This window comes from Paraburkholderia denitrificans, from assembly GCF_042655705.1.
Classification (GTDB): Bacteria; Pseudomonadota; Gammaproteobacteria; order Burkholderiales; family Burkholderiaceae; genus Paraburkholderia; species Paraburkholderia denitrificans.
In genome coordinates, this window is the sequence record NZ_JBHSMP010000007.1 from 282,126 (window position 1) to 396,160 (window position 114,035).

Sequence of the window (114,035 nt, forward strand, 5' to 3'; positions counted from 1 at the left end):
CCGCGCAGGCGCATCCCGTGACGCAGGCGCTCGCGCACCATCTCGACGATGTCAAGGCGACATACCCCGCGCTGCAGGCGTTGCTCGCCGGTTACGCGATGGACTTCGATCAGGCGCGCTATCTCGACTTCCCCAACCTTCGGCACTACATGGACGCCGTCGGCGGCACGTTCGCCACGCTCGTCGCACGCGTGAGCGCACGCGATGCGAGCGCCGCCGCGCAATGGGCCGCGCCGCTCGGCAACGCGCTGATGCTCGCGCAATTCGTGCCGGAGATCGGCAACGATGCGCGCCATGGCCGCGTCTACATTCCGATCGACGAACTGCAGCGCTACAACGTCACCGCCGCCGATCTGATCAATCGCCGCTACAGCGACGAATTCACCGAACTCATGAAGTTCCAGACGGCGCGTGCGCGCGAAGCGATCGCCGCCGCACTCGACGGCATTCCCGCCGCCGAACGGCGCGGTCAGCGTACGCTGCGCTCGCTCGCGGCGCTGTCGCTTGCCCTGCTGGAGGAAGTGGAGCGCGAGCGCTTCCAGGTGCTGCATCAGCAGATCGTGCTGACGCCGATCCGCAAGCTCTGGATCGCGTGGCGCGCGGCTCGGCGCGCCTGAAACACGTATCGCCCGATCACACGCGCAGCACCGGCAGCGGCTGGAAGCGGTCCTGCAGCACGGCCTGTGCGTCGAGCCCCCACCACGGCCCCAGCACCGTCGCATAGAGCTGCCGGAAATCGACGCCCGCCGGCAGATTCCCGTCGCCGTCGAGCCGCGCCAGTTGCGGCGCCTGGCCGTACAGGCCGCCCGCGATGCGGCCACCGGCCACGAAGTGCGCGCACGCCGTGCCGTGGTCGGTTCCGCGGTCCGGGTTTTCACGCACGCTGCGGCCAAACTCCGCGTACGTGACGATCATCGTGCGATCCCAGCGGCCAAGTTCGACGAGCGCATCGCGCATCGCCACCATGCCCGCAGCGAACTGATGCAGCAGGGCCGCATGCCGGCCCGGCTGGTTCTCGTGCGTATCGAAGCCGTTCAGCGTGAGCCGGATCGCCGCGATGCCCTCGCCCGGCACAGGTACACCCTGTACCGTGTCGCCCGACGCGAGCACCTGCATGGCCGTCTTGATCGACGTGCCGAACGGCCCCGGCGGAAACACGGTCTTCAGCGCGTACTGCTGCGAGCGCCTCGGGCGCAACCGGTCGGCAACCTTGAGGATGTCGCGTTCGACGTCGAGAAGGCGGGCAAGCGTCGGATCGGGCTCATCCAATGATGTCGGCGTGATGAGGCGCGACGCGAGCGCAAGGCGCGCCGGATTCACGAGCGTAATCACGCGCTCGCCGTTCGCGAGCGGGCCTGTCTCCGCACTGCCGAGCACGAGTCCATCCGTCGCGAAGCTCGTCGGCACCGGCGCGTTCGCGAATGCACGTGCGAGCCAGCCGTCGCGCAGGTACTGATCCGGGCGCGACGCGGTGTCCCATATTTCGGTCGAACGGAAGTGCGACAGATTCGGCTGCGCGTACCCCACGCCCTGCACGATCGCCAGCCGCCTCGCGCGCCACATCGGCATGAGCGGCGCAAGCGCCGGATGCAGCGCCGTGCGTTCGTCGAGCTGGATCGCCCGATCGCGGCGCACGCCGATGTTCGCGCGATAGCGGCGGTAAAGCGGATCGGCGAACGGCACGACGGTGTTGAGTCCGTCGTTGCCGCCCTTGAGTTCGACGAGGATCAGCAGATTGTCGTAGCCCGGCTCAAACGGACCTGCCGCGCCGCTTCGCGCGTGAGCCGCGCCCGGCAGCCACAGCGCCATTCCCGCCGCAGCGCTCGCCGCCAGAAACTCGCGTCGCTTCATGGTGCGTCCTGCCTCTCGTGGCGGCCGCGCGAACTGCCCCGCTCCCTCATTCGACTGTTCATTTCAATTGGTGCTTCAGGTCCATCAGCAGTGCTTCAAGATGCGCCCGCACTGGTCGCGGGCGCAAACGCATTGGCGGAGTCGATCGGCAGCACGTTGCGCTTCGCTTGCGCCCGCGGCGCCGGTGCGCGCACATCATCCGTGTTCGCGTCCAACGGTGCAAGCCGTCCGTTTGAAATCGAAGCAATCGTCGCGCACGCATGCGCGTAGATTCGATCGTACAAATAGACTGATCGGCAAACGATTGCACCTGAGCAGCGTCAAACGTGATTCGCTTAATCGCCTCGCAAGCGAAGCGAGGAGAAAACCCATGTGCTTTGAATATCGCGGCCCGGCAAATGATCCGCAACGGATGTTGATTTCGCAATTGCCAGGTAATGGCCATTAAATCGATCATGCGTGCACCGGGAACGACGCTGTCTCGCGCGGCAATGCACTCAGCGCTTGTAAAGCTCGCGCACCGCGTCTTCGATGTGCTGGCGCAGGAGGCGGCGCTCTTCGGGTGTCATGTGGCCATCGCGGCGCCGCTGGTCGAGGTCGGGCGGAACACCGGGCGTGTGCGAGTTCAGATCGGAGGCGGGATAATCGGGCGGATCGCTGCGGAAGCGGTGCGCAGGCGGCTTGTAGCCCACGGGATGCGAGGACATGTGAGGGCCGTCATGCCGGTTGATGGAGGGCCCGGCGCTGGCCGTGGCCGGATCCAATGCGGCCACGATGCCACCGGCTAGCGCCAGTGCAATCATGGTATGGCGCATTGTCGGCCTGACCCCTCCCTTCATTCTGTTCCCTTCGTCACGCGGCAAACAGCTACCTTGAATCCGTGCAAACCCGCGTTGGTGCGAGCGGCAATTTAAAGTCGGATGAAGTATCTACCGAACCGCCGCATTCCGTAAAGGAGTCTATCCGTCAGCTCTTGATGCCGTGGCACACCACGGGTAAATTTTGTAACTGACTGTAACCCGTTAATTGGTGCAAACTCGCACTACAGTCCAATCGCGATAAGATGCCTGCCATGGAAACCAAGAACCCCTCGAAAATCCTGGTTGTCGACGACGACCCGCGCCTGCGTGATTTGCTGCGGCGTTATCTCGGCGAGCAGGGTTTCAATGTCTACGTTGCTGAAAACGCACCCGCCATGAACAAGCTGTGGGTGCGCGAACGTTTCGATCTGCTTGTGCTCGACCTCATGCTGCCGGGTGAAGACGGTCTGTCGATCTGCCGCCGTCTGCGCGGGAGCAACGACCGCACGCCCATCATCATGCTCACGGCAAAGGGCGAGGATGTGGATCGCATCGTCGGCCTGGAAATGGGCGCCGACGATTATCTGCCGAAGCCATTCAATCCGCGCGAACTCGTCGCGCGCATTCACGCGGTGCTGCGCCGCCAGGCACCTTCGGAATTGCCGGGCGCACCGTCGGAAACCACCGAGGTCTTCGAATTCGGCGAATTCGCGCTGAACCTCGCCACGCGTACGCTGACGAAAGCCGGCCAGGAAATTCCGCTCACCACGGGCGAGTTTTCGGTGCTGAAGGTTTTCGCGCGCCACCCGCGTCAACCGCTCTCGCGCGAAAAGCTCATGGAGCTGGCGCGCGGTCGCGAATACGAAGTGTTCGACCGCAGTCTCGATGTGCAGATTTCGCGTCTGCGCAAGCTGATCGAGCCTGATCCGGGCAGTCCGCGCTTCATCCAGACGGTCTGGGGCCTTGGCTACGTATTCATTCCGGACGGCGCAGCCTGAACCGGCTGGGCGTCTGCAATTCCTCTGTTTGACAGGAAGGTCCCATGCGGATTGACCGGCGTCTGCTGACGCTTGCGTTCGGCGACCTGTTCTGGCGCACCTTCCTGCTGATCGCACTGCTAATCGCGGTCAGTCTTGCGGCGTGGTTTCAGAGCTTTCGCGTGATCGAGCGCGAACCGCGCGCGCAGCGCGTGGCGCTGCAGCTCGTCGCGGTCGTGAAGCTCACGCGCACCGCGCTGCTCTATTCCGATCCCGACCTGCGCCGCGCGCTGCTCCAGGACCTGGAGAGCAACGAAGGCGTGCGCGTCTATCCGCGCGAAGCCACCGACAAATACAAGCTCCAGCCCGACGAATCGCTGAACCGGCTGATCGAGCACGACATCCGCGGGCGCCTTGGCGACGACACCGTCATCGCCCAGTCGGTCAACGACATTCCGGGCGTGTGGATCAGCTTCAAGATCGACGACGACGATTACTGGGTCGCGCTCGACCGCGATCAACTCGATAACGTCACCGGGCTGCAGTGGGTCGGATGGGGCGTGTCCGCGCTCGCGCTTTCGCTTTTTGGCGCGGCGTTCATCACGAGTCTCGTGAACCGCCCGTTCGCGCGGCTCGCGATGTCGGCACGCATGGTGGGCTCCGGGCAGTCGCCCGCGCCACTGCCCGAGAGCGGCATGGGCGTGGCCGCCGAAACCAACCGAAGCTTCAACCAGATGGTGCGAGATCTCGAACAGCTGGAAGCGGATCGCGCACTGATGCTGGCGGGCATCTCGCACGATCTGCGCACGCCGCTCGCGCGGCTGCGGCTGGAGACGGAGATGAGTCCGTCCGACCAGACAACCAAGGATGCGATGATCGACGACATCGAGCAGATGGACCTGATCATCGGCCGCTTCCTCGACTATGCCCGTCCGGTACAGCGCATGACTGAACGCGTCGACCTCTCGGTGATCGCGGGCGAAATGGCCGCGCGCATGGCGAGCGAAGACGGAGTGCGGCTCATCACGCGCCTCGCGCCGTCCGCCATGATCGAAGCCGACGACACCGACATGCGCCGCGTCCTCGGCAACCTGATCGAAAACGCCCGCAAATACGGCGCGAGCGACTCGGATGGCATTCCGCACATCATGCTCGAAACGCGCGTCTCGCATTCGCGCGTGGAGCTGTCGGTCGTCGATGAAGGGCCTGGCATTCCCGAAGACCAGATCGCACTCGTGACGCGTCCGTTCTATCGCGTCAACAGCGCCCGCACGCAGGCCAACGGCACCGGCCTCGGCATGGCGATCGTGCAGCGGCTCGTAGGCCGCTATCGCGGCGCGCTGCGCCTGCGCAACCGCCTGCCCGGCCCCGGGCTCGAGGTGACGATCGAGTTTCCGCTCGCCAAGGGCGTATAAACGTCACAGCCAGCGGCACGGCGCACTTCGCCGCACCCGGCCATATCAGCAGCTTTCCCCTCGCCCGCGCAAGGCCTGCGGCACATCGTCGTGCCGTACGAGCGCCGCGGCTGTCACAATCGTCTTGATCAAGCCGATCACTCTCTCACCTGGAGCGGCAGCATGAAGACAGTGGGCGACAAACTCGAAGCCTTCTCCGTCACCGCGGCGAAGCCCGGATTCAACCAGCCGGAAGAAAACGGCGAGTCGGCGTTTCTCGACATTACCGAGCGGACGTTCTCGTCGAAATGGAAAATCATCTACTTCTATCCGAAGGACTTCACGCTCGTCTGCCCGACCGAGATCGTCGGCTTCGCGCGGCTGCAAAAAGCGTTCGAGGACCGCGAAGCCGTGCTGATGGGCGGCAGCTGCGACAACGAGTACGTGAAGCTCGCGTGGCGCCGCGAAAACGCGGAACTCGACCGCCTGAACCACTATTCGTTCGGCGACGTGAAGGGTGAGTTGATCGACCAGCTCGGCGTGCGCGACCAGGAGCAAGGTGTGGCGCTGCGCGCCACCTTCATCGTCGATCCCGACAACGTGATCCAGCACGTCTCCGTCGACCATCTGAACATCGGGCGCAATCCCGACGAGATCCTGCGCGTGCTCGATGCCCTGCAAACCGGCGAGCTGTGCCCGAGCGGACGCCCCATCGGCGGCGCGACGCTTTAGGCCCTAGGCGCGCAAGCGCGCGGACTCCGCCTCGGCGTGCACCGGCAGCCACTGATCGATCGCGGCCTGGAGCGCGCGCTTTTTCTCCAGCACCCGCTTTTCGAGCAGTTGCCACGACAGCAGCGCAAGCACGAACGCCAGTGCGAATTGCAGCACAAGCGGCAGCACGAGCGGCACGACGGCATCGGCGGCAGGCGGCAAGCCGAGCCTCGTGTAGAGCGCGGGATCTTCGCCCAGTTTCGACGGCACAAGATTGTGAAAGAGATAGAAGCCGTAGCTGATGGTGCCGAGGTAAGCAAGCGGACGCGCGTCGAGCGCGGCGACGAGTGCATTGCCCTGGCTGCGCACGATCCACACGAACACGGCGCACAACGAGAGCGCGAGGCCGATATCGAGCAGTCCCGGCAGCACGGCACGCTGCTGTGCGACGCACGCTGCGCAATCCGCGCGGCCCACCGCGAATGCGGCGAGACTCGCAAAACCGGCCGCGAGCCACCATGCGCTCACACTGCCGTTCCCCACAGGCGCGCGCGCGCCGACGATCGCCACCGCACCGCCGAGCGCAATCAGCGCGAAATTCCACGGTGAGAATGCATAGACGAGCGGCGCGCTCGCCCCATGCAGGTAGAGCGCGAGATGGATCAGCGCGGCGCAGCCAATCGCCGCCGCGCATATCGCGAGATGCCGGGATGCACGCGAGAACAGCAGCGCGAACGGCGCGGCGAAATAGAACTGCTGCTCGACCGCGAGACTCCAGAAATGCGAAACGGTGCCCGGCCATCTATCGTGAACCACCCCGATCCAGTAATTTGAAAGGAATGCGAAATGCCATGCGAGGCCCAGCTCGACCTCACGCTGATAAAACAGCGCATGCGCGATGGTCAGCGCGATCAGCAGCAGATAGTAGACCGGCACGATGCGCAGTGCGCGCTTGATGAAGAACACGTAGAGCACGGCGTCTCTGCGCGCCGTGTGCTGCTCGATGCGCAGACGGTTGCGATGCAGTTCGCCGACGATCAGATAACCGCTGATCAAAAAGAACAGCCACACGCCGAGCTTGCCTACGTCGACTGCCTCCACGTGGGCCTTGTGCGCGAGAAACACGAGCACCACCGCAAGCGCCCGCAGGCCATCGAGGCCTTTCACATGCCTTTCGTTCGCCGTCATTGCCCTTCCCGAGTCTCGACAAGAGCCCAGTATCGGCAGAAATAAACAGAAATTTATCGGCAAGAAAAGCACGGGCGATGATTGCAGATGCAATCATCGCCCGTTCGTGGGTACAGGTACGAGGCTTGCGCCGCACCGGCCGCAATTTACTTTACGAACCGCTTTACGTACTTCTTTACGAACCGCTTTATGTACCTTAAGCGCGCGTGAGCAGCACGGCGGCTTGCGCTTCGATGCCCTCGCCCCGGCCCAGATAGCCGAGTTTTTCGTTGGTCTTGGCCTTCACGTTCACGCGATCGAGCGGCAGCTTCAGGTCCTGCGCGATATTCGTGCGCATGGCTTCGATGTGCGGCGCGAGCTTCGGCGCCTGCGCGATGACCGTGCTGTCGACATTGACGAGCGCAAAACCCGCCTCCTCGACGCGGCGCAGGCACTCGCGCAGCAACACGCGGCTATTGGCCCCGTAAAAGGTTTTGTCGGTGTCGGGAAAATGGCGGCCGATGTCGCCGAGCGAGGCCGCGCCGAACAGCGCGTCGGTGATCGCGTGCAGGAGCACGTCGGCATCCGAGTGGCCGAGCAGCCCGCGCTCATACGGCACCGTTACGCCGCCGATAACGAGCGGGCGTCCGGGCACAAGCGCGTGCACGTCGTAGCCTTGTCCGATTCTGATGTCCATGGGAAATTTCCGGGTTGGGTTGTCGGGCGCGCGATGCAACGCTCAGGCCGCGGGCGGCTGGCTGAGAATCGCTTCGGCAAGCGCGAAGTCTTCGGGGTACGTCACCTTGAAGTTGCGCAGGCTGCCCTGCACGAGACGCGGCGAATGGCCGAGCCATTCGATTGCGCTCGCCTCGTCGGTGAGGTCGTGGCCGTCCTGCTGCGCGCGCTCGATGGCCGCGCGCAGCATGCCGATGCGGAACATCTGCGGCGTCTGCGCCTGCCAGAGTCCGTCGCGCGCTTCGGTGCGGGCGATGCGCGGCGCGGGGCCGCCAGGCGCCACGCGCTTGAGCGTGTCGGCGACCGGCAGCGCCATGATGCCGCCCACGTCGTCGTCCTTCAGCGCATCCACGAGCGAGCGGATCAGCGCGGGCGTGATGCCGGGGCGCGCGGCATCGTGCACGAGCACCCAGTCGTCGTCGTGCGCGCCGAACTCGGCCAGCGCGGCCAGACCGTTGAAGACCGACGCCTGGCGGGAAGCACCGCCGCAGCGGCGCACGGCGAAGCGCAGGCCGCCGAAGCGGCGCGCGTCGAAGTAGTTGTCGTCAGGCGCCAGCACGACGAGCGTCTGCGCGAATTCGCCACAGGCGTCGAACGCGGCAAGCGTATAGTGCAGGAGGTCGCGGCCGGCGACCATTCGATACTGCTTCGGCATGGCCGAGCCGGAGCGGCTGCCGGTACCGGCGCATGGGATCAGGGCAAACAGGCGTGGGGTCACGGTGGGTGCAATCGGCGTGGGTCAAATTAAAGGACGGATTTTATAATAGGTCCTTTGCCCGCACGGCCAACGCCCGCAAAAGCCCGTGCCTCACCCGGCGCACGTTCACACCCGCCGGGCGGAGTCACTGGTTGCGCACCCCGAGGCTGTCACCGGCACTCACGTCCGGGCCGCCGTAGACGTTACCCTGTTGCCTATGTCCGATATCGCCGCTTCGTCGCAGTCTCCGTCCCCCGTTGCTCTCGTCAAGCCGGGGCAGCGCTATGCCTTCGACGGCACGCACGGTTCGTCCGATGCGCTCCTGATCGCCCGGTACCGCGAAGCGTCGCGCGCAAGCGCCCCGCTCGTCGCCGTGATCTGCGCAAGCGCCGTCGACGCGCAGCGGCTCGCCCAGGAAATCCCGTTCTTCGCGCCCGAGGCGCGCGTGCGCCTCCTGCCCGACTGGGAAACGCTGCCTTACGACACGTTTTCGCCGCACCAGGATCTCGTCTCCGAGCGGCTCGCCACGCTGCACGATCTGGGCGAAAACCGCTGCGACATCCTGCTCGTCCCGGCCACGACCGCGCTCTACCGCATGCCGCCCGCGTCGTTCCTCGCGGGCTATACGTTCTCGTTCGCGCAGGGCGAGCGGCTCGACGAGGCCAGGCTCAAATCGCAATTGACGCTGGCCGGCTACGAGCACGTGAGCCAGGTCGTGCGCCCCGGCGAATACTGCGTGCGCGGCTCGCTGATCGACCTCTTCCCGATGGGTTCGCCGCTGCCGTACCGTCTCGACCTGTTCGACGACCAGGTCGATTCGATCCGCGCCTTCGATCCGGACAGCCAGCGCAGCCTCTATCCGGTGAAGGACGTGCGGATGTTGCCGGGCCGCGAGTTCCCGTTCGACGAGGCCTCGCGCACCGCATTTCGCAGCCGCTGGCGCGAAGTGTTCGAAGGCGACCCGAGCCGCGCGACGATCTACAAGGACATCGGCAACGGTCTGCCGTCGGCGGGCATCGAGTATTACCTGCCGCTCTTCTTCGAAGAGACCGCGACGCTGTTCCACTATCTGCCCGCCAACGCGCAGCTCGTGTTTTCGGGCGATCTGGACGCTTCGATCCGCCGCTTCTGCGCCGATACGAAGCAGCGCTACAACTTCCTGTCGCACGACCGCGAACGGCCGATTCTGGAGCCGCAGCGCCTCTTCCTCACCGAGGACGATTTCTTCACGCTCGCCAAGCCGTTCGCGCGCCTCGCGCTGCCGTCGGCCAGTGCGGGCGGCTGGGCGAACGCGCTGCCGAACCTCGCGATCGACCGCCACGCCGACGATCCGCTCGCCGCCCTGCGCGGCTATCTCGACGCGACGAAAAACCGCGTGCTGTTCGCGGTGGAATCCGCGGGACGCCGCGAGACGATCGCGCAGCTGCTCGCGGAGAACCATCTGCGGCCCGCCTCGGCGGACAGTTTCGAGGATTGGCTCACCTCCGACGAGCGCTTCGTGCTGGGCGTCGCGCCGCTCTCGGCCGGTTTCGCGCTGGCGAGCGAAGGGCTCGCCATCGTCACCGAATCCGAGTTGTACGGGCCGCTCGCGCGCCGCGCCGGACGTCGGCGCCAGGAACAGGCGAGCAACGTCGATTCGATGGTGCGCGACCTCTCCGAGCTGAAGGTAGGCGATCCGGTCGTGCACACGCAGCACGGCATCGGCCGCTATCACGGTCTCGTGACGATGGATCTCGGCGAAGGGGATACGGAATTCCTGCACCTCGAATACGCGAGCGGCAGCAAGCTTTACGTGCCTGTGTCGCAACTGCACGTGATTTCGCGCTACAGCGGCGCCGATCCGGATAACGCGCCGCTGCACGCACTCGGCTCGGGCCAGTGGGAAAAGGCCCGCCGCAAGGCTGCGCAGCAGATCCGCGACACCGCCGCCGAACTGCTGAACCTCTACGCTCGGCGCGCCGCCCGCGAGGGCCACGCGTTCAAGCTCGAACCGCGCGACTACGTGAAGTTCGCCGAGAGCTTCGGCTTCGAGGAAACGCCCGACCAGGCGGCGGCCATCGCAGCCGTGATCGGCGACATGACGAGCGGCAAGCCCATGGACCGCCTCGTGTGCGGCGACGTGGGCTTCGGCAAGACCGAGGTGGCGCTGCGCGCGGCCTTCATCGCCGTGATGGGCGGCAAGCAGGTGGCGATCCTCTCGCCCACCACGCTGCTCGCCGAGCAGCACACCCAGACCTTCACCGACCGTTTCGCCGACTGGCCCGTACGCATCGCCGAGCTTTCGCGCTTCAAGACCGGCAAGGAAGTGAACACGGCGATCCAGCAGATCAACGACGGCAGCGTCGACATCGTGATCGGCACGCACAAGCTGCTTTCGTCGGACGTGCAGTTCAAGCGGCTCGGGCTCGTGATCATCGACGAGGAACACCGCTTCGGCGTGCGCCAGAAGGAAGCGCTGAAGGCGCTGCGCGCGGAAGTCGACGTGCTCACGCTGACCGCGACGCCGATCCCGCGCACGCTCGGCATGGCGCTCGAAGGGCTGCGCGATTTTTCGGTGATCGCCACGGCGCCGCAAAAGCGGCTCGCGATCAAGACCTTCGTGCGCCGCGAGGAAGACAGCGTGATTCGCGAAGCCATGCTGCGCGAACTGAAGCGCGGCGGCCAGGTGTACTTCCTGCACAACGAAGTCGAGACGATCGAGAACCGCCGCGCGATGCTCGAAGCACTCGTGCCCGAGGCGCGCATCACGGTCGCGCACGGCCAGATGCACGAGCGCGAACTCGAAGCGGTCATGCGCGACTTCGTCGCCCAGCGCGCGAACGTGCTGCTGTGCACGACGATCATCGAGACCGGCATCGACGTGCCGACTTCGAACACCATCCTGATCCACCGCTCCGACAAGTTCGGCCTCGCGCAATTGCACCAGTTGCGCGGGCGCGTGGGCCGCTCGCATCACCAGGCGTATGCCTACCTCCTCGTGCACGATCCGCAGGGCCTCACGAAACAGGCGCAGCGGCGTCTCGAAGCGATCCAGCAGATGGAGGAACTCGGCTCGGGTTTCTATCTCGCGATGCACGACCTCGAAATTCGCGGCACGGGCGAAGTGCTCGGCGACAAACAGTCGGGCGAGATTCAGGAAATCGGCTTCCAGCTTTACACCGACATGCTCAACGACGCGGTGAAGGCGCTCAAGGAAGGCCGCGAACCGGATCTGACCGCGCCGCTCGCCGCGACGACCGAGATCAACCTGCACGCGCCCGCCATCCTGCCCGCCGACTATTGCGGCGACGTGCAGGAACGCCTGTCGCTCTACAAGCGGCTCGCGAACTGCGAACACGACGATTCCATCGACGGCATCCAGGAAGAGCTGATCGACCGCTTCGGCAAAATGCCGCCGCAGGCGCACGCGCTCATCGAAACGCACCGGCTGCGGCTCGCTGCGAAGCCGCTCGGCATCACGAAGATCGACGCGGGCGAGGCGGTGATCGGCCTGCAGTTCGTGCCGAATCCGCCCATCGACGCGATGCGGATCATCGAGATGGTGCAGAAGCACAAGCACATCAAGCTCGCGGGGCAGGACAAGCTGCGCATCGAAACGCGCAGCCCGGATCTCGCGGTGCGCGTGGCAACAGTCAAGGAAACGCTGCGCGCGCTCGGCGCGCCCGCCCGGGCGGCGGCGCGCCAGGAGGCAGGCGCAGCGCGCCGCTGACCGTGCAGCGCGCGCGGGTGGCTCGCGGGTGGCTTTGTGTGCGCCGCACAAACGCGCTCACGCAGATCGTTCGGCTTTTCTTACCGCAGCGCAGAGCCGTGTGCGCCCGCGGCTTTGGCCTGGGCGATCCTTTTTAGGTAAGATTGGCATCACCAGCCCGCTGGAGTCACGTCATGTCCGTCGCCGCCGAATCGGCGCAAGCCCCGCAGCACCCCCCTCCTTTCGCGGCTTTTTTCGCTGTTTCATCCATCTCGCCCGCCCCACTCGCCCCACGCGAACGCTGCCTGCGCAAGCGCTTGCCCGGCCTGTCCCGCGAAGCGCAGCCGCAGTAACGCGGCACCCACCACTCCTCACGCGCCATGTCCACAGGCATACCGTTACCGACCGATCGCACGATCGACGGCGAAGCAATCCCCTCACTCGACGACATCGCCTCGCAGCACTTCACGCTTACGCCGTGGGTGCTGCGCACGCCGGTGTTCGACCGCCACGACTTTTTCTTGCTGGAAGGCACGCTGATCAACTTCAAGTTCGAGCTGCTGCAGGCGAGCGGCAGCTTCAAGGTGCGCGGGGCGTTCACGCATCTGCTCGCGCTCGACGCCACCCAGCGTAGCGCGGGCGTCACCTGTGTCTCGGGCGGCAATCACGCGATTGCCGTGTCGTATGCTGCGATGCGGCTCGGCATCAGCGCGAAGGTCGTGCTCTTTCGTACCGCGAGCGCCGCGCGCATCGCGCAATGCCGGCGCTTCGGCGCCGAAATCCTGGTGGCGAACAGCAGCGCTGAAGCCTTCGACATCGTGCGGCGCGTGGAAGCCGAGGAAGGCCGCTACTTCGTGCATCCGTTCAACGGCTACCGCACGGTGCTCGGCACGGCGACGCTCGGCTACGAATGGGCGACCCAGGCGCCCGATCTCGACGCCGTGATCCTGCCGATCGGCGGCGGCGGCCTCGCCGCGGGCGTCTCGCTCGCGCTGCGGCTCGCCAATCCGCGCGTGCACATCTACGGCGTCGAGCCCGAAACCGCCGACGCGATGAGCCGCAGCTTCGCCGCGAACCACACGGTGCACATCAGCCACATGCATTCGATCGCGGACTCGCTGATGGCGCCGCACACCGAGCAGTACAGCTACGAGCTGTGCCGCCGTCACGTCGACCGCATCGTCACCGTCTCCGACGACGACCTGCGCGCCTCGATGCGCGTGCTCTTCGACGAGCTGAAGCTCGCGGTCGAGCCCGCTTGCGCGACGGCCACGGCGGGCCTGCTCGGCCCGTTGCGCGATGCCGTGCGAGGCAAGCGCGTCGGCATCCTGCTGTGTGGGACCAACACCGACCCGGCGACCCTCAGCGGCCATCTGGCGCGGGCGCCTTGAAACGAATCGAGGCGAATCGAGGAGTCTTGCGACGCACGGGTGCATTCGGGACGCATAGGCGCGCTCAGGACGCAAAAGCGCGAATAACGCATATAAATCTGATGCACAAGCAGTGAAAGGTCAGGCATTGTCAAATATCTATCGCATCAGGGACGCGTTCGCTATCATTGCGCATTGAATCGCCGTGTTCCGTCCCTTCCCCGGAGAGCCTGCCCATGAGCATCGTCAAAGAATTCAAGGAGTTTGCCGTCAAAGGCAATGTCATGGATCTCGCTGTCGGCGTGATCATCGGCGGGGCCTTCTCGAATATCGTCAATTCGGTCGTGAAGGATCTCATCATGCCGGTCATCGGCGTGGTCACCGGCGGCCTCGACTTCTCGAACAAGTTCATCCGGCTCGGCGACATTCCCGCGAGCTACAAGGGCAATCCGGATTCGTACAAGGATCTGCAGACGGCAGGCGTGGCCGTCTTCGGCTTCGGCTCGTTCATCACCGTGCTGATCAACTTCATCATCCTCGCGTTCATCATCTTTCTGATGGTGAAGTTCATCAACAAGCTGCGCAGGCCGGATGAAGCCGCGCCCGCCGCGCCGCCGCCCACGCCCGAGGACGTGCTGCTGCTGCGCGAGATCCGCGATTCGCTGAAGGACAATCCGCGCTGAAGCCGTCCGGCGAGGGCCGCAAAAAAAGAACCCGTGCAGGCGTCAACGCCGCACGGGTTTTTTGTTGCGCTCGCACACAATGTGCGGCGTGAAAGCGGCACGCATGCGACGCACACGCGACGCACCACCGGCGCATTCAGGATTCGGGCGGCGCCATCGCGCGCGTTGCATTCGTCTGCTCGATCAGGCGTTCGAGCTGATCGAAGTTGACCGGCTTCGTGAGATGCGCCGTAAAACCTGCATCGAGGCAGCGCCGCACGTCGTCGTCGGTGCCGAAGCCCGTAAGCGCAATCGCGGGCGCGTCTGAAATCTCGCGGAACGCGTGAATGAAGTCGACGCCCGTGCCGTCCGGCAGGCCGATGTCGCTCACCACAAGATCGAAACGCGTGCGGCCCGCGAACGCCAATGCGTCGGCCACGCTCCCCGCTACGGCCACCGCGTGCCCGAGTCCGCGGATCAGTTGCGACATCACTTCGGCCGTGTCCTCGTGGTCCTCGATCAGCAGCACGTTGAGCACGCCCGCCTGTTGCGGCCCTGCCTGACGCGTCGGCGTTGTCACTTCGGGCCCCGGCATCGCGCTCGGCAACACGATCGTAAACGTCGCCCCGCAATGCGCGCCTGGACTTCTCGCGGCCACGGTGCCGCCGTGCGCCTCGGTCAGCGCCTTCGTCACCGCGAGCCCGAGCCCGAGGCCGCCGAACTGCCGCGTCATGTTGTGGCTGCCCTGCTCGAACGCATGAAAGAGCTTGCCGATCTGCTCGGCCGCAATGCCGATGCCCGTGTCCTCCACTTCGATCTGGACGTGTGTGCGCTCGTCGCGCGTGCGCACGTAGATGTGGCCGCCGTCCGGCGTGAATTTCGCCGCGTTGCGCACGAGATTCCAGAACATCTGCTGCAGCCGGGCGCGGTCGCCGCGCACGTAGTGGTGGCGGGCGCGCAGATCGACATGCACGTCCTGCTGCTTCACCTGGATCTCGCTGTGAAAGAGCTCCAGCACGGCGTCGATCACTTCGTGCACGCTGACCGTGTCGAGCGCGAGGCTCAACTTGCCGTTCGCCACGCGGGTGAGGTCGAGCAGATCGTCGATCAGGCGTGCTTCGAGTTCGATGTTGCGGCGGATCATCAGCACGCCGGCGCGCGCGGCCTCCGGCAACTCGTCGATCTGTTCGAGCAGCCGCGTGCCGGCCAGCACCGGCGTAAGCGGCGTGCGCAGCTCGTGCGAAAGCATCGCGAGGAAGCGATCCTTCGCGCGGTTCGCCTCCTCCGCGTTCTGGCGCGCCGCCTGCTCAGAGGCGAGCAAACGCTCGCGATCTTCCGCCGATTCGCGTTGCGCATGCACATCGGTGCAACTGCCGAACCATTTGTTCACGCCGCCGCGCGGATCGCGCATCGCCACGATACGCACGTCGAACCAGCGGTACGCGCCGTCGTGACGGCGAATGCGCAGCTCGTGCCGGTAGTCGGTCGCGCCGCTGCCCACGGCCTTCTGCCACGTGAGGCGGATCTCTTCGCGGTCCTCGTGATGGACGGCGTCGAGCCATTCGAGCCCCGGCGACTGACGCGTATCGAACCCGGTGTATTCGAGCCACTGTTTCGAGAGGAAGTCACAGGTGCCGTCGGCGCGGCAGGTCAGCACGAGGTGCGGCAGCGCCTCCGAGAGCGTGCGATAGTGCTCCTCACGGTCGCGCAGCAGCAGCGATTCGTCCGAGGCGCGCTGCAGCGCGACCTGCGCCAGCACACGGGCGACCGCCTCGGGCAGATAGTCGAGATAATCGCCGGATTTCGGCACGACGTCCGAGACGCCCGCGCGCAACGCTGCGATGACGCGCGACTCGTCGGTGAATCCAGTCACGAGGATCGCGGGCACTCGCACGTTCTGCGCGCGCAGACGGCGGAAAAAATCGAGTCCGGTCTCCGCGCCATCGAGCTGATAATCGAGCACGAGCACGTCTGGCGTGCGCGAGGTGAGCAGCACGCTCGCCTCGCCCACGCTCGTGCAGGTGTCGACGCGCGCACCCGCGCGTGCAAGCGATTTGCGGGCAAGCCGCAAGATGCCGTCGTCGTCGTCGACAACCAGCACATGCGCGCCTGCCAACAGGGTTCCGTCGTCATTCATGCGCGAAGTGTGCCTCCTGGCCACGGTGTGCATTGCGGGATGATCGGAGTGAGTGCGATGCGCTTCATTCGCGCGCTTTACGGGCGGACATCGCGGCGCACATCACGGTCGCGCAAACCGGTGTGCGGCCGGCAGCTTCACGACCTGCAGGAAAAACCCGAGCCGCCGCACCGCTTCGATGAAGGCGTCGTATTCGACCGGTTTCGTGATGTACACGTTACAGCCCAGTTCGTAGCAACGCTCGATTTCGCGCGGGTCGTCGGTCGTGGTCAGCACGATCACCGGCACGGAAGCCGTGGCCGGATCGGCCTTCAGGCGGCGCAGCACTTCGAAACCGTCGACGCGCGGCATGCGCAGGTCCAGCAACACGACAACATTCGCGAGATCGTCGCGGGACGGCACGCCGGGCGCGCCAGGCGCCTGGCCCGCTTCGGCGCCGGGCGCCCCGAAGAAGTAATCGAGCGCCTGCTGACCGTCCGAAAAGCGCACGAAGCCGTTGGAGACGCCGGAGCGCCGCAAATTGCGCTCGACGAGCGTCGCGTGGCCGTCGTCGTCCTCGATCAACACGATGCTGACCCGTTCCCCGTCTGTCATGTCATGCCTCCAACGGATACCGGCATTCGATCGCGCACACCGGGTGCGCTCCGCTTCTTCGCAATCATGCAGCGCGCAGCGGCTGAACGGGCAAATCGACGAAGAATGTCGAGCCCGCGCCTTCCGTCGATTCCACCCAGATCCGTCCGCCATGGCGCTCGGCAATGCGGCGTGCGAGTGCGAGGCCGATGCCCGGCCCGCCGGAGTCGTCGCCGTGCAGGCGCTGAAATGCGTGAAAGAGTTTCGGCACGTAGGCTGCCGGAATGCCCACGCCATTGTCGCGCACATAGTAGGTTCGTGTGTGCGCTCGCGCGCCCAGCGGCGCATTACCGGCTTGCGCCGCGGCATCGAGTGCGCCGATCTCGATGCGGCCAGGCCGCGCCGGATCGAGGTGGCGCACCGCGTTGCAGATCAGGTTGCTGAAGATCTGTTCGAGCGCGCCCGGATCGCCCCAGGCGGGCGGCAGCTCCCGCGTGTCGATGCGCGCGGTGTCGGGCAGCGCCCCGGCCGCTACGCGGGCGCGCTCGACGAGCCTGCCCATGTTCACGCGCTGCCAGCGGTATTCGAGCCGGCCCGCGCGCGAGATACGCAACAGCGCGTCGATGATCGCCGCCGCGCGCGCCACCGCCTGGCGCAGGAATTGCAGCGATTCGTTGACCTCGCCGTCGAGCAGTTCGGTCATCGGGCGATGCTCCGTTTCCGGCAGCCCGGCCGATTCGATCTGCGTGCGCAGTTCGTCGCACGAAACCTGCAGCTCCTTCGAAAAGCCCTGCAGGTTCACGAGCGGCGAGCGCAGATCGTGCGACACGCTGTAGATGAACATCTCGTTGTCCTGGGTCTCCTGGCGCAGATGTTCGTTCGCGCCCGCGAGATCGGCCGCGCGCGCCTCGAGTTGCAGCTTGAGCGCGGCCTGCTCGCGATCGGCTTGACGCAGGCGCGCGCTCGTATGATGCAGCACGGCATCGAGCGCGGCGATTTCGTCGTTGCCCGAGAGCGCCGGTGCAAGCCGCACGCCGTTGCCGAGCCGCTCCGCGTTGTCGCGAAGCGCAGCGAGCCGCACGCCCACGTTGCGCGCGAACACGATGGCGGTCACGGCCCAGATCAGCATCGAGCCCGCCACCGCGACCATCAGCGCGGCCTGCTGACGCGCGCGCGTCATGCTCAACGAGGCGCTGCGCAACGCATCGAGCCGGGTCTCCTCGTCGATGAATTCCTTCAGTTCGTCGCGCACGGTCTCGATCTCGGGCGGCATCGCCGCGCCCGCCGTGCGCGCCCATGCGATGCTGCGGCCCGCACGCAATGCGTCGGCGACGTCGGCTGCCTGCGCGCGCCACGCGTAGGCGGCTGCACGCATGTGATCGACGCGCGCGAGTTGCGCCGGGTTGTCGGCCACCATGCGCGAGAGCAATGCGATGCGGTCGGCAAATTCGGTCCAGACCGCATGGCGGTCGATGAAAGACGGATCGCCGAGCACGATGCCCGTTCGCACGCGCGCCGATTCGCGCAGGAGCGGATCGACGAGACTCGATACCTGCCAGAGGATCTGCTTGCTGCGCTGCGCGCTGCGCGCCGCGACTGATGCGGCCTCCTGCGTATTGAACACGACCGCGAGCAGCGCCAGTTCGATGACGCTCGGAATCGCGATCAACAGCAGCCCTTTCGTGAAGAGTTTCATGGCGTGGGTGGCGCGCTTCTGGCTGGCTAATGTGCGGATCCGGGCGGCGCAGCGCGCGCCGCAGCACTTACCGTATTGGACCCCGCATCGGGCCTCGCGACGCCGGATGGCCGCACGCGCCAGAACCGGGACATTATCAGCGCGAAATTATTGGATGACAACGGACGCGGCACAGCTTCGGGAGTGTCTGGAACCGCACGTTTTTTAAAGGCGATTTCGACACACTGCGCGCGCATGCAGGTCTATTATTGAGACGGAGATGGCAAAAAAACTGCGGAACAAAGAGAGCGCCGGGATACTTACATGAGCGCGGCAAGCGGTCCGGCATGGCTTTTGCGGAGGCAATGAGGGTTTCGGCCGAGTTCGAATCCTCGTGAATCCTGCAGAACCCTATGCTATAAAGGATCGACCTGCGGCGCGCAAATCCGGGAGTGGTCGCATGGGACAGCTGCGCTATTTGCAATCCTTTTTCAGGCGAGTTTTTATGTCCTTCCCGAAAAGGCGTAAACGCATCAAGGCTGACGGCGACGAATCGTTTCTCGCCGTACTCAGCCACTTCAAACCGTTCGGTCAACTCGACACCAAAATCGCACGCGCACGCGCGCAAGACGAGCCGGTGCTCTATGCGCATGTCCTGCCGGGGCTCGATGTCCTGCTCTGCAGCGTGCGCGGCGCACAGCCGCCTTATCCCGGTACGAGCGAATTGCGGCGCCGCTGCATCGAGTTCATTGCGCATGCACTCGAACAGCCCATCGAAGGGCTGGAGAACGGCGGCTACTGGTACGAGGCGGACGGCTTCGGCTTTCTCGTGTTCGCGAGCCGCGCGCGCAGCCGGATCCTCCCCGAGTTCGGCGCGGGGCGCCCGGACGCTGTCTCGAGGCGCGTGACACGCCGCCAGGACGCGGCGGGCGACGCCACGCCGCGCTCGCTGCGCTAGATCCGCTGACGCGCCACGGGCGCGTCAGCTTCCTTTGTAGAGACTCGACCATCCCGTCTGCGGCGCGGCATGTCCCTGCGCGTTGCCGCCGTTGCCGCTGTTACCGCTTGCTGCTGTTTCCACTCGTCCCGGCTGAGCCCGCGCGGCTCGCCGCCGGAAGTGCATTGCCCGGGCTCGCATGCATCTTCTGCCCTGGCGGCGGCGCGATCGGACGCTTGCGCAGTTGCGCGAAAAGTTCGTCGCACGGCAGCGGCTGATTCTTGCTGGGCGCAATCAGCGGAATGAACGCAGCGAGCGGATTGATGATGCCAAGCCCGATCATCGCACCGCCGCGCAGCGCGAGCGCCGCCGCATCCACCCCGACGCGAGGATTCTTGAACGTCCCCTTCACGTACAGCGGCGAGCGCAGCGAGAACACGCGAAAACCCTTCGTATGCGGATGGATGCGCAGATCCAGCGATTCGTCGCGCAGGTCGATCGGGCCGTCGATATCGATCACGGCGTCGCCGGTGTCGAGTGCGAACACGCGCGGGTTGAGTACGCCGTCGGTCGCGACAAAATCGGCGGCGGCGCAGTTGATATTCACATCGCGGTTGCCGAACATCTTCTCGTAGACGACGTTCGCCACATTCAGGCCAGCCGCCTCCATCAGCAGGCGGCTGATCGTGCCCTGCGTGACGAGCCCCTTCACTTCGCCGTTCGAAGTCGCCGCGAGCGACGCGGGCGAGTTGCCCGTGGCCGACAGCGATGCGTCGCCGTTCACCTCGCCGAGCGCGGACTGCATCGTCTTGAAGTTCGGGAACAGCTGTTTGAGCTTCAGATGCCGCGCCTGCGCCGTGCCGCGCGCCTTGAGCGGCGTACCGCTGCCGTCGAGCGTGAGACGCGTGGCGAGCGTGCCGCCCGCCACGCCGAAGCGCAGCGGATCGAGCGAGAGCACGCCATCGGTCATCACGACGTGCGCGTAGAGCTCCGAGATCGGCAGGCTGCCCTGTTTGACGATGCGCTTGCCCGTGAATGCAACGTCGGCGTCGATGGCGCGCCAGCGGTCAGTGCGGAACGGCTCGACCGGCAACACGCGACCGGCGGGCTGCTTCACCACGTCGCCGCGCTTCGCCTTGCTCGCTTTGCTGTCCGCGCCGATGATCGGCGCGAGATCGGAGAACTGCAGCAGGTTCGACGTCAGCTCGCCCTTCAGCAGCGGACGCGATTCGCGCTGCACGTAGGTGAGCGTGCCGTTCAGGTCGCTGCCGCCCACCCGGCCCGTGAAGTTCTCGTAGCGAAACTCGCTCGCACCCGGATGGAATTGCCCGACGAAGCGGCCTTCGGTGGCGTAAGGCGGCGTTTCGGGCAGCGTCACGCCGGTGAGGTTGTAGAGGTGCGCCATGCTTTCGCCCCGCAGCCACAGGCGCAAATCGACGGCGGCCAGATGCGTGGGATCCGTGAGCGCGCCGACGAGCGCGATATGCATGTCGCCCGCGCGCACGTCCGCCTGCAACGGGAACGGGCGCTTCGCGTCCTGCAGCGCGAGGACGCCGCCGAGCTTGCCGGTGCCCGAAATCGGCGCTTGTTTGTACGTGCCCTTGAGCGTCCAGCCGATGGCGTAGAACGGTTCGGCCGCAACTTTCGCGGGGACAGCGGACGCGGCGGAAGCAGCGGCGCCCGCCGAAGCCGCGGAAGCCGGAGCGGCGCCGGACGCAGTGGCGGCACTCGTAGCCGCGTTGCCTGCTTTACCCGCATTGCCCGCGTTGACCGCATTCGCGACGCCTGGTGCGCTCGCACCGCTGGCGGCACTGGCCGTACTGGCGGCACTAGCCGCGCTCGCTGCAGCCGCACTCGCCGCCGCAGCTTCGGACGCCTGCTGCTTTTGCGCCTGCTGCGCAAGCTGCCGCGCGCCCGCCCGTCCGATCGTCTTCGCCGACTCGCTGCGTGCCGCTTCTTCCTGCTGCCGCATGACTTCGCCGAGCGGAATCCCGCGCCCGAGCAGATCGATGGTGACCTGCACATCGGTCTTCGTCTGCTGATCGTCGAGCGCAACGATGCCCTTCGCGAACGCGATGCTGTGCAGATTGAGCTTCCAGGTCGACGGGCCGCTCGACGGCGGCGGATTGAACGTCCAGTTGTTGCGGCCATCGGCGAGCCGCTCGGCGTCGATCGACGGATTCACGAGATTGATGGCCGGGATCACGATGTCGTGCACGAGCAGCGGCAGGACCATGACCTCAAAATCGATTTCGTCGAGCGTCGCGAACTGCGGCGTGCGAGCCCAGGCGGGGTTGGCCACCGCGATTTGCGTGGCCGAGAAGCGCGGCCACGGCACCCACGCGTGCCAGCCCGTTTCGCCGACCGGCGCGCGCCAGCCGACCTTCAGATCGCCCTGGATCGCGAACGGCCGCCCGATGGCCTCGCTGACCTTCTCGTTGACCCACGGCTTCGCATGATTCCAGTCGAAATTGAGGATGAATACTGCGAGCCCCGCGCCGAGGATCGCGACAATCAACACAAGCCATGCGAAGATCCGGGCGAGCGTGCGGCCGACGCCGCGAGCCCCGGATTGCGGTGACATCATGCACACTCCCTGATTTTTCCGCTGTTTTCTTCAACCGTTCCTGCAGCAGCGAACGTGCCTGCCCGCCTGCGCCGACGTTCGCCATCGTGCTGCGTCACGTTATACGTTTTGTCTGCAATCATTCGATGACAAGCCCGATTTACTCCCGCCTGCCAGACGTAAGCGACGGCGCTCATCGCACGCTGCTCGTCGAGGCCCGCCAGATTACACGACACGACCCGCAGCGCGCTTTGACGCTGCTGCAGCCGACGGATTTCGCACTGTGCGCGGGCGAGCGCGCCGCGCTGACCGGCCCGTCCGGCTCGGGCAAGAGCGTGTTCCTGCGCGCGCTCGCGCTGCTCGATCCGCTCGACGCGGGCATGGTGCTCTGGAACGGCGAGCCGGTCGCACGCACGAGCATTCCGCGTTTTCGCCGGCATATCGCCTATCTGCGGCAACGGCCCGCACTGCTCGACGGCACGGTCGAGGACAACCTGCGTTATCCGTATTCGCTCGCGGTCTATCGCGACGTCCAGTTCGACGCCGCGTGCGCGGAGAAGCTCTTTTCCGCAGCCGGACGCAGCGCGGATTTTCTCGCGCGGCCCGCGTCGGAACTGTCGGGTGGCGAGGCGCAGATCGTCGCGCTCGTGCGCGTGCTGCAACTCGATCCCGATGTCCTCCTGCTCGACGAGCCCACCGCCTCGCTCGATCCCGATTCGGCGCGCGCGGTCGAAGCGCTCGTGGGCGGCTGGTTCGGGCGCAATCCGGATCGACGCGCAACCGTGTGGGTATCGCACGATCTCGCCCAGGCCGCGCGCGTTGCAAACCGCAGGCTCGGCATGCAGGCCGGCGTCCTCACCGCATCGGCCGATGCCGCGCATCCCGGCGTCCAGACCGCTCCCGCCACCGGAGCCTCGCGATGAATTCCGTCCTCCAGAACCTCGGCCTCGGCGACGTCGCCATCGCGGCGCTGCTCGTGCTCGTCAACGGCGCGGTATCGGTCCTGCTCAAGCTCGACCTCGAACGCAAGCTCGCCTGGGCTGCCGCGCGCACAGTTGTCCAGTTGCTCGCAATCGGCTATGTGCTGGGCTGGGTCTTCTCGTACGCCCGCTGGTACGTCGTGCTGCCGCTCATGGCGCTGATGACGCTGATCGCCGGCATCGCCGGTTCACAGCGCGGCGCGCGCACGTATGCAGGCCAGCGCGCCGATAGCGTCGTGTCGATCTGGGTCAGTGCGTGGCTCGTCGCAGCGGTGGGCCTGTTCGCCGTGATCCGTATCCGGCCCTGGTACGAACCGCAGTATGCGATCCCGATCCTCGGCATGATTCTCGGCAATACGCTTACGGGCGTGTCGCTCGGCGTCGAGCGCATGACGCAGGAACTCACGGCGCGGCGCGACCGCGTGGACAGCGCGCTCGCGCTCGGCGCAACGCGCTGGGAAGCCGCACAGGCTCCGGCGCGCGAGGCCGTACGCGCGGGCATGATCCCGACGCTCAACCAGATGGCCGTCGTCGGCGTGGTCAGCCTGCCCGGCATGATGACGGGCCAGGTGCTCGCGGGGCAGTCGCCGCTGCAGGCCGTGCGCTACCAGATCGTGATCATGTTCCTGATCGCCGCGGCATCGGCGCTCGGCACGGTCGGCGCCGTGCTGCTCGCGTACCGGCGCGTTTTCTCGCCCGAGCACCGCTTTCTCGCGTCGCGGCTCGTCGAGCGTCCTGCGAGCGCGAAAAAGCGGGCTGCCTAGCCAAGATAAGGCGACTAAAACTCACCAACCGCGGCGCGTTCAGCGCTGGGCGGAAATCGTGACCTGGGTGCCGTCGCTCAGCGTGATCGTCTTCGGCGTGCCGTTGGTCGGCATCGTGAAGTGAACGATCTGGCTAATCGATTTGACGTCGGGGCACGTGAGCGTCGCCCCGCCGCTCGACACGCTGCGCGTGCCGTGCGGCGCCTGCGCGCGGAAGCTCACCTGGACGTTCGCGGTGCCGTGCGCGTCGACGATCGGCGAGAGGCGCAGCTGCGTCTGCCGCACCACGGCGCCGTTCGCGTCGAGCGGGAGCGTCGCGAGATCGGGACAGCCTTTCGGCGCGGCCACTGCGCCGCCGGGCGGCGTCGTGCGCCAGGTGAAGTCGTCGGTGTCGCCCGAGCGCAGCGTGCGCGTTTCCGATGAGTTGCCGAATTGCTTCGACGTGACCTTCACCGTGTAGCGAATCGGCCCGTCCGTGGCAGCTTTGGACGTGACCGTGATGGGTGTGGTCGCGAACGCCGGCAATGCGAATGTGCACGACACGGCGAAGGCAAAACAGGCGAGTGCCGCGTGGGCGCGGCTTGAGCGACGGCGTAGCATGCGTTATCTCCTGACGGGTGCTGCCGCGCGCCGCCCGTCAAGGAAGCGCGCCAGTATGAAGCGGATAAATAGTTAGCGGATGATCCGTTCCTTTAGTCTAGCGCGCCGCGCAGACGCGTGCTTCGAGTACAAGCACTTTACAGACCAGGTGTTATCCCGCTTGCCACGCTGCAGATTTTAGTTGCGCAATTATCAGACCAATCGAAGCGCGCGCAACGAACGGAGCGAGCTGGGCAAACCGGGCAGGCGGCCCTGCCCCGCCCACGGCCCCCCCGGGCCGCCCGCCTCAGAATCCGCTCAGCACGAGCTTGCCAATCGCGCGGCCCGCCGTACTGGGATGCGGCGGTCGAATAACGCGGCAACCGCACGACGTGCACCGCCACGCACGCTATCTGTCGCTCTCTTCGAGCCCGATCGTCAGCTCCGCGGTGACCTGCTGCTTCACATCCAAATACGCGGCCCACGGATCGGCGCGATCGAGCGTGGCCAGGCGCTCGTCGATGTTGTGCAGCGTCCATTGCGCGCCACCGCTCGTCTGCGCAAGCTCGTCCCACGCAATCGGCACCGACACGCCCATCCCGGGCCGCGCCCGCACGCCATACGCCACCACCGTGCTCGCACCGCGCGCGTTGCGCAGGTAGTCGACGAAAATCTTCTTCCTGCGATGCTCGGGGCCCATCGTCGCGGTGATCCGCGTCGGCACGTCCGCGGCCAGATGCTGCGCGACCGCGCGCGCGAATGCCTTCACGTCTTCCCAGCCTGTCTCGGGCGCGAGCGGCACGACGATATGCAGCCCCTTGCCGCCGCTCGTCTTGCAGAACGATTCGAGGCCCAGCGTCTGCAACAGCGCGCGGGTCATGTCGGCGGCCTCGATCATGCAATCCCAGCCGAGCGCCGGATCCGGATCGAGGTCGAACACCACGCGGTCGGGCCGCTCGATGTCCGTCACGCACGCATTCCACGTGTGCAGTTCGATGGTGTCCATCTGCGCGGCCCCGACCAGCGCCTCCAGCGAATCGATCGTCAAAAGCGGTGGATGGCCGGGGTCGAGCCCTTCGTGCTGCGTAAGTTCGGGGATCGGCGCGCGCGCGCTGTGACGCTGGAAGAACAGCTCGCCTTCGAGACCGCGCGGCGCGCGTACGAGCGAAACCGGCCGTTCGCGCAGATGCGGCAGCAGCCAGCGCGACGCGCGCGCGTAATAGCGAATGACATCGATCTTGCGCAGGCCGCTCGACGCGTCGATGACGCGTCTTGCGCTCGTGATGGAGATTCCCGCGATGTCGGCGTCGGCCGGTGTGTCGGGGATGCGGCGGGCGGCGCGCGGTGGGCGGCGGCCGGACACGGCGCGCGAAACCGGCGCAGCCGTGCCGGAAGCCTCGGAACGCGCGCCGCGCGGCGTTCGGGCGGGCGTGGTGTGTTGGTTCTTGTGAGCGTCCTGCATACCGGTTCCCCTTGCGCGCATTGGCGCGCGGCTCACGCATCCGCCATCGCAAGATACGGGCCGCGCAGCGAACGGTTGACGGCACGCGACGGCCACCCCGGTCGGGCCGCCGCGCGAATATTCATTGTGCAACTAAAGCGAGCTTTCAATCCAGCAAGGTGCGCGTAGGGTCAGACCGTTATGGGGCCACTCGACAAAAGGGACGGCAAGGTAGGCCATGAATCGTTCGGGCGAGACCGCAGTGGCCGCAAGCCCGTGAACCGGGGCGGCAATCCTTTTCTTCGCCCTCGCTAAATGCGTTAGAAACCGTCCCGGCCCATCACGCCGCCCGAGAATCGCCACGCCTTCGCTCCCCGATAGATAAATTTGCAGTGCTATGCATTACGCGTGCAAATCCATCGAAAAACGGTGAAACCGGGCCGTTACTCCGAAGACATGACAAACATTTACAGTGGCCGCAGCCGTACATGTCATATAGCAGTGCAAACATTTATCGCGAGCGCGACCGGCAATGTCGCAGACGATGCGTAACCGCCGGTCACACGCAATCTCATTGCGCGGGAGTTGATATGTGGCAGTTCAAAGCTGGCGTCGGCGCGACCATCGCAGTGTTGATCGTCCTCGGAGCACGATGGATCGTTTCTGACGATACCGACAGCGATATCGCGCACAAACCAGAGCCTTCCGCGACTCCTGTGCCTGTCCGGCCTGCGATCAAACACAGCGGTATCGATCCCGGGCCGACGGATCGCATGATGCAGTCTTTACGACCCGCGCGCCCGCTGCCACAGCGGTTCAACAACTATCTTGCCCAGGAATACGCCAACTCCGCCGTGACGCGTCAGGTGCTGACGCAAATCGCCCAGGGCTGGAGCCAGGCGGTCAATAACGTGCGAGATCCGCAGGATGCCAAACGTGCCGGCGATGAAATCGCGCAAGGCATCGCTTGCGCGCTAGGCGAGGATGTACTCGCCAAGGTCAATCTCGATCAACAGGAGATGCTCGACCGAATCAAGGCCGCGCGTGCGGTCATGCTCGATGACGAAAGCGACACGGTTGCCTATCTGCGTTTCCAGTCGTTGGCCGGTGGTCAGTTTTTCGACGATCCTCAAGCCAGGCCGTGCCGCTTCGATCCATCCGTTCTTCTCAACTGAGTGCAAACCCAAGGAGATTTCCGCATGAAGTCACCCGTCACCGTCCTGCTCGCGAGCGCATTGCTCGCCCCGTTGAGTGCGATATCCGCGACGCCTCCCGGTTCGGCAATCGTGTTCGTCAATGGCATCAACAACACATTCGACGATGCAGTGGCCAATCTGCAGATCGTGAAGAAGCAACTCAATGCGCGTGACAAGAACAATGCCTACGTATACGGCAATGCGTACAACGCAACCCAGGGATTCTTCACCGATGTCAAGTCGGTATTCAAGCAAAAGGCCAAGGAGGGATCGAGTCCGGCCGATTTCTGGCGTGCCATCGACGGGGGTTCCTTACCGGCCAGCGGCATGAATGCGGAACTGCAAAAGAAGTACATCGCCATCCTCGCAAAGAGCGACGTTCCGGAATTGCCTGATCACCTGCGCAAGTATCGCGGGTATCTGAAAGACAAGCGCAAGGTCGTGCTGATTGGCCATTCACAGGGCTCGCTGTACGCGAACTTCGAGATCAACTTGCTTGTGACAGGGCCCGACAAGGCACAGGGAGCAATCAGTGCGGTGAACGTCGGCAGCGCGACGGGCTACCAGTTGCCGGGTTCAAGCTATCTGACGTCAAGCTCCGATGGCGTAATCGGCGCCCTCCGATTGGTACAGACGGTGCTGCCGGAGAACTTCTCGATGGGATGGCATCCGCTGTCCGATGTGATGGGGCATTCGTTCTCGAAGATCTATATGAACAAGAGTTACGGCGCGGCAAACCAGATTCTGAAACAGGTTTCGCAGCAGGCGTACAACGGGAAATGACCCGGTGGGTTCTGTCTCGTTGTTGACGTGAGATGGCCGCTGGCGTGCGCCGCATGCCAGCGGGTGCGCCGGGCCCGATCGGCGAGCAGTTACAATATTCCGATTTGCCGCGCCCTTCCCGGCTCACAGCCCGGTTCACAGCCCGCTCCCCACCCACGTCATGAATCTCGTCATCCAGAGTCCTGCCTCGCTGCCCGCCGTTCACCACAAGCCGCTTCTCGCGCTCGCGCGCGGCAGCCGCCTCGCGCCAATCGACGAATTCGCGATCCGCATCGAAGGCGCCGTCCCCGCGCAACGCGGCGATCTCGACGTCTATTGCGGCACGCACCAGCTGGATTACGCGTTCGTCGAAGCAGGACGCGGGCTCGCCGATTTCGGTCTCGTCGCCATGGACATGGACTCGACGTTGATCACCATCGAGTGCGTCGACGAAATCGCCGACTTCTGCGGGCTGAAGGCCGAGGTCGCGGCGATCACCGAAGCGTCGATGCGCGGCGAGATCAAGGACTTCAACGAGAGCCTGACCCGGCGCGTGGCGCTGCTGAAGGGGCTCGACGCGAGCGCGCTGGAACGCGTCTATGAGGAGCGGCTGCAACTGTCGCCGGGCGCGGCGCAGATGCTCGCCGGTGCGAAGGCAGCGGGCCTGAAGACGCTGCTCGTTTCCGGCGGCTTCACGTTCTTCACGGAGCGCCTCAAGGAGCGGCTCGGACTCGACTACACGCGCGCGAACACGCTGGAGATCGTCGACGGAAAGCTGACGGGTCGCGTGATCGGCGAGATCGTCAACGCCGATGTGAAGGCGCGCACGCTCGTCGAAACCTGCGCGCAAATCGGGATCGAGCCGCGCCGCGCCATCGCGATGGGCGACGGCTCGAACGATCTGAAGATGATGGCTGAAGCGGGCCTTTCGGTGGCATTCCGCGCGAAGCCCGTGGTGCGCGAAGCGGCGAGCGTCGCGTTCAATTTCGTCGGACTCGACGGATTGCTGCGGCTGTTCTGATTGCCGCGCCGCCAATGAAACAGCCGCTGCGCCCGCAAGGCACAGCGGCTGTTTTTCATGGTGCTGCGGCTCGCCCGCGCTCAGGCGAGCGTGGCCAAGGCCTGCTCGATATCGGCGCGCAAATCGGCTTCGTCTTCGAGACCCACGTAGAAACGCACCAGCGTGCCGCGATGCGGCCAGTTCGCAGCCGTGCGCATCGACGTGACGTGATACGGCATCACGAGGCTGTGCGACCCGCCCCAACTCCAGCCGAGCGCAAACAGTTCGAGCGCTTCACAGAACGAGTCGATCTGCGCGGGCGTATAGCGTTCGTCGAACACCACCGAAAAGAGCCCGCCCGCGCCGGTGAAATCGCGCACGAACGATGCGTGGCCCGGACAGTCCTCAAACGCCGGATGCAGCATCGCCGCAATCTCACCGCGCGTCTTGAGCCAGCTTGCAAGCGCGAACGCGCTTTTTTCGTGCGCTTCGAAACGCGCCTTCATGCTGGGCAGCGCGCGCAGCACGAGCGAACAGTCGTCCGATGACACGCCGATGCCAAGCCGCATGCGCGCCTGCTTGAGCTTCAGATGCAGCGCGTGGTCCTTCGTGATCGTCGCGCCCATCAGCACGTCGCTGCCGCCCGACTGATACTTCGTGAGCGCCTGAACGGAAATGTCGATGCCGTGTTCGAACGGCTTGAACGCGAGCCCGGCCGAATACGTGTTGTCGATTGCCGTCACCACATTGCGCGCGCGGGCCGCGGTCGTGATCGCGCGCACGTCCGGCACTTCCATCGTCACCGAGCCCGGCGCTTCCAGCCAGATCAGCTTCGTGGCGGGCAGGATCAGATCGGCGATGCCCGCGCCGATCAGCGGATCGTAGTAGCGCACCGTGATGCCGAAGTCGCGCGCGAGCCAGTCGCCATGCTCGCGGTTCGGCGAGTAGACGTTATCGGGAATCAGCACGTCGTCGCCCGCCTTCACGAGCCCAAAGTAGACGTTCGAGATCGCCGACAACCCCGACGGCTGCAAGAGCGCGTAGTCGCCGCCTTCGATTTGCGCGAGGCGCTGGGTCAGCATGGCCGAGGTCGGCGTTGCATGCAGGCCGTAGCGCCACTGCGAGTCGTCGCGCCAGTCGAGCGCGCGCACCGTCGCGAGATCGGGAAACACCACCGTCGAAGCGCGCGTAACCGGCGCGGCGAACGATTCGAAACCCGGCGTGATCTCGTCTTGCGAATGGACGATGCGCGTCTGCAACGCGCGGCTGGTGTCGTTTTTCTTCATGGGGTTACTCGCCGGTCTTGAGATTGCTGACGCCGTTCACGGCCTGGCCGCCTTGTGCTGCGGGTTCTGCGGACGGCTCCATCACAGCCGCGGCGGATGGCGGCGGCACCGGCTGTCCGGCCGTGAGCAGCTTCAGATCGAAGGCGGTCTGGTTCGAGTCGTCCACTTCCATGCGCGCGCCCGAAATCGAGCCGTCGGCGGCAAATGTGCCGACCCAGTTGCCGGTGATATGCGTGCCGTCGTTCGACTCCTCGGCTTCGAGCGTGGTGCCGTCGTGGTCGCCCGCGATCAGGATCACTTCGCCCGTATCGCTGAACTGATACTCGCCGTGCACGCCGGTTGGATCGTCGGATTGCGGGCCGAGCCGCATCACGATCTGGCGCTTGCCGAGCATGCCGGCGTAACGCGTGAAATGCGCGAACTCGGGGTTCGGCTTGAGCGGCTTGAGCGGATTAAGCGGCTGAGAGGCCGCGGACGGCGCGGCGGTTTCCTTCGCCGCATCGGCGGCTTGCTGCGCGCGTGCGCCGGGCGGCAGCGCGAGGGCGAGCGCTGCCAGCGCGCACGCCGCCCGCATCACGCCGCGCGACGCGGCGACCCGTTGTGTTGAGGTCGATACTTCCATCTGGCTCCTTCCTTCGAGTGCGCCGCGCAGCAGTCAGCCGTGCGAACGCGTCAGATGCGCTCGAACACGGCGGCAATGCCCTGCCCGCCGCCGATGCACATCGTCACGAGCGCATAGCGCCCGCCGGTCCGATGCAGTTCGTAAAGCGCCTTCACGGTGATCAGCGCGCCGGTCGCGCCGATCGGGTGGCCAAGCGAAATGCCCGAGCCGTTCGGATTCACCTTCGCCGGGTCGAGGCCGAGTTCCTGCGATACGGCGCAGGCCTGCGCGGCGAACGCCTCGTTCGCCTCGATCACGTCGAGATCGGCGGCCGTGATGCCCGCGCGTTCGAGCGCCCGCTGCGTGGCCGGCACCGGGCCGATGCCCATGTACGCCGGATCGACGCCCGCGTGCGCGTACGAGACGAGGCGCGCCAGCGGCTTTGCGCCCCGCGCACGGGCCGCTTCGCTGCTCATCAGCAGGACGGCAGCGGCGGCGTCGTTGATGCCCGACGCGTTGCCCGCGGTCACCGTGCCGTTTTCCTTCGCGAATACCGGCTTGAGCTTCGAGAAGTCTTCCAGCACGGCGTCGGTGCGAACGTGTTCGTCGGTGTCGAAGACGACTTCGCCCTTTTTCGACTTGATCGCCACCGGCAGGATCTGATCCTTGAAACGGCCCTCGGCAATCGCCCTCGCTGCGCGGCGATGCGACTCGAGCGCGAGCGCGTCCTGCGCCTCGCGCGTGATGCCGAATTTCGTCGCGACGTTTTCCGCCGTCACGCCCATGTGGATCGACTGGAACGGATCGTGGAGCGCGCCGAGCATCATGTCGATGAGCGGTGCGTCGCCCATGCGCTGGCCAAAACGCGCGGCCGGGACGGTATAGGGCGCACGGCTCATGCTTTCGGCGCCTCCGCCGATGGCGATGTCCGCGTCGCCGAGCAGAATGGATTGCGCGGCCGATACGATCGCCTGCAAACCCGAGCCGCACAGACGGTTCACGGTCAGCGCGGGCGCATGCTGCGCGACGCCGCCGTTGAGCGCCACGACGCGCGCGAGGTACATGTCCTTCGGTTCGGTATGCACGACGTTGCCGAACACCACATGACCGATGTCATCGCCCGCCACGTTCGCGCGCGAGAGCACCTCGCGCACGACGCGCGCGCCGAGATCCGTCGGTGCGAAGTCCTTCAGGCTGCCGCCGAAGTCGCCGATTGCGGTGCGTACACCGCTCACCACCACCACTTCTCGTTGCATCGCTTGCTCCTCGTCTGTCTGCATGGAAAGTTGATGTTCTGTATGCGGTGCGGCACCGGGCGCGTAGTTCACCCTCAGGTCACCCTCAGGTCGCCCTCAGGTCGTCCTCAGTTCGTCATCCGGTGGCCAGCAGCCTTTCGACCGCCTCGCGGTACGGAATCGGCGCGATGGCGCCGTAGCCTTGCGTCGAAAGCGCAGCCGCCGCGTTCGCGTAACGGGCCGCCGCGAACGGATCGTCGCCCGACACGATACGCGCGATGAACGCGCCGCCAAAGCAATCGCCCGCCCCCGTCGCATCCACCGCGGAGGCGACGCAGCAAGGCACCACCCGGCGCTCGCTGGCCGTCGCCACATAGGCGCCGTCCTTGCCGAGCTTCAGCGCGACGACGCGCGGCCCGCGCGCCAGCAGCCAGTCGACGATCGCATCGCGGTCGTCGAGACCTGTCAGCAGCGTGACGTCATCCCAGCTCGGCAGGCAGATATCGGTGACGCGCAGCGCTTCGGTCATCACCGCGCGCGCCCGCGCGAGCGGCCAGAGTTTCAGGCGCAGGTTCGTGTCGAAGCTGATCTCGCCGCCATGTGCGTGGACGTGGTCGATGGCTGCGAACGCGGCGTCGCACGCACTCGTGCTGATCGCGAGGCTGATGCCCGAGAGATGCAGTACGCGCGCGGCAGCAAGCGCGTCGAGCGGCAGATCGCGCGGCGCATAGCGGCTCGCCGCCGACCCCGCGCGCAGATAGTCGAACGCATGGCCGGACGGCCCGTGCGAGACGAAATAGACGCCGGTCGGTGCATCCGCATCGATACGGACGTTGGCCGTATCGACGCCTTCGCTCGACCACAGATCGAGCAGCAGCCGCCCGAACCGGTCGTTGCCGAGCGCCGAGACGAAGCCCGTGCGCACACCCTGGCGCGCAGCGGCAACGCAGAAGTTGGAGGCATCGCCGCCGAAGCCTTGCAGATAGTCGCGCTTGCCCTCCGACGCCTGGTTGAACTCCACCATCGCCTCGCCAAACGCGAGCACCTGCGCGGCGCCTGCATCCATGCGCGTCAGACCTCGCCCCACAGATCGTGGCCGTCCGCGCCGGTGATCTTCACCGACACGAAGTCGCCCACCTTGTAGCGCTTCGATGCCTTGACCGAAGGCGCGACGTAGACGACGCCGTCGATCTCGGGTGCGTCGGCGGACGTACGGCCGATGCCGCCGTCGGGGTTGATCTCGTCGATCAGCACCTTCAGCGTCTTGCCGACCTTGCGCTGCATGCGCTTCGCCGAGACCTGTTCCGCCACTTCCATGAAGCGCGCGCGGCGTTCCTCGCGCACTTCGTCGGGCAATGCGCCGTCGAGTTCGTTGGCCGTCGCGCCTTCGACGGGCGAGTAGGCGAAGCACCCCACGCGATCGAGTTCCGCCTCGCGGATGAAATCGAGCAGCGTCTCGAACTGCTCTTCCGTTTCGCCCGGAAAGCCCGCGATAAACGTGCTGCGGATCGTCAGATCCGGGCAGATCGCGCGCCAGGTCTTCACGCGCTCGAGCACCTTCTCCGCATTCGCGGGACGCTTCATGCGCTTGAGCACCTCGGGATGCGCGTGCTGGAACGGCACGTCGAGATACGGCAGAACGTGGCCCTTGTACGGGCCTTCGGCCATCATCGGGATGATTTCGTCGACGCTCGGATACGGATACACGTAATGCAGACGCACCCATGCGCCGTGGCGCGCGGCCAGCTCGCCGAGCGCGCCGACGAGTTCGGTCATGCGCGTCTTGAGCGGACGGCCGTCCCAGAAGCCGGTGCGGAACTTGACGTCGGCGCCGTAGGCGCTCGTGTCCTGCGAGATGACGAGCAACTCCTTCACACCCGACTTGAAGAGGTTCTCGGCTTCGAGCATCACGTCGGCGACCGGGCGCGACACGAGATCGCCGCGCATCGACGGAATGATGCAGAACGTGCAGCGATGGTTGCAGCCTTCGGAAATCTTCAGGTACGCGTAATGGCGCGGCGTGAGCTTCACGCCCGCGGGCGGCACGAGATCGACGAACGGGTCGTGGGGCTTGGGCAGATGGATGTGCACGGCCTGCATGACTTCGCTGGCGGCCTGCGGCCCGGTGACGGCGAGCACCTTCGGATGCACGTCCTCGATGAGGTTGGTGCCGCTCGCGCTCTGCTTCGCGCCGAGACACCCCGTGACGATCACCTTGCCGTTTTCGTGGAGCGCTTCGCCGATGGCGTCGAGGCTTTCCTGCACGGCTTCGTCGATGAAACCGCAGGTGTTGACCACGACCAGGTCGGCGCCGTCGTAGGTGCCCGAGATTTCATAACCCTCCGCGCGCAACTGGGTGATGATCTGCTCGGAGTCCACGAGCGCCTTCGGGCAGCCGAGGGAAACCATCCCGACTCGCGGCGCAGGATTACTGGAGGTCGTTGATTCAACTGGATTTTTCACGTGTACATCCGGATGTGGAGCGCACGGCGGGAAAGCGCGGTGCGAGATCAGGCCAATCGCGCATTTTACCTGTATGTCATAGCGCGCGCCGCTGCTTTGCCGGGTAGCCGCATGGAAAGTCGGGGCGGATTACGGGTGTGCTTTCCCGACGTCGGCGGGCCGGGGAAAGTGCGGTGACGGGGGAGCAATCGCGGCAACACCCACCGCACCCCTGCCGAACGTTGCGAATATTTCGATTATTTCGTATATTTCACTTACAACGTTTGAGGGCCCTCGGTAGTGCTTCGCCTTCGACGGCTAGAAGTGCAAATGCCATAACTAAACATCAGTGCAGTGAGGAAGTGCCATGCTCAGCAAAAATGACTTGCTCGATACTGTCCTGGACGAAAAGGAAGCGGAACTGGCGAAGACGGCGCAACGCTGCATCGTGGCGGCACTCGACCATTCCAAAGCGGTCAACCTTGCGCTCGTCGAAGATGGGGTTGAACGGCTCACAGACGGCACGCCTTTGCTCCGCTTGCCCCCCAAAGTTCTGCGGCTGTTTGCAAACATGCTGGGAGCCTTATCGCAAGGACAGCCAGTTGCGTTCTTGCCGCAATCGATGGATCTAACCACCCAGCAAGCAGCGACGCTTCTCAACGTGTCGCGCCCGTATCTTGTGGGACTGCTGGAAGGCGGAACGATCCCATTCCACAAGGTCGGGAAGCATCGACGCATTAGTCTGGAAGACGCGCTGAAATTCAAAGAGGAGCGGAGAAAGGCTTCGTCCGATGCCTTGGCGGCACTCTCCGAGCAAGCGCAAGAACTCGGCATGGGATATTGATGGCAGGGTCCCTCGCCTACACAGCAGTGCTCGATGCCTGTGTTCTGTATCCCGCCCCGGTACGGGACTTAATGCTAAGCCTGTCCGTGGCGGGCCTGTTTCGCGCCCGTTGGGCCGAGGACATCCACAACGAGTGGATTCGAAATTTGCTCAAGCAGCGCAACGACCTGCAACCCGAAGCCCTGCAGCGCACCCGGCAGATGATGGACCAGTCAGTGCCGGACTGTCTAATTACAGGGTATGCGTCCTTTATCGAGTCGCTAGAACTCCCCGCCCCCAATGATCGCCACGTCCTGGCCGCAGCGATTGTCGGCCATGCAGACTCCATTGTTACCTTCAACAGGAAGGATTTCCCCAACGAAGTCGCACACAATCACGGAATTGAAATTCTCCACCCGGACGATTTCCTGACCTCACAGTACGACCTGGATCCTGTCCAGACCCTGACAACTGTGAAGGAAGTCCGATCAAGGTTAAAACGACCGCCGCTCTCAGCCAGCGAGCATCTCGACAAGCTCGAAGCCACCGGGCTGCCGCAGACATGCCAGAAGCTGCGCGAAGCGATCGAGTTGATTTGAAGGCAGTGATGCGCAAAGAGCCGCGCCGCGCAGATACTGCTGCGCGGCCCGCAGACGCGCCAACGGCTCCACAGTGCGATCCGCGAAGCAAATAGCGCGCGAGACGAATCCACGCGCGCCGAGCCCCCCAAGGCCTTACTTCTTCTCGTCCTCACTACGCTCCGGCGCGCTCTGCCCAGGCGCCGCGGGCTTGAACGGGAAGCTGCTGAACATGTTCTTCGCCTGGCTCTGCATCTGCTCCTGCATCTGCACGAACATGTTCTTCGATTGCTCGATATAGTTCGTCATCATGCCCTGCATCATGGGCGCCTGCATGTTCATGAACTGCGACCACACTTCGGGGTTCATCGCGTTGCCTTCGTAGAGGCTCTTCGACTGATCCGCGAGTTTGTTCTGAATATCGATGAACGCCTGAATGTTCTTTTCCAGGTACGTGCCCATCATGCCCTGCATGGCATGACCGTAGAAGCGGATGATCTGCGACAGCATCGACGACGAGAACATCGGCAGGCCGCCGCTCTCCTCTTCGAGGATGATCTGCAGCAGGATGCTGCGCGTGAGATCCTCGTTGGTCTTCGCATCGATGACCTTGAACTCCTCCTGATCGAGCACGAGTTGCTTCACGTCGGACAACGTGATGTAGGTGCTCGTTTCCGTGTCGTAGAGCCGACGGTTCGGATATTTCTTGATGAGTCGTTCGGCGGTCTTCTTTGTAGTCGTCATATGTCGCCCTTGTTCGCCCGGCACGCGCCTCGCGTGCGAGCCTTGTTCGGCAGCGGCGTCTGTCCCGGTGTGACAACAGACACGCTGCCGTTGTGGATCCATGCGCTGCCCTGCGCCCCGAAATGCGGATGCGGCACGCCGGATCAGCCCATGTGCAACCCGCCGTTCAGCGAGAAGTCTGCACCGGTTGCGAAGCCCGACTCGTCGGAGGCGAGCCACGCGACGATCGAAGCGATTTCCTCGGGCGCGCCAAGGCGGCGCACGGGAATCGTCGCAACGATCTTCTCCAGCACGTCGGGACGGATCGACTTCACCATGTCCGTGCCGATATAGCCCGGCGAAACCGTGTTGACGGTCACGCCCTTCGTCGCCACTTCCTGCGCGAGGGCCATCGTGAAGCCGTGAATGCCGGCTTTCGCCGTCGAATAGTTGGTTTGACCGAACTGGCCTTTTTGCCCGTTCACCGACGAAATATTGATGATGCGGCCCCAGCCGCGCTCGACCATGCCGTCGATGACCTGCTTGGTGACGTTGAAGAGGCTCGTGAGGTTCGTATCGATGACGGCGGTCCAGTCTTCGCGCGTCATCTTGCGGAACACGACATCGCGCGTGATGCCCGCGTTGTTGACCAGCACGTCGATCTCGCCGACTTCGGCCTTGACTTTGTCGAACGCCTGCCGCGTGGAATCCCAGTCGCCGACATTGCCTTCCGAAGCGATGAATTCATAACCCGCGGCCTTCTGGTCCTCGATCCATTTCACGCGACGTGGCGAGTTCGGTCCACACCCGGCGACCACCGTGAAGCCCTGCTTGGCGAGGCGCTGGCAGATACCCGTGCCAATACCGCCCATACCGCCGGTTACATACGCAATTCGCTGTGACATAAGCCAAACTCCATTATCGTTTTCCAGAGCGTTACACGACCGCTCAGGTCTCGCTCCTTACTTCGTCCCGCCCGTGCTGCAGCTTCGGTTGCGGCGTTTCTATCAGTTTGTACCTGGTTGTACCCGTGTGTACCCATTAGTACCTCACGCCGCCCTCAGCACACTACATCCGCACCAATCCGCACTACATTGCATTGTTTTCACTACCGCCGCGATTGCGCGCTTCATTGCTCACACTTCATCGCGCAATCGCGGCGCGCAAGCGAGCCGCCACCGGCCCGCTGCGCAACTACCTCACAGACGTTACGGACGCTCGACTGCGAGCGCCACGCCCATGCCGCCGCCGATACACAGCGAAGCCAGGCCGCGCTTCGCGTCGCGGCGCTGCATTTCATGCAGCAGCGTAACGAGGATACGGCAGCCAGAAGCGCCGATCGGGTGACCGATTGCGATGGCGCCGCCGTTCACGTTGATCTTCGACGTGTCCCAGCCCATCTGCTTGTTCACGGCCAGTGCCTGCGCGGCGAACGCTTCGTTGATCTCCATGAGATCGAGGTCCTGCGGCGTCCAGCCTGCACGCTCGAGGCAGCGCTTCGAGGCGGGCACCGGGCCCATGCCCATGACCTTCGGATCGACGCCCGCGTTCGAGTACGCCTTGATGCGCGCGAGCGGCTTCAGACCCAGCGCTTCGGCCTTCTTCGCCGACATCACGATCACCGCCGCCGCGCCGTCGTTGAGGCCCGACGCATTCGCAGCCGTCACCGTGCCTTCCTTCTGGAACGCCGGCTTCAGGCCCGCGAGCGCTTCGGCCGTGACGCCATGGCGCACGAATTCGTCGGTCTTGAAGAGAAGCGGCTCGCCCTTGCGTTGGGGGATCTCGACCGGCACGATTTCGGCGTCGAAGCGACCCGCCTTTTGCGCGGCCTCGGCCTTGTTCTGCGACAGCGCCGCGAACGCGTCCTGCTCTTCGCGCGTGATGCCGTATTCGTGCGCGACGTTTTCCGCCGTCACGCCCATGTGGTACTGGTTGTACACGTCCCACAGGCCGTCGACGATCATGCTGTCGATCAGCTTCGCATCGCCCATGCGGAAGCCGTCGCGCGAACCCGGCAGCACGTGCGGCGCGGCGCTCATGTTTTCCTGGCCGCCCGCGACGATAATTTCCGCCTCGCCCGCGATGATCGCGTTGGCGGCCAGCATCACCGCCCTCAGGCCCGAGCCGCAGACCTTGTTGATCGTCATGGCGGGAATGGCGGAGGGCAAGCCCGCCTTGAGCGACGCCTGGCGTGCGACGTTCTGGCCCGAAGCGGCCGTCAGCACCTGGCCCATGATCACTTCGCTCACCTGCTCGGGCTTGATGCCCGCGCGCTCCAGCGCCGCCTTGATTACCACGGCGCCCAGATCGGGGGCCGCGATTTTCGCAAGCGTGCCGCCGAATTTGCCCACCGCGGTACGCGCGGCCGATACGATCACGATGTCGGTCATTTTGAGTTCCTTCGGGCAGCGCGACGTCACAGGAGGCGCCACCCCGTCGAGTTAAAAACCCATTCCGCAGCAAGACGCGTCAGTCGCGCTGCTGCACGTAACGGCCCGGAGCCGGTTCGATTTCCGGAAATTCCGCCGATCCGGCCTGGGCGCGCGGCTTCACCTTCTTGCCGCCGTACTGATCGAGCCATTGCGCCCACGTTGGCCACCAGCTACCGGGTTTCTCCTCGGCTTCGCCCAACCATGCGTCAGCGTCGGTCGGCAGATGCTTCGCATCGGTCTCGACACTCCAGAAGCTGCGCTTGTTTTTCGAAGCCGGATTGATCACGCCTGCAATATGCCCCGACGCACCGAGCACGAAATGCAGCGGTCCCGAAAGCAGCGGCACCGATGCATAAGCCGTGCGCCACGGCACGATGTGATCTTCGCGCGAACCGTAGATGAACGTCGGCACATCGATGCGCGAGAGGTCCACCTGTTCGCCGCACACCGTGAGCGCGCCGGGCTCGCGCAACTTGTTCTCGAGGTACGTATTGCGCAGATACCACGCGTACATCGGGCCGGGCAGGCTCGTCGAGTCGCTGTTCCAGTACAGCAGATCGAACGGTGCGGGCGTGCGGCCCTTGAGATAGTTGTCGACGACGTAGTTCCAGACCAGATCGTTCGGGCGCAGGAACGAGAACGTGTTGGCGAATTCGACGCCGCGCATCACGCCGGGCGTTCCACCGTTCTTGCCGCCGATGGTCTGCTCGCGCATCTGCACGTGCGATTCGTCGACGAACACGTCGAGCACGCCCGTATCCGCGAAATCGAGCATCGCGGTGAGCAGCGTCATCGACGCGGCCGGGTGCTCTCCGCGCGCGGCCTCGACGGCGAGCCCGGTGGCCAGCATCGTGCCGCCGACGCAAAAGCCGAGCGTGTTGATCTGCTCGCGGCCGCTGATGCTGCGCACCGTATCGATCGCCTTGAGCACGCCGTCTTCGATGTAGTCATCCCACGTCTTGTGGGCAATCGACGCGTCGCCGTTGTGCCAGGAGATCAGGAACACCTGCTGGCCCTGTTCGAGTGCGTACGCAACCAGTGAATTCTCGGGCTGCAGGTCGAGGATGTAGAACTTGTTGATACACGGCGGCACGATCAGGAGCGGCCGTTCGCGCACGCTCGCCGTGCGCGGCTTGTACTGGATCAACTGGAACAGTTCGTTCTCGAACACGACCGCGCCTTCGGTCGACGCGAGATTGCGGCCCACGACGAATCGCGACTCGTCGGTCTGCGATATTTTGCCGCGCGTGAGGTCGCCAAGCAGATTCATTACGCCCTGGCGCAGGCTTTCTCCGTGCGATTCGAGCAAGGCGCTCTGCGCGTCCGGATTGAGCGCGAAGAAATTGCTCGGCGAGGTCGCCGCGGTCCACTGCTGGACCGCGAAGCGAATGCGCTCGCGCGTTTTCGGATCGGTGTCGATGGCGTCGACGAGTTCGTGCAGATAGCGCGCATTCAACAGATACCAGGCTGCCGTGAATGCATAGGCAGGCGTCGCTTTCCAGGCATCGGAGCTAAAGCGGCGGTCCTTGAGTTCCGGCGCTTTCGGCTCGGTATCCGCGGCCTGACGCAACAGTTCGAGCGCGTCACGCGAGTAGTCGGCCTGCAGCTGCTGCAGGCGCACGGGCTCGATGGATGCACTGGGGAATCTGGGCGGCTCGAAAGGTGCAGCGTGCGCAGCGGCGCCATTGCCCGCCTGCGGCCACCAGCCGTTTTGCAGCGGCGCGCCCGCGACCTTGCCTTGCGCTTGCTGCGCAGCATTCATGGCGTTGCGCCAGGCTGAAGTCCACGCGTCGAGTATCTGCTGCATTCCGGCGGCATCGGGAGTGAATTGCTGCGCACCGCTCGTAGAGGCGCTAGCGCCCGGAGAATTCGTGGAACGTTGAGATGCCGTCATACCTGCTTTTGACCGATGTGTCCCGGAAGACTGGTTGAGAGGCAGGCGGTCCGCACACGGGCACGACCGCGTCGCACCACGTTACGTCCTGTCCCGTAGGTGTGGGACATTTTTGCTCCCCACGGCAAAGCATGTCAATGCTTGGGCCCGATTTTGCCGCACCGCGATATTTTTTTAATTATCGTTTTCCCGATGTAACCAGACGCTTAATTGATTCAATCGAGCGCACGCCGATGCGCGTGCGAAAAAAAGCCCATTGCGCCCAAGCGCTTGCAGCATGATCGGCTCCGCCGCTGCATTATCCGTTTCAACTGCTGCGCGGCATCTCCTCATATTCGATGCAGCGCAGCAAAAACGTTACTCGATGTAACCGCGAAAGACGCCTCAGGGCGTCAGCCACACGAGCGCGGCCATGCGGCCCGTGACACGCTCGCGGCGATACGAGTAGAAACGCTCGCGCTGTGTGTATGTGCACAGATCGCCGCCGCTGATCCGCTCGATGCCAAGCGTGGCGAGCCGCAGGCGCGCGAGCGCGTTGAGACTGGCGAAGTATTTGCCCGGCGCCTCGGGCCGTGCGACGAACGCGGCGGCGGTCGCGTCGCGTTGCTGCGCGCCAACGGCGGCCGGGTGATTCATGAACGCGTCACGCACGTCTGCACCCACCTCGAAGGCGCCCGGCCCGATCGCCGGCCCGAGATACGCGTGCAGATCGTGCGTATCGCAGCCCGCGAGCGCTGCGACACGCTCGGCGGTCTTTTCGATGACGCCCGCGGCGAGCCCGCGCCAGCCCGCGTGCGCCGCACCGACCGCGCGACCCGCGCCGTCACACAGCAGCACCGGCATGCAGTCGGCGACCATCACCGTGCAGGCGATGCCCGGGCGATCCGTCACGCAGGCATCGGCGTTCAACGGTTCGCCCGCGCGTGCGGCTGCCAGCGCGTCGACGGCGTCGACCACCCCCGCGCCATGCACCTGCTTGAGCCACGCCACGGGGACGCCCGCGTAGGCCAGCAGACGTGAACGGTTCGCCTCGACGCGATCGGGCTCGTCGCCCGAGAGCCGGCCCAGATTCAGGCCGCCCGGCAGCTCGCGCCCTTCCCCGCCCACGCCACCGGCCATCCAGCGGCCGAAAGGCGGCTCGCTCACGCCGCCATCGCGCGTCGTCACGATCGCGCGCACGTTCGACGGCGCAGCCCAACCGGGATGCACCAGATCCGCTTGGCTCAGTTCAGGCGTGATCGTCATGCGTGCGCGTCCTCGCCGTCGTCGTGATCTTCATCTTCACCCTCGTCGCCATCGTCCTCGTAATCGTCTTCGTCGCTGCCGATGACGTAGCCTTCGTCGGTGTACGCGCTGTCGAAGACTTCGTCGTCGAAGCCGTGTTCCTCGCTCTCCTCACCGAAGCCCAGTGCGGCGATCAGCGCGTCCATGTCGTCAGGCACGTCCGCGCGCCACTGCATCGCGCGGCCCGTGACCGGATGAATGAGCCCCAAACGCCACGCATGCAGCGCCTGGCGCGCGAAACCGTCGGGCAGCGCGGCCACGGAGCGGCGGCCGCGCGCACGCCCATAGACCGGATCGCCGAGCAGCGGGTGGCCGATATGCGCGCAATGCACGCGGATCTGGTGCGTGCGGCCCGTCTCCAGATCGCAGTGGATCGCGCTGACCGGCTGGCCGTGCCAGAGCGTTGTGTCGACACGGCGGAAATGCGTGCGGGCCGGCTTGCCCGTGGAGCCCGCAACCACCGCCATGCGCGTGCGCTCGCGCGGATCGCGGCCGATCGGGGCGTCGATCGTGCCCTCGTCCGGCATGTTGCCCCACACGAGCGCCAGATAGCGGCGCTTGACGGTACGCGCCTGGAGCTGGCGCACGAGATCGGTTTGCGCTTCGAGCGTGCGCGCGACCACCATGAGCCCCGAGGTCTCCTTGTCGAGCCGGTGCACGATGCCCGCGCGCGGCAGGCCCGCAGCCCGGTCGCCGTAGCGATGCAAGAGGCCGTTGAGGATCGTCCCGCTCCAGTTGCCCGCCGCCGGATGCACGACGATCCCGGCCGGCTTGTTGATGACGACGATGGCGTCGTCCTCGTAGACGACGTCGAGCGGGACGGGCTCAGGAGTGAATGCAAGCTGCTCGGGCAGCAGGTCGGGCACGAGCTCGATCGTCGCGCCGAGCGGGACCGGCTGACGCACCTTCGCCGGTGCGCCATCCACACGCACGCGCTGCGCCTCGATCCAGCCTTGCAGGCGGCTGCGCGAGAATTCGGGGAAGACCTTGGCGAGCACCTTGTCGAGCCGCTCGCCCGCGAGCTCGTCGGGCACCTGCGCGCGGCGCGGCGCCTCCTCGGCGCGTGCTTTGGCGCTCGTGCGGGCGGACGAATCTGCAACGCCGGACACGGATTCGTCCGCGCCGAAATCGTCGTCGAAAGCGTCGCCCGGCGCTGCGTCATTGGGCACTTCGCCCAGGCTATAATGGTCGATGCTGTTTGGGGCGCCGGGGGCGCCGCCTCCCGGAAGAACTGAACGGGTCATTGAGTCTGGGTCACCTGGGACCTGAAGCTGAACTGGAAAATGCGAGCCTTGAACACGATTACGAAACTGGCCCAACATGCGATGGCCCGTAACGCCCGTACCATCCGTAACGCGGCGGCACAGGAATCGGACGAAACGACGATGACGACGATCCGCAAGATCGGCAACATCCTTCGCATCGCCGCTTGTGGCGCCGCGCTCGCCGTGGTGGCAGCCTGCCACGGCCTGCCGGAAAAGACCGACGAAACGGCAAGGTGGAACAACAACAAATTATATACGGAGGCCCAGGACTCGCTTAATAGCGGCGACTGGGGCAAGTGCGCAAAGTACTTCGAGTCGCTGCAGGGTCGCGACCCGTTCGGACATTTCGCCCAGCAGGCGCAGATCAACGTGGCCTACTGCAACTGGAAGGATAACGAGAACGACGCCGCCGACCAGGCGATCGATCGCTTCATCAAGCTGCACCCGCAGCACCCGGACGTCGCGTACGCGTACTACCTCAAGGGCATGATCCACTTCAACGACGATCTGGGCCTGTTCGGCCGGTTCTCGGGTCAGGACATGAGCGAGCGCGATCCGAAGTCGCTGCGCGAGTCCTATGACGCGTTCAAGGTCGTCGTCGACAAATACCCGCAGAGCAAGTACGCCCCAGACGCCGCGCAGCGCATGCGCTACATCGTGAATTCGCTTGCGTCGCACGAAGTCCACGCCGCCGACTACTACTATCGCCGCGGCGCCTATGTGGCTGCGATCAACCGCGCGCAACTCGCGATCAAGGATTACAAGAGTGCGCCGGCCATCGAGGACGCGCTGCACATCATGATCCTCTCGTACCAGAAGCTCGGTCAGCAGCAGCTCGCCGACGACACGCGCCGCGTGCTCGCCGCGACCTTCCCGGACAGCCCGTACATCACCGGTCACGCCCGGCCCGGTACGGAGACCAAGTCCTGGTGGCAGATCTGGTAAGCGATCCGGTCAAAAAAATCCCGCACATGTGCGGGATTTTTTTTCGCCTTACGCCGCTGGGCAGGGCCGCAGCAGCGCAAGCTCCGGCGCTCAGTCCCGTTCGAACAACGCAATCGACTCGACGTGCGACGTGTGCGGGAACATGTTCACCACGCCCGCGCCCTTGAGCCGGTAACCGGCTTCGTGCACGAGCAGGCCCGCGTCGCGCGCGAGCGTCGCCGGGTTGCACGACACGTAGACGATGCGCTTCGGCAGCACGCCTTCGCCGCTCTGCGCCATGTCCGCAAGCGCCCGCGACACGGCCAGCGCGCCCTCGCGCGGCGGATCGACGAGGAACTTGTCGAACGCGCCGAGTGCGCGCATGTCGTCGGCGGTGACTTCGAACAGATTGCGGCATGCAAACGACGTGTGACCGTCCACGCCGTTCGCGCGTGCGTTCTCGAGTGCGCGTGCCGTCAGCGTTTCGCTGCCTTCGATCCCCACGACTTCGCGCGCGAGCCGCGCGAGCGGCAGCGTGAAGTTGCCGATGCCGCAGAACAGATCGAGCACGCGATCGCCCGGCTCCGGCGCGAGCAGACGCAGCGCGCGGCCGACCAGCACACGGTTGATCTGGTGATTGACCTGCGTGAAGTCGGTCGGCTTGAACGGCATCCGGATATCGAATTCGGGCAGCGTGTAGTCGAGCTGGGCGTCGAGGGGATAGAACGGGAAGACCGTGTCGGGGCCCTTCGGCTGCAGCCAGAACTGCACGTTGTGCGCGTCGGCGAAGGTGCGCAGCAGTGCTTCGTCGGCGGCCGTGAGCGGCTCCAGGATGCGCAGCACGAGCGCCGTCACGCTCTGCCCGACCGCCAGTTCGATCTGCGGCAAACGATCGCGAATCGACAGCCCTTCGACCAGCACGCGCAGCGGCACCAGCATGGCCGAAACGTTCGGCGGCAGCACCTCGCAGCTCGTCATGTCGGCGACATAGCTGCTCTTCTTCTCGTGGAAACCGACCAGCACGCCGCCCTTCTTCGGCACGTTGCGCACGGTGAGACGCGCGCGGTAGCGGTAGCCCCACGACGGACCGTGAATCGGCCGGAACATCGATTCGGCGCGCACCTTCGAGAGGTGCGCGAGGTTGTCTTCGAGCACGCGCTGCTTGACCGCGATCTGCGCGCGGACGTCGAGATGCTGCATCGAGCAGCCGCCGCAGGTGCCGAAGAACTGGCATTGCGGCTTCGTGCGGATCGCGCTCTCACGAAGCACGTTCACCACCGTCGCCTGCTCGAAGCTCGGCTTCTTGCGATAGCTCGAATAGGTCACACGCTCGCCGGGCAGCGCGCCCTCGACGAAAATCACCTTGCCCGGCTCGCCGGTCTCGGTGACGGTGCGGCCCACGCCGCGCGCCTCCATGTCGAGCGACACGATCTCCAGAATCGGGGCGTGAAGCACCGAGGCTTCCGTGGCGGCACGCCGTTCGGCCCGGCGCTCGCGCTTCGAGCGCTTTGCGGGGGTCGTGGGGGCCGCAACGGTATCCGGTGCGGCTGCGGCGTGGAGGGATTCGGTTTGAGGATCGGGGGCAGCTTGAGACACCAGCGGATTCCTGACTGACAGTGGGTAAGATTGGGGCGAAGGCGAAATTGTAGACGAAGTCCGCACCGGCGCCCTCGACAGGCCGTTCCGAAACCCGCGCGCTGTGCTGTCACGCCGCGTGCGTGGTTGAAAGACGTTTCATCGATGGTGGCGAAGGTGCACATTTCGCACGATCTTGCGATGCGACAACATCGAATCGCACCAAAGATCAATTACCATATCGACCGCTATTTCGCACCTGCAATAGTGTCCTTCGTGCTTGAGCGCGCCGCAAATCGCCGCGCACCTGGTTTTCCCTGATTTTCGATTGAACGGCGTCGTTCGCGCTCACCGGCCAGGCGATCGTGCGGCACTGCGTTTTAGCGTAATCCGATGGACCATGGCGCGAGCGAATCAAATCCTTGAGGCCCCACTCTTTTTACTGGAGTCGAATTGAGCAAGCATTTTTCCAGTGCCGCCGCGATGGCTGCGCTTCTCGCCCTCGCCGCGTGCACGGGCGTCAAACCCGAGAAAGTTATCGCTACTGTCAAGCCGGGCCTCACGCAGACCGAACTCATGACTCGCATCGGGCCGCCTGACAGCCAATACGATGACGATGGCCATGCCTGCTTCCAGTATGCGATCGGCGAGGACAATAACGTACCGCTCGCGGTCTATTTCGACGATCAGCAACGCGTCGCCAGAACCGAACGCGCCAATTGCCGGGGACGCCTGCGCTAACAGTCGCTCACGGCGGCTAACAGCCGATGTGGCGGGCTTGATGAAGCCTGCCATTCGGCTACAGTGAAGCAGTATCGGTCCACCACTGGATAGCCGATGAAACTGCTCAGCTGGAACGTGCAGTGGGGCCGCGACGCAGCAGGCGTCGTCGACCTCGCGCGCACCGTGCGCGAAGCGCGGCGGCTCGCCGATTTCGACGTGCTGTGCCTGCAGGAAATCACACGCGGTTTTGGCGCACTGCCGGGCAACCCGGGAAGCGATCAGTTCGCCGTACTCGCGGCCTTGCTGCCCGGGTTTACGATCATCGAGGGAATCGGCGCCGATCTTCCCGCGCCGCACGGCGCGCCCCACGCACCGCGCCGCCAGTTCGGCAACGCCATCGCAACGCGCTTGCCTGTCGCCCAGGTGTTGCGCCACTTGCTGCCCTGGCCCGCCGATCCGGCCGCGCCTTCGATGCAGCGCGTTGCGCTCGAAGCGGTGCTCGACACGCCGGGCGGCGCGCTCCGCGTGCTGGTCACACATCTGGAGTTCTACTCGCTGCGCCAGCGGCTCGCCCAGGTGGACGAATTGCGCCGCCTGCAGCAGGAAGCGGCTCATCACGCAGCACATCCTGCGCCTGCCGAAAACGACACCGGCCCGTTCGCCCCAACGGCGCGACCCGCGAGCGCCATCCTCTGTGGAGATTTCAACAGCGCGTGGTCCAGCGAAGCGTACGCACGCATGCTGGAACCGATCGCCGACAGCCCTGCTTTCGTCGACGCGTGGATCGCGCTGCATCCGGGCGCGGCACCGCCGCCGACCGCAGGCGTCTACGACACCGTGCAATGGTCGTCCGGCCCGCTCGCGTGCGACTTCGTTTTCGTGACGGAGAACCTGCTCGGGCGGCTGCGGCACTGCGAGATCGACGGCGCGACGCAAGCGTCGGATCATCAGCCGATCGTGCTGGAATTCGACTGAAACGGAAGCACGTCTAAACGCTGCTCAGGCGCCGAACGCCGCGAGATACTCGGCCCAGTGCGGCGCGGGCTCCATGGCGAGCGCGTTCTTGACGTGCGTGATTTCGTCTTCGTATTCGCGCTCGCTAAAGCCCCCGCGCATCAACTGGAAGCGGCAATACAGCAGATACGTGTTGACCACGTCCGTTTCGCAGTAGTTGCGGATTTCCCCGATGCGTCCCTCCCGGAACGCCGTCCACACCTGGCTGCCGTCCATCCCGAGCTTGCCCGGAAAGCCGCAGAGTTTCGCGAGCGCGTCGAGCGGCGCGTTCGCACGCGCCTGATACATCGCGAGCACGTCCATCAGGTCGGTGTGACGCGAGTGATAGCGGCTGATGTAGTTGTTCCACTTGAAGTCGCGGTCGTCTTCGCCGAGGTCCCAGTAGCGCGACGCGCGAATGCCGTGCACGAGCGCGCGATAGTGCAGCACGGGCAGATCAAACCCGCCGCCGTTCCACGAGACGAGCTGCGGCGTGTACTTCTCGATGGTCCGGTAGAACGACTGGATCAGCGCGGCTTCGCCGTCCTCGGGCGTGCCGAGCGAGCGTACGCGAAAACCCTGGCCGTCACGGAACACGCAGGAAATCGCCGCGACGCGCTGCAGATGGTGCGGAAGAAAATCGCTGCCGGTTTTCTCACGGCGCGCGGCGAACGCATGCTCGGCCACTTCGGCGTCGGTGAGCGTTGCGGGAAGATCGTCGAGACGGCGAATGCCGTCGACATCGGGAATCGTCTCGATGTCGAATACAAGAACAGGTGTCATTCAGTCGAACAGCGGGTTGAACGGCGGAACTTACAGGACGGCGTCCTTACGCACGCCGTTGGAGGCAAAAAAACGCTTGAGGCGCACCAGCGCTTCCTGCTGGATCTGCCGCACGCGCTCACGGGTCAGGCCCATTTCGTCGGCGAGTTCTTCAAGTGTCGCGGGCTCGATATGGTTCAGTCCGAAGCGGCGCTCGATCACGTGCCGATGCTTGTCCGAGAGCCGCCCGAGCCACGCGCGCGTCAGCGTTTCCAGTTCGCGATGCTGCACTTCCGCATCGGGCGACTGGCTCTGATCGTCGGAAAGCAGATCGAGCAGGCTGCTCGCAGGATCGAGGTCGAGGGGCGCGTCGAGCGACGCCGTGTGTTCGTTGAGCGCGAGGATATCGGTGACTTCCTCGGTGGTCTTGCCCGTGAGGTACGCGATGTCGTCGATGCTCGCGTCGCGCCGCTCGGACGCCGTATTGGCGTTCAGCGAATTCTTCTCCAGATGGCGCTTCGCGCGCAGCACCTGGTTCAGTTCGCGGATCACGTGCACCGGCAAGCGCACCGTGCGCGCCTGATTCATGATCGCGCGCTCGATGCTCTGGCGGATCCACCACGTTGCATAGGTCGAGAAGCGAAAGCCGCGCGCCGGATCGAATTTTTCGATCGCGTGCATGAGGCCCAGGTTGCCCTCCTCGATCAGATCGAGCAGCGGCACGCCGCGATTCAGATAACCCTTCGCAATGCTGACCACGAGCCGCAGATTCCGCTCGATCATGACCTGGCGCGCCTCGAACTCGCCGGCCTTCGCAAGACGCGAATAGCGCTGCTCCTCCTCGACGGTGAGCAGCGGCTTCACGCTGATCCGGTTCAGATAATGCTGGATGGTGTCGGCCGTGAGTTCGGCCTGGAGGAGCGCGCGAAAGTCGTCGGCGTCGGCGGCGGGCTCGGCGGCCTCGCGGCTGTTGCCCTCCTCATCGGAGGAACCTTCGCGCTCGTCGAAATCGTGCGACTGTTCGAGCTCGGACTGCGCCTCGTCATCGCCAGGCGCAGCGCTGTCCTCAACCGAAACCGGGGCGGCTTGGCTGTCAGACTCGATTTGCTGCAGACGGCGCTTCGGTTTCGGCATGGTCGGCTCGCTTTATTGCGGCGGCAAGTATTTCAGTGGGTCGACGGGCTTGCCCTGACGGCGGACTTCGAAATGCAGCATCACGCGGTCCGAATCACTATTTCCCATTTCGGCGATCTTCTGACCTTTGGTGACTGCATCTCCCTCTTTTACCATCAAAGCGCGGTTGTGTGCATACGCCGTCAAAAAGGTGGCGTCATGCTTGATGATAATGAGATTGCCGTAACCGCGCAGCCCATTTCCGGCATAAACCACCCGCCCGTCAGCGGCGGCCTTGACCGCATCGCCCGATGCGCCGCCGATATTGATGCCCTTGTTCTTCGCATCGTCGAAGCCGTTGAGCAGCGGCCCGCGCACCGGCCAGCCCAGCGCGATGCCGGCGGACGGCATGGCGGCGTCGTTCGCGCTGCCCATCGGCGCAGAGGAAGCCGGCGCGGCGTTCACGCCCGTACCGTAGACCGGCGGCACGTTCTGGACGCTGCCGGCCGGCACAGGCGCCGTGACGACACCCGGCGTCATTGCGGTGGTATCCGCACCCGGCGGCACGACGCGCAACAACTGGTCGACTTCGATCTGATTCGGGTTCGTGAGATTGTTCCACGCGGCGATGTCGCGGTAATTCTGGCCGTTTTCGAGCGCGATCCGGTAGAGGGTATCGCCCGGCTTCACCCGATAGTAGCCAGGAGGCGGCGGCCCGAGCGGTGCGGCGGGCTGCGCGGCGGCTGCGCCGAGCGGCGCAGTGCGGTCGACCACAGGTGCCTGATCGAACCGCGTCGCACAGGCTGTCAACACGCAGAGCGCGATGGCTGCTGCGCCGCGCTGGGCTACGGTCAGATCGATCTTCAGACGGTTTCTTTGCATCGCGCGCAACATACTCATCGGTTTCAGATCACTCCGGATTTTAAAGGGACAAAGAAAACGCGATCAAGCCGCGATTCCCGCCACTGCGCCGGGCCCGTACGCTCGACGAGCGTCAGCACCTGGGTCGCCTCGCCACCGGCTCCTGCGGGCGATGCGACAGGCGCCACGAGCCGCCCGCCGATGGCGAGCTGTTCGAGCAGCGCCTGCGGCACCTCGAAGCCGGCGGCCGCGATCACGATCGCGTCGAACGGCGCCGACGACGGCATGCCGAGCCGTCCGTCGCCGTAGTGCAGGCGAATGTTGGGGATGCGCAGCGGACGAAGATTCGTCTTCGCGCGCTCGTACAACGGCTTGATGCGTTCAATCGAATAAACATCGCGTGCGATGCCGCTCAGCACCGCCGCTTGATAACCACAGCCCGTACCGATCTCGAGCACGCGATCGAGCGCACGCCCCGCACCCGCGAGTTCGAGCATACGCGCGACGACCGAGGGCTTCGAGATCGTCTGCTGATGACCGATCGGCAACGCCGCATCTTCGTAGGCCTGGGTCGCAAGACCTGGATCGACGAACATGTGGCGCGGCACGCCCGCAAGCGCCTGAAGCACGCGCGCATCGACGATGCCGTTCGCACGCAGCCGTTCGACCATGCGCTCGCGAACCCGTTCCGACGTCAGGGCAACCGCACCGTTGAGCGGCACGCCTGGCGCGCCGGATGCCGGTGTGGCGGGGGCGCCGTGCGTGCCGGATGTGCCATGCGTGCGCTGTGCGGCATTGGAACGCGTCGGTACGGCGCGCGGCGCGGCATCGCTGCTACGCACGTTGCTTGAGCGTGCAGGTGCAGCAGGCTTGCTGCTCACCGGGCGCTTGAGTCCTGCGCCAGGCGCCTGCCCCGGCTTGCTCGTGCCGACGCCGCCGCTCACGTGCGGCACCGAGGGTTTGGCCGCAGGTTTGGCCGCAGGTTTGGCAGCGACGGTGCCCGCCTTGCCCGCGCCGCCGAGCGGCGCACGCGCTTCACCGCCACGCGAATCCTGGCCGTCGCGGCGGCGCGGTTCGCGCACAAGATCCGCGAGCCCGAGCGGAAAACGCCTGGCGCGCTCGCCGGTCATGAAGCGCGGCCGCCCTGACGCGCCCATGCGTGCGTCTCGGACAACATCTGCGTGTGAGTCAGATCGAGTTGCAGCGGCGTAATCGACACGTGGCCGTGCGATACCGCGTGAAAGTCCGTGCCCTCGCTCGCGTCGCGCGCGCTGCCGGATGGGCCGATCCAGTAGATCGGCTCGCCGCGCGGGTTGGTCTGCCGGATCACCGGCTGCGAGGGATGGCGCTTGCCGAGGCGCGTCACGCGCCACTCGCCGAGTTCGGCGTACGGCAGGTTCGGAATGTTGACGTTCAGAAGCGGATGCCCCGGCAACGGATTCGCGAGGTAGTGCGCGACGATCTCGGCTGCGACGCGCGCGGCGGAATCGAGATGCGCCCAGTCCTTGTCGACGAGCGAGAACGCGATGGCCGGCACGCCGAACATGACGCCTTCGGTTGCGGCGGCCACCGTGCCCGAATAGAGCGTGTCCTCGCCCATGTTCTGGCCGTTGTTGATGCCGGAAACCACGAGATCGGGCCGCTCGTCGAGCATGCCCGTGAGTGCGATATGAACGGAGTCGGTGGGCGTGCCGTTCACGTAGTAGAAACCGGTCGTCGCCGAGCGCAGCACCGATAGCGGCCGCCACAGCGTAAGCGAGTTCGACGCGGCGCTGCAGTTCTGCTCGGGCGCCATCACCGTGACCTCGCCGAGCGGTTGGAGCGCTTCGTAGAGAGCGGCGAGTCCGGGGGCGAGATAACCGTCGTCGTTGCTGAGTAGTATTCGCATCCGGCGATTGTAACCGAGGAAAGAAGGCACGCGAACGACAGCCCGGTAAGCCCGCTGGCCGTGCCGCACACGAGGGCGGGCGGGAGCGCGGCGCGTCTTCTGCGGCACGCATTCGCGCGGATTTCGAACCCGGCATCGAATCGTACGATCGTTCGAATATCGCCGGATTGCCGTACACTGTCCGTTCGTCCCGATTTCATAAACGACGCGACAGCACACAGGAGACACGATGCGCGCCATTCGCTGCAACCAGTACGGTCCACCCGACTCCCTCTCGCTCGAAACGTTGCCCGACCTGGCACCCGGTGCGGGCGAGGTCGTCATCGACGTGAAAGCCGCCGCCGTCAATTTTCCCGACGTGCTCATCATCGAAAACAAATATCAGATGAAGCCGCCGCTGCCCTTCACGCCGGGCGCCGAGGTTGCCGGTGTCGTGCGTGCCGCGGGCGCGGGCGTGAAACTTGCGCCGGGTGCGCGCGTGATCGCCTACGTGGGTACCGGTGGCTTTGCCGAGCAGGTCGTGGCCAATGAAGCCGCTTGCGTCCCGCTGCCCGATAGCGCCGATCTCGCGACGGCCGCCTCTTTCACGCTCGCCTACGGCACGTCGCATCATGCGGTGGTCGACCGCGCCGCGCTGCGCGCCGGCGAGACCATGCTCGTGCTGGGCGCGGCAGGCGGCGTGGGACTTGCCGCCGTCGAGATCGGCAAGGTGCTCGGTGCACGCGTGATCGCTGCGGCATCGAGCGACGAAAAGCTCGATATCTGCAAGCGCTTCGGCGCGGACGCCACCATCAACTACAGCACCGAAGACCTGCGCGAGCGCGTCAAGGCGCTCACCGACGGCAAAGGCCCTGATGTGATCTACGATCCGGTCGGCGGCATCTACGCGGAACCCGCGTTTCGCAGCATCGGCTGGCGCGGCCGCTATCTGGTCGTCGGCTTCGCCAATGGCGAGATTCCGAAGCTGCCGCTCAATCTCGCGCTGCTCAAGGGCGCGAGCATTGTCGGCGTGTTCTGGGGGGAATACGCGCGTCGCGAACCGCAGAACAACGCCGCAGCGTTCGCGCAGATGGTCGACTGGATCAACAAGGGCTTGCTCCGGCCGTATGTCTCGAAGCGCTACGCGCTCGCCGAGACCGCTCAGGCGCTCAAGGACATGGCTTCCCGGCAGGTGACGGGCAAAATCGTAATCGAGCCCTGAGCGTTCCGCACGCTGCCCGAATGCGAACAGCGCGCCGAGGCGCGCTGTTTGTTTGTGCGATTCGTTTATCGACTCAAACGATCTGTTGCGCGCGCAACCTGGCGATATGGTTTGCGTCGTAACCCAGCGCGTGGAGGACTTCGTCGGTATGTTCGCCGAGTTCGGGGCCCAGCCAGCGCGTATCGCCAGGCGTGGCGGAGAGCTTGGGCGTGACTGCGGGCAGCGCGACATCGACCTTGTCTTGCCAGCGGAACTGCTGGATCATCTGGCGCGCCATGAACTGGGGATCCGTGAACATGTCGGCGACGCTGTAGATGCGGCCCACCGGCACATCGGCGGCGTTGAGCACGTCGAGCGCTTCGTCGATCGTGCGGGTCGAGAGCCATGCGGCAATCGCGCCGTCGATCTCCTGCGTACGCGGCACGCGGCCGTCGTTGTGCGCGAGGCCCGGATCGTTGGCGAGATCGTCGCGGTCGATGGCGCTCATGAGACGCTTGAAAATCGGATCGCTATTGCCGCCGATCACGATGCTGCCGTCCTTGCACGGGTACGTGTTCGACGGCACGATGCCCGGCAGCGAGGCGCCGGTGCGCTCGCGCACCATGCCGTAGACGCCGTATTCGGGCACCACGCTCTCCATCATGTTGAAGACGGCCTCATAGAGCGCGACATCGACGATCTGCCCGCTGCCGCCGTTCACGTTGCGGTGATGCAGCGCCATGAGCGCGCCGATCACGCCATGCAGCGCTGCAATCGAATCGCCGATGGAAATGCCGATGCGCGGCGGCGGCAGGTCCGGATAGCCGGTGATGTGACGCAAGCCGCCCATCGACTCGGCAATCGCGCCAAAACCCGGACGATCCCGGTACGGCCCGCTCTGCCCGTAACCGGACAAACGCACCATCACAAGACCGGGATTTTCCTTCGACAGCACGTCGTAACCAAGGCCGAGTTTTTCGAGCAAACCGGGCCGGAAATTCTCGATGACGATATCGGCTTCTTTCGCGAGGCGGCGGACGATCTCCTTGCCCTCCTCGGCCTTCAGGTTCACCGTCACGGACTTCTTGTTGCGCGCCTGCACGGCCCACCAGAGCGAAGTGCCGCCCGCTTCGGGATAGAGCTTGCGCCACTTGCGCAGCGGATCGCCGCCTTTCGGGTCTTCGATCTTGATGACCTCGGCGCCGAACTCGCCGAGAAACCGCGCGGCGAACGGGCCCGCGATCAGCGTGCCGAGTTCGAGCACCTTCACGCCTGCGAGCGGGCCGGCGGCACGCTCGCAGGAGGCGGATTCTGGGGATGTGGCTGCGCTCATGGGTCTCCTTGCTTGCTTCGATGCGCGCTGCGCGACGCTCGGCGCGCGCGGCAATATTCTCGGGTTACATCGAGCGGCGGTCGATCATCGCGCGGGCGATCGTGCCCGCGTCGACGTATTCGAGTTCGCCGCCCACCGGCACGCCGCGCGCGAGGCGCGTGACGCTCAGGCCGCGCGCCTTCAGCGCCTGGCCGAGGTAGTGCGCGGTGGCTTCGCCTTCGTTCGTGAAGTTGGTTGCGAGCACGACTTCCTTGACGATGCCGTCCGAGGCTCGCTTCACGAGGCGATCAAAATGGATCTCTTTGGGGCCGATGCCGTCGAGCGGACTCAAATGCCCCATCAGCACGAAATACAGGCCGTGCCATGTCATGGTCTGTTCGAGCATGATCTGGTCGGCGGGTGTTTCGACGACGCACAGCAGCGTGGGATCGCGCTCCTCGTCGAGACACGTTTCGCATACCTGAGCTTCCGTGAACGTGTTGCACTTCTCGCAGTGTTTCAGGTGTTCGGTGGCGAACATGAGCGCCCGGCCGAGTTTTTCGGCGCCCTCGCGGTCGTGCTGCATCAGGTGATAGGCCATGCGCTGCGCCGACTTCGGCCCGACGCCGGGCAACGCGCGCAGCGCCTCGACAAGCGCGGCCAGGGCGGAAGGTTGTTTCATGCGGATTCAGCGTGGCGAATCGATGGATCTTGCGGCGTAAAGCCGCAAACTGGGCGAACCGGGCGAACGGCGCATGGCGCGGCCCTGTGAAAAACGGGCCGCGGCGCAAACGCGCGCGGCCCGCCTGTACGGCATCAGAACGGCAGCTTGAAGCCCGGGGGCAGCGGCAGACCGGCGGTCATGCCGCCCATCTTTTCCTGCGACGTGGCTTCGGCCTTGCGCACTGCGTCGTTGAACGCCGCCGCGACGAGGTCTTCGAGCATGTCCTTGTCGTCCGCGAGCAGGCTCGGATCGATCGTCACGCGGCGCACGTCGTTGCGGCACGTCATCGTCACCTTGACCAGACCGGCGCCCGCCTGACCCTCGACCTCGATCTGGGCAAGCTGCTCCTGCATCTTCTTCATGTTTTCCTGCATCTGCTGGGCCTGCTTCATCAGCCCGGCTATTTGACCTTTCATCATGATCGTGACTCCTTCTGGATCGTTTGTATTCGGAAAAGCGCGCGGCACCACCTGTGCCGCGCGCCGCAAATCAATGGGCGGCCTGGCCGCTGCCCGGCGCCGCGTCGAGCACGACCGGGCGGATCGAACCCGGCACGATACTCGCGCCGAAGTCTCGAATCAGTTGCTGAACGAACGGATCCGCGCCGATTTCGCGTTCGGCGTCGCGTTGACGTCCGGCGCGCGCGGCGGCGTCGAGCGCGGCGGCCGTGCGGCGCGCGGGGCCCACGACCACCGCAACGTCCACGTCCTTGCCGAGCCGCTCGGCAAGCGCCGCCTTCAGTTTCGCGACCTGCGAGGCTTCCGCGTATTGCGGCACCGGCACGCTCAGCTTGAGCACCGCGCCGTCGAGTGCGGTCAGTTCGCTATTGAATGCGAGCTGGTACGAGATGCCCTTGAGCGGCAGCGTCGCGGCAAGCGCGGGCCAGTCGCCCGTGAAGCCGATCGCGTCGAGCGCAATGCCCGGCGGCAGCTTGCTGACGTCCACGACGGCCGCTGCGGGCGTCGCCGCAGGCGCGGCGGTGCGCTGTGCCGCCGGTTCACTGTCGTATGCCGGCACGAAGCCGTCGTCGGGCGATGCGAAATAGGCGTCGTCTGCGCCGAGGGGCACGTAGTCGTCGGGCGGAATGTCGTCCCATGGCGGCGCCAATGCAGCGTCCGGGGCGCTCGCACCACGGGCCGGCTGACGCTGCTGCGCTTCCTGCGCGGCGGCAGCGCGGCGAGCGGGGTCCGGCGTCGGCACCTTCACTTCGGCGCGCGGCGCGGCGGATCTGGGCGCGGCAGCGGGTGCGCTGGCAGCGGCGCGGCTACCGCGATCGGCCGATACACGCATGCCCTTGCTGCGCAGCACATCGAGTGCCGCGCTTGCGCCGCCGCGCGCACCCGATGCCTCGGCAGAGCCCGCTGCCGCATCGGGCTCGGCTTGCGGTTCGGGCTCGGCCGGTTTTGCCTCGACTGGCGTTGTCGCCGCCACAGGCGCGTCGCCCCGACTTTCGGGCGCCACGTCCTGCGCGCCAGTTTGAATCTCAGATTGCCCCTCGTCGGCTGATTCCCACGGCGGCACAACGCGCGGCGCAGCGGGCATTGTTTCTACGTCGACCTCAGCAGCCTTCGGCGCAGCCGTGGGTTTGCCTGCTTCGTTCGGAAGCGTGCGTGGTGCAGCAGATTGCACCGCCGCAACCGGACGAGGCATCTGTGCCGCGGCGCTGGTGGCAGAACTCGCCAGCGCAGGCGCAGCCGCCCTCGCCCCGGAACTCGCCGCTGCAGGCTTCGACGCAAGCGCACTGCCGACATTGCCTGCGCCCGTCGAAGGCTCGAACGCAAGCATGCGCAGCAGGGTCATCGTGAAGCCCGCGTATTCGTCGGGCGCGAGTCCCAGTTCGCTGCGTCCAAGCGTCGCGATCTGATAGAACAGTTGAACCTGCTCGGGCGAGAGTTCGGCGGCGAAGCGGCGCAGATCCGCCGCCTCCGGCCACTCTTCGAGCACCGACGCGGGCGCGAACTGCGCCCACGCAATACGGTGAAAGAGGCTCGCGAGATCCTGCAGCGCCGTCGAAAACGACAGGCTGCGCAATGCCATTTCGTCCGCGATCGCGAGCACGGCCGCGCCGTCGCTCGCGACAAGCGCGTCGATCAGGCGGATCAGATAGCTTTGATCGAGCGCGCCGAGCATGCCGCGCACGGCCTCCTCGGTCACCTGATTCGCGGAATAGGCGATCGCCTGGTCGGTCAACGAGAGCGCGTCGCGCATCGAACCGTCGGCGGCGCGGGCGAGCAGACGCAGCGCCTGCGACTCGAATTCGACCTTCTCTTCGCCGAGGATATGCGTCAGATGCTCGACGATGTTCGCCGCGGGCATCTGCTTCAGATTGAACTGCAGACAGCGCGACAGCACCGTGACCGGAATTTTCTGCGGATCGGTGGTCGCGAGAATGAACTTGACGTGCGGCGGCGGCTCTTCCAGCGTCTTCAGCATCGCGTTGAAGGCGTGGTTCGTCAGCATGTGCACTTCGTCGATCATGTAGACCTTGAAGCGCGCATCCACCGGCGCATAGACGGCGCGCTCGAGCAGCGCGGCCATTTCGTCGACGCCGCGATTGCTCGCCGCATCCATTTCGACGTAGTCGACAAAGCGGCCTTCATCGATCTCCCGGCACGCGCGGCACACGCCGCACGGCTTCGATGTCACACCGGTCTCGCAGTTGAGTGCCTTGGCGAAGATGCGCGACAGCGTCGTCTTGCCCACGCCGCGCGTGCCCGTGAAGAGGTACGCGTGATGCAGGCGGCCGCCGTCGAGTGCATGCGTGAGCGCGCGCACCACGTGCTCCTGTCCGACGAGCGAAGCGAAGTCCTTCGGTCGCCACTTGCGTGCGAGAACTTGATAGGTCATCGGGAAATTGTATCAGCATCGCCTGCGCGCACAGATGATTCGGCAAGGCGCAAACGCACAGCCCGCGGCGCTCGGGCACGGCACGCGCGGGCGCTGCGAAAGAGACGGATCCGGCTGCTGCGGAGCACGCACATCCCGCCATCGAAACGCTGACCGCCGACGATCGCGCAAGCGTCGCCAAAGCCGTGCCGGACGCGGCAAAACCAGGAGTAACTCGAACGGGAAACGACGAGGTAACGAAGTGGGAAACTGGAGAACAGCAGGAAGAAAGTTGAAGGTGACGAGCCCGACCCTCGGCACTGGCGGAAAACGGCTGTGGCTGCTTCGTTCCCGACCTGACCAGGTTGACCGCCCCTCCATGCGAGGAGGCCCGTCACGGCGCATTCTAACATTGGTTGCGCTGCAATGCGAACCCTCATCCGAAAAGTCGCACTGCGCGCGCTGGTGCAGTAAAAAGGCGGCAGCATCGGCGGCAACAACGCAGCGCGCCGCAATATCGCTGTGCTGGCAACTGCGCGCTGCGCTGGCAACCGCGCCAACCGCTATATAGAGTGTGATCGCGACGCGCGCATTGATCGAGCGCAGTCCTTGAGCACTGCGCGAAAAAAGCCCGCCGGGCATGCCCCACGAGACCGGACCGTTGCGGCATGCATACGCACTATCGCCATCGGCAACGCATAGGGATTTAGGCTACACTGGCGTCGGCAATGGGCTGCGCCGTGCGCAACGGCGTATGAGGCTCGTGCGGGGTCCGCGCGGATTGGGCATGCCGTTCTGGTGGCCCCGGATAAGTTTTCAGTTTTGGTGTATCGTGGCGAGCAATTCAGTCAGCCTCGATTCGAAAGAGGTATTCATACAATGAGCGAACAAATCAAGCACATCAGCGACGCATCGTTCGAACAGGACGTCGTGAAATCTGACAAACCCGTTTTGCTGGACTTCTGGGCCGAATGGTGCGGCCCGTGCAAGATGATCGCGCCGATTCTCGATGAAGTCGCGAAGGACTACGGCGATCGCCTGCAAATCGCGAAGATCAATGTCGACGAACACCAGTCGACGCCGGTGAAGTTCGGCGTGCGCGGCATCCCGACGCTGATCCTCTTCAAGAACGGCGCTGTCGCCGCGCAAAAAGTCGGCGCACTCTCCAAGTCGCAACTGACTGCGTTCCTGGACAGCCACCTGTAATTCCCCCTGCCCGCCGCGCCGCGTATTTCCTCTCAACGGACCCGCGTGCTGGCGGCGATGAAATAACGGTGCGTGTTGTCCAACGACAACACGCACCGCAAAATCACGCTGGCTCCCAACACTGGCAGCTTTTGGCGTGTGCTATGCTAGAATTCATAACGCGTCTATCCGGCGCCATATAAAGTCCTAGAGCGGTTCCGCTCGCTTCTTTCCCCCAGACCTCTTTTCGTCGCAGTCCTCCCCGACGGGTTCTCCGTATGCATCTTTCCGAGCTTAAGTCTCTGCATGTCTCCGAATTGATCGAGATGGCCAATGGCCTCGAGATCGAAAGTGCGAACCGCCTGCGCAAGCAGGAACTGATGTTCGCGATTCTAAAAAGGCGCGCCAAGACTGGCGAAACGATATTCGGTGACGGCACGCTCGAAGTGCTCCCGGACGGCTTCGGATTCCTGCGCTCGCCGGAAACGTCGTATCTCGCGAGCACGGACGACATCTATATCAGCCCGTCGCAGATCCGCCGCTTCAACCTGCACACCGGCGACACGATCGAAGGCGAAGTCCGCACGCCCAAGGACGGCGAACGCTACTTCGCGCTCGTGAAGGTGGACAAGGTCAACGGCCAGCCGCCCGAGGCCTCGAAGCACAAGATCATGTTCGAGAATCTCACGCCGCTGCACCCGAACAAGGTGCTGCTGCTCGAGCGTGAGATGCGCGGCGAGGAGAACGTGACGGGCCGCATCATCGACATGATCGCGCCCATCGGCAAAGGCCAGCGCGGCCTGCTCGTCGCCTCGCCCAAGTCGGGCAAGACCGTGATGCTTCAGCACATCGCGCACGCCATCAAGCAGAACCATCCCGATGTCGTGCTGTTCGTGCTGCTCATCGACGAGCGGCCGGAAGAAGTGACCGAAATGCAGCGTTCGGTGGCGGGCGAAGTGATCGCCTCGACCTTCGACGAACCAGCGGCGCGTCACGTGCAAGTGGCGGAAATGGTCATCGAAAAGGCCAAGCGCCTCGTCGAAATGAAGCATGACGTCGTGATCCTGCTCGATTCGATCACGCGTCTTGCTCGTGCCTACAACACGGTCGTGCCGGCCTCGGGCAAGGTGCTCACAGGCGGTGTCGACGCCAACGCGCTGCAGCGTCCAAAGCGCTTCTTCGGCGCGGCGCGCAACATCGAGGAAGGCGGCTCGCTCACGATCATCGGCACGGCGCTTATCGAAACCGGCAGCCGCATGGACGACGTGATCTACGAAGAATTCAAGGGCACCGGCAACATGGAAGTGCACCTCGAGCGCCGTCTCGCGGAAAAGCGCGTCTACCCGTCGATCAACCTCAACAAGTCGGGTACGCGTCGCGAAGAATTGCTCATCAAGCCGGATATCCTTCAGAAGATCTGGGTGCTGCGCAAGTTCATCCACGACATGGACGAAGTCGAAGCAATGGAATTCCTGCTCGACAAGATTCGCCAGACGAAGAGCAATTCCGAATTCTTCGAAATGATGCGCCGCGGCGGCTAACGCCCGTCAGCCTCGCCCCTAACGCCCGCGCCAAGCGGGCGTTTTCGTTTCCACCGCCGTTTTTGCGCGGCAACCCACCTTTCCACCCTCCGATGCGCGACGCCCACAACACGCACGTGAACGTTCACGTTGCACTATAATGCGGCAAATTGACACGTCGCCGCCCGTACCCGCACCATCGATGGCTAAACGCCCATCCGCGCACCCAACTACGCACCCACCCGCGAATTCCCCCGCGCTGCTCACCGTTGGCAACGCCGCACTCCGGTTGAACGTCACACCGCGCACGCTCAAGTATTACGAGGAGCGCGGTCTCGTCACGCCCACGCGCAGCGAAGGCCGCTACCGCCTCTACGACGAGCAGAATCTCGAACAGTTCGCGCGCATCCTGCGGTTGCGCTCGCTGGGTTTTTCGCTGCACGGCATCGCAGAGATGCTCAAACGGCCGCTCGAACCTGCCGTCGATGGCCGCCGACGTTACTCGCAGGATTCGCTTCAGCATATCGCCGACGCGCTGGCGCAGCAGATCGATACGCTCGATGCGCGCATCGCCGCCGTACGCCGCGAACTCAAGGAAGCGCAGACCGTGCGCGCCGAACTCGCGGACGACCTCGATTACCTGACCAAGCGCCTCGCGGGCGTGCCTTACGAGGCGGTGATCGACGAGCGGCTCGCTGCAAAGAAACGCCGCCGGGCTGACAACGGGCGACGCCGGACCACCGCCGGAATCGGCGACGCCTCTTCATGAGCGCCACCGGATCGCGCCAACCGCTCTTCAGTGCCGGGCGGCTGCGCGGCGATTTCTTCCCGTGGGTGCTTGCGCTCGCAACCGGTCTCGATTACTTCGACAACGCGATCTTCTCCTTCTTCGCGAGCTACATCGCAGGCGGCATCAACGCCTCTCCCGATGAACTCGTCTGGTCGTCGAGCGCATACGCCGTCGCGGCTGTGCTCGGCATTCTGCAGCAGCAATGGTGGGTCGAGCGTGTGGGCTACCGGCGCTACGTGAGCAGTTGCCTGCTGCTTTACGCGGCGGGCTCCGTGATCGCCGCGCTCTGCGCATCGTCGTCCGAACTCGCCTTCGCGCGCGGCTTTCAGGGTTACTTCATCTGCCCGATCATGGGCACCTGCCGCATCCTCATCCAGAGCAGTTTCACGCCGCAGCAGCGCCCGCCGGCCACGCGCGCGTTTCTCTCGATGCTCGTGCTCTCCACCGCGCTCGCGCCGCTCGCTGGCGGCCTGCTCGTTTCGCATTTCGACTGGCGTGCGCTCTTCGCCTGTACCGCGCCCGCGGGCATCCTGTTCGCCGCACTCGCGTTTTTCGCCCTGCCCGACTCGGGTCATGTGGAACCCGAGGAACGCGGAGAGTCGCATTTCTGGCCCTACATCGCCTTCGCATTCGCGCAGGGCGCGCTCCAGATCGCCATGCAACAGGTTCGCTTCGAACTGTTCAGCCGGTCTCCCGAACTGGTCGTGCTGACCGTGGCCGGTATCGGCTCGCTCGCATGGTTCGGCTGGCATCAGTGGCATCACCCCAAACCGCTCGTGCGGCTGCATGCGCTACGCGAAAAGACCTTCCAGGTCGGCCTGCTGCTCTACATGATCTACTACTATCAAAGCACGGCGCTCAGCTACCTGATCTCGCGCTTTCTCGAAGGTGGCCTCAACTATCCGGTGGAAAACGCGGGCCGGCTCACCGGCATCACGTCGCTCGTTTCGGCTTCCGCACTTCTCCTGTACTTCCGCTACTCGAAACGCCTGACGCGCAAGAAGTGGATCATCGTGCCCGGTTTCGCGCTCGCGGCCCTCGTCGCTTTCTGGATGACGCGGATGCCGCCCGATGTCAGCGAATCGCGGCTCATCGCACCATTGCTGCTGCGCGGCCTCCTCCTGCTCTTCATCGTGGCGCCGGTCGCGAACGTCACGTTCAGCATCTTCGCGATCGAGGAGTTCACGCACGGCTATCGCCTCAAGAACATCGTCCGGCAGTTGACGATCTCGTTCGCCACGGCCACGGTCATCATCGTCGAGCAGCATCGGCTCGCGCTGCACCAGTCGCGGCTCGCGGAATCGGTGAATCCGTTCAATCCCGCGTTCCAGAACACCCTCGCGACGCTGACGCACGGTTTCGAAGCCCTGGGCAACGCGCCCGGCGAAGCGTACGGCCTCGCCATCGTGGAGATCAACCGCATGGTCGCGCAGCAGGCGAGCTTCCTGAGTTCGCTCGACGGGTTTTATTTCCTCATCGGCGTGGCCATCTGCGGTGGTATCTTTGCAGCCTGCCAGAAGCAGATCGACTGACCCTTTCACGCCAACTCACGCACCTCACGACGCAACCCGGCGATGCTATCGAAACTGTCCCAGTGGTTCGGCACGCGCCGCCGCGACAAGGCGTTGCGCACGCACGCGATCGACGACGCGCTCTGGCAGGCCACGCTCGACGGCCTACCGTTCCTTGCACATCTCGATGCCGCCGATCTCGCGCGCCTGCGCGAGCTGACGAGTCTCTTCCTCGCGCAAAAGGAATTCTCGACCGCGCACGATCTCGAACTGACCGACCGCATGACGGTCGCAATCGCCGTACAGGCATCGCTGCCGGTGCTGAACCTGTCGCTCGATCTGTATCGCGGCTGGGTCGGCGTGATCGTGTATCCGGGCGAGTTCGTGATCCGCAAGACCGTCGAGGACGAGGACGGCGTGATTCACGAAGTCGAGCAGGACGCGAGCGGCGAAGCATGGGAAGGCGGTCCGGTGATCCTCTCGTGGGAAGACGCGCAGATGACCGGCGGCGCCGACGCCTACAACGTCGTGATCCACGAGTTCGCACACAAGATCGACATGGTGAACGGCGAGGCGGACGGTCATCCGCCGCTTTTTCGCCGCTGGCACGCGCCGCTCGACGCGCATGCCTGGGCGGATGTTTTCGACAACGCCTACGATCAGTTTTGTGCGAAAGTCGACGCCGTGCCGCAACGGCGCTGGGCGCGCTTCGAGCGCGAAGCGCTGATCGATCCCTATGCGGCCGATCATCCGTCGGAGTTTTTCGCCGTGTGCAGCGAGGCCCTGTTCGTGAAGCCACACGCATTCGAGTCCGAGTATCCCGAGCTTTACCGGCTGCTGGCCCGCTTTTACCGGCAGGATCCGGCGCGAGTCGGCGCCCTGGCCGGTTTCGGCGAGTAGCACCGCAAAAATTCGCCAACAGACTGATTTTCTGGCATAATCGCCGTTTTTCGACCTTGGGCAAGTGGCTCGCGCTTTATTTGTCGCAAGCAATTGTTACAAGCAATTGGGCGTTACAAGCAATTGCGCGTGCAGGGTTGCACGTGAATTGCAGGCGCGCGGGTTGGCTACCGCCAGATTTAAGGACAAACCATGAAAGAAGGCATTCACCCGGATTACCGCGAAGTTCTGTTCGTCGACGTTTCGAACGACTTCCGGTTCGTGACCCGCTCGACCATCCAGACGCGCGAAACCGCCGAATTCAACGGCAAGACGTACCCGCTCGCGAAGATCGAAGTGTCGTCGGAATCGCATCCGTTCTACACGGGCACGCAAAAGATCATGGACACGGCCGGCCGTGTCGAGAAGTTCAACAAGAAGTTCGGCGCACGCGCCACGGGCAAGGTCGCGAAGTAAATTTCGCGAATCACCTGAACCGGCCTTCGCGCCGGTCCCGGAGCAAAAAGGGCAGCAGTCGCTGCCCTTTTTTGTTGCCTCCGCGGTTGGCTGCACCTGCAACGTCAAGCAGCGTCAAACAACGCGCGCCGTGATGTTGCCGGATTGCGATCTGACGCAACTTCGACGCAACTTCGACGCAACTTTGAAGCAACGCCCAACGTGACGCGCTGCGGCTCACCCGGCTAGAATGCCGGATGCTTCGGCCCCCGCCCGCTCCTGCGCGCCCGTCACGTCCCGCGGCCCGGATCTCGGTGAACCGGGCGATCCGCGACCGCTGTAGCACCCCGGCTTGCCGCTGCCGTGCAGTCATGCCGCAACCAGGCTGCGCAAGCCGGTCCGCTTATCCGTTTTTTTCGTACTGAATGAAGCCAGCCATTCGACTGACCGCCTCCGCCACCAGCGCCCTGCCGCGCTGGGTGTTGCTGGCTATCTGTATCGCGTTCGCGTCGTTCGGCCTGTTTGGCCGCGATCCCTGGAAAAACGAGGACGCAGCCGGCTTCGGCGTGATGTGGACCATGGCGGGCGGCACCTCCCACGACTGGCTGCTGCCGAACCTCGTCGGCAAGTACGCCACTGAAAACGGTCCGCTCGGCTATTGGCTCGGTGCGCTCTGCATCCGCGTCTTCGCGCCGTGGGTGGACGCGAGCAATGCGTCGCGCATCGCCACCGGGTTGCTGTTCTGTCTCGCCTGCGCGTTCGTCTGGTACAGCGCGTATCTGCTGGGCCGCCGCCCCGAAGTCCAGCCGTTCAAATACGCATTCGGCGGCGAGCCCGAGCCGCGCGACTACGGCCGCACGCTCGCCGACGGCGCGCTCCTGATCCTGCTCGCATGCTTCGGCCTCGCCGAGCGCGGCCACGAAACGACGCCGCAGCTCATGCAGTTCGCCGGCATGGCGATGTTGCTGTACGGCGTCGTGCGTGCGGTCGACAAACCCGTCCAGGGCGCGCTCTGGTGGGGTCTCGCACTCGGCATCGTGGCGCTCTCGAGCGATCTGGTGCAGGCGGGCGCGCTGCTGGCCGGCACGCTCGTGATGCTCGTCGTCGCGCCCAGGACGCGCTCGCACTGGCTGCTCGTGGCCGGGTTGCCGGTCGCGCTGATCCTCTCGGCGTCGTGGCCGATCCTCGCGCTGCAGCGTTATCCCGACGACGCCGCGTGGTTCCTCAACCAGTGGATCCGGTCGAGCGTCAGCGCCTTCTCCGGGCCGCCGGGCTTCGTGCTGCACTACGCCGCCAAGAACCTGCCGCTCTTCACCTGGCCCGCGTGGCCGCTCGCCTTATGGGCCTGGTTCAGCTGGGCGGGCCTGCGCCGTGCGCCGCACATCGCGATTCCGCTGTCGGTCATCCTGCCGCTATTGCTGCTCGTATCCGTGCAGAGCCACGAGACGAACCGCATCTTCATGATCGTGCTGCCCGCGCTGTCGGTGCTGGCCGCTTTCGCGCTGCCCACGCTCAAGCGCGGCGCGATCAACGCCATCGACTGGTTCGCTGTACTGAGTTTCACGATCCTCAGCACCTTCGTGTGGCTCGTGTGGCTCGCGGGCATGACCGGCTTTCCGGCTCCGCTCGCACGCAATCTCGCGCGCCTCGCGCCCGGCTTCTCGCCGCAGTTCAACTTCCTCTCGTTCGCGTGCGCCGTCGTCGTGACGCTCTTCTGGATAGGGCTCGTCCAGTGGCGCGTGTCGCGGCATCCGAAGGTGTTGTGGCGCAGCGTCGTGCTCTCGAGCGCCGGCACGACCCTGATGTGGGTCCTGCTGATGACGCTCTGGCTGCCCGTCGTCAACTTCAGCCGCACGTATCGCGACGTCGCGCAGCAGATCTCCGCCCACCTGCCCGCCGATTACGCGTGCATCTCCCCGGTCCGGCTCGGCGATGCACAGATCGCGACCTTCGCCTACTTCGGCAAGATGCACTTCTCGTTCAACGACGACTGCGACGTGATCCTGCGCCAGGACACCCCGGCCTACGGCGCACCGGCTGCGCCGCCGAACTACGCGTGGAAGCTCGTCTGGGAAGGCCGCCGCGCCGCCGACCGCGACGAGCAATTCCGTCTGTATGTGCGCATCGACCGGCCGCAGACGCCCCTGAAACGCCGCGCCTGGCGCAAGCGCCCGGACTGAGGGCGCTGTGACAGGCACCGTCGCAGGCGCAGTCGCAGGCACCCTCGCGGGCGACGTCCGCCGCATCGCCGGACTCGCCTGGCCGGTCCTGATCGGTCAGCTCGCGATCATCGCGTTCGGTGTGATCGATACGGCGATGGTCGGGCGTTATTCGGCGCTCGACCTCGCGGCGCTCGGGCTCGGCTCGTCGATCTATGTCTCCGTCTATATCAGCCTCACCGGCATCCTGACCGCGCTGCAGCCCATCGCGGCGCAACTCTACGGCGCGCAGCGCGACGGCGAGATCGGCGAAGAAGTACGCCAGTCATTCTGGCTCGCGCTCGTGCTTGCGGTGATCGGTTGCACGATCCTTTATTTTCCCGATCCGCTGCTCGACCTCGCGCACGCACCCATCGCGCTGCGCGAGCGCACCGTCGACTATCTGCGGCTGCTCGCGTTCGGATTGCCTGCCAGCCTGCTGTTTCGCATCTACAGTTCGCTCGCCAATGCGGTCGGTCGGCCGCGCCTCGTGATGATCCTGCAGGTGGGCGCGCTCGTGCTGAAGGTGCTGCTCAATCGCTGGCTCATCTTCGGCGGGCTCGGCGTGAGTGCGCTCGGCGGCCCGGGCTGCGCACTCGCGAGCACGGCGCTCAACTGGGCGCTCGCCATCCTCGCTGCCGTCACGATGACGAAGCTCGACGTGTTCGCACCGTTCGGCATCTTCAGGCACCTCTGCTGGCCGAGCTGGAAGCGTCAGGCGGAACTGCTCAAGCTCGGCATTCCGATGGGGCTCTCGTATCTGATCGAGGTGACCTCGTACACCTTCATGGCGATCTTCATCGCGCGGCTCGGCACGACGACGCTCGCGGGGCACCAGATCGCGGGCAATCTCGGCGCAGTGCTGTACATGACACCGCTCTCGATCGGCGTCGCAACCTCGACGCTCGTCGCCCAGGCGCTCGGCGGCAACCGGCCCGCCGAGGCGCGCACGCTTGCACGGCACGGCATTGCCGCCGCCGTGACGATCGCGTGCTGCTTCGCGCTCGCTGTGTTCATGCTGCGGCCGCTCATCATCGGCGGCTATACGCCGGACCCCGCCGTGGCCGTCGCCGCGATGCCGCTCGTGACGATCGTCGCGCTCTATCACGTGTTCGATGCGCTCCAGGTCACGACGGCGTTTGCGCTGCGCGCCTACAAGGTCGCCATCGTGCCGACCGTGATCTACGCGGTCGCGCTCTGGGGCGTCGGGCTCGGCGGAGGCTATGCGCTCGGTTTCAACGTGATCGGTACGCTCCCCGACTGGGCCACCGGCGCACGCGGGTTCTGGCTCGCCAACATGGCGAGCCTCGTGATCGCCGGTGCCGGGCTCGCGGTTTACCTCTCGCGGGTGAGCGTGCAACAGGTGCGCGCAGGCGGCGTCGCGGGGCAGTAAGCCGCCATAAACGCGCCTTCGATGGCCTGCGCCGCCGTTGCGGCCCCGCATCCTGCGCGTGCACAATGCGCAGAAGCGCCGAAGTCCGCGCGACGCGAATGATTCGTCACGGAACGACCGGTAGAATCGGAACGCTTCCCGTCCACGGATACGCCAACTGTCCTATCCTTGTAGCGCAGCACACCCAATAGATGCAGATGCGTCGTCCGTTCCCGGCTTACAGAATTTGCCCTCAATGGAGTGATTGTCATGCTGAAAAAGCTGCTGATGTTGCTGGTCGCACTTGGGCTGTCGCTGTCCGCGCTGATGGCGAGTGCCGTGGAGGTGAACACCGCGGATGAAACCGCGCTCGAATCCGTCAAGGGCATCGGCCCGGCCCACGCCAAGGCAATCCTCGACGAACGCGCGAAACACGGTCCGTTCAAGGACGCCGACGATCTCGTGAACCGCGTCAAGGGCGTCGGCCCGAAGTCGGTGCTGAACCTCGAAGCCGCGGGCCTGACGATCAACGGATCGTCGGCGCCGCCGAGCGGCAAGACGACCGCTACGACGAAGGGCGGCAAGGCGGCCACCAGTGCCACTCCAACCGCGCCCGCCGCTGCAGCGGCGACAGGCACGACAGCCACGGCGCCGAAGCCGACGACATCGGCTCAGACGGGTGCGGTGGCAACCGCGCCGCAGGCCGCATCGGCCGCGAACGCAGGCAAGCCGAAGCACATGAGCAAGAAGGAAAAGGCCGCCGAAGCCGCGAGCGCAGCCAAGGCCGGTACCGCTGCCTCCGCACCGGGCGCCGCTTCGGAACCCAAGGCGAAGAAGTCCGGCAAGTCGAAGAAGAGCAAGGCTGCGTCCGACGCAGCCGCATCGGGAGCCTGATTTCCGGCGCCTGTCTGTTGGCGGATTCCGGCCGGGGCCGCTTGTTCTGATGCTGCCGATGGTGCCCATGCCGGTCCGCAACGTACGGCACACCTTGCGTGTGCCGCCCGATTTTCGGCCTCGCCCCCCCCGACGCGGCCATCACCCTGAGAGAACGTCATGAGTCTGCTAGATACCCTCGGTTCCCTGTTCGGTTCGTCGTCGCAACAGCCTGGCGGCAACCAGGCCCAACTCATCGCGATGGCGACCGAATTCGTCAACAACCAGCCGGGCGGCCTGAACGGCCTCATCCAGAAGTTCCAGCAAGGCGGCCTCGGCGACGTCGTGCAATCGTGGGTCGGCACCGGCGACAATCAGGCGATTTCGCCGGATCAACTGCACAACGTGCTCGGCTCCGATGTCGTCTCCGGCCTCGCGCAGAAGGCCGGCATCCAGCCGGATCAGGTGAGCGGCCTGCTCGCCCAGGTCCTGCCGCACGTCGTCAATGCGGCCACGCCCAACGGTGAAGTGCCCGCCGACGGCCAGGTCAACACGAGCAACGTACTCGGCACGCTCGGCAACCTCGCTTCCCTGTTCGGCGGCAACAAGTCTTCATAAGCTGCGCTCTCCCGCGCGCGGGCATGAAAAAAGGGCAACGGAAAAACTCCGTTGCCCTTTTTGCTGGCGGCGGCGCGCCTAGTGCATGACGCGTTCGAACACGAACTGGCCGTTGTGGATGTCGACCGGAATCACATCCTTCGGCCCGAACTTGCCCGCGAGAATCAGCTTGGCGACCGGATTCTCGATCTCCTGCTGGAGCGCGCGCTTGAGCGGCCGCGCACCGAACAGCGGGTCGTAGCCGACCTTGGCGATCTGATCCAGCGCCTCGTCCGACACCGCGAGCTCCATGTCGAGCTTCTCCAGACGCTCACGCAGACGCTGCAACTGGATCTTCGCGATCGACTGGATGTTCGCGCGATCGAGCGCATGGAACACCACGACCTCGTCGATCCGGTTCAGGAACTCGGGGCGGAACTGCTGTTTCACTTCGCCCCACACCGCGTCCTTCACCGCGTCCTGCGGCTCGCCCGCCATCGCCTGGATGAGGTGCGAACCGAGGTTCGACGTCATCACGATCACCGTGTTCTTGAAGTCCACGGTGCGGCCCTGACCATCGGTCATGCGGCCATCGTCGAGCACTTGCAGCAGCACGTTGAACACATCCGGGTGCGCCTTCTCGATTTCGTCGAGCAGGATCACGCTATATGGCTTGCGGCGCACGGCCTCGGTGAGATAACCGCCTTCCTCGTAGCCGACATAGCCCGGGGGCGCACCGATCAGCCGCGCGACGCTGTGCTTCTCCATGAACTCGCTCATGTCGATGCGGATAAGGTGCTCCTCCGAATCGAACAGGAAACCCGCGAGCGCCTTGCAGAGCTCGGTCTTGCCGACGCCCGTCGGCCCGAGGAACAGGAACGAGCCGTACGGCCGGTTCGGATCCGCGAGGCCCGCGCGCGAACGGCGGATCGCATCGGCGACAGCGGTGATCGCCTCGTCCTGCCCGACCACGCGCTCGTGCAGCTTCTGCTCGATCTGCAGCAGCTTTTCGCGCTCGCCCTGCATCATGCGCGACACCGGAATGCCAGTCGAGCGCGACACGACTTCGGCGATTTCCTCGGCGCCTACTTGCGTGCGCAACAGACGATGACGCGTCGGGTTGTTCTGCTCGTTCGCTTCGGCCTGCGTCACCTGCTTCAATTGCGATTCGAGTTGCGGCAGCTTGCCGTACTGCAATTCGGCGACCTTTTCGAGCTTGCCTTCGCGCTGGAGTTTGTTGATATCGGCGCGCACGCGGTCGATCTCTTCCTTGATCTGCGCGCTGCCCTGCACGGCGGCTTTCTCCGCAGTCCAGATTTCTTCGAGATCCTTATATTCCAGACTCAGCCGGTCGATCTCTTCCTCGATCAGTTGCAGGCGCTTTTGCGAGGCTTCGTCCTTTTCCTTCTTGACGGCTTCGCGCTCGATCTTCAGCTGAATGAGACGCCGGTCGAGCTTGTCCATCTCCTCGGGCTTCGAGTCGATTTCCATCTTGATCTTCGACGCGGCTTCGTCGATCAGGTCGATGGCCTTGTCCGGCAAGAAGCGATCGGTGATGTAACGATGCGACAGCTCCGCCGCGGCGACAATCGCCGGGTCGGTAATTTCGACGCCGTGGTGCAGCTCGTACTTTTCCTGCAGACCGCGCAGGATGGCGATGGTCGCCTCGACCGACGGTTCGTCGATGAGCACTTTCTGGAAGCGGCGCTCGAGCGCCGCATCCTTTTCGATGTATTTGCGATATTCGTCGAGCGTGGTCGCGCCGATGCAATGCAGCTCGCCGCGCGAAAGCGCGGGCTTGAGCATGTTGCCCGCGTCCATCGCGCCTTCGGCCTTGCCTGCGCCGACCATCGTGTGAATTTCGTCGATGAAGACGATGGTCCTGCCTTCGTCCTTCGCGATGTCGTTGAGCACGGCCTTCAGGCGCTCTTCGAACTCGCCGCGATACTTCGCGCCCGCGAGCAGCGCGGCCATGTCGAGCGAGAGCACGCGCTTGCCCTTGAGCGTCTCGGGCACTTCGCCGTTGACGATCCGCTGCGCGAGCCCTTCGACGATCGCCGTCTTGCCGACGCCCGGCTCGCCGATCAGCACCGGGTTGTTCTTCGTGCGCCGCTGCAGGATCTGGATCGAGCGGCGAATCTCATCGTCGCGGCCGATCACCGGATCAAGCTTGCCCGCACGCGCGCGCTCAGTCAGATCGATCGCATATTTCTTGAGCGCTTCGCGCTGGCTTTCTGCGTCCTGGCTGTCGACCTGCGCGCCGCCGCGCACCGAAACGATCGCCGCTTCGAGCGCCTTGCGCGTGAGTCCGTGCTTGCGCGCGATCTGGCCCGCGTCGCCGCGATCCTCCGCGACGGCGAGCAGGAACATCTCGCTCGCGATATAGGTGTCGTTGAGCTTCTGGGCTTCCTTGTCCGCCTGATTGAGCAGCCCGGTCAGATCCCGGCCGATCTGCACGTTGCCGTCGGTGCCCCGCACCTGCGGCAAGCGGCTGATCGCATCGTTGAGCGCATTCTGCAGCGCCTGAACCTGCACGCCGGCGCGCGCCATCAGCGAGCGCGCGGAACCGTCCTGCTGCGCGACGAGCGCGGCAAGCAGGTGGACTGGTTCGATGTACTGGTTATCGTGGCCGACGGCAAGGCTCTGCGCGTCAGAAATGGCTTCCTGGAACTTGGTGGTGAGTTTGTCGATTCTCATTTAGAACGAGACCTCCAGTGTCTTTACTGTCACCAAATCTGAGGCGCGATGCGCGAGTTTCAAGCGCCAGATACGTCATTTTTTCCGATTTATTGAATCGGGCGCACGAACGCGTTCCGGCGCTCGGCGTGGCGCCCGGAATTCGCATTCTGGAAGCAGAAAATTCAGCCGTCGATCAATGTTCGCGCGACGGATGACGTGACGCCGGATGTTTCTCCGGCAGCGGCATGAAGACGACCGGTGTAAGGCCGAGCAGACCGGCAAGTTCCACTGGCGGTTGCGCCAGTTCGCCGATGGTGTGGCGGTCGAGTTCGGCGAAGAACGCCGCGCGGGCGGCCACCAGCGCGTGCTTGAGGCGGCAATGGGGTTCGATGACGCACTCGCGCTCGGTGCGCTCGTCGCGGAAACACCCGACCAGCGCGAGATCGGTCTCCGTCTGGCGCACGACCTCGCCCACGGAAAGCGAGAGCGAATTCGCCGCGAGGCGCAGCCCGCCGTGGCGCCCGCGGACCGTGTCCACCCAGCCGAGTTCGCTGAGCCGCTGGACGACTTTCATCAGATGATTCTTCGAAATGCCGTAAGCGTCGGAGATTTCCTGGATCGTCGCGAGTTCATCCCCGCGCAAAGCAAGGTACAGCATCACGCGCAGCGAGTAGTCAGTGTAGTCGGTCAGTTTCATGATCGGCAGTGGCGACGACGGTCAAGCCCATACCTTAACATGTGTCATGTGTGCACGTTTGTGCATTTGTCCGATATCATGAATTCCCACGATTAAACCGCAGTTCGATTTTCCTCTTCGCCACGCTGCAAGATGACCACCACCGACGCTCTCGCCGCCGATACACGGCACACCCCGCACACCGAACCCACCGAAGACAACATCCGCGAACTCGTCTACGCGTTCTACGACCGCGTGCGCGGCGACGCGCTGCTAGGCCCGGTGTTCGACGGCGTGCTGGCTGGCCGGTGGGACGACCATCTGCCGAAGATGTGCCGCTTCTGGGCGAGTCTCGTGCTTGGCAGCAAAACGTACCAAGGCAATGTGCAGCAAGCACATCAGCCGCTGCCCGGCATCGAGCCGAGGCATTTCAGCCACTGGCTGTATCTGTTCCTCGATACGGTCGAGTCGCGCTACCGGCCCGCGGCGGCCGTGCAGTTCATGGAGCCCGCGCTGCGGATCGCACAGAGCCTGCAGTTGAGCCGCTTCGGCTGGGAGTACAAGATTCCGGCGGAACAGCAGGCGCTGCTCGCGCGCATTGCACCGCGCGAGCGCGCGGTGGGTTCCGGGCGCGGTCACTGAATGCCGGGCTGGCGAACGGGTTCAGGCCGGTGAGCGTGATGGCAAGATACAGGTCGGCCAAAACAAACTCACGGGCCGACCGCACGGCGCACCTGGCCACGGCTGGCGGGATTGGCGGTTAGTTGCATTCTATGCGGCACCTGCACCATGAGTGCGATCTGTCTGCCCGCAAAGCAACTTCAGTCCGCTGCTGGAACCACGCTCAGCCCTTCTCCGGCGCCACGTTCCCCGAGGTGATGCCCCAGCGCGCGAGCGCCGCATCGTCGGCCACGCGGGCATCCACCCACCGCGCGCCGTCCGGCGTTTCTTCCTTCTTCCAGAACGGCGCCTCGGTCTTCAGATAATCCATCACGAATTCGCACGAGGAGAACGCGTCGCCCCGATGCATCGACGTCGTCGCCACGAGGACGATCTGATCAAGCGGCGCGAGCTTGCCGACCCGATGCACGATCAGCACCTCGATGCCCGGCCAGCGCCGCTGCGCTTCGGCAACGATGCTCTCCAGCGCCTTCTCGGTCATGCCGGGATAGTGCTCCAGTTCCATCGTCGCAACCGTGCTGCCCTCGTTGAGGTCGCGCACGGTGCCGACGAAGCACGCCACCGCGCCAATCGCCGGATTGCGCGCTCGCAGTTGCGCGACCTCGGTCGTCAGGTCGAAATCTTCGGTTTGTACGCGCACGGGCATGGCCGCTCTCCTCTACGCCTTAGCCGCCCGTCACCGGCGGGAAGAATGCCACTTCGCAGCCCTCGGTAATGCGCGTGGCCGGTTCTGTCATCACGTGATTGCAGGCCATGCGCAGCGCGCGGCCTTCCGCCAGCGCCTCCGCCCAGACGCCGCCGCGCGCGCGCAGCCAGCCGCGCACATCGCCCACCGTCGCGATGCCGTCGGGCACCGTCACCGATTCCTCGGCCACGCCCAGTGCCTCGCGCACGCTCGCAAAAAATCTCAACTGGATCTTCATAAAGTCCGGCTCAATACAGCAATTCTGTGAAAGGAATGAAGCGCACCGTCTCGCCCGCGCTGATCGGATGATGCGGCGGGTTGTCGATGAGGCCGTCGCCCCAGACGGTCGAGGTCAGCACCGCCGAACTCTGGTTCGGGAACAGATCGAGGCCGCCCGCCGGATTCACGCGCGCGCGCAGGAACTCGTTGCGGCGGTCGCCCTTCGCCTGCGTAAAATCGGCGCGCAGCGACAGCGCGCGCGGGCTCACATGGGTCGCGCCCGCCAGACGCAGCACAAACGGCCGCACGAACAGCAAGAAGGTGACGAAACTCGATACAGGATTGCCCGGCAGGCCGATGAAGAACGCCTCATCCGCGTTTGCCTGCGTCTGTGGTTGAGTCTGCGTCTGCCTTTGAACCTCGCTGCGCCGCACCGCGCCGAACGCGAGCGGCTTGCCCGGTTTCATCGCGATCTGCCACATCGCGAGCCGCCCTTCGGCCTCGACGGCCGGTCTCACGTGATCCTCCTCGCCTACCGATACGCCCCCGCAGGTCAGGATCAGATCGTGCCCATTGGCCGCCTCGCGCAGCGTTGCGCGCGTCGCGTCGAGTCGATCCGGCACGATGCCGTAATCGGTCACCTCGCAACCGAGGTTGCGCAACAGGCCGCTGAGCGTGAAGCGGTTCGAGTTGTAGATCGCGCCGGGACGCAGCGGCTCGCCTGGCATCGTCAGTTCGTCGCCGGTGAAGAACACCGCGACCTTCAGACGTCGCGCCACGTCGAGCGTCGCGCAGCCCACCGATGCCGCCAGCCCGAGCGCCTGCGGCGTGAGCCGCGTGCCGGCCGGCAGGATCACCGAGCCCTTATGAATGTCGGCGCCCTGTGCCGTGATCCACTCGCCGGCCTTCGGCGTGTGAAGAAACGTCACGTCGCCATCGGCGGTCTCGGTCTGCTCCTGCATGACGACGGCGTCCGCGCCGGGCGGCACCGTCGCGCCCGTGAAAATGCGCGCGGCCGTGCCCGCCGCCAGCGGCTGCGGCGCGTGGCCCGCCGGAATGCGCTGCGAGACCGGCAGACGGCGGCTGCCCTGCGCGAGATCGGCAACGCACACCGCGTAGCCGTCCATCGCGCTCGTGTGCATCGGCGGCACGTCGAGCGGCGACACCACATCGGCTGTCAGCACGCGGTTCAACGCGTCGAGTGTCGGCAGCGTTTCGGTTCCGCGACCGGCGAGCGCGACCGGCGTCGCTGCGCCTAGCAGCGTCGCTAGCGCATCGGCGGTGGAAAGCATCGGAGCGCGCGCGGCGGGAGCATTGGAGGGAGAAGTGGACATCGGAGCGTGTGGGAGACGGCCCGCGGGCCGCCTGCAACGGTTGGTCTCGTAATATTGTAGCGGCGCGGACACGGCATTGCGCCGTGTCCCTGGCACGCTGCACCGCCAGCCCCGCACGGGCCGGCAGAGCACGATCAGTCCGCGGTACGAACGGCGATATAGTCCTTCACCCGTTGCGCATTCGCCGGGACGACCTCGAAGCGCTGCGGCAGCGACTCCAGCCCCGCAAACGCGGCCGGACGCTCAGCCTCACGATCGAGCGCCTCGCGAATCGTCTCGCCGAACTTGATCGGCTGCGCCGTCTCCAGCACGATCATCGGCACGCCCGGCTGCAGATGCTCGCGCGCGACCTTCACGCCGTCAGCCGTGTGGGTGTCGATCATCGTGTGATAACGCGCGTAGACGTCGCGGATCGTCGCGACGCGGTCGTCGTGGCTGCTGCTGCCCGACACGAAGCCGAACTGCGCGACGCGTGCGAAGTCGCCGCTCGCCGCGAGATCGAATCCGCCCTTTTCTTCGACGTCGCGAAAGAGTTGCGCGACGCGCGCCGGATCGCGGCCGAGCAGATCGAAGACAAAGCGCTCGAAGTTCGACGCCTTCGAGATATCCATGCTTGGGCTGCTCGTGTGCCACGTTTCCGACGAGCCGCGCACGCGGTAGATGCCGGTGCGGAAGAACTCGTCGAGCACGTCGTTCTCGTTGGTCGCGACGACGAGCTTTTCGATCGGCAGGCCCATCATGCGCGCAATGTGGCCCGCGCAGACGTTGCCGAAGTTGCCCGACGGCACGGTGAACGAGACGCGCTCTTCGTTGCTCTTCGTCGCCGCGAAGTAGCCCGCGAAGTAGTAGACGACCTGCGCGACGACGCGCGCCCAGTTGATCGAATTCACCGTGCCGATCTTGTGCTGCGCCTTGAACGCGTGATCGTTCGAAACGGCCTTCACGATGTCCTGACAATCGTCGAACACGCCTTCCACCGCGAGGTTGAAGATGTTCGGGTCCTGCAGGCTGAACATCTGCGCGGTTTGGAATGCGCTCATCTTCTTGTGCGGCGAGAGCATGAACACCCGCACGCCCTTCTTGCCGCGCATCGCGTATTCGGCGGCACTGCCCGTATCGCCCGAGGTCGCACCGAGAATGTTCAGCTGCTGGCCGGCCTTCGCGAGCGCGTACTCGAACAGGTTGCCGAGCAGCTGCATCGCCATGTCCTTGAACGCGAGCGTCGGACCGTTCGAGAGTTCGAGCAGCGAAAGCTGCGTGCCGTTTTCTTCGCCGAGCGCGGTGAGCGGCGTGATCCGGCTCGCGTCCTCGCCGTGGCGCACGTTGCAGTAGGTCGCCGCCGTGTAGGTGCGGCGCGTGATGTCGCGCAGGTCGTCGGCGGGAATGTCGTCGCAGAACTTCGAGAGGATCTCGAACGCGAGATCCGCGTACGACAGGCCGCGCCAGCGCGCGAGTTCTTCCTTGCCGATCCGGGGATACTGCGACGGCAGGTACAGCCCGCCGTCGCGCGCAAGACCCGCCAGCAGGATGTCGGAAAATGCGTGATGCTCGCCGGCACCCGCGCCGCGCGTCGATACGTAATTCATTGGCTTGCCCTTAGTCCAGTCCTTCCATGCGCAGCTTCGTCACCGACGACTTCACGGTCGCGAGCTTCTCGATCTTTCCGATCGCCGCGTTCACGTTCTTTTCGACGGTGATGTGCGTGATCAGGATGATGTCCGTCTCCGCCTTGCCGTGCGCGTCGACCTGCTCCGATTCCTTTTGCAGGAGCGCGTCGATCGAAATACCGCTGTCTGCAAGGATGCGCGTGATGTCGGCCATCACGCCGGTCTGGTCGGCCACGCGCAGGCGCAGGTAGTAGCCGCTCGTGACTTCCTCGATCGGCAGGATCGGCGTGTTCGAAAGACGGTCCGGCTGGAACGCGAGATGCGGCACACGATGCCCCGGGTCGGCGGTGTGCAGGCGCGTGACGTCCACGAGATCGGCCACCACGGCCGACGCCGTCGGCTCGGCGCCCGCGCCCTTGCCGTAATACAGCGTCGATCCGACAGCGTCGCCGTACACGACGACGGCGTTCATCGCGCCTTCCACGTTCGCGAGCAGGCGCTTGGCCGGAATCAGCGTGGGATGCGTGCGCAGTTCGATGCCGTGGTCGGTGCGGCGCGCGATGCCGAGCAGCTTGATGCGGTAGCCGAGTTCCTCGGCGTACTTGATGTCGATGGCGTCGAGCTTGCTGATGCCCTCGACGTAGGCCTTGTCGAACTGCACCGGCACGCCGAACGCGATTGCGCTCATGATCGTGGCCTTGTGCGCGGCGTCCACGCCTTCGATGTCGAAGGTCGGATCGGCTTCGGCATAGCCCAGTTCCTGCGCGCCCTTGAGCGCCGTCGCGAAGTCGAGGCCGCGCTCGCGCATCTCCGACAGGATGAAATTGGTCGTGCCGTTGATGATGCCCGCAATGTACTGGATGCGGTTCGCCGTGAGGCCTTCGCGCAGCGCCTTGATGATCGGAATGCCGCCCGCGACCGCCGCCTCGAACGCGACCATCACGCCCTTCGTGCTCGCGGCCTCGAAGATCTCGGTGCCGTGGACCGCCAGCAGCGCCTTGTTCGCGGTGACGACATGCTTGCCGTTGGCGATGGCGCGCAGCACGAGATCCTTCGCGATGCCGGTGCCGCCGATCATTTCGGCCACGATGTCGATCGACGGGTCGTCGACGACGGCGTTGAAGTCGGTCGTGAGGTCCACCGTGCCGGCGGCGTCGCCGAGCTGCGCCATGGCCTTGGCCGGGTTGCGCACGGCGACGCGCGCAACCTCGATGCCGCGGCCGGCGCGGCGTTTGATTTCTTCCTGGTTGCGGCGCAGTACCGTGAAGGTGCCGCTACCCACCGTGCCGAAGCCCAAGAGACCTACTTTGATCGGTTCCATGCCGCGTGTGTTCGTCTTTTAAGTATGTGAATGGGAATGCCGTGGCGCCCGTGGCCCTCGGGGGCTGTTTCAGGTGCCGTGTTTCTTGCGGTAACCGGCGAGGAACCGCTCGATGCGGTTGATCGAGTCGGTCAGGTCGTCGACGTTCGGCAGGAACACCACGCGGAAGTGGTCGGGCTGCTTCCAGTTGAAGCCGGTGCCCTGCACGAGCAGCACGCGCTCCTGAAGGAGCAGATCGAGGATGAACTGCTGGTCGTTCTCGACCGGATAGAGCTTCGGGTCGAGGCGCGGGAACATGTAGAGCGCCGCTTCCGGCTTCACGCAGCTCACGCCGGGAATCGCCGTGAGCATGTTGTACGCGAGCTCGCGCTGGCGATACAGGCGCCCGCCCGGCAGGATCAGGTCGTTGATGCTCTGGTAGCCGCCGAGCGCGGTCTGGATCGCATACTGGCCCGGCACGTTCGGGCACAGGCGCATCGAGGAGAGGATGCCGAGCCCTTCGATGTAGTCCTTCGAGCGGCGGCGGTTCTCGCCCGTCATGCCCGAGATGTACATCCAGCCCGCGCGGTAGCCGCACGCGCGGTAGCTCTTCGAGAGGCTGTTGAGCGTGACCGTGATCACGTCCTCGGACAGCGCGCCGAGCGCCGTGTGGGTCTTGCCGTCGTAGATGATCTTGTCGTAGACCTCATCGGCGAAGATGATGAGGCCGTACTCGCGCGCGAGGGCAACGAGCCCGCGCAGCAGGTCGTCCGAATAGAGCGCGCCGGTCGGGTTATTCGGGTTGATGACGACGAGCGCACGCGTGTTGGGCGTGATCTTCGCGCGGATGTCGTCGAGATCGGGCATCCAGGCGTTCGACTCGTCGCAGATGTAGTGAACCGGCGTGCCGCCCGACAGGCTCACCGCCGCGGTCCAGAGCGGATAGTCGGGCGCGGGCAGCAGCACTTCGTCGCCGTCGTTCAGCAGCGCCTGCATCGCCATCACGATCAGCTCGGACGCGCCGTTGCCGATGTAGATGTCGTCCAGCTCGACGCCCTTGACGCCCTTTTGCTGGGCGTAGTGCATGATCGCCTTGCGCGCGGCGAACACGCCCTTCGAGTCCGAATAACCCGACGCTCCGGGCAGATTCAGGATCATGTCCTGAATGACCTCGTCGGGCGCGTCGAAGCCGAACGGCGCGAGATTGCCGATATTCAGCTTGATGATGCGATGGCCTTCGTCTTCGAGGCGCTTCGCATGTTCGAGCACCGGGCCGCGAATGTCGTAGCAGACATTTTGCAGCTTGTTGGATTTGAGGATCGGTTTCACGGCGGGCAGTCAGTTAAAAGGGCTAAATTGGGCCGAACGACGGGCGAACAGTATTTGTACCGGCTATAGCGAAGACGCGCTGCGGCTTTGCGGCCGGCCGGACCGGCACTTCAGCGGGAGAAGACACGGGGCGCGGCCGGCAATGCCGGCCAGCGGCGCGCTTTGAATTCAGCATTCTGTGCGTGCTGCGCTTGCTCTGTGCGCTCGTCTTGTCCCGTCCTGGGCTGCCTGGCGGTGACCTGACAGTGGCCCGAACTGAGGCTGGCCTTGTCGCGGCCGGGCCTGTTGCCGGGTGATTGCGCAGCAGGCCGTACAGCTCGTGACAGACGGCGCGCATAGCGTGGGGCGCCGCAGCAGCGGCTAAAAAGTTATAATTTAGCGGATTTCGGCCAACTTCCGCAATGCACACAAGCAATGCGCGCGACGCCGCATCGGCCACGCGGGGCGAGCCGGAGCAACGCGGCACCGCCGCCCGTCAGCCCTGATAGAGGCTTGGGCGCGAGCGCATGCATGGGCGGCCAGATCCGAACGCTCGGCTCATCGAACCGCGACAACCCGGAACATCGTTTTGAAACTACACCAGGATTCAAGCGGCGCGCTCAATACCGTCACCGGTTACGGCGCCGACTACGTCGAAGTCAATCTCGAACGCCACCAGGGCAGCATCATCGTCTTTCCCGACTCGCCAGTCGTTCCCTGGCCCGTGAGTGCGTTCGACGCCCTGACCCCCGAACTCTTCGAAATGCTGCTCGCCCTCGACCCCGAGGTCGTCCTGTTCGGCAGCGGCGAGCGGCTGCGCTTTCCGCATCCGCGCATGACCGCCGCGCTGGCCGCGCACCGGATCGGCGTCGATGCGATGGACCTCAAGGCCGCGTGCCGCACCTACAACATCCTGATGGCAGAGGGCCGCAGGGTGGCCGCCGCGCTGCTCATCGAACGCTGATCGAACGCTGATCCAGCTCGCCAGTTAATCGCGCCTTAAGGCGCGATGGCTTACACTTGCGCGCCGTATCGAACCCCGAACGCAATAACAGGCTGGAACCGATGAACGAAACGCTTTCGAGGCCCCCGCAACCGATGAACGAAACGCTTTCGAGGCCTCCGCTCACCCGTGCCGCGATCCTGCTCCTGATCGTTGCGCTCGCTGTGATCTGGTTCGCACCGCTCGGCTGGCGCCACCTGCTGCCGAGCGACGAAGGCCGTTACGCCGAAATGGCGCGCGAGATGCTCGCGAGCGGCGACTGGATCACGCCGCGCTACAACGCCTACAAATACTTCGAAAAGCCGCCGCTGCAAACCTGGGCCAACGCGCTCACGTTCGCGTGGTTCGGCATCGGCGAGTGGCAGGCGCGGCTCTATACCGCGCTCACCGGTTTCGCAGGCGTGCTGCTGATCGGCTTCACGGGCGCGCGCGTATTCAATGCGGCGACCGGCTTCTTCGCGGCGCTCGTGCTGGCAACCGCGCCATACTGGAACCTGATGGGCCACTTCAACACGCTCGACATGGCCCTGTCGTTCTGGATGCAGCTCACGCTGTGCGCACTGCTGCTCGCCCAGCGTCCGGGGCTGCCAAAGGGCCAGGTGCGGCTGTGGATGTGGGTCTGCTGGGGGTCGATGGCGCTCGCGGTGCTCTCGAAGGGCTTGATCGGCCTGATCCTGCCGGGCGCCGTGCTCGTCCTCTATACGCTGATTGCACGCGACTGGGCGCTCTGGAAGCGCCTCTATCTCGCCAGCGGCCTGATCGTGTTCTTCGCGATCGTCTCGCCGTGGTTCATCCTCGTGCAGCAGCGCAATCCCGAGTTCTTCAATTTCTTCTTCATCGTCCAGCAGTTCCGCCGCTACCTCACGCCGGAGCAGAACCGTCCCGGCGCGTTCTGGTACTTCATTCCGGTGATCCTGGTCGGTTTCCTGCCGTGGCTCTCGGTAAGCGTGCAGAGCCTGCGCCACGCGCGCGCCACGCCGCGCCAGCCCAACGGCTTCGCCCCCGTCACGTTGATGCTCGTCTGGAGCGTCTTTATCTTCCTGTTCTTCAGCGTGTCGCACTCGAAGCTGATCTCCTACACGCTGCCGATCGCCCCGCCGCTTGCGCTCATCATCGGCATGTACCTGCCGATGATGACCCGCGAGCAATGGCGCCGCCACCTCGCGGGCTACATGTTCCTCTGTCTCGCGGTCGCGCTCGGCTCGTTCTACCTCACGCGCCTTGGCAACGCCCGCAATCCGAACGCACTCTATCGCGAATTCCAGGTGTGGGTGTTCGCCGCGGCGTCTGTCGGCTTCGTCGTGACGGCCATCGGCCTGTGGCTGAACCGCGCGCCGCGCACGCCCGCGACCGGCGCCACCGCACCGGCCGTCGCGCTCGGCGCTGCCTGGATTTTGCTCACGACGATCGCCGGCACCGGCCACGACGTTTTCGGCACGCTGAGTTCGGGCGCGCCGCTCGCCCCGGCCGTGCGCGCGGCCATCGCCAGAATGCCGCCCGATACGCCGTTCTATTCGGTGGGCGTGCTCGACCACACGATGCCGTTCTACGTGCGCCACACCATGACGATGGTTCAGGTGACCGACGAGCTTGCATTCGGCATTTCCGAGGAACCGCAGAAATGGGTGCCGACGATCGCGGACTGGGAAGCGCGCTGGAAGACCGAGCGCTACGCGCTCGCGCTGATGCCGGTGGAGCGCTACACCGAACTGGCCGCGCAAGGCCTGCCGATGCGGGTCATTGCGCGCGATGCGCGGCGCGTGGTGGTCGAAAGGCCGCCCCAACCGTAAGCGCCGGCCGGCGGCAGGCGCGCATGGGCGATAATTCCGCCTCGTCGCGTGCGTTGTTGCGTGCGCTGTTGCGTACTTTGTCGCGTGCCTTTTCGCCACAGCCGCCCAAGATCGATCCCCCAATAGATATGTTGAGCCGTTCCCTACGATGAACCCGATTTCCCTCTTCTGCATCCTTGCCGGCGTCGGCCTGAATGCGTGCGCGCAACTGTTGCTGAAAGCCGGTGTCAATGCGGTTGGACACTTCGAATTCACCCGTGCGAACATTCTCCCCGTCGGCCTGAAGCTCGCGACGCAGTTGCCGATCATCGGCGGCCTGAGTTGCTATGTGGTGAGCGTGGCCGTGTGGATCGTCGGGCTGTCGCGCGTCGACGTCTCGATCGCCTACCCGATGCTGTCGCTCGGGTACGTCGTGAACGCCTTCGCGGCGTGGTATCTGTTCGGCGAGGTACTGTCGGTTCAGCGGCTCGTCGGCATCGGCATCATCCTGATCGGCGTATTCGTGCTTGCGCGCAGCTAAAGGCACACGCGGGCACAACCCGGGCACAACCTGGGCACACCCGGCGCACGTCGCTGCACAAGCACCCGCGGCGCCCTTGTACCCAGGGGCGCCGCGCCCCATATAAGCGAACCGTAAGGTTGTCGACCCACCCTTGCGCCTCGCCCCATTCTTCACGAGCAAAGCACACATGACCCAGTCCAACGTTGCGTTCCTGCCGTTCGTCAAACCCGAGATCGACGAAGAAACCATTCAGGGCGTCGCCGACGTGCTGCGTTCCGGCTGGATCACGACCGGCCCGCAGAACCAGGCGTTCGAAGCCGCGCTGTCGGCATTCTGCGGCGGCCGGCCCGTGCGCACGTTCAATTCCGGCACCGCGACGCTCGAGATCGGTCTGCGCATCGCGGGCGTCGGTGCGGGCGACGAGGTCATCACGACGCCGGCGTCGTGGGTCGCCACGAGCAACGTCGTCTACGAAGTCGGCGCGACGCCCGTATTCGCCGATATCGATCCCGTCACGCGCAACATCGACCTCGACAAGCTCGAAGCCGCCATCACGCCGCGCACGAAGGCCATCATCCCGGTCTATCTCGCCGGGATGCCCGTCGATATGGACCGGCTCTACGCAATCGCCCGCCAGCACGGGCTGCGCGTGATCGAGGACGCCGCGCAGGCGTTCGGCGCGACATGGAACGGCAAGCGCATCGGCGCGTTCGGCGACCTCGTGTCGTTCAGCTTCCACCCGAACAAGAACCTCACGTCGATCGAAGGCGGCGCGCTCGTCCTGAACGACGAAGCCGAAGCCTTGCTGGCCCAGAAGTACCGCCTGCAGGGCATCACCCGCACGGGTTTCGACGGCATGGACTGCGACGTGCTCGGCGGCAAGTACAATCTCACGGATGTGGCGGCGCGCGTGGGCCTCGGCCAGCTCAAGCACATCGAACGCTTCACCGCGCAGCGGCGTGCGCTCGCGCGCGCCTACTTCGCGGGTTTCGAGGGCGGCGCGGCAGTCGGGCTGGGCATGGGACTGCCCGTGGCGGACTTCGCCAACAGCAACTGGCACATGTTCCAGATCACGCTGCCGCTCGAAAAGCTCACGATCAGCCGGGCGGATTTCATGGCGCAGCTGAAGGAGCGCGGCATCGGCTCGGGCGTGCACTACCCGGCGATTCACCTGTTCACGCTCTATCGCGAGCGCGGTTTCAAGGCGGGCATGTTCCCGCACGCCGAGCGGTTCGGCGCGACCACGGTCACGCTGCCGCTCTTCACGCAGATGACGAACGACGACGTGGCGCGCGTGTGCCGCGCCGTCAACGAAATCTGCGCGCAGTACGCGGCGGGCTGAGCCCGACGAGCTGGACGCCAGGCTGCACAGCCAGTCCACACTGAGCGAACGCATTACGAAAACGGAAAAGACGCACTCATGACTCAAACGGAACAAGGCACCTTGACCCCGGACACGCCGGAAGTCTCGGTCATCATTCCGGTCTACAACGAGGAAGCGGGACTCGACGCGCTGTTCGCGCGCCTGTACCCCGCACTCGACCAGCTCAGCACGTCGTATGAAGTCATCTTCATCAACGACGGCAGCCGCGACCGCTCGGCCGCCATGCTCGCCGACCAGTTCCGCGCACGCCCCGACACGACGCGCGCGATCCTGCTGAACGGCAACTACGGCCAGCACATGGCGATCCTCGCGGGCTTCGAGCAGGCGCGCGGCGAGATCGTCATCACGCTCGACGCCGACCTGCAGAATCCGCCCGAGGAAATCGGCAAGCTCGTCTCGAAGATGCGCGAAGGTTTCGACTACGTCGGCACGATCCGCAAGCAGCGCCAGGACAGCCTGTGGCGCCGCAAGGCCTCGCAGGCGATGAACCGCCTGCGCGAGCGCATCACGCGCATCAAGATGACCGACCAGGGCTGCATGCTGCGCGCGTACAGCCGCCGCATCATCGACACGATCAACCGCTGCGGCGAAATCAATACGTTCATTCCGGCGCTCGCGTACACGTTCGCGCAGAACCCCGTCGAAGTCGAAGTCGCGCACGAGGAGCGCTTCGCGGGCGAATCGAAGTATTCGCTCTACAGCCTGATCCGCCTGAATTTCGACCTCGTGACCGGCTTCTCGGTCGTGCCGCTGCAATGGCTGTCGTTCATCGGCGTGATTCTGTCGCTCGGCTCAGCGGGCCTGTTCGTCCTGCTGCTGATCCGCCGCTTCATCATCGGCGCGGAAGTGCAAGGCGTGTTCACGCTCTTCGCCATCACGTTCTTCCTGCTCGGCGTGATCATCTTCGCGCTCGGGCTGCTCGGCGAGTACATCGGCCGCATCTATCAGCAGGTGCGCGCGCGTCCCCGTTATCTGGTGCAGACGATTCTCGAACAGCGCAACGCGCCTGCCATCGCGCAAGCGCCGCGCGAGAACCTCGCACCGCCCGTCCAACCGGCCTCGCTCAGTCAGGGAGCACAAAAATGAAGCCGCGCGCCGTCGTCTTCGCCTATCACAACGTTGGAGTGCGCTGCCTGCAGGTGCTGCTCGCGGGCGGCGTCGACGTCGAACTCGTCGTCACCCACGAGGACAGCCCGACCGAGAACATCTGGTTCGGCAGCGTGAAATCAGTGGCGCTGGAGCATGGCATCGACGTGATCACGCCCGCCGACCCGAAGAGCGCCGAGCTGCGCGCGGCCGTTTCGGCGGCGCGCCCGGATTTCATCTTCTCGTTCTACTACCGGCACATGCTGTCCGCCGACCTGCTCGCGCTCGCCGCGCGCGGCGCGTACAACATGCACGGCTCGCTGCTGCCGAAATATCGCGGCCGCGTGCCGACCAACTGGGCCGTGCTGCGCGGCGAAACCGAAACCGGCGCGACGCTGCACGAAATGGCGGCGAAGCCCGACGCGGGCGCGATCGTCGCCCAGACGCCGGTGCCGATCCTGCCCGACGACACCGCCGCGCAGGTCTTCGACAAGGTCACGGTCGCCGCCGAGCAGACGCTCTGGCGCGTGCTGCCCGCGCTCATCGCGGGCGAGGCGCCGCATCTGCCGAACGATCTCGCGCAGGGCAGCTACTTCGGCGGGCGCAAGCCGGAAGACGGCCGCATCGATTTCAGCCAGAGCGCGCAGCAGGTCTACAACCTGATCCGCGCCGTCGCGCCGCCGTATCCGGGCGCGTTTGCCGACATCGGCGGCGAGCGTTTCATGATTGCCCGCGCGCGCCTCGCCCGGCCGGGTGCGGCGCCTGCGGCGCTGGCCGGATTGCCCGCGGGCATCCACGTAAGCGATAATGCGCTCTTTGCCCTCTGCGGCGACGGTCGCGCCATCGCGATCCACGAACTGCGGCACCTGTCCGGACATGCCGAAGGGCAATCCGGCGACGGTCACGAAACCGTCGTCACGCCCGCCGCATTCGCCGAATTCACCTCATCTGCATCCCGTCAATGAAAAAAGTCCTGATCCTGGGTGTGAACGGCTTCATCGGCCACCACCTCTCCAAGCGCATCCTCGAAACCACGAACTGGGAAGTGTTCGGGATGGACATGCAGACCGACCGCCTCGGCGATCTCGTCAAGCATGAACGGATGCACTTCTTTGAAGGCGACATCACGATCAACAAGGAGTGGGTCGAGTACCACGTCAAGAAGTGCGACGTGATCCTGCCGCTCGTCGCGATCGCCACGCCCGCAACGTACGTGAAGCAGCCGCTGCGCGTGTTCGAACTCGACTTCGAGGCGAATCTGCCGATCGTGCGTTCGGCCGTGAAGTACGGCAAGCACCTCGTGTTCCCGTCGACCTCCGAGGTCTACGGCATGAGCAGCGACGAGCAGTTCGATCCGGACGCCTCGCCGCTCATCTACGGCCCGATCAACAAGCCGCGCTGGATCTACGCGTGCTCGAAGCAGCTCATGGACCGCGTGATCTGGGGCTACGGCATGGAAGGCCTGAACTTCACGCTGTTCCGTCCGTTCAACTGGATCGGCCCGGGCCTCGACACGATCTACACGCCGAAGGAAGGTTCGTCGCGCGTCGTGACGCAGTTCCTCGGCCACATCGTGCGCGGCGAGAACATCAGCCTCGTGGACGGCGGCGCGCAAAAGCGCGCGTTCACCGACATCGGCGACGGCATCGACGCGCTGATGAAGATCATCGAGAACAAGAACGGCGTGGCGACGGGCAAGATCTACAACATCGGCAACCCGGCCAACAACTTCTCGGTGCGCGAACTCGCGCACAAGATGCTGGCGCTCGCCGCCGAGTACCCGGAATACGCGGAGTCCGCCAAGCGCGTGCAACTGGTCGAAACGTCGTCGGGCGCGTACTACGGCGCGGGCTACCAGGACGTGCAGAACCGCGTGCCGAAGATCGACAACACGAAGCAGGAACTCGGCTGGGCGCCCAAGGCGACGTTCGACGACGCCCTGCGCAATATCTTCGAAGCGTACCGCGGCCACGTCGGCGAGGCCCGCGCGCTCGTCGAACAGCAGTAACGCGCACACGCGGCAACAGGGAACCTGGCAACTTGGCCCGCATCGTCCTGAAAATCGACGTCGACACGCTGCGCGGCACGCGCGAAGGCGTGCCGAATCTCGCGCGCATCTTCGACCGTTACAAGGCGCGCGCGACTTTCCTCTTCGCCCTCGGCCCGGACCACACGGGCTGGGCGCTGCGCCGCGTGTTCCGCCCGGGCTTCCTGAAGAAGGTCTCGCGCACGTCGGTGGTCGAGCATTACGGCGTGAAGCAGTTGATGTATGGCGTGCTGCTGCCCGGGCCGGACATTGGCGTGAAGGCGGCCGCCGATATGCGCGCGATCCACGAAGCCGGTTTTGAATGCGGCATACACACGTGGGATCACGTGTACTGGCAGGACAACGTGCGCAACCGCGACGGCGACTGGACCGCACGCGAGATGCGCAAGAGCTACGAGCGCTTCACGCAGATCTTCGGCACGCCGCCCGTCACGCACGGCGCGGCGGGCTGGCAGATGAACGACGCGGCCTTCCGGCAGATCGACGCCTGGGGCATGCGTTACGCGTCCGATGGGCGCGGGCACTCGCCCTATCTGCCGGTCGTCGACGGGCATACGCTCAACCACGTGCAGATGCCGACCACGCTGCCGACGCTCGATGAAGTGCTCGGCGTGGATGGCATCGATGAGAACACGGTCGCCGCGTGGATGCTCAAGCTCACCGAGCATAATCCGCATGACCAGGTCTTCACGCTGCACGCGGAACTCGAAGGCCAGAAGCTTGCGCCCGTGTTCGAGCAGCTGCTCGCGGGCTGGCGCGCGCAGGGCCACACGTTTGCCACGATGGGCGACTACCATGCCGCGCTGGACCTCGAATCGCTGCCATCGTACCCTGTCACCTGGGGCGAGATCGAAGGCCGTTCCGGCCAGTTGATCGTCCAGCCCGACTGAATCCGCCGTTCGCACGCGTATCCCGAAGCTGGCCGCCGCGAAGGCTGCATGCGATGCGTGCCGCCTTTGCATGCCCCCTTCGCGTACGCCGCACGCATCGTCCGACCATCATCCGAGACAATAACAACCGGAGAATCCTGTGCCGATCGCAGTCGACCAACCCGTTCCCGACTTCACCGCCCCCGCCACCGGCGGCGACTTCACGCTGTCGAGCCTCAAGGGCAGCAAGGTCGTCCTGTACTTCTATCCGAAGGACAACACGCCGGGCTGCACGACCGAAGGGCTGCAGTTTCGCGACCTCAATCCGAAGTTCGAAACAGCGGGTGCGCGGATCATCGGTGTCTCGCGTGACAGCGTGCGCTCGCACGAGGGCTTCAAGGCCAAGCTCGAACTGCCGTTTACCTTGGTATCGGATGCCGATGAAGCGCTATGCACGCTCTTCGACGTCATCAAACTGAAGAAAATGTATGGCAAGGAAGTGCGTGGAATCGAGCGCTCCACGTTCCTTATCGACGCCTCTGGCGTGCTGCGTCGCGAGTGGCGCGGCATCAAGGTTCCGGGCCATGTCGACGAGGTCCTGGAAGCTGTACAAGCGCTTTGAGGCGCGTTATATTGGGCTGCAATGAGTGCCTGTCCACCCCATTTTTCGTCGCGTTGCGACCCAGGTTATGACCCGGGTTACATCCCAGATACGGCCGGTCGTCGAATGACCGGCGATGCACATCCGGGGCACCGCGCCATTGCCGCAGTCGAGCCGCTTGCCTCGTTAGCCGGGGCGGCGGCTTTTTTGTTTGCAGTTCCGCCACCGCGCCGGAACACGTTGCGGTCACGCGTCTTCGTCAAGGAGCCGATCGAAAACCAGGCGAACCGGCATTTCCAGACCTGAGCGCGCACCCAGCGCGGCTGCACAGGGCGCCTACCCGGCGCCCGGACCGCACCGCCCGAAAGCGCACCCTACTCGACCACTCGACCCGAATTTTTCGAGGGACACCATGCCTTTGCCTACCCCCCCCAGCAAGCTCGGCAACCTGCTGCCGCCTGAGGAATACAAGGCGCGCGCGCGCGCCACGCGCGGCAACCGCAAAGCTGTAAGCGAACAAGACGCTGTCGCCGTCGCGGACTTCGGTCCCGCGAGCGTCGCCGAGCCGATGTCCCCGGCCGCGAACGCCGCAACGACGCTGCGCACGGTCCCCCTGCCGACCGGCGACGCCGAACTGGCCGCCCTCGAACCCGTCGCGCCCGCACCCGCGAAAAAGCGCAAGCAGCAGGCCGCTGCGCTGCTGCAGCCCGTCCAGGCGCGCGCCGAGCCTGAAGCACCCGTCGCACCGGTCGCACGCAGCGCCAAACCGGCCGCCGCGAAGCTCGACGCCGGCGCCGCAACGGGTAAGCGCGCCACCGGGAAAAAACGCCTGCATCCGGAAGAAAGCATCGAAGTGCGCAAGCTCTTCGTGCTCGACACGAACGTGCTGATGCACGATCCGACCTGCCTGTTCCGCTTCGAGGAACACGACGTCTATCTGCCGATGATGACGCTCGAGGAACTCGACAACCACAAAAAGGGCATGTCCGAAGTCGCGCGCAACGCACGCCAGGTGAGCCGCACGCTCGACCAGTTGGTGGCGACCGCCGACCCGATCTCGGAAGGCATTTCGCTCGCGCGCCTCGGCAGCCGCGAAGCGCTCGGCCGTCTGTACTTCCAGACCACGCTCACGCACATCGATCCGGTCGACGGCCTGCCCCAGGGCAAGGCCGACAACCAGATCCTCGGCGTCGTGCGCGCGCTGCAGCGCGACCGGCCGGACCGCCTCGTCGTGCTGGTGTCGAAAGACATCAACATGCGCATCAAGGCGCACGCGCTCGGCCTGCCCGCGGAAGACTACTTCAACGATCAGGTTCTCGAAGACAAGGATCTGCTCTACTCGGGCGTGCGCGCGCTGCAGCAGGATTTCTGGACGAAGCACGCGAAGGGCATGGAGTCCTGGCAGGACACCAAGACCGGCACGACCTATTACCGCGTGACGGGTCCCGAGTGCGCGTCGATGCTCGTGAACGAGTTCGTCTATCTGGAGCCGCAAAACGGCGAACCGGCGTTCCACGCGATCGTGCGCGAACTCAACGGCAAGACGGCGCTGTTGCAGACGCTGCGCGACTACGGCCATCACAAGAACAACGTGTGGGGCATCACGGCGCGCAATCGCGAGCAGAACTTCGGGCTCAATCTGCTGATGAACCCGGAGATCGATTTCGTCACGCTGCTCGGGCAGGCGGGTACGGGCAAGACGCTCGTCGCGCTCGCGGCGGGCCTCGCCCAGGTGCTCGACGACAAGCGCTACAACGAGATCATCGTGACGCGCGCGACGGTGCCGGTCGGCGAAGACATCGGCTTCCTGCCGGGCACGGAAGAGGAAAAGATGCAGCCGTGGATGGGCGCCTTCGACGATAACCTCGAAGTCCTCCAGAAGACCGACGACGCAGCCGGAGAATGGGGCCGCGCGGCCACGCAGGAACTGATCCGCTCGCGGCTGAAGGTCAAGAGCATGAATTTCATGCGCGGGCGCACGTTCGTCGACAAGTACCTCATCATCGACGAAGCGCAGAACCTCACGCCGAAGCAGATGAAGACGCTCGTCACGCGCGCGGGTCCGGGCACGAAGATCGTGTGCCTCGGCAATATCGCGCAGATCGATACGCCTTATCTGACTGAAGGCAGCTCGGGCCTGACCTATGTCGTCGATCGCTTCAAGGGCTGGGCGCACAGCGGCCACGTAACGCTCGCGCGCGGCGAGCGCTCGCGGCTGGCCGATTACGCGTCGGACATCCTCTAGGCAACATCGAGGCAACATCGAGCGCAAGCCGCTCACGAGGGCTGTATCCGGATCACCGGATACAGCCCTTTTTTATTGCGCAGCGTTCCAGCGAAGCAACAGTTGGCGCACCAACTTCAAGTAAATTATCAAGAATTCTTGCGAGTGCCGCGCCAGACGGGCTACCATCGGCGCATTATCCGCTACCATCCGCAGCGGGCGCCCTCGCCCGTCCGAGCGTTTCATGCGCCGACTCTGGCTTCCGTTACTGATCGTGGTCTTCCTCGCGGCGTGTTCGAGCACGCCGGAAAGATATTCGCGCAGCGGCGGCTCATCGACGGCCATCAACGCCTCGCGCACCCGGCCACCCGGTTTCCCGAATTTCGTCGATCACAGCGTCGGCCGCGAAGAGATCTCGATCCAGGCGATGGGGCTCGTCGGCATTCCCTACCGCTGGGGCGGCAATACGCCCGATAGCGGCTTCGATTGCAGCGGGCTCGTCAAATACGTGTTCGCGCGCGCGGCGTTTGTCGATCTGCCGCGCACGACCGCCGACATGAGCGGACGCGGCGAGTCCATCGAGCCGGACGAAATCGCCGCCGGCGATCTGGTGTTCTTCAATACGACCGGGCGGCCGCATTCGCATGTCGGGATCTACGTCGGCAAGCTCCGCTTCGTCAATGCGCCCTCGACAGGCGGGACGGTGCGGCTCGACTATCTGACGAACCCGTACTGGGCGAAGCGCTTCGACGGCATCCGCCGCATGGCGCCGCCCAAAGCCACGCCGCAACCGTTCGATACGCCCACCTGGCAAGCGTCCGCGCCCACCCAGCCTGCGCCTGCCGTACCCGCCGTGGCTGCCGCGCCCATGCGCGTGACGAGCGTGAATCAGAACCGGACAATGCCTGCTGCGGCACCCGCGCCGGTTGTCCCAGTCTATGCGGCCGCACGGCCAGCCACCGCGCCAGCGGACGCGTTCGAGCCGCCGCCCGCGGCGCCCGCCACCGCGCAGATGCAGGCGCGCATGGCTGACGGAGCAACGCCCGCAGCGGCCAGCGCCAACGCGCCCGATGCCGACTCGCAACCCGACGCCATCGCCGCAGCCGCCGACGCCTTCGAGCCGCCGCCGCCCGTCGCCGTTGCGGCCGAGCGCCAGGCGGCGCAAGCCGGTTCGACGTCAATCACACCCGCTGCATCGTCCATGCCGCCCGTGCGGATCATGCGCGCCTTGACGGCGCAACCGGCCGGGCGTGCGCCCACGCAGACGAACGACGATCCGATCGCTCGCTTCGCCAACAGCGCCTTCTGATTTCGCGCACAACCGTGCGTGCCCATCCGCTCGCGACATGCCGGTGCGGTTTTCGCCGCCCGCTGCGTCTGCTATCGTTCTGATACCTTTTCGCAGCGAGGCAGCGATGGATCTCGGACTCGGCAACAAGGTGGTACTGGTGACGGGCGGCAGCAAGGGCATCGGACTGGCCTGCGCGCGCGCGTTCGCGAAGGAAGGCGCAAAAGTCGCGATCGTGTCGCGCGATCCGGCGAATCTCGCCCGCGCGCGCGAGCAACTCGCGGACGAAGGACTGCACATCCATCTCACGCGCGCCGATCTGCACGAACCGCACAGCGCGGCAGACGTGGTCGAGGATGTCTCGACGGCCGTGGGCCCGATCGACATCCTCATCAACAGCGCGGGCGCAGCCCGTCGCTACGATCCGGAAGCGCTGGATGCCGCCGCCTTCAAGGCGACCATGGAAGCGAAGTACTTCCCGTACATCTATCCGCAGCAGGAAGTGCTGCGCCGGATGGTGGAACGCGTGAAGGCCGGTGCAACGAGCGAACCCGGAACCATCGTCAACATCATCGGGATGGGCGGCAAGTTCGCGAGCGACATCCACATTGCGGGCGGCGCGGCCAACGCCGCGCTCATGCTCGCCACGGTGGGGCTTGCGCACTATCACGCGCGCTACGGCATCCGCATCAACGCAATCAATCCGGGCGCGACGCTCACGGAACGGCTGCAAGAAGCGGTGCGGCTGGAAGCCGAACGAGAAGGAATCGATGAAGCGACGGCGCTCGCGCGCAGCGAGGGCAAGGTGCCGCTCGGCCGCTATGCGAAGCCTGAGGAGATTGCGGACGTGGCGCTCTTTCTTGCAAGCCGCCGCGCCAGCTATGTGACCGGTGCGCTCATCCCGATGGACGGCTGCTCGACGCCGCTCATCTGAGCAGCCCGCACGGGCGATCAAGGCAACCCGGCGCCGCCTGCCGCAGCGCCGGGCACCGTGTTACATGATGCGGTGGCCGATCCACCAGCCCGCGGCGGCGAGCGCCGCCGAAGCCGGAATCGTCAGAATCCACGCCCAGACGATGTTGCCCGCCACGCCCCAGCGCACGGCGGAGAGCTTCTGCGTCGCGCCCACGCCGACGATTGCGCCCGCAATGGTGTGCGTCGTCGAAACCGGAATGCCGAGCCACGAAGCCGTGAAGAGCGTAATCGCCCCGCCCGTCTCCGCGCAGCAGCCGCCGACCGGCTTGAGCTTGGTGATCTTCTGCCCCATCGTGCGGACGATCCGCCAGCCGCCGAACAGCGTGCCGAGGCCCATCGACAGGTAGCACACGCCCACCACCCAGATCGGCGGCGCGTCGGCGGCCATCGAGGCGTAGCCCGTGGCGATCAGCAGCATCCAGATGATGCCGATGGTTTTCTGCGCGTCGTTGCCGCCGTGGCCGAGGCTGTAGAGGCTCGCGGAAAGGATCTGCAGACGCCGGAAGCGCCGGTCCACCTTGCTTGGCGGCGTGCGGAAATAGAGCCACGACACCAGCAGCATGAAGAACGAGCCGAGGATGAAACCGAGCAGCGGCGAGATGAAGATGAACGCGACCGTCTTCATGAGGCCGTCGAAGTTCAGCGAATGCCAGCCCGACTTCGCGAGCGCCGAGCCCACCAGGCCGCCGATCAGCGCGTGCGACGAGCTGGACGGAATGCCGTAGTACCAGGTCACCACGTTCCAGGCGATTGCCCCGATCAGCGCGCCGAACACGACGTAGTGATCGACGATTCCAGGGTCGATGGTCCCCTTGCCCACCGTGCGCGCAACGTTCAGGTGGAAGATGAAATAGGCGATGACGTTGAACATGGCGGCGAATGCCACCGCCTGCTGCGGTTTGAGCACGCCCGTCGACACGACCGTGGCGATCGAGTTCGCCGCGTCGTGAAAACCGTTCATGAAGTCAAAAACAAGCGAGATGGCCACGAGCGACGCGACCATCCAGATGGCGAGTTGTATCGATTGCATCGCGTCGGGCTCAGGCGTTTTCCAGCACGATGCCTTCGATGATGTTCGCCACATCCTCGCACTTGTCGGTGATCGACTCGAGCAGCTCGTAGATCGCCTTCAGCTTGATCACAGTCTTGACGTTGTCTTCCTCGCGGAAGAGCTTCGACATGGCCGAACGCAGCAGCCCGTCCGCCTCGGATTCGAGCCGGTCGATGTCCTCACAGGCTTGCAGGATCTCGCGTGCCTGCTTCATGTCGGACAGCATCCCAACCGCGGCCTGAACCCGTTCGACGGTCGCCGTGCAGACGTGCGCAAGCTGGCTCGCCTCGGAGGTCACGGCCTGCACGTCGTAGAGCGAAATGGCCGTGGCCACGTCTTCCATCAGGTCGAGCGCGTCATCCATCGCCGAAATCAGCTTGTGGATCTCGTCGCGGTCGAGCGGCGTGATGAAGGTCTTGTGAAGCAGGTCGATTGCTTCGTGGGTCAGCTTGTCGGCGGCCTTTTCGGCAACCTGAACGTTCTGTTTGTGGATTTCCGCATCGGCCAGGTTGTCGATCAGAAGCTCCAGCTCCCGGCTTGCAGAAACGAGGCACTTTGCGTGCGCATTGAAAATTTCAAAGAACTTGCCCTCGGTGGGCATGAATCGGCCGAACATTTGAATCCCGGAAATTGGTCTCGGATTACTGTCATCCAACGGCAATGCGTCTGTCATACAGCGGCCACATTGTACCGTCCGTCCACGCGCGCGCGACTCGCCGCCCACGCAAACGCGGGGTTAAGCCACACGCGACAGAAGCGCGCATGCGGCGCGCATCAGTTCAGGTCGCTTTCCGGCTACTCGCCGTAGAAGTTCTGCGCCCCGGCAAAATTATCGAATTTCGTGTATTGGCCGTGGAACGTGAGGCGAACAGGCCCGATCGGGCCGTTACGCTGCTTGCCGATGATGATCTCGGCAGTGCCCTTGTCGGGGCTGTCCGGGTTATAGACTTCGTCGCGGTAGATAAACAGGATCACGTCCGCGTCCTGCTCGATAGCGCCCGATTCGCGCAAATCCGACATCACCGGGCGCTTGTTCGGCCGCTGTTCCAGACCGCGGTTCAGCTGCGAGAGTGCGACCACCGGCACGTCGAGTTCCTTGGCGAGGCTCTTGAGCGAGCGCGAGATTTCGGAGATTTCCGTCGCCCGGTTCTCGCCGGTCGACGAACCGCTCATCAGCTGCAGATAGTCGACGATGATGAGCCCAAGCTTGCCGCACTGGCGCGCGAGGCGCCGTGCGCGCGAGCGCAGCTCCATCGGGTTCAGGCCGCCGGTTTCGTCGATGAAGATCTGTGCTTCGCTCATTTTCTGCACGGCGTGCGTGAGCTTCGGCCAGTCTTCGTCCGTCAGGCGGCCGGTGCGCATGCGGTGCTGGTCCAGCCGCCCGACCGAGCCGAGCATACGCATGATGAGCTGCGTGCCCGGCATTTCCATCGAGAACACCGCCACGGGCAGGCCATACTCGACGGCCACGTATTCGCCGATGTTCATCGAGAACGCGGTCTTACCCATCGACGGGCGCCCCGCCACGATGATCAGTTCGCCGCCGTGCATGCCCGAGGTCATGCGGTCGAGGTCGACGAAACCCGTCGGCGTTCCGGTCACGTCGCTCGGATTGGCCGTGTGATACAGCGTGTCGATGCGCTCCACGACCTGCGTGAGCAGCGGCCCGATTTCGAGGAAGCCCTGCGTGCCGCGCGCGCCGTCCTCGGCGATCGAGAACACCTTCGCCTCGGCCTCGTCGAGCAGCTGGCGCACTTCCTTGCCCTGCGGATTGAACGCGTCCGAGGAAATTTCGTCGGCGACCGAAACGAGGCGCCGCAGCACCGCGCGGTCGCGCACGATTTCCGCATAGCGACGGATGTTCGCGGCGCTCGGCGTGTTCTGCGCGAGTGCGTTCAGGTACGCGAGGCCGCCCACGTCGTCGGCCTTGCCCGAGGTGGTGAGCGCCTCGTAGACCGTCACCACGTCGGCCGGGCGCGAGGACGCGATCAGGCGGCCGACATGTTCGTAGATAACGCGGTGATCGTAGCGGTAGAAGTCGCTTTGCGCGAGGAAGTCGGCAATCCGGTCCCAGGCGGCGTTATCCAGCAACAGGCCGCCGAGCACCGATTGCTCGGCCTCGATCGAATGCGGCGGGACTTTCAGCGACTCGAGTTGGGGATCGTTCGGAGCGTTCATGGAGGGCAATTATCGGACAAGCCAGCCACCTGGAACAAGCAGCAAACCTGTCAAACGGCAGGACGGGTCACGCACAATAAAAAAGGCAGAAGCCGCGGGGCTCCTGCCTTTCTTGAACCGACAGCGCTCGAGCGGCCCAACCGGGCCGCCCAGGATGCTTAGACGTGCTCGCCCAGCACCGACACCGTGACGTCGACGATGACGTCGGTGTGCAGGCTGACTTGCACCGGGTGGTCGCCCACCATCTTCAGCGGGCCTTCCGGCAGGCGCACTTGCGCCTTTTCCACTGCGAAGCCTTGCTTGGTCAGCGCGACGGCGATGTCGGCGTTCGTGACCGAGCCGAACAAACGGCCGTCCACGCCAGCCTTCTGGCCGATCTGAACGGTCAGGCCGTTCAGCTTTTCGCCTTCTGCCTGAGCGGCTGCCAGCTTTTCTGCGGCGACCTTTTCGAGTTCGGCGCGGCGAACTTCGAATTCGGCGATCGCGTCCTTCGTGGCGCGACGGGCCTTCTTGTTCGGGATCAGGAAGTTACGTGCGTAACCGTCCTTCACCTTGACGATGTCGCCCAGATTACCGAGGTTGACGACTTTTTCGAGAAGAATGATCTGCATTCGGATGCTCCTTGTAGCGTCGTCGGGTTAGGCCTTGTGCTGGTCGGTGTACGGCATCAGCGCAAGGAAACGCGCGCGCTTGATAGCCGTGTCCAGCTGACGTTGATAGTGGGCCTTGGTACCCGTCAGACGCGCCGGCGTGATCTTGCCGTTTTCGCCGATGAAGTCCTTCAGCGTATCGATATCCTTGTAGTCGATCTGCTCGACGCCTGCAGCCGTGAAGCGGCAGAACTTCTTACGCTTGAAGAGCGGGTTTTGCTGTTGACGACGTTTGTCGAATTTCTTACCAGTCGGGCGGGCCATGATTAGTCCTTTCCTGTACCTTGCATTTCGGTGATGTGAAACACCAAGGTTCGCGCGTTACGGTGCTTTTTCGCCAGAAAACCGGTGAAGAGCGTCTCGACGCCCATTTCACAGCTTTCCAGCTTGCCGCAAGCCTCGCCGGCGGCCACAGCATCCATCGTCAGTTCCACGAGGCGGGCAACGCCGGCCTCGACGACTTCGGTGCGGTGGTGCAACGTGCAGCTTGCGATCGGAACGCCGGCGGGGGTATATCGCACCGGTTCGCGTTCGACGACGCTCGCCTTGAGTTGCAGCCTGTTCACGGGGCTTACGAAGTTAACTTAAGCAGCCAGGCTCGAATCCTGATGGCTTGTGTAATTTAAGCCTGCGCGTCGGTCGGCTGGGCAGCCGCCTTCTTGGCTTCTTCGCGCTGCACTTCCTTCATCATCGGCGACGGGCCGGTTTCGGCCTTCTTCATCTTGACGATGAGGTGACGCAGAACGGCGTCGTTGAACTTGAACGCGTGTTCCAGTTCGTCGAGCGTGGTCTGGTCGCATTCGATGTTCATGCAGACGTAGTGAGCCTTCGCGAGTTTCTCGATCATGTAGGCCAGTTGACGACGGCCCCAGTCTTCGATGCGGTGGATCTGGCCACCGTGCGACGTGATCGTGCCCTTGTAACGCTCGATCATGGCGGGCACTTGCTCGCTTTGATCGGGGTGCACGATGAAGACGATTTCGTAATGACGCATTACACACTCCTTGTGGATTAAAGCCGCCCGGGCGCCATTGAATTCTCCGGATTACCCGTTGAATTCTCCGGTGCGGCAAGTGAGAAGCCGAAGAGTGTAACGCGAGACAGCGTCGCGCGCAACTGAAATCAGTCGCGCGCGGCGTGTTTCGGACGTGTTTTCAATGACTTGGCGTGCCCTGCCCCGGTCGGGCGTGCGTCAACTACATGCGAGCGGCGTGCCAACTGTGTGCCAGCTGCGCGCCAACCGAGGCATCGCATGCGCGTTCAAGCGCCGCCGAGGCGCGCGTCCAGCGCGGCGCGCAGGCCCGTGAGCGCCTCCGGCCCGGCATCAGTGACGGCCCACCAGGTCATGCCGCCAGCCTGCCAGCGCGCCAGCGCGTAGCCCTCGCTGATGCGCGGCGGCGGGCCCGCAGTCGCAGCCGGACCCGCCTCGCCCGGCGGGAAGACGTAGAGATCGATCACGTGCTTGCGATAGTGATAGACGAGCACCGCCACGCGCTCACGCCCCACATAGTCGAGCCGGCCGCCTGCGAGCGGGAAGCCCTCGGCGGCGAGATCCTCGACGGGCGGCGCGTAGTCGATCTTGCCGTTGAACCACGGCTTGACCGTGTGCTTGTCCGTCGAGATTACATCGAGATCACGTCCCGAGATCTGGGCGCGGACGTGGCTCGCCACGAGTTCGTTCACGAATTCGCCGCCGGTTGCCGGGCGGCGCAGGTTCAGCGCTGCAGCAAAGCCGAGCGCACAGAGCACGAGCAGCGCACCCGCGAACCAGCTGAAGCCCGCCGCCTGCCCTCCGGCACCCGAGAATCCACCGAACCCGCCAAAGCGTGGCCACGGCCAGGCGCTCCAGCCGGTCTTGCGCGCACGCCCGCGCTCGGGCTCTTCGACGATCTCTCCCGCGCGAGCACCCTGCCCGGCTACGACCGGCGGCAAGGCCGCGATGATGCGCGCGCCGAGCCCTGCCGGTGCGCGGTAGTAGTCCGCGGACTTCACCGCCTTCGACATCGCCTGCACGGTCTGCGCGTCGCGCCGGCACTGTGCGCAGCCGGACAAATGCTCCCGCACGCGCCATTCGTCGGCGGCGGAAAGCTCGCGGTCGACGCTCGCGTCGATCAGTGGGCGCACTTCGTCACATTTCATCGGGCGCCTCCGTCGTAGAGTCACCTGGACGGCCATCTGTATGCGGCTGCGGTCCGCCATCGACAGCCGCCTCGCCAGCGAACCGGCCGACACTCCCCCGCACCGATGGCCGCCTTGCCTGATGGCTCGCCCCGCCGCCATCATCCGCGCCGTTGCCGCTCGTGCCTGGACGCGCAGTTTGCACGTTCGTTTGCACGTTCGTTTGCACGTCAGGCTGCACATTGGGCTGCACGTTGCCTTGCACACGCCCCTGCGAAGCCGCGAGCAGCACCGCGAGCCGACGGCGTCCGCGCGCCAGCCGCGACATCACGGTTCCCACCGGGAGATCGGCGATCACCGCAATCTCGCGATAACTCAATTCCTCCATCTCACGCAGCACGAGCACTTCTCGATACTCCACCGGCAGCCTGTGCAGCGCATCCTGCACGACGCGCGCATCTTCCGCGCGGATTGCGAGCGTTTCCGGGTCCGCGCTCGCGGTTTCCCAGCCTTCCGGCGGCGTGTCGTCGCGCAACTCGTCGAACGGCGTCACCTCTTCCGATGTCGAGCGCCGCCGCCACTCGTCGTACCAGACGCGCCGCACGATCGCGAGCAGCCACGGGCGCGCGAGGTCGCCACGAAACGTGTCGAAGAAACGGAACGCCCGCAGGAACGCCTCCTGAACGATGTCGTCGGCATCGCCCGGATTGCGCGAGAGCCAGCGCGCGAGGTTGTACGCCGCATCGAGATGCGGCAGCGCGAGCGCCTGGAAACGGCTGCTGCGCGCCGCTTCGTCGCTTCCCGCTGGCTCGACTTGCTCGTTCGCGCTTGCGCCCACGCTCGCCCCTCGTGCCTCTTACGGCATCCCTCGTCCTGCTAACCGCGCCTCTCCCTCTCACCTTCTCGTGTTCAGGCCGCCCTGCATGCAGTACCGGCGCTTCAGCCAGTGTATTCCCGCCGTCTACGCCCGCCAGCGAAAAATAAAGCGGGAATACACGGCACGTCCGCGCGGTAAGACAGGCACATCCACGCGTGAGGAGACGACCATGCCCACCACTCTGAAACGGCGCGACTTCCTGCGCCTCGCCGCACTGGGCGGCGGCGTCGCGTTCGCATCGGCACTGCCCGGCTGGGCCGCTGAACGCGACGCCGATTTCTTCTTCGTCCAGCTTTCGGACGCGCACTGGGGCTTCGAAGGCCCGAAGGTCAATCCCGACGCCAAAGGCACGCTGCCGAAGGCAATCGCCGCCGTCAACTCGTTGCCCGCGAAGCCGGATTTCGTCGTGTTCACGGGCGACCTCACGCACACGACCGACGACCCCACCGTGCGCCGCACGCGCATGCATGAATTCCAGTCGATCATTGCCGCGCTGAAAGTCAAGCCGCTCTATCTGATGCCGGGCGAGCACGACGCGAGTCTCGACAACGGCGAGGCGTACCGCGAGCTGTTCGGTCAGACGCACTACACATTCGACCATCGCGGCGTGCATTTCATCGTGCTCGACAACGTGTCCGATCCTGCGGCCCGCGTGGGCGACACGCAGATCGCGTGGCTCGCCGACGACCTCTCGCGTCAGCGCCCGGACGCCCGCATCGTCGTCTTCACGCACCGGCCGCTTTTCGATCTCGCGCCGCAATGGGACTGGGCCACGCGCGACGGCGCCGCCGTGATCAACGTGCTGCAGAAGCACCAGAACGTCACCGTGTTCTACGGCCATATCCACCAGGAGCATCACACGATGACGGGCGCAATCGCGCACCACGCCGCGCGCTCGCTGATGTTCCCGCTGCCCGCGCCCGGTTCGCAGGCGCAGCGGCTGCCGGTTCCGTGGGATGCATCGGCGCCCTATAAGGGGCTCGGCTGGCGCAGCATCGAAGTCGATGAAGCACCGCAAGCGTATGCGTTGACCGAAATGCCGATCCGCAACCTCACCTGACAACGAAACCTGCCGAGGAGACTGCCATGTTCACCAATTCGAGCGCTGCCAGGCGCCTGGCGCGGCCCGCGCGCCGCCGCTGGTTGCTATTTGCCGCGGCGAGCGCGAGCTTGCTGCTGCGTGTCGATGCGCGCGCGGCGCCGCGCGTGATCAAGGTTCACGCCCGGCGTTTCGTGTTCACGCCGAACCGCATTCCCCTTGCGCCGCACGAACGCGTGACGTTCGAACTCACGGCCGAGGATGCGCTCATGGGCTTCTCGATTCCGCAGCTCGGCGTGCGTGCCGACGTGCCGCCGGGCATCGTGGTCCATCTCGATGCGAAAGCGGGCGACGCGGGCACGGTGCAGTTTCTCTGCGACATCTTCTGCGGTTCGGGGCACGAAACGATGAACGGCGTGCTCGTGGTCGGTTGAGCCTGCGCCGGACGTCTGTGAAAAATGCGCGAAACGTACGCAAAACGCGCATGAAGCGGCGAACGCGGCTCAGTACACCTCGCCGCTCCAGTAACCGGGCCGTGCGTAGGCATCCTTGAGATAGTCGATAAAATAGCGCACCCTGGCCGGCACGTAGCGCTGCTGCGGATAGACCGCGAGGATGTCGTAGTCGGGCAGCGCGTATTCGTCGAGCACGGTCTCCAGTTCGCCGCGCGCGAGCTGCGCATCGATCTCCCACGAAGACCGCCAGCCGAGCCCGAGCCCTTCCGTCACCCAGCGGTGCAGCAGCTCGCCGTCGTTGCAGTCGAGCGTGCCGCCCACGCGCACGGTCACGAGCTTGCCGTTGCGCCGGAAATTCCAGCCGCGGTTCTGCCCGCCCTGCAGATTGAACGCGAGACAGTTGTGCGCGTGCAGATCGTCGAGCGTCTTCGGTCTGCCGTGCCGATGAAAATATTCGGGCGTGCCGCACACCACGCGCCGGTTCGACGCGAGCTTCACGGCGACGAAGTTCGGATCGACCGCGCCGCCGATGCGGATCGACAGGTCGTAGCCCTCGCGCACGAGATCGACGACGCGGTCGGTCAGGTTGAACGACATCTGGAGTTCAGGTTTATCGGCAAGAAACGCGCTCGCGAGCGGCGCAACGTGCTTGCGCCCGAACGCGGCGGGCGCCGACACGATCAGATGCCCGTTCACCACGCGCCGCCCGGCCGTAACTTCGTTTTCCGCCTGGTCCCACTCGGCGAGCAGGCCACGGCAACGTTCGAGAAACGCGCCGCCCTCTTCGCTCACGACGAGCCTTCGCGTCGAGCGGTACATGAGCTTCACGCCTAGCCGCTTCTCCAGCGCGTCGATACGCCGCCCGAGAATCACCGGCGAAACGCCTTCCTCCAGCGCGGCCGCCGCGAGGCTACCCGCTTCCGCGACGCGAACGAAGGTTTCGATCTGCTTGAAGCGATCCATGACGTGTCTCCCGGAATGCCCTTCCGATTGCCGTTCCGCGTGTCGTCCCACTTGTCGCCCGGCGGCATTCCATACTTTTAGTTTCGAAATAAGCGACTTTGGCTGATCTTATCAAACCTTTCTGGCGTGCCTAAAGTGCAACTCAGCAGCTTCGTCATGTGTGCAGTCCGCAACATTCAGGAGACAGTCATGCCGAGAATGAGAGCCGTCGACGCCGCGGTGCTGGTGCTCGAAAAGGAAGGGATCGACACTGCTTTCGGCGTGCCGGGCGCCGCCATCAACCCGTTCTATTCGGCGCTCAGAAAGGCCGGCGGCATCACGCACGTATTGGCGCGCCACGTCGAGGGCGCTTCGCACATGGCCGAGGGCTACACGCGAGCCGTACCCGGCAATATCGGCGTGTGCATCGGCACGTCGGGCCCGGCAGGCACCGACATGATCACGGGCCTCTATTCCGCTTCTGCCGACTCGATTCCGATCCTCGCGATCACGGGCCAGGCGCCGCGCGCGCGGCTCTACAAGGAAGACTTTCAGGCCGTCGATATCGAGTCGATCGCGAAGCCGGTCACCAAGTGGGCCGTGACCGTGCGCGAACCCGCGCTCGTGCCGCGCGTGTTCCAGCAGGCGTTCCATCTGATGCGCTCGGGCCGTCCGGGTCCGGTGCTGGTCGACCTGCCGATCGACGTGCAGCTCGCCGAAATCGAATTCGATATCGACACCTACGAGCCGCTGCCCGTCTACAAGCCGCGCGCGACGCGCAAGCAGATCGAAGCCGCGCTCGAACTGCTCAACGCGAGCGAAGCGCCGCTGATCGTTTCGGGCGGCGGCATCATCAACGCCGCCGCCGAAGACCTCCTCGTCCAGTTCGCCGAAACGGTGGGCGTACCGGTCATTCCGACGCTGATGTCGTGGGGCGCCATCGCCGACGATCACCCGCTCATGGCCGGGATGGCAGGCCTGCAAACGTCGCACCGCTACGGCAACGCGACCCTGCTCGCCGCCGACTTCGTGCTCGGCATCGGCAACCGCTGGGCGAACCGCCACACGGGCAGCGTCGAGGTCTATACGAAGGGCCGCAAGTTCGTGCACGTCGACATCGAACCGACGCAGATCGGCCGCGTATTCGGCCCGGATCTCGGCATCGTCTCCGATGCGCGGGCCGCGCTCGAACTCTTTATCGAGGTCGCGCAGGAATGGCGCGCCGCGGGCAAGCTCAAAAACCGCGCCGAGTGGGTCGCGCAGTGCCAGGAACGCAAGCGCACGATGCACCGCAAGACGCACTTCGACAACACGCCGATCAAACCGCAGCGCGTGTACGAAGAGATGAACAAGGTGTTCGGGCGCGACACGTGCTACGTGAGCACGATCGGCCTCTCGCAGATCGCGGGCGCGCAGTTTCTCCACGTCTACAAGGCGCGCAACTGGATCAATTGCGGCCAGGCCGGCCCGCTCGGCTGGACGATTCCGGCCGCGCTCGGCGTGCGCGTGGCCGATCCCACCCGCCCGATCGTCGCGCTCTCCGGCGACTACGATTTTCAGTTCATGATTGAAGAGCTGGCCGTCGGCGCGCAGTTCAACCTGCCCTACGTGCACGTCGTGGTCAACAACTCGTACCTCGGCCTGATTCGCCAAGCGCAGCGCCAGTTCGATATGGATTTCTGCGTCCAGCTCGCATTCGATAACATCAACGCACCGGAAGTGAACGGCTACGGCGTCGACCACGTTGCCGTGGCCGAAGGCCTCGGCTGCAAGGCGCTGCGTGTGTTCGAGCCCGAAGAGATCGCACCGGCGCTGCGGCAGGCGCAATCGATGGCGGCCGAATTCGGCGTGCCGGTCGTGGTCGAGGTGATCCTCGAACGCGTGACCAACATTTCGATGGGCACCGAAATCGACGCGATCAACGAGTTCGAAGCGCTCGCCGAAACACCCGGGCACGCGCCAACGGCAATCGCCCTGCCTGGCCAGCCGTAACACGCGTCGTGCCCGTAGCACCTATAAGCGTCGACGTCCTGCTTCCTGCGTGCCGCCGCGCGTTGTCTCGCGCGACGGTGCATCAATACAACCACTGACCGACCAGCGAGACACCTGCCATGCCGAAATTTGCCGCGAACCTCACGATGCTGTTCAACGAAGTCCCATTCCTCGACCGCTTCGCTGCGGCGGCGGACGCGGGCTTCGACGCCGTGGAATTCCTGTTTCCGTATCCGTACAAGGCGAGCGAACTGGCGGAGTGCCTCGAAGCGCACAAGCTCAAGCTCGTGCTGCACAACCTGCCCGCCGGCAACTGGGAAGCGGGCGAGCGCGGCATTGCGTGTCTGCCCGCACGCAAGGGGGAATTCCAGGAGGGTGTGGGCCGTGCAATCGAATACGCGCGGGCCCTGAAGGTGCGGCAGCTCAACTGCCTCGTCGGCATTCCGGCTGCGGATGTTTCGCGCGACACGGCGCTCGCCACGATTGTCGATAACCTCACGTTCGCCGCTGCGGCGCTCAAACGCGAGGGCCTCCGCCTGCTCGTCGAACCCTGCAATTCGTACGACATTCCGGGTTTCGCGCTGAATCGCTCGGCCGAGGCGCTCGACGTGATCGCGAAGACCGGCTCGGACAACGTCTTCCTGCAGTACGACATCTATCACATGCAACGCATGGAGGGCGAACTCGCGGCGACGATCAAAAAGCACTTCGCGAAGATCGCGCACATCCAGCTCGCCGACAACCCGGGCCGCAACGAGCCCGGCACCGGAGAGATCAACTACCCGTTTCTGTTCGATCTGCTCGATACGCTCGGCTACGACGGCCATATCGGCTGCGAATACAAGCCGCTCACGACGACCGCCGATGGCCTCGGCTGGCTGCGCACTGCAAAGCTACGCGCCACCGAGCGCTCGTGAGCGCGCAGCTTCATCGAATCAGGACGAACTCTCGGTACGAACTCGCAGGACAAACCCAGCGGAGCAACACACGATGGCAAAGATCGGCTTTATCGGGCTCGGCATCATGGGCGCGCACATGGCGCGCAACCTCATCAAGGGCGGTCACTCGCTGAGCGTCAGCGGCAAGCATTCGGTGCCGGACGATCTGCGCGCAACGGCCCATGTCGCCGCCGATTCGGCGGCGGTCGCGCAAGTATCGGACATCATCGTCGTGATGGTGCCGGATACGCCCGACGTCGCCAACGCGCTGTTCGCCGACGACGGCGTTGCAAAGGGTCTGTCCGCGGGCAAGCTCGTGATCGACATGAGTTCCATCTCGCCGCTCGAAACGCAGCAGTTCGCGAAGCAGATCAACGCACTTGGCTGCGACTACCTCGACGCGCCCGTCTCGGGCGGCGAAGTCGGCGCGCGGGAGGCGACGCTCACGATCATGGTGGGCGGTCCGCAACAGGCCTTCGACAAGGCGAAGCCGCTATTCGAGCTGATGGGCAAGAACATTTCGCTGATCGGCGACAACGGCGCGGGACAGACCTGCAAGGTCGCGAACCAGATCATCGTCGCGCTGAACATCGAGGCCGTGGCCGAAGCATTGCTGTTCGCCGCACGCTCGGGCGCCGATCCCGAGCGCGTGCGCCGCGCGCTGATGGGCGGCTTCGCCTCCTCGCGCATTCTCGAAGTGCACGGCGAGCGCATGACGAAGCGCACGTTCAACCCGGGTTTTCGCATCGAGCTGCACCAGAAGGACCTGAACCTCGCCCTCGACGGCGCGCGCAAGCTCGGCATCGCGCTGCCGCACACGGCGAGCGCGCAGCAGCTTTTCAGCGTCTGCGCGGCCAATGGCGGCAAGGCGTGGGATCACTCGGCGATGATTCGCGCGCTGGAAATCATGGCGCACTTCGACATTGCGGAACCGGCCAGCGCGCAACCTTCGGCGGCGTGAATCCGGCGTCCTGAAGCCGGGATTGATCGAAGCGGTGAATGTGAAGTGCGCGGCGCAGTGTGTGCCTGGCGTGCCGTCACACTGCGGCAACGGGCAAGCTCAGGCTGTCTCGCAAGGCGCGATGGCCACTCGTGGGGCGCTCCAGGGCGGCGGCAACCGCCATGGAGCAAATCGGGGCCGCTCTTGGCTGAGAGCGGCCGGTGGGGTCCGCAGCGGCGCCCGGTGACGGCGGGGAAGCCTTGGTCGGTCAGACGTCGTCATCGGGTGTCCGCTCGTCGGATTGCAACGCTTCGGGGCTTGCGCCCGCGTTCGCACGCGCACATGGCCCGGCGCGCTTTTCCCGCGCCGCGTTGCGCCAACGAAGAATGCGCCTCGATCAGTACGTATCGAACACGCGCTGCAACTCGATCCGATCCGTGATGCCGCGCGCAAGCGCGAGCGCCAGCAGCACGCGCGCCTTGTACGGATTGAGCGTGCCCGCGCTGATGAAGCCGAGCGCGTCGTCTTTCGCCGCGCCGTTGTGCATCACGTGACCCGAACCCACGCGCGAGGCGCGCACGACCGCCACGCCCTTTGCCGCCGCCTCGACCAGCGCCTGTTGCAAGGTCGAATGAATCGAGCCGTTGCCGGTCCCGGCCACGACGATACCGAGCGCACCCGCCGCGACGAGCGCATCGACGGCGATGCGCGACACGCCCGCATAACTCGTAACGATCTCCACGTGCGGCCACGGCCCGTTCGCCGTAAACGGCGAATCGACCGTATGCGCACGCAATGCGCGACGCTGAAATTCCACCCGCCCGTCCTGTACCCAGCCGAGCGCGCCGATTTCGGGCGACTGGAACGCATCGACGGCGTACGTGCTGATCTTGATCACGTCGCGCGCGCAGTGAATCCGGTTGTTGAACGCGACGAGCACGCCCTGTCCCGCTGCCGCACCGCTCGCCGCGAGCGTCACCGCGTTCAGCAGATTCAGCGGGCCATCGGCCGAGAGCGCCGAAGCGGGCCGCATCGCCGCCGTCATCACGACGGGCTTCGAGCTCTTGACCGCGAGATGCAGCAGCCAGGCGGTTTCTTCGAGCGTATCGGTGCCGTGCGTGATGACGACGCCATCGATATCGTCGCCCGCCAGCAGCGTATTGATGCGCTGCGCAAGCGTCGTCCACAGCGCGAGCGCCATGTCCTTGCTGTCGATGCTCGCGACCTGCTCGGCCTGGATCCGCGCGATGGCGTCGAGCCCGGGGACGGCCGCCAGCAACTGCGCGACGCCGATGACGCCGGCCTGGTAACCGGCGGTGTTCGCCACGTCGGGCGCGGCGCCCGCGATGGTGCCGCCGGTAGCGAGCACGGCGATGCGCGGCAGCGGTTGCGCCGCCGCGGAAGAGGAAGTCGGATTGGGAGTATTCATGGCGGCGATTTTAAGCGATCCGCCGCTGCGTGCGCGCAGCCCGATCTTCACATCGCGTCACGGCGCTTCAGTTGCCTTCGCGCAACTGGCTCGCGATATGCTGCTCAGTCAGATGCGGCGCGAACATCTCGATCATCCGGTACGCGTACTGACGCAGGAACGCGCCCTTGCGCAAGCCCACGCGCGTCGTGCTCGCCTCGAACAGGTGCTGGGAATCGAGTGCGACGAGTTCGGTGTCGCGCTTCGGATCGTAGGCCATCGCGGCCACCACGCCCACGCCCATGCCTAGTTCGACATAGGTCTTGATGACGTCGGTGTCGATGGCCGTCAGCACGACGTCGGGCACCACACCCGCCTTCGCGAACGACTGGTCGATGTGCGAGCGGCCCGTGAAGTCCTGATCGTAGGTGATGAGCGGAAACTCCGCGATCTCTTCGAGCGTGACGTGCTCGCGCCCGACGAGCGGATGCGACTTCGGCACGACGACGACGTGATGCCACGAATAGCACGGGAACGTCACGATGTCCGGATAGCGGTCGAGCGCTTCGGTCGAAAGACCGATATCGGCCTCGCCGCTGACGATCGACTGTGCAATCTGCTGCGGATTGCCCTGGCGCAGCGCGAGCCGCACCTTCGGAAACACCTCGCGGAACTGATGCACGACTTTCGGCAGCGCGTAGCGCGCCTGCGTGTGGGTCGTCGCGACGACGAGATGGCCGCTGTCCTGATCGGCGAACTGGCGCGCGACGCGGCGCAGGTTGCCGGCATCGAGCAGCATCCGCTCGATCAGCTGATGCACGGCCTTGCCCGGCTCGGTCAGGCCGGTGAGCCGCTTGCCGCGCCGGATGAAGATATCGACGCCGAGTTCGTCCTCCAGATCCTTGATCTGCTTCGAGACGCCCGATTGCGACGTGTACAGCACGTTCGCCACCTCGGTCAGATTCATGTTCTGACGCACGGCTTCACGTACGAAACGCAACTGCTGGAAATTCATGTCCTTGTCCCCGGACTGGTCGGTCTGATCAGGTTGAATGCGCGCGATATGAACGCGCTGTGAGCGTGCAAAACGTGCGCTGGTGTGTCGCTCAGTGCGCCGGAAATACGCGCAGGCCACGCGGCACGGCGGTCGCGTAGTCGCCCACGCTCAGGCTCAGCGCGCGCCACGCCTCGCGATCGAGTTCGGCTTCGAGCGCGCCGCCCGCATGGCTGGCCAGCTCCACGCGCACCGAGCCGCCGAGCGTCACGACGCGGCGCACATCCACGACGATGCCGTCGCGCTGCCCGTTCGCATGCGGATGCAGCACGAGATCGTGCGGGCGCACGTAGGCGAGCGCCGGGCCGACAAATTCCGCCTGCACGGCGATCGGCTGCGCCGCACCGTCGACGACAAAACCCTGCGCCTCCACGCGCCCGTGCAGGCGGTTCGCCGCGCCGAGGAATTCGTAGACGAAAGCCGTCTGCGGGTGATCGTAGACGGCCTGCGGGCTGCCCACCTGCTCGACGTGTCCGCGATTGAGCACGACGATGCGGTCGGCCACTTCGAGCGCTTCCTCCTGATCGTGCGTGACGAAGATCGTCGAAATATGCAGATCGTCGTGCAGGCGGCGCAGCCAGCTGCGCAGTTCCTTGCGCACTTTCGCGTCGAGCGCGCCGAACGGCTCGTCGAGCAGCAGCACCTTGGGCTCGACGGCCAGCGCACGGGCAAGCGCGATGCGCTGGCGCTGCCCGCCGGAGAGTTCGGACGGATAGCGCTGCGCGAGCCAGTCGAGCTGAACGAGCTTCAGGAGTTCATGCACCTTCTCGCGAATCGCGGCCTCGGACGGCCGCTCGTTGCGCGGCTTCACGCGCAGTCCGAACGCGACGTTCTCGAACACCGTCATGTGGCGGAACAGCGCGTAATGCTGGAAGACGAAGCCCACCTGGCGTTCGCGCGCACCGACGGCGCCCACGTCCTGGCCTTGCAGCACGACCTCGCCCGCGTCCGCGTATTCGAGGCCCGCGATCACGCGCAGCAGCGTGGTCTTGCCGCAACCCGACGGCCCGAGCAGCGCGACGAGTTCGCCGGGCGGAAAGTCGAGCGAGACGTTGTCGAGCGCGGTGAAATCGCCGAAGCGCTTTTGCAGATTGCGAACGATGATGCCCATGATTGACTGCTCTCCGTTTTCGGCCAGCGCGGGTGCTACGAAGCGCCTGCGCTGGCCCGATGCAATGGTGTGACTGATGCGCTAATTACTCGAGCGCCTGCCGGGCGACACCCGGCCGCGCAGCGCGTGATATGTCCGGTTGAACGGTGGCGGTGGCGGTGGCGGTGGCGGTGGCGGCAGCAGCAGCGATCTGCCTGAGCGCGCGCCCGCCGCGATCCGGGGCGAGCGCGGGCGCAGCGCTTTCGTCCTCGCGTTCCGCGCCGAGATGACGCTCGGCAAGCAGCTTGAGCCCGAGCGTCACGAGCGCGAGCAGCGCGAGCAGCGACGCCACCGCGAAAGCCGCCGCGAAGTTGTATTCGTTGTAGAGGATCTCGACGTGCAGCGGCATCGTGTCGGTCTGCCCGCGAATGTGGCCCGACACCACCGACACCGCGCCGAACTCGCCCATCGCCCGCGCGTTGCAGAGGATCACGCCGTAGATCAAACCCCAGCGGACATTCGGCAGCGTGACGCGCCGAAACATCTGCCAGCCCGACGCGCCCAGCACGTGCGCGGCCTCTTCCTCGTCGTTACCCTGGGCCTGCATCAGCGGGATCAGTTCGCGCGCAACGAACGGAAACGTGACGAAGATCGTCGCGAGCACGATGCCCGGCACGGCGAAGATGATCTGCACGTCGTGGTCGGCGAGCCATGGCCCGAGCCAGCCCTGCGCGCCGAACAGCAGCACGTAGATGAGACCCGAGATCACGGGCGACACCGAAAACGGCAGATCGATCAGCGTGGTGAGCAGCGCCTTGCCGCGGAACTCGAATTTCGCAATTGCCCACGAAGCGACAAGACCGAACACAAGATTGAGCGGCACGGCGATGGCCGCGGTGATGAGCGTGAGCTTGATTGCCGAAACGGCATCGGGATCGGCGAGCGACGCGAAGTAGAAGCCAACGCCCTTCGAAAGTGCCTGGGAGAACACCGCGACGAGCGGCACCAGCAGAAAGAGCGCGAGAAAGACGAGCGCGATGCCGGTGAGCAGCCAGCGCACCCAGGGGGCTTCCGTGACCGGATCGGGTCGGGTCGGCTGTCGCAAAGGCGTGCTCATTGCGCACCTCCCGTGGCAACTGCGCGCTGCGTCGGGTCAGGCTGGGCGGAAGACGATGAAGACGGCCCAGACAATGAAGACGGCGCAGGCGATGAAGCGCCGCGGCTCGTCCGGCGCTGCAAATACCACTGCAGCGAATTGATGATGAGCAGCATGACGAACGAGACGCACAGCATCACGACGGCCAGCGCGGTCGCGCCCGCGTAGTCGTACTGTTCGAGCTTGGTGATGATCAGAAGCGAGGTGATTTCGGACTTCATCGGCACATTGCCCGCGATGAAGATCACCGAGCCGTACTCGCCGAGCGCGCGCGCGAACGCAAGCGCAAAACCGGTGAGCAGCGCAGGCAATGCGGCGGGCAGCACGACGCGGCGCACCGTGAGCCAGCGCGACGCGCCGAGGCACGCGGCGGCTTCCTCCTGCTCGCGCTCGAAGTCTTCGAGCACGGGCTGCACGGTGCGCACGACGAACGGCAGCCCGATGAATGTGAGCGCAACGAGCACGCCGAGCGACGTGAAGGCGACCTTGATCCCCAGCGGTTCGAGAAACTGGCCGATCCAGCCGTTGCCCGCGTACACGGCCGCGAGCGAGATGCCGGCAACCGAGGTCGGCAGCGCGAACGGCAGATCGACGAGCGCGTCGATGGCCCGCTTGAAGGGGAACGTGTAGCGCACGAGCACCCAGGCGAGCAAAAGGCCGAACACGGCATTGATGAGCGCGGCGCCGAGCGCGGCCAAAAACGTCAGCCGGTACGACGCGATCACGCGCGGCGACGCCACTGCGCGCACGAACTGCGCCCAGTCGAGCGTCGCGGTCTTGAGGAAGGTGGACGCAAGCGGAATCAGCACCACGAGGCTCAGATAAGCCACCGTGATGCCCAGTGTCAGGCCGAAGCCCGGCAACGCGCTGGGCTTGCGTAAGCGTAACGTCGTCATGCTTGTTGCTCTTTCAGAATGCTGCGGCGCTACGCGCCAAAGAGCGCGCCCTTGCGGGCGCGCCTGCCGTGCGATGTTTCACTGCGGTTTCTCTGCGACTTCACTGCGACTTCACTGCGGCTGATAAATCGAATCGAACACGCCGCCATCGGCGAAATGAACCTTCTGCGCGTTCGCCCAGCCGCCGAACGAATCGTCGACCGTGTAGAGCTTCAGCTTCGGAAACCTCGACGTCAGCGCAGCCGGCACCTTGTCCGAGCGCGGACGGTAGAAGTTCTTCGCCGCGATCTCCTGACCTTCCTCGCTGTACAGGAACTGCAGATAGGCCTCGGCGACCTTGCGCGTGCCGCGCTTGTCCACGACCTTGTCGACGACGGCCACCGGCGGCTCCGCGAGAATGCTCGCCGACGGCACCACGATCTCGAACTTCCCGGAACCGAACTCCCTGAGCGACAGGAACGCTTCGTTTTCCCACGCGATCAGCACGTCGCCGATGCCGCGCTGCACGAAGCTCGTCGTCGCTCCGCGCGAGCCCGAGTCGAGCACACCAGCGTTTCTGTAGAGCTGCGTGACGAACGCCTTCGCCTTCTGGTCATTGCCGCCCGGCTGATGCGCGGCGTACGCCCACGCCGCGAGGTAATTCCAGCGCGCGCCGCCTGAGGTCTTCGGATTCGGCGTGACGATCGAGACGCCCGGCTTCACGAGGTCGTCCCAGTCCTTGATGTGCTTCGGATTGCCCTTGCGCACGAGAAACACGATGGTCGAGGTGTACGGCGCGGCGTTGTCGGGCAGACGCTTTTGCCAGTCGGCGTGCACGACGCCCTTCTTCGCGAGCGCGTCGATGTCCCAGGCGAGCGCGAGCGTCACGACATCGGCCTGCAGGCCGTCCAGCACCGAGCGCGCCTGCGCACCCGAGCCGCCGTGCGACTGCCTGATCGTGAGCGTCTCGCCGGTCTTCGCCTTCCACTGCTTCGCAAAAGCCTCGTTGACCTGCTGGTACAACTCGCGCGTCGGATCGTAGGAAACGTTCAGCAACGACGTATCCGCATGCGCGGCGGGCGTGTGCGCGGCCATGCCAACGAGCGCCGCGATGCCGAGGATCGGCGCCACGCCAACGATCAACCGCGCCGCCAGTCGCTTGATCCAGCCCGTTTTTCCGTTGTCCAGAATGCCCATCCACTTTTCTCCGTGTTGTCTTCGCGTGGGTCTTGCGTGCCTGCAGCTCACGATGAAGGGCAGTCTAACGACCGGCTTAAATCATTAAAAATAATGTTTCTTCATTTTTTAATGCTCAAAAGTGGTAAGCCCCCTCGCCTCTGCCACGCGAGCACGGTCGCACCGTCATTCCATCCGCCCGGCAGTGGGCAAGATAGTGGGCAAGGTAGCGCGCAAATGCCGCGAAAACGCCCGCCGAACGGAGAACTTCAAGTAACACTTGAAAAGGATCCGATACTGTATAAAAATACAGTCACCTGTCTATTCATACAGTGCCGCCATGACCAAACT

General features: G+C 65.1%; 104 protein-coding genes and 1 other RNA gene (2 of these 105 cut by a window edge). 47 read left to right on the forward strand and 58 right to left on the reverse strand.

Annotated features, from left to right (window positions below; all coding sequences use genetic code 11):
- Positions 1-617, forward strand: partial view of a squalene/phytoene synthase family protein gene (locus ACFPTO_RS04630; protein ID WP_377709799.1) — the 3' portion only. It extends 250 nt beyond the left edge of the window; only the last 617 of its 867 coding nucleotides appear in the window; its start codon lies off the left edge, out of view; it ends in the stop codon at positions 615-617.
- Positions 618-633: 16 nt separating this feature from the next.
- Here the strand turns inward: ACFPTO_RS04630 and ACFPTO_RS04635 are convergent, their stop codons facing one another.
- Complete coding sequence (locus ACFPTO_RS04635) at positions 634-1,851, reverse strand: DUF1501 domain-containing protein (RefSeq protein ID WP_377709800.1); 1,218 nt, start codon at positions 1,849-1,851, stop codon at positions 634-636.
- 497 nt (positions 1,852-2,348) lie between these two features.
- Positions 2,349-2,690, reverse strand: a complete 342-nt coding sequence (locus ACFPTO_RS04640) for a hypothetical protein (protein WP_377709801.1) — start codon at positions 2,688-2,690, stop codon at positions 2,349-2,351.
- Between the two features lie 224 nt (positions 2,691-2,914).
- Between ACFPTO_RS04640 and ompR the strand changes: the two genes are divergently transcribed.
- From ompR to ACFPTO_RS04655, 3 genes are all read left to right on the forward strand, one after another.
- Complete coding sequence (gene ompR, locus ACFPTO_RS04645) at positions 2,915-3,649, forward strand: osmolarity response regulator transcription factor OmpR (protein WP_377709802.1); 735 nt, start codon at positions 2,915-2,917, stop codon at positions 3,647-3,649.
- A 44-nt stretch (positions 3,650-3,693) separates the two neighbouring features.
- Positions 3,694-5,043: an ATP-binding protein gene (locus tag ACFPTO_RS04650; protein ID WP_377709803.1), complete on the forward strand. Its 1,350-nt coding sequence runs from the start codon at positions 3,694-3,696 to the stop codon at positions 5,041-5,043.
- Positions 5,044-5,205: 162 nt separating this feature from the next.
- On the forward strand, positions 5,206-5,754 hold the full coding sequence (locus ACFPTO_RS04655; protein WP_293045679.1) for a peroxiredoxin: 549 nt from the start codon (positions 5,206-5,208) through the stop codon (positions 5,752-5,754).
- A 3-nt stretch (positions 5,755-5,757) separates the two neighbouring features.
- Here the strand turns inward: ACFPTO_RS04655 and ACFPTO_RS04660 are convergent, their stop codons facing one another.
- The 3 genes from ACFPTO_RS04660 to ispD all read right to left on the reverse strand — a co-directional run bounded on the left by ACFPTO_RS04660 (position 5,758) and on the right by ispD (position 8,353).
- Complete coding sequence (locus ACFPTO_RS04660; protein ID WP_377709804.1) at positions 5,758-6,921, reverse strand: acyltransferase family protein; 1,164 nt, start codon at positions 6,919-6,921, stop codon at positions 5,758-5,760.
- A 196-nt stretch (positions 6,922-7,117) separates the two neighbouring features.
- The gene (gene ispF, locus ACFPTO_RS04665) at positions 7,118-7,597 is read right to left on the reverse strand and encodes a 2-C-methyl-D-erythritol 2,4-cyclodiphosphate synthase (protein ID WP_377709805.1); all 480 of its coding nucleotides are present in this window, start codon (positions 7,595-7,597) and stop codon (positions 7,118-7,120) included.
- Positions 7,598-7,639: 42 nt separating this feature from the next.
- Positions 7,640-8,353, reverse strand: coding sequence for a 2-C-methyl-D-erythritol 4-phosphate cytidylyltransferase (gene ispD / locus ACFPTO_RS04670; protein ID WP_377709806.1), 714 nt, complete (start codon positions 8,351-8,353; stop codon positions 7,640-7,642).
- 196 nt (positions 8,354-8,549) lie between these two features.
- Here ispD and mfd point away from each other — a divergent pair, with 196 nt between their 5' ends.
- The 3 genes from mfd to mscL all read left to right on the forward strand — a co-directional run bounded on the left by mfd (position 8,550) and on the right by mscL (position 14,073).
- Positions 8,550-12,041, forward strand: a complete 3,492-nt coding sequence (mfd, locus tag ACFPTO_RS04675) for a transcription-repair coupling factor (protein ID WP_377709807.1) — start codon at positions 8,550-8,552, stop codon at positions 12,039-12,041.
- A gap of 359 nt (positions 12,042-12,400) precedes the next feature.
- The gene (locus ACFPTO_RS04680) at positions 12,401-13,411 is read left to right on the forward strand and encodes a threonine/serine dehydratase (protein WP_377709808.1); all 1,011 of its coding nucleotides are present in this window, start codon (positions 12,401-12,403) and stop codon (positions 13,409-13,411) included.
- Positions 13,412-13,626: 215 nt separating this feature from the next.
- Positions 13,627-14,073 (forward strand): large conductance mechanosensitive channel protein MscL, encoded by a 447-nt coding sequence (mscL, locus tag ACFPTO_RS04685; RefSeq protein WP_377709810.1) that lies wholly within the window; start codon positions 13,627-13,629, stop codon positions 14,071-14,073.
- Between the two features lie 136 nt (positions 14,074-14,209).
- Here the strand turns inward: mscL and ACFPTO_RS04690 are convergent, their stop codons facing one another.
- The 3 genes from ACFPTO_RS04690 to ACFPTO_RS04700 all read right to left on the reverse strand — a co-directional run bounded on the left by ACFPTO_RS04690 (position 14,210) and on the right by ACFPTO_RS04700 (position 18,458).
- Complete coding sequence (locus ACFPTO_RS04690; RefSeq protein ID WP_377709811.1) at positions 14,210-16,189, reverse strand: hybrid sensor histidine kinase/response regulator; 1,980 nt, start codon at positions 16,187-16,189, stop codon at positions 14,210-14,212.
- Between the two features lie 102 nt (positions 16,190-16,291).
- A complete protein-coding gene (locus ACFPTO_RS04695) occupies positions 16,292-16,783 on the reverse strand; it encodes a response regulator (protein WP_377709813.1) in 492 nt (163 codons plus the stop codon).
- A gap of 64 nt (positions 16,784-16,847) precedes the next feature.
- Positions 16,848-18,458: a sensor histidine kinase gene (locus ACFPTO_RS04700; protein WP_377709814.1), complete on the reverse strand. Its 1,611-nt coding sequence runs from the start codon at positions 18,456-18,458 to the stop codon at positions 16,848-16,850.
- Positions 18,459-18,897: 439 nt separating this feature from the next.
- On the opposite strand from ACFPTO_RS04700, the gene ACFPTO_RS04705 reads away from it, so the two are divergent.
- Positions 18,898-19,395, forward strand: a complete 498-nt coding sequence (locus tag ACFPTO_RS04705; RefSeq protein WP_377709815.1) for a hypothetical protein — start codon at positions 18,898-18,900, stop codon at positions 19,393-19,395.
- A gap of 100 nt (positions 19,396-19,495) precedes the next feature.
- On the opposite strand, the gene ACFPTO_RS04710 is transcribed toward ACFPTO_RS04705, so the two are convergent.
- Positions 19,496-21,961, reverse strand: a complete 2,466-nt coding sequence (locus ACFPTO_RS04710) for an AsmA family protein (protein WP_377709816.1) — start codon at positions 21,959-21,961, stop codon at positions 19,496-19,498.
- Positions 21,962-22,086: 125 nt separating this feature from the next.
- Here ACFPTO_RS04710 and ACFPTO_RS04715 point away from each other — a divergent pair, with 125 nt between their 5' ends.
- Positions 22,087-22,863 (forward strand): ABC transporter ATP-binding protein, encoded by a 777-nt coding sequence (locus ACFPTO_RS04715; RefSeq protein WP_377709817.1) that lies wholly within the window; start codon positions 22,087-22,089, stop codon positions 22,861-22,863.
- Entirely contained in the window at positions 22,860-23,684 is an 825-nt protein-coding gene (locus tag ACFPTO_RS04720; RefSeq protein WP_377709819.1) for an ABC transporter permease, read from the forward strand. The genes ACFPTO_RS04715 and ACFPTO_RS04720 overlap by 4 nt, the downstream gene beginning before the upstream one ends.
- Positions 23,685-23,723: 39 nt before the next feature.
- Here ACFPTO_RS04720 and ACFPTO_RS04725 read toward each other — a convergent pair whose 3' ends face one another.
- Positions 23,724-24,284: a DUF6013 family protein gene (locus ACFPTO_RS04725; RefSeq protein WP_377709821.1), complete on the reverse strand. Its 561-nt coding sequence runs from the start codon at positions 24,282-24,284 to the stop codon at positions 23,724-23,726.
- A gap of 388 nt (positions 24,285-24,672) precedes the next feature.
- A complete protein-coding gene (gene ligD / locus ACFPTO_RS04730) occupies positions 24,673-25,725 on the reverse strand; it encodes a non-homologous end-joining DNA ligase (RefSeq protein ID WP_377709823.1) in 1,053 nt (350 codons plus the stop codon).
- 569 nt (positions 25,726-26,294) lie between these two features.
- Here ligD and ACFPTO_RS04735 point away from each other — a divergent pair.
- The 3 genes from ACFPTO_RS04735 to serB all read left to right on the forward strand — a co-directional run bounded on the left by ACFPTO_RS04735 (position 26,295) and on the right by serB (position 28,683).
- Entirely contained in the window at positions 26,295-26,879 is a 585-nt protein-coding gene (locus tag ACFPTO_RS04735; RefSeq protein ID WP_377709825.1) for a hypothetical protein, read from the forward strand.
- A 24-nt stretch (positions 26,880-26,903) separates the two neighbouring features.
- Positions 26,904-27,683: a hypothetical protein gene (locus ACFPTO_RS04740; protein WP_377709827.1), complete on the forward strand. Its 780-nt coding sequence runs from the start codon at positions 26,904-26,906 to the stop codon at positions 27,681-27,683.
- A 160-nt stretch (positions 27,684-27,843) separates the two neighbouring features.
- A complete protein-coding gene (serB, locus tag ACFPTO_RS04745; protein ID WP_377709828.1) occupies positions 27,844-28,683 on the forward strand; it encodes a phosphoserine phosphatase SerB in 840 nt (279 codons plus the stop codon).
- Positions 28,684-28,763: 80 nt separating this feature from the next.
- Here serB and ACFPTO_RS04750 read toward each other — a convergent pair whose 3' ends face one another.
- The 5 genes from ACFPTO_RS04750 to rimO form a co-directional block, all read right to left on the reverse strand.
- Complete coding sequence (locus ACFPTO_RS04750) at positions 28,764-29,948, reverse strand: cystathionine beta-lyase (RefSeq protein ID WP_377709830.1); 1,185 nt, start codon at positions 29,946-29,948, stop codon at positions 28,764-28,766.
- A 4-nt stretch (positions 29,949-29,952) separates the two neighbouring features.
- Positions 29,953-30,570, reverse strand: a complete 618-nt coding sequence (locus tag ACFPTO_RS04755; RefSeq protein WP_377709832.1) for a hypothetical protein — start codon at positions 30,568-30,570, stop codon at positions 29,953-29,955.
- A 50-nt stretch (positions 30,571-30,620) separates the two neighbouring features.
- A complete protein-coding gene (bktB, locus tag ACFPTO_RS04760) occupies positions 30,621-31,829 on the reverse strand; it encodes a beta-ketothiolase BktB (RefSeq protein ID WP_377709834.1) in 1,209 nt (402 codons plus the stop codon).
- 91 nt (positions 31,830-31,920) lie between these two features.
- A complete protein-coding gene (locus ACFPTO_RS04765; protein ID WP_377709836.1) occupies positions 31,921-32,850 on the reverse strand; it encodes a sugar kinase in 930 nt (309 codons plus the stop codon).
- 5 nt (positions 32,851-32,855) lie between these two features.
- Complete coding sequence (rimO, locus tag ACFPTO_RS04770; protein WP_377709837.1) at positions 32,856-34,193, reverse strand: 30S ribosomal protein S12 methylthiotransferase RimO; 1,338 nt, start codon at positions 34,191-34,193, stop codon at positions 32,856-32,858.
- A 400-nt stretch (positions 34,194-34,593) separates the two neighbouring features.
- Here rimO and ACFPTO_RS04775 point away from each other — a divergent pair, with 400 nt between their 5' ends.
- Positions 34,594-35,070 (forward strand): helix-turn-helix domain-containing protein, encoded by a 477-nt coding sequence (locus tag ACFPTO_RS04775; protein ID WP_377709839.1) that lies wholly within the window; start codon positions 34,594-34,596, stop codon positions 35,068-35,070.
- Positions 35,070-35,648, forward strand: a complete 579-nt coding sequence (locus tag ACFPTO_RS04780; protein ID WP_377709841.1) for a PIN domain-containing protein — start codon at positions 35,070-35,072, stop codon at positions 35,646-35,648. Before ACFPTO_RS04775 ends, ACFPTO_RS04780 begins: the two co-directional genes overlap by 1 nt.
- 135 nt (positions 35,649-35,783) lie before the next feature.
- Here the strand turns inward: ACFPTO_RS04780 and phaR are convergent, their stop codons facing one another.
- The 6 genes from phaR to ACFPTO_RS04810 all read right to left on the reverse strand — a co-directional run bounded on the left by phaR (position 35,784) and on the right by ACFPTO_RS04810 (position 43,204).
- Entirely contained in the window at positions 35,784-36,371 is a 588-nt protein-coding gene (phaR, locus tag ACFPTO_RS04785) for a polyhydroxyalkanoate synthesis repressor PhaR (protein ID WP_377709843.1), read from the reverse strand.
- Between the two features lie 143 nt (positions 36,372-36,514).
- A complete protein-coding gene (locus ACFPTO_RS04790; protein ID WP_293037229.1) occupies positions 36,515-37,255 on the reverse strand; it encodes a 3-ketoacyl-ACP reductase in 741 nt (246 codons plus the stop codon).
- A 303-nt stretch (positions 37,256-37,558) separates the two neighbouring features.
- A complete protein-coding gene (locus ACFPTO_RS04795; RefSeq protein ID WP_377709845.1) occupies positions 37,559-38,740 on the reverse strand; it encodes an acetyl-CoA C-acetyltransferase in 1,182 nt (393 codons plus the stop codon).
- A 79-nt stretch (positions 38,741-38,819) separates the two neighbouring features.
- A complete protein-coding gene (phaC, locus tag ACFPTO_RS04800; RefSeq protein ID WP_377709846.1) occupies positions 38,820-40,676 on the reverse strand; it encodes a class I poly(R)-hydroxyalkanoic acid synthase in 1,857 nt (618 codons plus the stop codon).
- Positions 40,677-41,060: 384 nt separating this feature from the next.
- On the reverse strand, positions 41,061-41,921 hold the full coding sequence (gene pgeF, locus ACFPTO_RS04805; protein ID WP_377709848.1) for a peptidoglycan editing factor PgeF: 861 nt from the start codon (positions 41,919-41,921) through the stop codon (positions 41,061-41,063).
- Positions 41,918-43,204 (reverse strand): RluA family pseudouridine synthase, encoded by a 1,287-nt coding sequence (locus ACFPTO_RS04810; protein ID WP_377709850.1) that lies wholly within the window; start codon positions 43,202-43,204, stop codon positions 41,918-41,920. The genes pgeF and ACFPTO_RS04810 overlap by 4 nt, the downstream gene beginning before the upstream one ends.
- Before the next feature lie 141 nt (positions 43,205-43,345).
- On the opposite strand from ACFPTO_RS04810, the gene ACFPTO_RS04815 reads away from it, so the two are divergent.
- The gene (locus ACFPTO_RS04815; protein ID WP_296654755.1) at positions 43,346-44,170 is read left to right on the forward strand and encodes an outer membrane protein assembly factor BamD; all 825 of its coding nucleotides are present in this window, start codon (positions 43,346-43,348) and stop codon (positions 44,168-44,170) included.
- 90 nt (positions 44,171-44,260) lie between these two features.
- Here the strand turns inward: ACFPTO_RS04815 and rlmD are convergent, their stop codons facing one another.
- Together rlmD and ACFPTO_RS04825 are read right to left on the reverse strand one after the other, a co-directional pair.
- Positions 44,261-45,604, reverse strand: a complete 1,344-nt coding sequence (gene rlmD, locus ACFPTO_RS04820; RefSeq protein ID WP_377709978.1) for a 23S rRNA (uracil(1939)-C(5))-methyltransferase RlmD — start codon at positions 45,602-45,604, stop codon at positions 44,261-44,263.
- Positions 45,605-46,138: 534 nt separating this feature from the next.
- A complete protein-coding gene (locus ACFPTO_RS04825) occupies positions 46,139-46,519 on the reverse strand; it encodes a hypothetical protein (RefSeq protein WP_377709851.1) in 381 nt (126 codons plus the stop codon).
- Positions 46,520-46,561: 42 nt separating this feature from the next.
- Between ACFPTO_RS04825 and ACFPTO_RS04830 the strand changes: the two genes are divergently transcribed.
- Positions 46,562-47,422 carry an endonuclease/exonuclease/phosphatase family protein gene (locus tag ACFPTO_RS04830; RefSeq protein WP_377709853.1) on the forward strand — a complete coding sequence of 287 codons (861 nt, stop codon included), beginning with the start codon at positions 46,562-46,564 and terminating at the stop codon, positions 47,420-47,422.
- 24 nt (positions 47,423-47,446) lie between these two features.
- Here ACFPTO_RS04830 and ACFPTO_RS04835 read toward each other — a convergent pair whose 3' ends face one another.
- The 5 genes from ACFPTO_RS04835 to surE are packed head-to-tail and all read right to left on the reverse strand — an operon-like array spanning position 47,447 to position 52,064.
- Positions 47,447-48,223: a 3'-5' exonuclease gene (locus ACFPTO_RS04835; protein ID WP_377709854.1), complete on the reverse strand. Its 777-nt coding sequence runs from the start codon at positions 48,221-48,223 to the stop codon at positions 47,447-47,449.
- Between the two features lie 30 nt (positions 48,224-48,253).
- Complete coding sequence (gene rpoS / locus ACFPTO_RS04840; RefSeq protein ID WP_377709855.1) at positions 48,254-49,336, reverse strand: RNA polymerase sigma factor RpoS; 1,083 nt, start codon at positions 49,334-49,336, stop codon at positions 48,254-48,256.
- Positions 49,337-49,348: 12 nt separating this feature from the next.
- Positions 49,349-50,215: a peptidoglycan DD-metalloendopeptidase family protein gene (locus ACFPTO_RS04845; RefSeq protein WP_377709856.1), complete on the reverse strand. Its 867-nt coding sequence runs from the start codon at positions 50,213-50,215 to the stop codon at positions 49,349-49,351.
- 5 nt (positions 50,216-50,220) lie between these two features.
- The gene (locus tag ACFPTO_RS04850; protein WP_377709979.1) at positions 50,221-51,306 is read right to left on the reverse strand and encodes a protein-L-isoaspartate(D-aspartate) O-methyltransferase; all 1,086 of its coding nucleotides are present in this window, start codon (positions 51,304-51,306) and stop codon (positions 50,221-50,223) included.
- Complete coding sequence (gene surE, locus ACFPTO_RS04855; RefSeq protein ID WP_377709857.1) at positions 51,303-52,064, reverse strand: 5'/3'-nucleotidase SurE; 762 nt, start codon at positions 52,062-52,064, stop codon at positions 51,303-51,305. The genes ACFPTO_RS04850 and surE overlap by 4 nt, the downstream gene beginning before the upstream one ends.
- Positions 52,065-52,293: 229 nt before the next feature.
- Between surE and ACFPTO_RS04860 the strand changes: the two genes are divergently transcribed.
- Entirely contained in the window at positions 52,294-53,265 is a 972-nt protein-coding gene (locus tag ACFPTO_RS04860) for an NADPH:quinone oxidoreductase family protein (RefSeq protein ID WP_377709858.1), read from the forward strand.
- Positions 53,266-53,338: 73 nt separating this feature from the next.
- Here the strand turns inward: ACFPTO_RS04860 and ACFPTO_RS04865 are convergent, their stop codons facing one another.
- The 5 genes from ACFPTO_RS04865 to ffs form a co-directional block, all read right to left on the reverse strand.
- Positions 53,339-54,577 (reverse strand): CaiB/BaiF CoA transferase family protein, encoded by a 1,239-nt coding sequence (locus tag ACFPTO_RS04865; RefSeq protein ID WP_377709859.1) that lies wholly within the window; start codon positions 54,575-54,577, stop codon positions 53,339-53,341.
- A gap of 64 nt (positions 54,578-54,641) precedes the next feature.
- Complete coding sequence (gene recR / locus ACFPTO_RS04870; protein ID WP_296654694.1) at positions 54,642-55,238, reverse strand: recombination mediator RecR; 597 nt, start codon at positions 55,236-55,238, stop codon at positions 54,642-54,644.
- A 134-nt stretch (positions 55,239-55,372) separates the two neighbouring features.
- A complete protein-coding gene (locus tag ACFPTO_RS04875; protein ID WP_296654695.1) occupies positions 55,373-55,699 on the reverse strand; it encodes a YbaB/EbfC family nucleoid-associated protein in 327 nt (108 codons plus the stop codon).
- A 70-nt stretch (positions 55,700-55,769) separates the two neighbouring features.
- The gene (gene dnaX / locus ACFPTO_RS04880; protein ID WP_377709860.1) at positions 55,770-58,127 is read right to left on the reverse strand and encodes a DNA polymerase III subunit gamma/tau; all 2,358 of its coding nucleotides are present in this window, start codon (positions 58,125-58,127) and stop codon (positions 55,770-55,772) included.
- Between the two features lie 276 nt (positions 58,128-58,403).
- Positions 58,404-58,502: signal recognition particle sRNA small type (gene ffs, locus ACFPTO_RS04885), an RNA gene on the reverse strand.
- 483 nt (positions 58,503-58,985) lie between these two features.
- On the opposite strand from ffs, the gene trxA reads away from it, so the two are divergent.
- The 10 genes from trxA to ACFPTO_RS04935 all read left to right on the forward strand — a co-directional run bounded on the left by trxA (position 58,986) and on the right by ACFPTO_RS04935 (position 69,508).
- Positions 58,986-59,312, forward strand: coding sequence for a thioredoxin TrxA (gene trxA, locus ACFPTO_RS04890; protein ID WP_027797264.1), 327 nt, complete (start codon positions 58,986-58,988; stop codon positions 59,310-59,312).
- 257 nt (positions 59,313-59,569) lie between these two features.
- The gene (gene rho, locus ACFPTO_RS04895; RefSeq protein WP_293035914.1) at positions 59,570-60,832 is read left to right on the forward strand and encodes a transcription termination factor Rho; all 1,263 of its coding nucleotides are present in this window, start codon (positions 59,570-59,572) and stop codon (positions 60,830-60,832) included.
- 181 nt (positions 60,833-61,013) lie between these two features.
- Entirely contained in the window at positions 61,014-61,580 is a 567-nt protein-coding gene (locus tag ACFPTO_RS04900; RefSeq protein WP_377709862.1) for a MerR family transcriptional regulator, read from the forward strand.
- On the forward strand, positions 61,577-63,133 hold the full coding sequence (locus ACFPTO_RS04905) for an MFS transporter (protein WP_377709864.1): 1,557 nt from the start codon (positions 61,577-61,579) through the stop codon (positions 63,131-63,133). The genes ACFPTO_RS04900 and ACFPTO_RS04905 overlap by 4 nt, the downstream gene beginning before the upstream one ends.
- A gap of 42 nt (positions 63,134-63,175) precedes the next feature.
- The gene (locus ACFPTO_RS04910) at positions 63,176-64,012 is read left to right on the forward strand and encodes a M90 family metallopeptidase (protein WP_377709865.1); all 837 of its coding nucleotides are present in this window, start codon (positions 63,176-63,178) and stop codon (positions 64,010-64,012) included.
- A 192-nt stretch (positions 64,013-64,204) separates the two neighbouring features.
- Entirely contained in the window at positions 64,205-64,468 is a 264-nt protein-coding gene (locus ACFPTO_RS04915) for a type B 50S ribosomal protein L31 (protein WP_293035906.1), read from the forward strand.
- A 404-nt stretch (positions 64,469-64,872) separates the two neighbouring features.
- Positions 64,873-66,627: an ArnT family glycosyltransferase gene (locus ACFPTO_RS04920; protein WP_377709867.1), complete on the forward strand. Its 1,755-nt coding sequence runs from the start codon at positions 64,873-64,875 to the stop codon at positions 66,625-66,627.
- Positions 66,628-66,634: 7 nt separating this feature from the next.
- Complete coding sequence (locus tag ACFPTO_RS04925; protein WP_377709868.1) at positions 66,635-68,038, forward strand: MATE family efflux transporter; 1,404 nt, start codon at positions 66,635-66,637, stop codon at positions 68,036-68,038.
- A gap of 249 nt (positions 68,039-68,287) precedes the next feature.
- On the forward strand, positions 68,288-68,911 hold the full coding sequence (locus ACFPTO_RS04930; RefSeq protein WP_377709870.1) for a ComEA family DNA-binding protein: 624 nt from the start codon (positions 68,288-68,290) through the stop codon (positions 68,909-68,911).
- A gap of 159 nt (positions 68,912-69,070) precedes the next feature.
- Positions 69,071-69,508 (forward strand): YidB family protein, encoded by a 438-nt coding sequence (locus tag ACFPTO_RS04935; protein WP_377709871.1) that lies wholly within the window; start codon positions 69,071-69,073, stop codon positions 69,506-69,508.
- A 78-nt stretch (positions 69,509-69,586) separates the two neighbouring features.
- On the opposite strand, the gene clpB is transcribed toward ACFPTO_RS04935, so the two are convergent.
- Both clpB and ACFPTO_RS04945 read right to left on the reverse strand, forming a co-directional pair.
- Positions 69,587-72,184 (reverse strand): ATP-dependent chaperone ClpB, encoded by a 2,598-nt coding sequence (clpB, locus tag ACFPTO_RS04940; RefSeq protein ID WP_377709872.1) that lies wholly within the window; start codon positions 72,182-72,184, stop codon positions 69,587-69,589.
- Positions 72,185-72,359: 175 nt separating this feature from the next.
- Positions 72,360-72,863 (reverse strand): RrF2 family transcriptional regulator, encoded by a 504-nt coding sequence (locus tag ACFPTO_RS04945; RefSeq protein WP_377709873.1) that lies wholly within the window; start codon positions 72,861-72,863, stop codon positions 72,360-72,362.
- 132 nt (positions 72,864-72,995) lie between these two features.
- On the opposite strand from ACFPTO_RS04945, the gene ACFPTO_RS04950 reads away from it, so the two are divergent.
- Positions 72,996-73,484, forward strand: a complete 489-nt coding sequence (locus tag ACFPTO_RS04950) for a group III truncated hemoglobin (protein WP_377709874.1) — start codon at positions 72,996-72,998, stop codon at positions 73,482-73,484.
- Positions 73,485-73,686: 202 nt separating this feature from the next.
- Here ACFPTO_RS04950 and ACFPTO_RS04955 read toward each other — a convergent pair whose 3' ends face one another.
- The 6 genes from ACFPTO_RS04955 to ACFPTO_RS04980 form a co-directional block, all read right to left on the reverse strand.
- Positions 73,687-74,169, reverse strand: coding sequence for a molybdenum cofactor biosynthesis protein MoaE (locus tag ACFPTO_RS04955; RefSeq protein WP_293035890.1), 483 nt, complete (start codon positions 74,167-74,169; stop codon positions 73,687-73,689).
- 19 nt (positions 74,170-74,188) lie between these two features.
- The gene (gene moaD, locus ACFPTO_RS04960; protein ID WP_377709875.1) at positions 74,189-74,446 is read right to left on the reverse strand and encodes a molybdopterin converting factor subunit 1; all 258 of its coding nucleotides are present in this window, start codon (positions 74,444-74,446) and stop codon (positions 74,189-74,191) included.
- Positions 74,447-74,456: 10 nt separating this feature from the next.
- Positions 74,457-75,719, reverse strand: coding sequence for a molybdopterin molybdotransferase MoeA (locus tag ACFPTO_RS04965; RefSeq protein WP_377709981.1), 1,263 nt, complete (start codon positions 75,717-75,719; stop codon positions 74,457-74,459).
- A 176-nt stretch (positions 75,720-75,895) separates the two neighbouring features.
- Positions 75,896-77,347 carry a threonine synthase gene (thrC, locus tag ACFPTO_RS04970; RefSeq protein ID WP_377709876.1) on the reverse strand — a complete coding sequence of 484 codons (1,452 nt, stop codon included), beginning with the start codon at positions 77,345-77,347 and terminating at the stop codon, positions 75,896-75,898.
- Between the two features lie 10 nt (positions 77,348-77,357).
- Positions 77,358-78,689: a homoserine dehydrogenase gene (locus tag ACFPTO_RS04975; protein WP_377709877.1), complete on the reverse strand. Its 1,332-nt coding sequence runs from the start codon at positions 78,687-78,689 to the stop codon at positions 77,358-77,360.
- A 69-nt stretch (positions 78,690-78,758) separates the two neighbouring features.
- Positions 78,759-80,006 (reverse strand): pyridoxal phosphate-dependent aminotransferase, encoded by a 1,248-nt coding sequence (locus tag ACFPTO_RS04980; RefSeq protein WP_377709982.1) that lies wholly within the window; start codon positions 80,004-80,006, stop codon positions 78,759-78,761.
- Between the two features lie 559 nt (positions 80,007-80,565).
- Here ACFPTO_RS04980 and ACFPTO_RS04985 point away from each other — a divergent pair.
- The 12 genes from ACFPTO_RS04985 to ACFPTO_RS05040 all read left to right on the forward strand — a co-directional run bounded on the left by ACFPTO_RS04985 (position 80,566) and on the right by ACFPTO_RS05040 (position 93,704).
- A complete protein-coding gene (locus ACFPTO_RS04985; protein WP_377709879.1) occupies positions 80,566-80,940 on the forward strand; it encodes an Mth938-like domain-containing protein in 375 nt (124 codons plus the stop codon).
- A 134-nt stretch (positions 80,941-81,074) separates the two neighbouring features.
- Positions 81,075-82,769 carry a glycosyltransferase family 39 protein gene (locus ACFPTO_RS04990; RefSeq protein WP_377709880.1) on the forward strand — a complete coding sequence of 565 codons (1,695 nt, stop codon included), beginning with the start codon at positions 81,075-81,077 and terminating at the stop codon, positions 82,767-82,769.
- 148 nt (positions 82,770-82,917) lie between these two features.
- Complete coding sequence (locus ACFPTO_RS04995; RefSeq protein WP_377709881.1) at positions 82,918-83,289, forward strand: SMR family transporter; 372 nt, start codon at positions 82,918-82,920, stop codon at positions 83,287-83,289.
- A gap of 169 nt (positions 83,290-83,458) precedes the next feature.
- Positions 83,459-84,613, forward strand: coding sequence for a DegT/DnrJ/EryC1/StrS family aminotransferase (locus ACFPTO_RS05000; RefSeq protein WP_377709882.1), 1,155 nt, complete (start codon positions 83,459-83,461; stop codon positions 84,611-84,613).
- A gap of 78 nt (positions 84,614-84,691) precedes the next feature.
- Positions 84,692-85,741 (forward strand): glycosyltransferase, encoded by a 1,050-nt coding sequence (locus ACFPTO_RS05005; protein ID WP_377709883.1) that lies wholly within the window; start codon positions 84,692-84,694, stop codon positions 85,739-85,741.
- A complete protein-coding gene (locus tag ACFPTO_RS05010; protein WP_377709884.1) occupies positions 85,738-86,706 on the forward strand; it encodes a formyltransferase in 969 nt (322 codons plus the stop codon). Before ACFPTO_RS05005 ends, ACFPTO_RS05010 begins: the two co-directional genes overlap by 4 nt.
- Positions 86,703-87,749 (forward strand): bifunctional UDP-4-keto-pentose/UDP-xylose synthase, encoded by a 1,047-nt coding sequence (locus ACFPTO_RS05015; RefSeq protein ID WP_377709886.1) that lies wholly within the window; start codon positions 86,703-86,705, stop codon positions 87,747-87,749. The genes ACFPTO_RS05010 and ACFPTO_RS05015 overlap by 4 nt, the downstream gene beginning before the upstream one ends.
- 32 nt (positions 87,750-87,781) lie before the next feature.
- Complete coding sequence (locus ACFPTO_RS05020) at positions 87,782-88,678, forward strand: polysaccharide deacetylase family protein (protein ID WP_377709888.1); 897 nt, start codon at positions 87,782-87,784, stop codon at positions 88,676-88,678.
- 139 nt (positions 88,679-88,817) lie between these two features.
- Positions 88,818-89,279 carry a peroxiredoxin gene (locus tag ACFPTO_RS05025; RefSeq protein ID WP_377709890.1) on the forward strand — a complete coding sequence of 154 codons (462 nt, stop codon included), beginning with the start codon at positions 88,818-88,820 and terminating at the stop codon, positions 89,277-89,279.
- Positions 89,280-89,670: 391 nt separating this feature from the next.
- Positions 89,671-91,503: a PhoH family protein gene (locus ACFPTO_RS05030; protein ID WP_377709891.1), complete on the forward strand. Its 1,833-nt coding sequence runs from the start codon at positions 89,671-89,673 to the stop codon at positions 91,501-91,503.
- A gap of 223 nt (positions 91,504-91,726) precedes the next feature.
- On the forward strand, positions 91,727-92,791 hold the full coding sequence (locus ACFPTO_RS05035) for an NlpC/P60 family protein (protein WP_377709892.1): 1,065 nt from the start codon (positions 91,727-91,729) through the stop codon (positions 92,789-92,791).
- A 106-nt stretch (positions 92,792-92,897) separates the two neighbouring features.
- On the forward strand, positions 92,898-93,704 hold the full coding sequence (locus tag ACFPTO_RS05040; protein ID WP_377709893.1) for an SDR family NAD(P)-dependent oxidoreductase: 807 nt from the start codon (positions 92,898-92,900) through the stop codon (positions 93,702-93,704).
- A gap of 60 nt (positions 93,705-93,764) precedes the next feature.
- On the opposite strand, the gene ACFPTO_RS05045 is transcribed toward ACFPTO_RS05040, so the two are convergent.
- The 9 genes from ACFPTO_RS05045 to ACFPTO_RS05085 form a co-directional block, all read right to left on the reverse strand.
- Positions 93,765-94,775 (reverse strand): inorganic phosphate transporter, encoded by a 1,011-nt coding sequence (locus ACFPTO_RS05045; RefSeq protein WP_377709894.1) that lies wholly within the window; start codon positions 94,773-94,775, stop codon positions 93,765-93,767.
- A gap of 10 nt (positions 94,776-94,785) precedes the next feature.
- Complete coding sequence (locus tag ACFPTO_RS05050) at positions 94,786-95,412, reverse strand: DUF47 domain-containing protein (protein ID WP_377709895.1); 627 nt, start codon at positions 95,410-95,412, stop codon at positions 94,786-94,788.
- Between the two features lie 179 nt (positions 95,413-95,591).
- A complete protein-coding gene (locus tag ACFPTO_RS05055; RefSeq protein ID WP_377709896.1) occupies positions 95,592-96,974 on the reverse strand; it encodes a replicative DNA helicase in 1,383 nt (460 codons plus the stop codon).
- A 158-nt stretch (positions 96,975-97,132) separates the two neighbouring features.
- Positions 97,133-97,585 carry a 50S ribosomal protein L9 gene (gene rplI / locus ACFPTO_RS05060; RefSeq protein ID WP_377709897.1) on the reverse strand — a complete coding sequence of 151 codons (453 nt, stop codon included), beginning with the start codon at positions 97,583-97,585 and terminating at the stop codon, positions 97,133-97,135.
- Between the two features lie 27 nt (positions 97,586-97,612).
- A complete protein-coding gene (gene rpsR, locus ACFPTO_RS05065; RefSeq protein ID WP_087735833.1) occupies positions 97,613-97,888 on the reverse strand; it encodes a 30S ribosomal protein S18 in 276 nt (91 codons plus the stop codon).
- A 2-nt stretch (positions 97,889-97,890) separates the two neighbouring features.
- The gene (gene priB, locus ACFPTO_RS05070) at positions 97,891-98,190 is read right to left on the reverse strand and encodes a primosomal replication protein N (protein WP_377709899.1); all 300 of its coding nucleotides are present in this window, start codon (positions 98,188-98,190) and stop codon (positions 97,891-97,893) included.
- A 56-nt stretch (positions 98,191-98,246) separates the two neighbouring features.
- The gene (gene rpsF, locus ACFPTO_RS05075; protein WP_293042205.1) at positions 98,247-98,618 is read right to left on the reverse strand and encodes a 30S ribosomal protein S6; all 372 of its coding nucleotides are present in this window, start codon (positions 98,616-98,618) and stop codon (positions 98,247-98,249) included.
- A 266-nt stretch (positions 98,619-98,884) separates the two neighbouring features.
- On the reverse strand, positions 98,885-99,763 hold the full coding sequence (locus ACFPTO_RS05080) for an anti-sigma factor family protein (protein ID WP_377709901.1): 879 nt from the start codon (positions 99,761-99,763) through the stop codon (positions 98,885-98,887).
- The gene (locus ACFPTO_RS05085) at positions 99,753-100,580 is read right to left on the reverse strand and encodes an RNA polymerase sigma factor (RefSeq protein ID WP_377709902.1); all 828 of its coding nucleotides are present in this window, start codon (positions 100,578-100,580) and stop codon (positions 99,753-99,755) included. The genes ACFPTO_RS05080 and ACFPTO_RS05085 overlap by 11 nt, the downstream gene beginning before the upstream one ends.
- A gap of 208 nt (positions 100,581-100,788) precedes the next feature.
- Here ACFPTO_RS05085 and ACFPTO_RS05090 point away from each other — a divergent pair, with 208 nt between their 5' ends.
- Both ACFPTO_RS05090 and ACFPTO_RS05095 read left to right on the forward strand, forming a co-directional pair.
- Positions 100,789-101,679: a metallophosphoesterase family protein gene (locus ACFPTO_RS05090; RefSeq protein WP_377709904.1), complete on the forward strand. Its 891-nt coding sequence runs from the start codon at positions 100,789-100,791 to the stop codon at positions 101,677-101,679.
- A 26-nt stretch (positions 101,680-101,705) separates the two neighbouring features.
- Complete coding sequence (locus ACFPTO_RS05095; protein WP_377709905.1) at positions 101,706-102,092, forward strand: cupredoxin domain-containing protein; 387 nt, start codon at positions 101,706-101,708, stop codon at positions 102,090-102,092.
- Positions 102,093-102,161: 69 nt separating this feature from the next.
- On the opposite strand, the gene ACFPTO_RS05100 is transcribed toward ACFPTO_RS05095, so the two are convergent.
- On the reverse strand, positions 102,162-103,076 hold the full coding sequence (locus ACFPTO_RS05100; RefSeq protein ID WP_377709907.1) for a substrate binding domain-containing protein: 915 nt from the start codon (positions 103,074-103,076) through the stop codon (positions 102,162-102,164).
- Between the two features lie 189 nt (positions 103,077-103,265).
- Between ACFPTO_RS05100 and gcl the strand changes: the two genes are divergently transcribed.
- The 3 genes from gcl to ACFPTO_RS05115 all read left to right on the forward strand — a co-directional run bounded on the left by gcl (position 103,266) and on the right by ACFPTO_RS05115 (position 106,946).
- Entirely contained in the window at positions 103,266-105,047 is a 1,782-nt protein-coding gene (gcl, locus tag ACFPTO_RS05105; protein WP_377709908.1) for a glyoxylate carboligase, read from the forward strand.
- Between the two features lie 119 nt (positions 105,048-105,166).
- Positions 105,167-105,964 carry a hydroxypyruvate isomerase gene (hyi, locus tag ACFPTO_RS05110; RefSeq protein ID WP_377709909.1) on the forward strand — a complete coding sequence of 266 codons (798 nt, stop codon included), beginning with the start codon at positions 105,167-105,169 and terminating at the stop codon, positions 105,962-105,964.
- Positions 105,965-106,037: 73 nt separating this feature from the next.
- Positions 106,038-106,946, forward strand: a complete 909-nt coding sequence (locus ACFPTO_RS05115) for a 2-hydroxy-3-oxopropionate reductase (RefSeq protein WP_377709910.1) — start codon at positions 106,038-106,040, stop codon at positions 106,944-106,946.
- A 376-nt stretch (positions 106,947-107,322) separates the two neighbouring features.
- On the opposite strand, the gene ACFPTO_RS05120 is transcribed toward ACFPTO_RS05115, so the two are convergent.
- The 6 genes from ACFPTO_RS05120 to ACFPTO_RS05145 form a co-directional block, all read right to left on the reverse strand.
- Positions 107,323-108,354 carry an asparaginase gene (locus ACFPTO_RS05120; RefSeq protein WP_377709911.1) on the reverse strand — a complete coding sequence of 344 codons (1,032 nt, stop codon included), beginning with the start codon at positions 108,352-108,354 and terminating at the stop codon, positions 107,323-107,325.
- 67 nt (positions 108,355-108,421) lie between these two features.
- Positions 108,422-109,348 carry a CysB family HTH-type transcriptional regulator gene (locus tag ACFPTO_RS05125; protein ID WP_377709912.1) on the reverse strand — a complete coding sequence of 309 codons (927 nt, stop codon included), beginning with the start codon at positions 109,346-109,348 and terminating at the stop codon, positions 108,422-108,424.
- 91 nt (positions 109,349-109,439) lie between these two features.
- Positions 109,440-110,498, reverse strand: coding sequence for a sulfate/molybdate ABC transporter ATP-binding protein (locus ACFPTO_RS05130; RefSeq protein ID WP_377709913.1), 1,059 nt, complete (start codon positions 110,496-110,498; stop codon positions 109,440-109,442).
- 85 nt (positions 110,499-110,583) lie between these two features.
- Complete coding sequence (cysW, locus tag ACFPTO_RS05135) at positions 110,584-111,594, reverse strand: sulfate ABC transporter permease subunit CysW (protein WP_377709915.1); 1,011 nt, start codon at positions 111,592-111,594, stop codon at positions 110,584-110,586.
- Positions 111,591-112,529: a sulfate ABC transporter permease subunit CysT gene (cysT, locus tag ACFPTO_RS05140; RefSeq protein WP_377709916.1), complete on the reverse strand. Its 939-nt coding sequence runs from the start codon at positions 112,527-112,529 to the stop codon at positions 111,591-111,593. Before cysT ends, cysW begins: the two co-directional genes overlap by 4 nt.
- A gap of 111 nt (positions 112,530-112,640) precedes the next feature.
- Complete coding sequence (locus tag ACFPTO_RS05145) at positions 112,641-113,705, reverse strand: sulfate ABC transporter substrate-binding protein (RefSeq protein WP_377709917.1); 1,065 nt, start codon at positions 113,703-113,705, stop codon at positions 112,641-112,643.
- A gap of 319 nt (positions 113,706-114,024) precedes the next feature.
- Between ACFPTO_RS05145 and lexA the strand changes: the two genes are divergently transcribed.
- On the forward strand, positions 114,025-114,035 hold the 5' end (the start) of the coding sequence (gene lexA, locus ACFPTO_RS05150) for a transcriptional repressor LexA (protein WP_377709918.1). 640 nt of this gene lie beyond the right edge of the window; the window shows 11 of its 651 coding nt (coding positions 1-11); the start codon lies at positions 114,025-114,027; its stop codon lies off the right edge, out of view.

Coding starts and splice junctions, on each gene's coding strand:
- ACFPTO_RS04740 (WP_377709827.1), top strand. CDS start 26,904: ATGAAGTCACCCGTCACCGTCCTGCTCGCGAGCGCATTGCTCGCCCCG.
- ACFPTO_RS05100 (WP_377709907.1), bottom strand. CDS start 103,076: ATGGATCGCTTCAAGCAGATCGAAACCTTCGTTCGCGTCGCGGAAGCG.
- surE (WP_377709857.1), bottom strand. CDS start 52,064: ATGCGAATACTACTCAGCAACGACGACGGTTATCTCGCCCCCGGACTC.
- ACFPTO_RS04680 (WP_377709808.1), top strand. CDS start 12,401: ATGTCCACAGGCATACCGTTACCGACCGATCGCACGATCGACGGCGAA.
- ACFPTO_RS05035 (WP_377709892.1), top strand. CDS start 91,727: ATGCGCCGACTCTGGCTTCCGTTACTGATCGTGGTCTTCCTCGCGGCG.
- ACFPTO_RS04915 (WP_293035906.1), top strand. CDS start 64,205: ATGAAAGAAGGCATTCACCCGGATTACCGCGAAGTTCTGTTCGTCGAC.
- ACFPTO_RS04635 (WP_377709800.1), bottom strand. CDS start 1,851: ATGAAGCGACGCGAGTTTCTGGCGGCGAGCGCTGCGGCGGGAATGGCG.
- ACFPTO_RS04835 (WP_377709854.1), bottom strand. CDS start 48,223: ATGACACCTGTTCTTGTATTCGACATCGAGACGATTCCCGATGTCGAC.
- pgeF (WP_377709848.1), bottom strand. CDS start 41,921: ATGACGATCACGCCTGAACTGAGCCAAGCGGATCTGGTGCATCCCGGT.
- ACFPTO_RS04690 (WP_377709811.1), bottom strand. CDS start 16,189: ATGAATGACGACGGAACCCTGTTGGCAGGCGCGCATGTGCTGGTTGTC.
- rplI (WP_377709897.1), bottom strand. CDS start 97,585: ATGCAGATCATTCTTCTCGAAAAAGTCGTCAACCTCGGTAATCTGGGC.
- ACFPTO_RS04955 (WP_293035890.1), bottom strand. CDS start 74,169: ATGCCCGTGCGCGTACAAACCGAAGATTTCGACCTGACGACCGAGGTC.
- ligD (WP_377709823.1), bottom strand. CDS start 25,725: ATGCAGGACGCTCACAAGAACCAACACACCACGCCCGCCCGAACGCCG.
- ACFPTO_RS04905 (WP_377709864.1), top strand. CDS start 61,577: ATGAGCGCCACCGGATCGCGCCAACCGCTCTTCAGTGCCGGGCGGCTG.
- rpsF (WP_293042205.1), bottom strand. CDS start 98,618: ATGCGTCATTACGAAATCGTCTTCATCGTGCACCCCGATCAAAGCGAG.
- rho (WP_293035914.1), top strand. CDS start 59,570: ATGCATCTTTCCGAGCTTAAGTCTCTGCATGTCTCCGAATTGATCGAG.
- ACFPTO_RS04655 (WP_293045679.1), top strand. CDS start 5,206: ATGAAGACAGTGGGCGACAAACTCGAAGCCTTCTCCGTCACCGCGGCG.
- ACFPTO_RS04775 (WP_377709839.1), top strand. CDS start 34,594: ATGCTCAGCAAAAATGACTTGCTCGATACTGTCCTGGACGAAAAGGAA.
- ACFPTO_RS05040 (WP_377709893.1), top strand. CDS start 92,898: ATGGATCTCGGACTCGGCAACAAGGTGGTACTGGTGACGGGCGGCAGC.
- ACFPTO_RS05005 (WP_377709883.1), top strand. CDS start 84,692: ATGACTCAAACGGAACAAGGCACCTTGACCCCGGACACGCCGGAAGTC.
- hyi (WP_377709909.1), top strand. CDS start 105,167: ATGCCGAAATTTGCCGCGAACCTCACGATGCTGTTCAACGAAGTCCCA.
- ACFPTO_RS04850 (WP_377709979.1), bottom strand. CDS start 51,306: ATGACCGGCGAGCGCGCCAGGCGTTTTCCGCTCGGGCTCGCGGATCTT.
- ACFPTO_RS04920 (WP_377709867.1), top strand. CDS start 64,873: ATGAAGCCAGCCATTCGACTGACCGCCTCCGCCACCAGCGCCCTGCCG.
- cysT (WP_377709916.1), bottom strand. CDS start 112,529: ATGACGACGTTACGCTTACGCAAGCCCAGCGCGTTGCCGGGCTTCGGC.
- ACFPTO_RS04975 (WP_377709877.1), bottom strand. CDS start 78,689: ATGGAACCGATCAAAGTAGGTCTCTTGGGCTTCGGCACGGTGGGTAGC.
- ACFPTO_RS04875 (WP_296654695.1), bottom strand. CDS start 55,699: ATGATGAAAGGTCAAATAGCCGGGCTGATGAAGCAGGCCCAGCAGATG.
- ACFPTO_RS04725 (WP_377709821.1), bottom strand. CDS start 24,284: ATGCTACGCCGTCGCTCAAGCCGCGCCCACGCGGCACTCGCCTGTTTT.
- ACFPTO_RS05130 (WP_377709913.1), bottom strand. CDS start 110,498: ATGGGCATCATCGTTCGCAATCTGCAAAAGCGCTTCGGCGATTTCACC.
- ACFPTO_RS04795 (WP_377709845.1), bottom strand. CDS start 38,740: ATGACCGACATCGTGATCGTATCGGCCGCGCGTACCGCGGTGGGCAAA.
- ACFPTO_RS05045 (WP_377709894.1), bottom strand. CDS start 94,775: ATGCAATCGATACAACTCGCCATCTGGATGGTCGCGTCGCTCGTGGCC.
- ACFPTO_RS04900 (WP_377709862.1), top strand. CDS start 61,014: ATGGCTAAACGCCCATCCGCGCACCCAACTACGCACCCACCCGCGAAT.
- ACFPTO_RS04715 (WP_377709817.1), top strand. CDS start 22,087: ATGACAAGCCCGATTTACTCCCGCCTGCCAGACGTAAGCGACGGCGCT.
- ACFPTO_RS04640 (WP_377709801.1), bottom strand. CDS start 2,690: ATGAAGGGAGGGGTCAGGCCGACAATGCGCCATACCATGATTGCACTG.
- ompR (WP_377709802.1), top strand. CDS start 2,915: ATGCCTGCCATGGAAACCAAGAACCCCTCGAAAATCCTGGTTGTCGAC.
- ACFPTO_RS04765 (WP_377709836.1), bottom strand. CDS start 32,850: ATGGATGCAGGCGCCGCGCAGGTGCTCGCGTTTGGCGAGGCGATGGTG.
- moaD (WP_377709875.1), bottom strand. CDS start 74,446: ATGAAGATCCAGTTGAGATTTTTTGCGAGCGTGCGCGAGGCACTGGGC.
- ACFPTO_RS04660 (WP_377709804.1), bottom strand. CDS start 6,921: ATGACGGCGAACGAAAGGCATGTGAAAGGCCTCGATGGCCTGCGGGCG.
- mfd (WP_377709807.1), top strand. CDS start 8,550: ATGTCCGATATCGCCGCTTCGTCGCAGTCTCCGTCCCCCGTTGCTCTC.
- ACFPTO_RS04700 (WP_377709814.1), bottom strand. CDS start 18,458: ATGAAACTCTTCACGAAAGGGCTGCTGTTGATCGCGATTCCGAGCGTC.
- ACFPTO_RS04945 (WP_377709873.1), bottom strand. CDS start 72,863: ATGAAACTGACCGACTACACTGACTACTCGCTGCGCGTGATGCTGTAC.
- ACFPTO_RS04950 (WP_377709874.1), top strand. CDS start 72,996: ATGACCACCACCGACGCTCTCGCCGCCGATACACGGCACACCCCGCAC.
- ACFPTO_RS04695 (WP_377709813.1), bottom strand. CDS start 16,783: ATGACAGACGGGGAACGGGTCAGCATCGTGTTGATCGAGGACGACGAC.
- ACFPTO_RS04780 (WP_377709841.1), top strand. CDS start 35,070: ATGGCAGGGTCCCTCGCCTACACAGCAGTGCTCGATGCCTGTGTTCTG.
- ACFPTO_RS05050 (WP_377709895.1), bottom strand. CDS start 95,412: ATGTTCGGCCGATTCATGCCCACCGAGGGCAAGTTCTTTGAAATTTTC.
- ACFPTO_RS04910 (WP_377709865.1), top strand. CDS start 63,176: ATGCTATCGAAACTGTCCCAGTGGTTCGGCACGCGCCGCCGCGACAAG.
- ACFPTO_RS04965 (WP_377709981.1), bottom strand. CDS start 75,719: ATGCTTTCCACCGCCGATGCGCTAGCGACGCTGCTAGGCGCAGCGACG.
- ACFPTO_RS04755 (WP_377709832.1), bottom strand. CDS start 30,570: ATGGAAGTATCGACCTCAACACAACGGGTCGCCGCGTCGCGCGGCGTG.
- ACFPTO_RS05055 (WP_377709896.1), bottom strand. CDS start 96,974: ATGAACGCTCCGAACGATCCCCAACTCGAGTCGCTGAAAGTCCCGCCG.
- ACFPTO_RS05000 (WP_377709882.1), top strand. CDS start 83,459: ATGACCCAGTCCAACGTTGCGTTCCTGCCGTTCGTCAAACCCGAGATC.
- ACFPTO_RS05080 (WP_377709901.1), bottom strand. CDS start 99,763: ATGAAATGTGACGAAGTGCGCCCACTGATCGACGCGAGCGTCGACCGC.
- ACFPTO_RS04825 (WP_377709851.1), bottom strand. CDS start 46,519: ATGGCAGGCTTCATCAAGCCCGCCACATCGGCTGTTAGCCGCCGTGAG.
- ACFPTO_RS04650 (WP_377709803.1), top strand. CDS start 3,694: ATGCGGATTGACCGGCGTCTGCTGACGCTTGCGTTCGGCGACCTGTTC.
- ACFPTO_RS04710 (WP_377709816.1), bottom strand. CDS start 21,961: ATGATGTCACCGCAATCCGGGGCTCGCGGCGTCGGCCGCACGCTCGCC.
- bktB (WP_377709834.1), bottom strand. CDS start 31,829: ATGCAGACAGACGAGGAGCAAGCGATGCAACGAGAAGTGGTGGTGGTG.
- ACFPTO_RS04735 (WP_377709825.1), top strand. CDS start 26,295: ATGTGGCAGTTCAAAGCTGGCGTCGGCGCGACCATCGCAGTGTTGATC.
- rpoS (WP_377709855.1), bottom strand. CDS start 49,336: ATGCCGAAACCGAAGCGCCGTCTGCAGCAAATCGAGTCTGACAGCCAA.
- ACFPTO_RS04720 (WP_377709819.1), top strand. CDS start 22,860: ATGAATTCCGTCCTCCAGAACCTCGGCCTCGGCGACGTCGCCATCGCG.
- ACFPTO_RS05090 (WP_377709904.1), top strand. CDS start 100,789: ATGCCCACCACTCTGAAACGGCGCGACTTCCTGCGCCTCGCCGCACTG.
- ACFPTO_RS04830 (WP_377709853.1), top strand. CDS start 46,562: ATGAAACTGCTCAGCTGGAACGTGCAGTGGGGCCGCGACGCAGCAGGC.
- ACFPTO_RS04995 (WP_377709881.1), top strand. CDS start 82,918: ATGAACCCGATTTCCCTCTTCTGCATCCTTGCCGGCGTCGGCCTGAAT.
- ACFPTO_RS05115 (WP_377709910.1), top strand. CDS start 106,038: ATGGCAAAGATCGGCTTTATCGGGCTCGGCATCATGGGCGCGCACATG.
- rpsR (WP_087735833.1), bottom strand. CDS start 97,888: ATGGCCCGCCCGACTGGTAAGAAATTCGACAAACGTCGTCAACAGCAA.
- ACFPTO_RS04790 (WP_293037229.1), bottom strand. CDS start 37,255: ATGTCACAGCGAATTGCGTATGTAACCGGCGGTATGGGCGGTATTGGC.
- rimO (WP_377709837.1), bottom strand. CDS start 34,193: ATGGTTTCCCTCGGCTGCCCGAAGGCGCTCGTGGACTCCGAGCAGATC.
- ACFPTO_RS04810 (WP_377709850.1), bottom strand. CDS start 43,204: ATGACCCGTTCAGTTCTTCCGGGAGGCGGCGCCCCCGGCGCCCCAAAC.
- ACFPTO_RS04845 (WP_377709856.1), bottom strand. CDS start 50,215: ATGAGTATGTTGCGCGCGATGCAAAGAAACCGTCTGAAGATCGATCTG.
- ACFPTO_RS05095 (WP_377709905.1), top strand. CDS start 101,706: ATGTTCACCAATTCGAGCGCTGCCAGGCGCCTGGCGCGGCCCGCGCGC.
- cysW (WP_377709915.1), bottom strand. CDS start 111,594: ATGAGCACGCCTTTGCGACAGCCGACCCGACCCGATCCGGTCACGGAA.
- ACFPTO_RS04990 (WP_377709880.1), top strand. CDS start 81,075: ATGAACGAAACGCTTTCGAGGCCTCCGCTCACCCGTGCCGCGATCCTG.
- phaR (WP_377709843.1), bottom strand. CDS start 36,371: ATGACGACTACAAAGAAGACCGCCGAACGACTCATCAAGAAATATCCG.
- ACFPTO_RS04930 (WP_377709870.1), top strand. CDS start 68,288: ATGCTGAAAAAGCTGCTGATGTTGCTGGTCGCACTTGGGCTGTCGCTG.
- ACFPTO_RS04865 (WP_377709859.1), bottom strand. CDS start 54,577: ATGAGCGCAGCCACATCCCCAGAATCCGCCTCCTGCGAGCGTGCCGCC.
- ACFPTO_RS04935 (WP_377709871.1), top strand. CDS start 69,071: ATGAGTCTGCTAGATACCCTCGGTTCCCTGTTCGGTTCGTCGTCGCAA.
- trxA (WP_027797264.1), top strand. CDS start 58,986: ATGAGCGAACAAATCAAGCACATCAGCGACGCATCGTTCGAACAGGAC.
- ACFPTO_RS04750 (WP_377709830.1), bottom strand. CDS start 29,948: ATGAAGAAAAACGACACCAGCCGCGCGTTGCAGACGCGCATCGTCCAT.
- ACFPTO_RS05030 (WP_377709891.1), top strand. CDS start 89,671: ATGCCTTTGCCTACCCCCCCCAGCAAGCTCGGCAACCTGCTGCCGCCT.
- ACFPTO_RS05010 (WP_377709884.1), top strand. CDS start 85,738: ATGAAGCCGCGCGCCGTCGTCTTCGCCTATCACAACGTTGGAGTGCGC.
- thrC (WP_377709876.1), bottom strand. CDS start 77,347: ATGAATTACGTATCGACGCGCGGCGCGGGTGCCGGCGAGCATCACGCA.
- phaC (WP_377709846.1), bottom strand. CDS start 40,676: ATGACGGCATCTCAACGTTCCACGAATTCTCCGGGCGCTAGCGCCTCT.
- mscL (WP_377709810.1), top strand. CDS start 13,627: ATGAGCATCGTCAAAGAATTCAAGGAGTTTGCCGTCAAAGGCAATGTC.
- ACFPTO_RS04815 (WP_296654755.1), top strand. CDS start 43,346: ATGACGACGATCCGCAAGATCGGCAACATCCTTCGCATCGCCGCTTGT.
- ACFPTO_RS05145 (WP_377709917.1), bottom strand. CDS start 113,705: ATGGGCATTCTGGACAACGGAAAAACGGGCTGGATCAAGCGACTGGCG.
- ACFPTO_RS05120 (WP_377709911.1), bottom strand. CDS start 108,354: ATGAATACTCCCAATCCGACTTCCTCTTCCGCGGCGGCGCAACCGCTG.
- ispF (WP_377709805.1), bottom strand. CDS start 7,597: ATGGACATCAGAATCGGACAAGGCTACGACGTGCACGCGCTTGTGCCC.
- dnaX (WP_377709860.1), bottom strand. CDS start 58,127: ATGACCTATCAAGTTCTCGCACGCAAGTGGCGACCGAAGGACTTCGCT.
- ACFPTO_RS05125 (WP_377709912.1), bottom strand. CDS start 109,348: ATGAATTTCCAGCAGTTGCGTTTCGTACGTGAAGCCGTGCGTCAGAAC.
- ACFPTO_RS05015 (WP_377709886.1), top strand. CDS start 86,703: ATGAAAAAAGTCCTGATCCTGGGTGTGAACGGCTTCATCGGCCACCAC.
- recR (WP_296654694.1), bottom strand. CDS start 55,238: ATGAAACAACCTTCCGCCCTGGCCGCGCTTGTCGAGGCGCTGCGCGCG.
- clpB (WP_377709872.1), bottom strand. CDS start 72,184: ATGAGAATCGACAAACTCACCACCAAGTTCCAGGAAGCCATTTCTGAC.
- serB (WP_377709828.1), top strand. CDS start 27,844: ATGAATCTCGTCATCCAGAGTCCTGCCTCGCTGCCCGCCGTTCACCAC.
- gcl (WP_377709908.1), top strand. CDS start 103,266: ATGCCGAGAATGAGAGCCGTCGACGCCGCGGTGCTGGTGCTCGAAAAG.
- ACFPTO_RS04705 (WP_377709815.1), top strand. CDS start 18,898: ATGGGACAGCTGCGCTATTTGCAATCCTTTTTCAGGCGAGTTTTTATG.
- ACFPTO_RS04860 (WP_377709858.1), top strand. CDS start 52,294: ATGCGCGCCATTCGCTGCAACCAGTACGGTCCACCCGACTCCCTCTCG.